Origin of the sequence: Paenibacillus paeoniae, assembly GCF_003388735.1 — a bacterium.
Lineage (GTDB): Bacteria > Bacillota > Bacilli > Paenibacillales > Paenibacillaceae > Pristimantibacillus > Pristimantibacillus paeoniae.
In genome coordinates, this window is record NZ_QUBQ01000009.1 from 1 (window position 1) to 103,795 (window position 103,795).

Annotated in this window: 95 protein-coding genes, 3 rRNA genes and 3 riboswitches; of the genes, 92 read left to right on the forward strand and 6 right to left on the reverse strand. The window is 47.3% G+C overall.

Annotated features, from left to right (window positions below; all coding sequences use genetic code 11):
- Both DX130_RS25085 and rrf read left to right on the forward strand, forming a co-directional pair.
- Positions 1-111 (forward strand): 23S ribosomal RNA (locus DX130_RS25085); the annotation flags it as partial.
- Between the two features lie 89 nt (positions 112-200).
- Positions 201-317: ribosomal RNA gene (rrf, locus tag DX130_RS25090) — 5S ribosomal RNA — on the forward strand.
- 441 nt (positions 318-758) lie between these two features.
- Here rrf and DX130_RS25095 read toward each other — a convergent pair.
- The gene (locus tag DX130_RS25095) at positions 759-1,289 is read right to left on the reverse strand and encodes a transposase (RefSeq protein WP_116050053.1); all 531 of its coding nucleotides are present in this window, start codon (positions 1,287-1,289) and stop codon (positions 759-761) included.
- A 222-nt stretch (positions 1,290-1,511) separates the two neighbouring features.
- On the opposite strand from DX130_RS25095, the gene DX130_RS25100 reads away from it, so the two are divergent.
- The 10 genes from DX130_RS25100 (at position 1,512) to rsmI (ending at position 9,081) form a co-directional block, all read left to right on the forward strand.
- Positions 1,512-1,703 carry a sigma factor G inhibitor Gin gene (locus DX130_RS25100; protein ID WP_116050183.1) on the forward strand — a complete coding sequence of 64 codons (192 nt, stop codon included), beginning with the start codon at positions 1,512-1,514 and terminating at the stop codon, positions 1,701-1,703.
- Between the two features lie 194 nt (positions 1,704-1,897).
- Positions 1,898-3,412 (forward strand): aminotransferase class I/II-fold pyridoxal phosphate-dependent enzyme, encoded by a 1,515-nt coding sequence (locus tag DX130_RS25105; protein ID WP_116050055.1) that lies wholly within the window; start codon positions 1,898-1,900, stop codon positions 3,410-3,412.
- A gap of 109 nt (positions 3,413-3,521) precedes the next feature.
- Positions 3,522-4,157, forward strand: a complete 636-nt coding sequence (gene tmk, locus DX130_RS25110) for a dTMP kinase (protein WP_116050056.1) — start codon at positions 3,522-3,524, stop codon at positions 4,155-4,157.
- Positions 4,158-4,264: 107 nt separating this feature from the next.
- Positions 4,265-4,594 carry a cyclic-di-AMP receptor gene (locus tag DX130_RS25115; RefSeq protein ID WP_116050058.1) on the forward strand — a complete coding sequence of 110 codons (330 nt, stop codon included), beginning with the start codon at positions 4,265-4,267 and terminating at the stop codon, positions 4,592-4,594.
- A 15-nt stretch (positions 4,595-4,609) separates the two neighbouring features.
- Positions 4,610-5,053, forward strand: coding sequence for a YaaR family protein (locus DX130_RS25120; RefSeq protein ID WP_116050060.1), 444 nt, complete (start codon positions 4,610-4,612; stop codon positions 5,051-5,053).
- Positions 5,054-5,088: 35 nt separating this feature from the next.
- Entirely contained in the window at positions 5,089-6,066 is a 978-nt protein-coding gene (holB, locus tag DX130_RS25125; RefSeq protein ID WP_116050061.1) for a DNA polymerase III subunit delta', read from the forward strand.
- A gap of 3 nt (positions 6,067-6,069) precedes the next feature.
- On the forward strand, positions 6,070-6,873 hold the full coding sequence (locus DX130_RS25130; RefSeq protein WP_116050062.1) for a PSP1 domain-containing protein: 804 nt from the start codon (positions 6,070-6,072) through the stop codon (positions 6,871-6,873).
- Positions 6,874-6,968: 95 nt separating this feature from the next.
- Positions 6,969-7,343, forward strand: a complete 375-nt coding sequence (locus DX130_RS25135; RefSeq protein ID WP_240644704.1) for an initiation-control protein YabA — start codon at positions 6,969-6,971, stop codon at positions 7,341-7,343.
- Positions 7,344-7,468: 125 nt separating this feature from the next.
- Positions 7,469-8,194 carry a tRNA1(Val) (adenine(37)-N6)-methyltransferase gene (locus tag DX130_RS25140; RefSeq protein WP_420818557.1) on the forward strand — a complete coding sequence of 242 codons (726 nt, stop codon included), beginning with the start codon at positions 7,469-7,471 and terminating at the stop codon, positions 8,192-8,194.
- On the forward strand, positions 8,191-9,081 hold the full coding sequence (gene rsmI / locus DX130_RS25145; RefSeq protein ID WP_116050064.1) for a 16S rRNA (cytidine(1402)-2'-O)-methyltransferase: 891 nt from the start codon (positions 8,191-8,193) through the stop codon (positions 9,079-9,081). The genes DX130_RS25140 and rsmI overlap by 4 nt, the downstream gene beginning before the upstream one ends.
- Before the next feature lie 140 nt (positions 9,082-9,221).
- On the opposite strand, the gene DX130_RS25150 is transcribed toward rsmI, so the two are convergent.
- Entirely contained in the window at positions 9,222-9,476 is a 255-nt protein-coding gene (locus DX130_RS25150; RefSeq protein ID WP_028609554.1) for an AbrB/MazE/SpoVT family DNA-binding domain-containing protein, read from the reverse strand.
- Between the two features lie 268 nt (positions 9,477-9,744).
- Here DX130_RS25150 and DX130_RS25155 point away from each other — a divergent pair, with 268 nt between their 5' ends.
- The 30 genes from DX130_RS25155 (at position 9,745) to spoIIE (ending at position 40,738) form a co-directional block, all read left to right on the forward strand.
- The gene (locus tag DX130_RS25155; protein ID WP_116050066.1) at positions 9,745-11,043 is read left to right on the forward strand and encodes an HD domain-containing protein; all 1,299 of its coding nucleotides are present in this window, start codon (positions 9,745-9,747) and stop codon (positions 11,041-11,043) included.
- A 44-nt stretch (positions 11,044-11,087) separates the two neighbouring features.
- Positions 11,088-11,855, forward strand: coding sequence for a TatD family hydrolase (locus tag DX130_RS25160; protein WP_116050188.1), 768 nt, complete (start codon positions 11,088-11,090; stop codon positions 11,853-11,855).
- 451 nt (positions 11,856-12,306) lie between these two features.
- Positions 12,307-13,458 carry a 3D domain-containing protein gene (locus DX130_RS25165; protein WP_116050068.1) on the forward strand — a complete coding sequence of 384 codons (1,152 nt, stop codon included), beginning with the start codon at positions 12,307-12,309 and terminating at the stop codon, positions 13,456-13,458.
- Between the two features lie 151 nt (positions 13,459-13,609).
- On the forward strand, positions 13,610-14,158 hold the full coding sequence (gene rnmV, locus DX130_RS25170) for a ribonuclease M5 (RefSeq protein WP_116050189.1): 549 nt from the start codon (positions 13,610-13,612) through the stop codon (positions 14,156-14,158).
- Positions 14,159-14,163: 5 nt separating this feature from the next.
- Positions 14,164-15,090 (forward strand): 16S rRNA (adenine(1518)-N(6)/adenine(1519)-N(6))-dimethyltransferase RsmA, encoded by a 927-nt coding sequence (rsmA, locus tag DX130_RS25175; RefSeq protein ID WP_116050069.1) that lies wholly within the window; start codon positions 14,164-14,166, stop codon positions 15,088-15,090.
- A 63-nt stretch (positions 15,091-15,153) separates the two neighbouring features.
- On the forward strand, positions 15,154-16,032 hold the full coding sequence (yabG, locus tag DX130_RS25180; protein ID WP_116050071.1) for a sporulation peptidase YabG: 879 nt from the start codon (positions 15,154-15,156) through the stop codon (positions 16,030-16,032).
- A 183-nt stretch (positions 16,033-16,215) separates the two neighbouring features.
- On the forward strand, positions 16,216-16,488 hold the full coding sequence (gene veg, locus DX130_RS25185; protein WP_116050072.1) for a biofilm formation stimulator Veg: 273 nt from the start codon (positions 16,216-16,218) through the stop codon (positions 16,486-16,488).
- A gap of 152 nt (positions 16,489-16,640) precedes the next feature.
- Positions 16,641-16,826 carry a small, acid-soluble spore protein, alpha/beta type gene (locus DX130_RS25190; RefSeq protein ID WP_116050074.1) on the forward strand — a complete coding sequence of 62 codons (186 nt, stop codon included), beginning with the start codon at positions 16,641-16,643 and terminating at the stop codon, positions 16,824-16,826.
- A 127-nt stretch (positions 16,827-16,953) separates the two neighbouring features.
- Positions 16,954-17,808 (forward strand): 4-(cytidine 5'-diphospho)-2-C-methyl-D-erythritol kinase, encoded by an 855-nt coding sequence (ispE, locus tag DX130_RS25195; RefSeq protein ID WP_116050076.1) that lies wholly within the window; start codon positions 16,954-16,956, stop codon positions 17,806-17,808.
- An 82-nt stretch (positions 17,809-17,890) separates the two neighbouring features.
- On the forward strand, positions 17,891-18,718 hold the full coding sequence (gene purR, locus DX130_RS25200; RefSeq protein WP_116050078.1) for a pur operon repressor: 828 nt from the start codon (positions 17,891-17,893) through the stop codon (positions 18,716-18,718).
- A gap of 16 nt (positions 18,719-18,734) precedes the next feature.
- Positions 18,735-19,133: a RidA family protein gene (locus tag DX130_RS25205; RefSeq protein WP_116050079.1), complete on the forward strand. Its 399-nt coding sequence runs from the start codon at positions 18,735-18,737 to the stop codon at positions 19,131-19,133.
- 130 nt (positions 19,134-19,263) lie between these two features.
- On the forward strand, positions 19,264-19,545 hold the full coding sequence (gene spoVG / locus DX130_RS25210) for a septation regulator SpoVG (protein ID WP_087571183.1): 282 nt from the start codon (positions 19,264-19,266) through the stop codon (positions 19,543-19,545).
- Positions 19,546-19,676: 131 nt separating this feature from the next.
- On the forward strand, positions 19,677-21,071 hold the full coding sequence (gene glmU / locus DX130_RS25215; RefSeq protein ID WP_116050081.1) for a bifunctional UDP-N-acetylglucosamine diphosphorylase/glucosamine-1-phosphate N-acetyltransferase GlmU: 1,395 nt from the start codon (positions 19,677-19,679) through the stop codon (positions 21,069-21,071).
- Positions 21,072-21,165: 94 nt separating this feature from the next.
- Entirely contained in the window at positions 21,166-21,819 is a 654-nt protein-coding gene (locus DX130_RS25220; RefSeq protein ID WP_116050082.1) for a 50S ribosomal protein L25/general stress protein Ctc, read from the forward strand.
- Positions 21,820-22,283: 464 nt separating this feature from the next.
- Complete coding sequence (gene pth, locus DX130_RS25225) at positions 22,284-22,847, forward strand: aminoacyl-tRNA hydrolase (RefSeq protein ID WP_116050084.1); 564 nt, start codon at positions 22,284-22,286, stop codon at positions 22,845-22,847.
- A 64-nt stretch (positions 22,848-22,911) separates the two neighbouring features.
- Positions 22,912-23,142 (forward strand): anti-sigma-F factor Fin, encoded by a 231-nt coding sequence (locus DX130_RS25230; protein ID WP_116050085.1) that lies wholly within the window; start codon positions 22,912-22,914, stop codon positions 23,140-23,142.
- A 171-nt stretch (positions 23,143-23,313) separates the two neighbouring features.
- Complete coding sequence (mfd, locus tag DX130_RS25235; protein ID WP_116050087.1) at positions 23,314-26,874, forward strand: transcription-repair coupling factor; 3,561 nt, start codon at positions 23,314-23,316, stop codon at positions 26,872-26,874.
- Positions 26,875-27,016: 142 nt separating this feature from the next.
- Positions 27,017-28,138: a peptidylprolyl isomerase gene (locus DX130_RS25240; RefSeq protein WP_116050089.1), complete on the forward strand. Its 1,122-nt coding sequence runs from the start codon at positions 27,017-27,019 to the stop codon at positions 28,136-28,138.
- A gap of 254 nt (positions 28,139-28,392) precedes the next feature.
- Positions 28,393-29,265 (forward strand): SPFH domain-containing protein, encoded by an 873-nt coding sequence (locus DX130_RS25245; protein ID WP_116050090.1) that lies wholly within the window; start codon positions 28,393-28,395, stop codon positions 29,263-29,265.
- A gap of 15 nt (positions 29,266-29,280) precedes the next feature.
- On the forward strand, positions 29,281-29,454 hold the full coding sequence (locus tag DX130_RS26665) for a type II toxin-antitoxin system antitoxin (protein WP_165861454.1): 174 nt from the start codon (positions 29,281-29,283) through the stop codon (positions 29,452-29,454).
- Positions 29,455-29,900: 446 nt separating this feature from the next.
- Entirely contained in the window at positions 29,901-30,443 is a 543-nt protein-coding gene (gene spoVT, locus DX130_RS25250) for a stage V sporulation protein T (RefSeq protein WP_116050191.1), read from the forward strand.
- A gap of 153 nt (positions 30,444-30,596) precedes the next feature.
- Positions 30,597-32,276, forward strand: coding sequence for an oligosaccharide flippase family protein (locus DX130_RS25255; RefSeq protein ID WP_116050092.1), 1,680 nt, complete (start codon positions 30,597-30,599; stop codon positions 32,274-32,276).
- Between the two features lie 33 nt (positions 32,277-32,309).
- Entirely contained in the window at positions 32,310-33,815 is a 1,506-nt protein-coding gene (yabN, locus tag DX130_RS25260; protein WP_116050093.1) for a bifunctional methyltransferase/pyrophosphohydrolase YabN, read from the forward strand.
- Between the two features lie 181 nt (positions 33,816-33,996).
- Positions 33,997-34,269, forward strand: a complete 273-nt coding sequence (locus DX130_RS25265; protein WP_116050095.1) for an HU family DNA-binding protein — start codon at positions 33,997-33,999, stop codon at positions 34,267-34,269.
- Between the two features lie 3 nt (positions 34,270-34,272).
- Positions 34,273-34,560 carry an RNA-binding S4 domain-containing protein gene (locus DX130_RS25270; protein WP_116050096.1) on the forward strand — a complete coding sequence of 96 codons (288 nt, stop codon included), beginning with the start codon at positions 34,273-34,275 and terminating at the stop codon, positions 34,558-34,560.
- A gap of 175 nt (positions 34,561-34,735) precedes the next feature.
- The gene (gene yabP, locus DX130_RS25275) at positions 34,736-35,020 is read left to right on the forward strand and encodes a sporulation protein YabP (protein ID WP_116050098.1); all 285 of its coding nucleotides are present in this window, start codon (positions 34,736-34,738) and stop codon (positions 35,018-35,020) included.
- Positions 35,017-35,634 (forward strand): spore cortex biosynthesis protein YabQ, encoded by a 618-nt coding sequence (gene yabQ, locus DX130_RS25280; RefSeq protein WP_116050100.1) that lies wholly within the window; start codon positions 35,017-35,019, stop codon positions 35,632-35,634. The genes yabP and yabQ overlap by 4 nt, the downstream gene beginning before the upstream one ends.
- Complete coding sequence (locus tag DX130_RS25285; protein ID WP_116050101.1) at positions 35,634-35,942, forward strand: FtsB family cell division protein; 309 nt, start codon at positions 35,634-35,636, stop codon at positions 35,940-35,942. Before yabQ ends, DX130_RS25285 begins: the two co-directional genes overlap by 1 nt.
- A gap of 231 nt (positions 35,943-36,173) precedes the next feature.
- Positions 36,174-36,674 carry a S1 domain-containing RNA-binding protein gene (locus DX130_RS25290; protein WP_116050103.1) on the forward strand — a complete coding sequence of 167 codons (501 nt, stop codon included), beginning with the start codon at positions 36,174-36,176 and terminating at the stop codon, positions 36,672-36,674.
- A 1,589-nt stretch (positions 36,675-38,263) separates the two neighbouring features.
- On the forward strand, positions 38,264-40,738 hold the full coding sequence (gene spoIIE / locus DX130_RS25295; RefSeq protein WP_116050104.1) for a stage II sporulation protein E: 2,475 nt from the start codon (positions 38,264-38,266) through the stop codon (positions 40,736-40,738).
- Between the two features lie 279 nt (positions 40,739-41,017).
- On the opposite strand, the gene DX130_RS25300 is transcribed toward spoIIE, so the two are convergent.
- Positions 41,018-42,100 (reverse strand): hypothetical protein, encoded by a 1,083-nt coding sequence (locus tag DX130_RS25300; protein WP_116050106.1) that lies wholly within the window; start codon positions 42,098-42,100, stop codon positions 41,018-41,020.
- Between the two features lie 15 nt (positions 42,101-42,115).
- Positions 42,116-43,591, reverse strand: coding sequence for an MBOAT family O-acyltransferase (locus tag DX130_RS25305; RefSeq protein WP_116050107.1), 1,476 nt, complete (start codon positions 43,589-43,591; stop codon positions 42,116-42,118).
- A gap of 348 nt (positions 43,592-43,939) precedes the next feature.
- Between DX130_RS25305 and DX130_RS25310 the strand changes: the two genes are divergently transcribed.
- Genes DX130_RS25310 through DX130_RS25320 form a run of 3 tightly spaced genes read left to right on the forward strand, consistent with a single transcriptional unit; the run spans position 43,940 to position 51,743 of the window.
- On the forward strand, positions 43,940-47,125 hold the full coding sequence (locus DX130_RS25310; RefSeq protein WP_116050109.1) for a glycoside hydrolase family 78 protein: 3,186 nt from the start codon (positions 43,940-43,942) through the stop codon (positions 47,123-47,125).
- 12 nt (positions 47,126-47,137) lie between these two features.
- Positions 47,138-51,496, forward strand: coding sequence for an RHS repeat-associated core domain-containing protein (locus tag DX130_RS25315; protein ID WP_116050110.1), 4,359 nt, complete (start codon positions 47,138-47,140; stop codon positions 51,494-51,496).
- Between the two features lies 1 nt (position 51,497).
- Positions 51,498-51,743: a hypothetical protein gene (locus DX130_RS25320; RefSeq protein ID WP_116050112.1), complete on the forward strand. Its 246-nt coding sequence runs from the start codon at positions 51,498-51,500 to the stop codon at positions 51,741-51,743.
- Between the two features lie 498 nt (positions 51,744-52,241).
- On the opposite strand, the gene DX130_RS25325 is transcribed toward DX130_RS25320, so the two are convergent.
- A complete protein-coding gene (locus DX130_RS25325) occupies positions 52,242-52,466 on the reverse strand; it encodes a helix-turn-helix domain-containing protein (RefSeq protein ID WP_116050114.1) in 225 nt (74 codons plus the stop codon).
- A 359-nt stretch (positions 52,467-52,825) separates the two neighbouring features.
- Between DX130_RS25325 and DX130_RS25330 the strand changes: the two genes are divergently transcribed.
- Entirely contained in the window at positions 52,826-53,077 is a 252-nt protein-coding gene (locus DX130_RS25330) for a hypothetical protein (protein ID WP_116050115.1), read from the forward strand.
- Between the two features lie 89 nt (positions 53,078-53,166).
- Here DX130_RS25330 and DX130_RS25335 read toward each other — a convergent pair whose 3' ends face one another.
- A complete protein-coding gene (locus DX130_RS25335; protein WP_116050116.1) occupies positions 53,167-53,766 on the reverse strand; it encodes a DJ-1/PfpI family protein in 600 nt (199 codons plus the stop codon).
- A 305-nt stretch (positions 53,767-54,071) separates the two neighbouring features.
- Between DX130_RS25335 and DX130_RS25340 the strand changes: the two genes are divergently transcribed.
- The 46 genes from DX130_RS25340 to DX130_RS25565 all read left to right on the forward strand — a co-directional run.
- Complete coding sequence (locus DX130_RS25340; RefSeq protein WP_116050192.1) at positions 54,072-54,806, forward strand: vWA domain-containing protein; 735 nt, start codon at positions 54,072-54,074, stop codon at positions 54,804-54,806.
- Positions 54,790-55,719: a protein kinase domain-containing protein gene (locus DX130_RS25345; protein WP_116050118.1), complete on the forward strand. Its 930-nt coding sequence runs from the start codon at positions 54,790-54,792 to the stop codon at positions 55,717-55,719. Before DX130_RS25340 ends, DX130_RS25345 begins: the two co-directional genes overlap by 17 nt.
- Before the next feature lie 19 nt (positions 55,720-55,738).
- Entirely contained in the window at positions 55,739-57,154 is a 1,416-nt protein-coding gene (tilS, locus tag DX130_RS25350) for a tRNA lysidine(34) synthetase TilS (protein ID WP_116050119.1), read from the forward strand.
- Between the two features lie 50 nt (positions 57,155-57,204).
- Positions 57,205-57,744 carry a hypoxanthine phosphoribosyltransferase gene (gene hpt, locus DX130_RS25355; protein WP_116050121.1) on the forward strand — a complete coding sequence of 180 codons (540 nt, stop codon included), beginning with the start codon at positions 57,205-57,207 and terminating at the stop codon, positions 57,742-57,744.
- 99 nt (positions 57,745-57,843) lie between these two features.
- Positions 57,844-59,859 (forward strand): ATP-dependent zinc metalloprotease FtsH, encoded by a 2,016-nt coding sequence (gene ftsH / locus DX130_RS25360; protein WP_116050123.1) that lies wholly within the window; start codon positions 57,844-57,846, stop codon positions 59,857-59,859.
- Positions 59,860-60,110: 251 nt separating this feature from the next.
- Positions 60,111-61,151: a BMP family lipoprotein gene (locus DX130_RS25365; protein WP_116050124.1), complete on the forward strand. Its 1,041-nt coding sequence runs from the start codon at positions 60,111-60,113 to the stop codon at positions 61,149-61,151.
- A gap of 133 nt (positions 61,152-61,284) precedes the next feature.
- Positions 61,285-62,820: an ABC transporter ATP-binding protein gene (locus DX130_RS25370; RefSeq protein ID WP_116050194.1), complete on the forward strand. Its 1,536-nt coding sequence runs from the start codon at positions 61,285-61,287 to the stop codon at positions 62,818-62,820.
- 5 nt (positions 62,821-62,825) lie between these two features.
- The gene (locus DX130_RS25375) at positions 62,826-63,908 is read left to right on the forward strand and encodes an ABC transporter permease (RefSeq protein ID WP_116050126.1); all 1,083 of its coding nucleotides are present in this window, start codon (positions 62,826-62,828) and stop codon (positions 63,906-63,908) included.
- Position 63,909: 1 nt separating this feature from the next.
- The gene (locus DX130_RS25380) at positions 63,910-64,872 is read left to right on the forward strand and encodes an ABC transporter permease (protein WP_116050127.1); all 963 of its coding nucleotides are present in this window, start codon (positions 63,910-63,912) and stop codon (positions 64,870-64,872) included.
- 167 nt (positions 64,873-65,039) lie between these two features.
- Positions 65,040-65,432, forward strand: coding sequence for a VOC family protein (locus tag DX130_RS25385; protein WP_116050129.1), 393 nt, complete (start codon positions 65,040-65,042; stop codon positions 65,430-65,432).
- Positions 65,433-65,716: 284 nt separating this feature from the next.
- Complete coding sequence (gene nadA / locus DX130_RS25390) at positions 65,717-66,655, forward strand: quinolinate synthase NadA (RefSeq protein WP_116050130.1); 939 nt, start codon at positions 65,717-65,719, stop codon at positions 66,653-66,655.
- Between the two features lie 76 nt (positions 66,656-66,731).
- Positions 66,732-68,345: an L-aspartate oxidase gene (gene nadB / locus DX130_RS25395; protein WP_116050132.1), complete on the forward strand. Its 1,614-nt coding sequence runs from the start codon at positions 66,732-66,734 to the stop codon at positions 68,343-68,345.
- Positions 68,338-69,222 (forward strand): carboxylating nicotinate-nucleotide diphosphorylase, encoded by an 885-nt coding sequence (gene nadC, locus DX130_RS25400; protein WP_116050133.1) that lies wholly within the window; start codon positions 68,338-68,340, stop codon positions 69,220-69,222. The genes nadB and nadC overlap by 8 nt, the downstream gene beginning before the upstream one ends.
- The gene (locus tag DX130_RS25405; protein WP_116050135.1) at positions 69,219-69,992 is read left to right on the forward strand and encodes a type III pantothenate kinase; all 774 of its coding nucleotides are present in this window, start codon (positions 69,219-69,221) and stop codon (positions 69,990-69,992) included. Before nadC ends, DX130_RS25405 begins: the two co-directional genes overlap by 4 nt.
- Positions 69,993-70,895, forward strand: coding sequence for an Hsp33 family molecular chaperone HslO (gene hslO, locus DX130_RS25410; RefSeq protein ID WP_116050137.1), 903 nt, complete (start codon positions 69,993-69,995; stop codon positions 70,893-70,895).
- 19 nt (positions 70,896-70,914) lie between these two features.
- Entirely contained in the window at positions 70,915-71,877 is a 963-nt protein-coding gene (locus DX130_RS25415; protein WP_165861455.1) for a peptidylprolyl isomerase, read from the forward strand.
- A gap of 139 nt (positions 71,878-72,016) precedes the next feature.
- A complete protein-coding gene (gene cysK, locus DX130_RS25420; RefSeq protein WP_116050140.1) occupies positions 72,017-72,955 on the forward strand; it encodes a cysteine synthase A in 939 nt (312 codons plus the stop codon).
- Positions 72,956-73,083: 128 nt separating this feature from the next.
- The gene (locus tag DX130_RS25425) at positions 73,084-74,697 is read left to right on the forward strand and encodes an anthranilate synthase component I family protein (protein ID WP_116050142.1); all 1,614 of its coding nucleotides are present in this window, start codon (positions 73,084-73,086) and stop codon (positions 74,695-74,697) included.
- A 29-nt stretch (positions 74,698-74,726) separates the two neighbouring features.
- Entirely contained in the window at positions 74,727-75,308 is a 582-nt protein-coding gene (gene pabA, locus DX130_RS25430) for an aminodeoxychorismate/anthranilate synthase component II (RefSeq protein ID WP_116050143.1), read from the forward strand.
- Positions 75,305-76,198, forward strand: coding sequence for an aminotransferase class IV (locus DX130_RS25435; protein ID WP_116050145.1), 894 nt, complete (start codon positions 75,305-75,307; stop codon positions 76,196-76,198). The genes pabA and DX130_RS25435 overlap by 4 nt, the downstream gene beginning before the upstream one ends.
- A 103-nt stretch (positions 76,199-76,301) precedes the next feature.
- Positions 76,302-77,162: a dihydropteroate synthase gene (gene folP, locus DX130_RS25440; protein WP_420818558.1), complete on the forward strand. Its 861-nt coding sequence runs from the start codon at positions 76,302-76,304 to the stop codon at positions 77,160-77,162.
- Positions 77,163-77,222: 60 nt separating this feature from the next.
- On the forward strand, positions 77,223-77,609 hold the full coding sequence (gene folB, locus DX130_RS25445) for a dihydroneopterin aldolase (RefSeq protein WP_116050146.1): 387 nt from the start codon (positions 77,223-77,225) through the stop codon (positions 77,607-77,609).
- Positions 77,587-78,141 (forward strand): 2-amino-4-hydroxy-6-hydroxymethyldihydropteridine diphosphokinase, encoded by a 555-nt coding sequence (folK, locus tag DX130_RS25450; RefSeq protein WP_116050148.1) that lies wholly within the window; start codon positions 77,587-77,589, stop codon positions 78,139-78,141. The genes folB and folK overlap by 23 nt, the downstream gene beginning before the upstream one ends.
- A complete protein-coding gene (locus tag DX130_RS25455) occupies positions 78,093-78,305 on the forward strand; it encodes a helix-turn-helix domain-containing protein (RefSeq protein WP_116050149.1) in 213 nt (70 codons plus the stop codon). Before folK ends, DX130_RS25455 begins: the two co-directional genes overlap by 49 nt.
- 8 nt (positions 78,306-78,313) lie before the next feature.
- Positions 78,314-79,348 (forward strand): tRNA dihydrouridine synthase DusB, encoded by a 1,035-nt coding sequence (dusB, locus tag DX130_RS25460; RefSeq protein WP_116050151.1) that lies wholly within the window; start codon positions 78,314-78,316, stop codon positions 79,346-79,348.
- A 286-nt stretch (positions 79,349-79,634) separates the two neighbouring features.
- Positions 79,635-80,111 (forward strand): transcription elongation factor GreA, encoded by a 477-nt coding sequence (greA, locus tag DX130_RS25465; RefSeq protein ID WP_116050152.1) that lies wholly within the window; start codon positions 79,635-79,637, stop codon positions 80,109-80,111.
- A gap of 72 nt (positions 80,112-80,183) precedes the next feature.
- Positions 80,184-81,710, forward strand: a complete 1,527-nt coding sequence (gene lysS, locus DX130_RS25470) for a lysine--tRNA ligase (RefSeq protein ID WP_116050154.1) — start codon at positions 80,184-80,186, stop codon at positions 81,708-81,710.
- A 340-nt stretch (positions 81,711-82,050) separates the two neighbouring features.
- A complete protein-coding gene (locus DX130_RS25475; protein WP_116050155.1) occupies positions 82,051-82,836 on the forward strand; it encodes a tyrosine-protein phosphatase in 786 nt (261 codons plus the stop codon).
- Between the two features lie 111 nt (positions 82,837-82,947).
- Positions 82,948-85,056 (forward strand): S-layer homology domain-containing protein, encoded by a 2,109-nt coding sequence (locus DX130_RS25480; protein WP_116050157.1) that lies wholly within the window; start codon positions 82,948-82,950, stop codon positions 85,054-85,056.
- Between the two features lie 98 nt (positions 85,057-85,154).
- Positions 85,155-85,922, forward strand: coding sequence for a YveK family protein (locus tag DX130_RS25485; RefSeq protein ID WP_116050159.1), 768 nt, complete (start codon positions 85,155-85,157; stop codon positions 85,920-85,922).
- Positions 85,903-86,595, forward strand: coding sequence for a CpsD/CapB family tyrosine-protein kinase (locus tag DX130_RS25490; RefSeq protein WP_116050160.1), 693 nt, complete (start codon positions 85,903-85,905; stop codon positions 86,593-86,595). Before DX130_RS25485 ends, DX130_RS25490 begins: the two co-directional genes overlap by 20 nt.
- A gap of 36 nt (positions 86,596-86,631) precedes the next feature.
- Positions 86,632-88,455 carry a polysaccharide biosynthesis protein gene (locus DX130_RS25495; RefSeq protein WP_116050162.1) on the forward strand — a complete coding sequence of 608 codons (1,824 nt, stop codon included), beginning with the start codon at positions 86,632-86,634 and terminating at the stop codon, positions 88,453-88,455.
- Positions 88,456-88,491: 36 nt separating this feature from the next.
- Positions 88,492-89,061 (forward strand): hypothetical protein, encoded by a 570-nt coding sequence (locus DX130_RS25500; RefSeq protein WP_116050164.1) that lies wholly within the window; start codon positions 88,492-88,494, stop codon positions 89,059-89,061.
- 44 nt (positions 89,062-89,105) lie between these two features.
- Complete coding sequence (gene galU, locus DX130_RS25505) at positions 89,106-89,987, forward strand: UTP--glucose-1-phosphate uridylyltransferase GalU (protein ID WP_116050165.1); 882 nt, start codon at positions 89,106-89,108, stop codon at positions 89,985-89,987.
- A gap of 38 nt (positions 89,988-90,025) precedes the next feature.
- Positions 90,026-90,673 carry a sugar transferase gene (locus DX130_RS25510; RefSeq protein ID WP_116050167.1) on the forward strand — a complete coding sequence of 216 codons (648 nt, stop codon included), beginning with the start codon at positions 90,026-90,028 and terminating at the stop codon, positions 90,671-90,673.
- 1 nt (position 90,674) lies between these two features.
- Positions 90,675-91,523 carry an NAD-dependent epimerase/dehydratase family protein gene (locus tag DX130_RS25515; protein ID WP_116050168.1) on the forward strand — a complete coding sequence of 283 codons (849 nt, stop codon included), beginning with the start codon at positions 90,675-90,677 and terminating at the stop codon, positions 91,521-91,523.
- The gene (locus DX130_RS25520) at positions 91,520-92,632 is read left to right on the forward strand and encodes a glycosyltransferase family 4 protein (protein ID WP_116050170.1); all 1,113 of its coding nucleotides are present in this window, start codon (positions 91,520-91,522) and stop codon (positions 92,630-92,632) included. Before DX130_RS25515 ends, DX130_RS25520 begins: the two co-directional genes overlap by 4 nt.
- 21 nt (positions 92,633-92,653) lie before the next feature.
- Positions 92,654-93,784: a glycosyltransferase family 4 protein gene (locus DX130_RS25525; RefSeq protein WP_116050172.1), complete on the forward strand. Its 1,131-nt coding sequence runs from the start codon at positions 92,654-92,656 to the stop codon at positions 93,782-93,784.
- Between the two features lie 61 nt (positions 93,785-93,845).
- On the forward strand, positions 93,846-95,003 hold the full coding sequence (locus tag DX130_RS25530) for a glycosyltransferase family protein (protein ID WP_133297979.1): 1,158 nt from the start codon (positions 93,846-93,848) through the stop codon (positions 95,001-95,003).
- 50 nt (positions 95,004-95,053) lie between these two features.
- Entirely contained in the window at positions 95,054-96,301 is a 1,248-nt protein-coding gene (locus DX130_RS25535) for an oligosaccharide flippase family protein (RefSeq protein ID WP_116050175.1), read from the forward strand.
- 15 nt (positions 96,302-96,316) lie between these two features.
- Complete coding sequence (locus tag DX130_RS25540; RefSeq protein ID WP_116050176.1) at positions 96,317-97,546, forward strand: nucleotide sugar dehydrogenase; 1,230 nt, start codon at positions 96,317-96,319, stop codon at positions 97,544-97,546.
- A gap of 46 nt (positions 97,547-97,592) precedes the next feature.
- On the forward strand, positions 97,593-98,831 hold the full coding sequence (locus DX130_RS25545) for a hypothetical protein (RefSeq protein WP_116050178.1): 1,239 nt from the start codon (positions 97,593-97,595) through the stop codon (positions 98,829-98,831).
- Between the two features lie 172 nt (positions 98,832-99,003).
- A complete protein-coding gene (locus DX130_RS25550) occupies positions 99,004-99,747 on the forward strand; it encodes a hypothetical protein (RefSeq protein WP_116050180.1) in 744 nt (247 codons plus the stop codon).
- A 33-nt stretch (positions 99,748-99,780) separates the two neighbouring features.
- Positions 99,781-100,740: a copper amine oxidase N-terminal domain-containing protein gene (locus DX130_RS25555; RefSeq protein ID WP_116050182.1), complete on the forward strand. Its 960-nt coding sequence runs from the start codon at positions 99,781-99,783 to the stop codon at positions 100,738-100,740.
- 158 nt (positions 100,741-100,898) lie between these two features.
- A riboswitch (cyclic di-GMP riboswitch) is annotated at positions 100,899-100,983 on the forward strand.
- 465 nt (positions 100,984-101,448) lie between these two features.
- Positions 101,449-101,527: riboswitch (cyclic di-GMP riboswitch) on the forward strand.
- Between the two features lie 77 nt (positions 101,528-101,604).
- Positions 101,605-101,683: riboswitch (cyclic di-GMP riboswitch) on the forward strand.
- Between the two features lie 13 nt (positions 101,684-101,696).
- Complete coding sequence (locus DX130_RS25560; protein ID WP_240644703.1) at positions 101,697-102,503, forward strand: transglutaminase-like domain-containing protein; 807 nt, start codon at positions 101,697-101,699, stop codon at positions 102,501-102,503.
- Between the two features lie 1,198 nt (positions 102,504-103,701).
- A 16S ribosomal RNA gene (locus DX130_RS25565) occupies positions 103,702-103,795 on the forward strand; the annotation flags it as partial.

A 103,795-nucleotide genomic window follows, 5' to 3' on the forward strand; every position in this document is an offset into this window, starting at 1 on the left:
AGATTTCCCAGTATGTAAGACCCCTTGAAGACGACGAGGTTGATAGGTTCGGGGTGGAAGCACAGCAATGTGTGGAGCTGACGAATACTAATCGGTCGAGGGCTTATCCTAATCGTTTGTGGTTCATGCAAGCCACAGACAAGCTAAAGCGTAAAACAGCTACTTTCGTATCCAGTTTTCAAGGTGCAAACCCTTGATCGTTTGGTGATGACGGCGAAGGGGAACCACACGTTCCCATATCGAACACGACCGTTAAGCCCTTCAGCGCCGATGGTACTTGGACCGCAGGGTCCTGGGAGAGTAGGACGTCGCCAAGCACAAAATGGCCTGCCGCAGAATGATGCGGCAGGTTTTTTGTGCGTTCAGGGACATGGGGATAGGCGAAGCCCTCTATCCCCATGCCCCCGCGACGTTCCTCTCCCTCTTGGGAGAGTGTCCGAACCTCTGATCGAAGCAGCTCGACGATGCCGGCCCGGCCTTAGCGGTAGGTTCAGACGCCGACCGTGAGGTAACGCTTCGCAGCCGATTCATCCGGTGCGGAATGGACATCGCCAAGCACAGAAGCCTACCTTAACGGATACGGTAGGCTTCTTACTCTTAAAGAGCAAAAACTAAAGTTCAAAACATAAAGTTCAAAAGATATAGTTCAAAAGATAAAGTTCAAAAGATAAAGTTCAAAAGATCACTCTCCACGGGAGAGTGTTGCTGAAAAGCCCTGTCGCTTATATATGCGACAGGGCTTTCTTAAGGATTACAGATTATCGATGGTAATACGAAGCTTCTTTCCATTGAAGGCGCAGGACGCCGTCTTTGCGCTGCTTGCGGAAGGCAACAGATAACATGAGACGGGGAATGATAAGCCAGATGTGCCAGGAGATGAGGCTGATCATAAGCGATGGCGTAGTCCACGGATACAGGACGGCTATGATGCATAGGCCTAACCAGAATAGATGGCGATGTACACGTCTGAAGATGAGCAGGGAGATATCATTGGCCGGCTTGAATCCGATCCAGGGCGGTGTAATACGCCATGTCCATTGCCGCTCAGCTGCTTCAGTAACGGAGATAAAGGTTAAGACGATAATAATCAGGTGAAGCATCTGGATGACGGCAAATCCGAATAGCCAAGCAAATAACCCGTGCATACCGTAGTTAAGCATCTGGAAGCCCAGGAAGATGGCAGCTATGATGAGATGGCTCAAGATGAGCTCTGATTTGACGATGACTCTTTTGACCAGTTGATATTGATAGATCGTGGCGTTCATTTGATCCGCTAACGATTGCTTCATGGGGGACATCCTTTCGTTATCTTGCTGGACTCCATTACATATATCGGCAAATCCAGGATTTTCGTGAAGCCAAACTTTCAAGCAACGGTCAATCACCATTTGCCCATTCGACGCATACGATATATAAATATTTGAAATAGGTTATGAAACAAGTATATTTCGCTAGAATTCGTGGCATAATAATAGCAATAGAGTTAACGGAATAAGAAAGCGGGGATGATTATGGATCAAACCACCATTCACCGATGCACGATTTGCGGCGAGCCGAAGTCAGAAGGGGAAGGCATACGCATTGTAATGGGCTTTATATGCGGCGACTGCGAGACCGAGATGGTCCACACCGATGTGAAGGATGCCAAATACCCGTTCTTCATCCATCAGATGAAACAATTATTTGTCGAAAAGAATGCTTGAAGCAGCCCTGGGAACAGAGGCTGTTTTTTGTGTTCGAAAGTTGACTGCAAGTTGGAGTGGATACTGTGACAGCGATGGTTTGCGTACTCCCCTAGTCTGGTATATTTACGATTGATGTCTCTCTTCGCTACAATAGATACAATTACACCATGTTAGCGGATTAAAGGTTAGGGACAGAAGGGAGAGTCAGCACAATGGAGAAGTTAAAGATTCCGCTATATGAAGCTTTGATCAAACATGCACAGAATTCTCCGGCCAGCTATCATGTGCCGGGTCATCATAATGGAGCTGCTTTGGAGTATGCGCTCCAAGCAATAGATAGAGGTCAGGCGGACGAAATAAGGGGGCACTTGTCCGCTATGATGCAGCTTGATGTAACAGAGCTGTCCTCCACAGATGATCTTCACCACCCGGAAGCTTCTATTATGGAAGCACAGCGGCTGGCAGCTCAGTGCTATGGGGCGGAGGAGACTTGTTTCCTGGTTGGAGGAAGCACATCCGGCAATCTGGCTTTGCTGCTGGCCGTATGTGATCCCGGAGATCTCATTATCGTACAGAGGAATGTACATAAATCAGTAATCAATGGTTTAAAGCTTGCAGGCGCAAGAGCAGTATTCCTTACCCCTCGTATAGATAAAGGCTCAGGACTTTCGATGGTACCAACCGTCGAGCAGATGAAAGCAGCGCTCCATCAATATCCGGAGGCGAAGGCGGTATTCCTAAGTAATCCCAACTACTATGGAATGGGTGTGAAGCTGGATGCTTATGTTGAGGTTTGTCATGAGTATGGAAAGCCACTCCTAATAGATGAAGCTCATGGAGCCCATTATGGCATACATGACCAACTCCCTACCTCCGCCATACAAGCTGAAGCTGACGGAGTGGTGCAATCTACACATAAGACGCTGCCTGCCTTGACCATGGGGGCCATGCTGCATCTGCAAGGAAGCTTGCTTGATCGTCGAAGGGTGAGGGAAGCGCTCGCTATGGTCCAAAGCTCTAGTCCGTCTTTTCCTATTATGGCTTCATTGGATATTTCCCGCGCAATAGTCGATAAGCTGGGCTACAAACTATTTCATTCTGCGATTGAGGCGATACAATCTTTTCGATTATGGGTAAGAGAAAGTAAGATGATTATTACAGCCCTTGATGTCGAACATAATTTCGACATGCAGATTGATCCGTTAAGATTAATCTTGAAGGTGCCAAGCGGAAAGCTGTCAGGCTACGAGCTACATCGTGAGCTGGAGAAGCATGGTTGCTGGGCCGAGATGTCTGATCCCCTGTATACGGTCCTGGTTATTGGTCCTCAAGCCGCAGCAGACGGAACATTATCACGTTTAAAGGATGCACTGACCGCTATTCACCAGACCTATGCATCATCCGAGTGTCATGACTTATATGACCTACATAGGCCGTATTCTGTCGAATGGTCGGACCATGGGGAAGACATAAGCGAACCAGTCGTATTCGCAAGATCGAAGGAACTGGCCAGTACAAGGGTTCCGCTTGATGAAGCGATTGACCATCGATCGGCGGAGATGATTGTTCCTTACCCGCCGGGCATCCCTCTCGTATATCCTGGAGAGCGTTTCTCATCCAGCCATCTTGCGGATATAAAGCGTTTGTCCGATGCAGGAGCCAAGTTTCAGGGGGCTGAAGAGGGTACTATGGCAACGGTAGCTATATTAATAGAAGAGAAATGTTGAAGAGGGTCGAAATAGGGGGTATATCCCTTTAAATTTCATTGTAGTAGCAGTACCGCTTTGTTACAATGAAAGGACAAAGAAGTTACTTACAGTAAGGGGAAACCGAAGAGTGAGCACGGGACTGTTTATTACAATAGAAGGCGGCGAAGGCGCCGGCAAAAGCTCACTCATTGGGCAGCTTGCGAATATTATACAGGAAAAAGGCAATCGTGTAGTCATTACACGGGAGCCCGGAGGCATTCCGATCGCAGAGAAGATCCGAACCGTTATTCTCGATCCAGAGCATACGACAATGGATGCAAGAACGGAAGCGCTGCTCTATGCAGCATCCCGCAGGCAGCATTTGGTGGAGAAGGTGATTCCCGCATTGGAAGCTGGAGAGATTGTCATTTGCGACAGGTTCGTTGACAGCAGCCTGGCTTACCAGGGACATGCGAGGGGACTTGGCATTGAAGAAGTGTGGCAAATCAATCAATTTGCCATCGGCGGGACCATGCCTGATCTGACCATCTATATGGATGTTTCTCCTGAAGTAGGGTTGGAGCGGATCGCACAAGCTCCGGGGCGGGAGATTAACCGGCTTGACCTGGAGAGACTTTCATTCCATGAACGGGTGCGCGAGGGTTATCATTTGGTCATGCAACAGTTTCCGGAACGAATCCGCCGAGTGAATGCGGAGGAAACACCAGAGCGGGTGCTGCAGGCGGTTGTAGCTATTGTAGAACAACGCTTGAGTGAGATATAGCTTGCTCGGCTGCATCATCTATTGTAAGGGGTATCACCACGAAAGCACAGAGGAAGACTAAGTCATTTATTGTTTACCTATTCTAATGAAACCAAGGGGGAATGAAGATGAAATTAGTCATTGCGGTTATTCAAGACAAGGATAGCAACAAACTGTCTAATGCGCTTGTTCGGGAAGGATTCAGAGCGACGAAGCTGGCAAGTACGGGTGGATTCCTGCGTGCAGGCAACACAACATTTATGATCGGGATTGAAGATGACCGGGTACATGAAGTGCTGCAGGTCATTAATTCAAATTGCAAGGTGCGCGACCAATTGGTTACACCGGTATCGCCGATGGGCGGCTCTACAGATTCTTATATACCGTTCCCTGTTGAAGTACAGGTCGGAGGCGCTGCAGTATTCGTCATGCCGGTAGAACGTTTTGAACACTTCTGATTGGGTGTGACATAGATGAGAGTTGACCAAAGTTGGCGTCCAGTCGGGCAGAATCGGACGAACGCCGATGCCTCCATGAAACCGATACAGCCTACGAGCTTTGCCGATGCGATGGTGCAACAGGACGCGAAGCGGACGCAAGAGCAATTGAATCAGAAGATGCAAGATATCCATCGCCAGGGCGATCGTTTAGCCAAGCTGATGACGGTAAGGGAGCTGATGCTTTACCGGCAGATGGTGAAGCTGTTCCTGGAGGATACGATCAGGCGTGGGGTTGGATTGAAGGAAGTTAGAGGTTTCGACCGCCGCGGGCGGGTGAAGCGCTACAAGCTTCTGGATGAGATCGATGCTACGCTTGTAACGATGGCAGAGGATTTGCTCGACAGCGAGGAAGGCAGAATTGAGCTGTTGAATAAAATAGGCGAGATACGGGGGATATTGATTAATCTCATGTTCTAGCCTTGCGATGCCAGGAAAGGTAAGGAACGATAGAGATGAGCTTAGAGCTTGCCGACGAACAATGGAAGGCGCAGCGAATATTGAAGCATGCCCTCCAAAGCGATAAAATTTCACATGCCTATCTATTCAGCGGACCATCAGGAACAGGAAGAATGGAGATGGCGCGGTATTTTGCCAAAGCACTATTTTGCAATGCCGACGGCTGGGATGCGTGCGGGGAATGTCTGGAATGCCGGAAGTTCGAGCATGGCAACCAAAGTGACCTGATTATGGTGGCACCGGACGGTCAAAGCATCAAAATCGACCAGATCCGTGAATTGCAACGTTCGCTGTCCTACCGCAGTACGCAGAGGGGACGCGTCGTCTACATTATTGAAGCGGCGGAGAAGATGACGATTCAAGCAGCGAACAGCTTGCTGAAGTTTCTGGAAGAGCCTGTATCTCCGATCGTTGCGATTTTACTAACGGATAACGGGCAAGCGGTATTGCCGACGATTCGGTCGCGTACACAGTGGGTGCCATTCTTGCCGATGTTGCCGGAGAAGATGCTGGAGCGTCTGACGTCGGAAGGAGCCTCGCCGCTGCTGGCCAGAGCGGCCGTTCAATTATCTTCGGGATTAGATGGAGCTAGGCAAATTCTCCAGCAGAATGGGTTTGCAGAAATCAGAAACCTAGTGATACAATTAGGCAAGGAGAGTACGTCCCGATTCACCGCGGCGATGATCACTGCCCAGCAGCAGCTATTTAAGACAGATTTAGCGAATCATATGGATCTGCTGCTTTCATTATTGACGCTATGGTTTAAAGATTTGACACAGTTCCAGGCCGGAAGGCAGGACAAGCTTGTTTTCATAGATCAGTTGGAATGGATAAGCAGCAATGCTTATAATCGCTCCTTCGCAGGTTGGGTGAGCTGTATGGAGCATGTCCTGGAAGCAGGCAAGCGCATGCGGGCTAATGTATCGCCTCAACTGGCGTTCGAGCAACTATTGGTAAACTTACAGGAGGGCTAATCCTTGTATAATGTCATCGGTGTCCGCTTCAAGAAGGCGGGCAAGATCTATTACTTTGACCCGGTCGAGCACCCCGTGGATAAGGAACAGCATGTGATTGTTGAGACCGCCCGCGGAATCGAATATGGTAAAGTGGTGGTGGGACAGAAGCAAGTCGGTGAATCAGATGTTGTTCTCCCTCTCAAGAAGGTGATTCGAATTGCAAGCGATGTCGATGCGCAGGTTGTGGAAGAGAACCGTGCAGCGGCCAAGAACGCATTCGCAACTTGTCTTGATAAAATTAAGAGCCATCAGCTTCGCATGAAGTTGGTTGATGTCGAATTCACGTTCGACCGCAATAAAATTATTTTTTACTTTACGGCTGAAGGCCGTGTCGACTTTCGGGAGCTTGTAAAGGATCTGGCCAGTGTGTTTCGGACCAGAATCGAGCTTCGCCAGATCGGCGTACGGGATGAAGCGAAGATGCTTGGCGGCATCGGGCCTTGCGGACGCGTCCTCTGCTGTTCCTCGTGGCTTGGTGACTTCGAGCCGGTCTCCATCAAGATGGCCAAAGACCAGAATCTATCGCTTAATCCTACGAAAATATCGGGCCTGTGCGGACGTCTGATGTGCTGTTTGAAGTATGAGCATGACAATTATGAGAGCGTGCGCGAAGAATTGCCTGCCGTGGGCAAGATCGTCGTTACTTCGTATGGCGAGGGCAAAGTGACAGGAATCAATGCCGGATCGAAGAGCGTGTATGTACAGCTGTTCGATGTGACAGGCAAGCCAAAAGAGTTGCCGTTAGACGACGTCGTTGTGAAGTAAGCAAGCGGCAGAAGTCATTCTGATAGGTGAGGTAAAGCTCACGCTTGAAGTTCTGGGGTGGGAACTTGGAGAAGAAGAGAGATATTTTTGTTCAAATGGATGAATTGGATAATCGAATGGGAGTATTCCATGCCGAGCTCACCGCTCTGAAGCAAAAGGTGAAGGAGCTGCTGGAGGAGAATAAGCGTCTAAGCATCGAGAATCATCAGCTGCGGCAGGTATTCAAGAGAGAGACGACATCCGAACGCGAAGCGGCAGGAATCGTCGTGCCGAGCGAGGGCAATCCGGCCCATGTAGAATTGTCGCCCAATCACGAGATTGGCCTCGATGAGGGCAATGTCGCGGTAGGCGAGGGCCATGATAATCTCACGAGGCTATACCATGAAGGATTCCATATTTGCAACGTATATTACGGACATCTGCGAACGGAGGGCGATTGTCTGTTCTGCCTTTCCTTCTTGAACAAATAAGTGGAATTCGTATCGACAGGCCGTCCTTACCGTAGAGGGCGGTCTTTTTTCTAGATTAAATTAGGGTAAGAAACAAACTACACATGGAAAAAATGAATGAAGGATATAAAGGAGAGACCCAAAACGTGTCTGAACAACATGCCATACCCCTTGCCGAGGGTGAGAGAATCGACGATTTGTTAACGGATACAGGGCTGGCGATTATTCAAAGCCGTGAAGTGTTCAGCTTCTCGCTCGATGCCGTACTCTTATCGCGATTTGCCAATATTCCAAAGCATGGTCGAATTGCCGATCTATGCTCAGGCAACGGAGTTATTCCGATTTTGCTCTCGTCCAGGACGCAAGCTTCCATCGATGCGATCGAAATTCAGCCGAGACTGGCCGATATGGCGCGAAGAAGCGTCGCATTAAACGGATTGCAAGAACAAATTACGGTGCTGGAGCAGGATTTGCGGACTTATCCGAAGCTTGTGGCCAATGGCGCCTATGATGCGATTACGGTGAATCCGCCTTATATGCCGGTTACAGCCGGCGATAAGAATGAGAATGAGCATTATGCCATTGCACGCCACGAAATTCATTGCACGCTTGAGGATTTGGCCCAAGCCTGCTGCAGGCTGCTGCGTCCGGGAGGTAAGTTATCGATGGTACATCGTCCATCGAGGCTGCTCGATATTGTAGAATCGCTAAGACGGTGGAAGCTGGAGCCGAAGCGCATTCAGTTCGTACATCCCCATGCGGGAGCCGAGGCGAACATGGTATTAATAGAAGCGATGCGTGATGGGAAGCCGGATATAAAGCTGTTGCCGCCAATCATGGTTTACAATGACGAAGGAGTTCAGATTGTATGAGAAGACAGCGAAGCTATTCGGTAGATGCAAGCATAGGCATGAACGGGGAAGCAGGAACGCTTTATTTGGTAGGAACACCGATCGGCAACTTGGAGGATATGACGATGCGGGCCATTCGCATATTGAAGGAAGTAGACCTGATCGCTGCGGAGGATACGAGACAATCCCGGAAGCTGCTCACCCACTTTGAAATTCATACGCGTCTGGTCAGCTATCATGAGCATAATAAGGGAGCTAGCGGCCCTGAATTAATAAGACTCCTATCGGGGGGACAATCCATTGCGCTCGTCAGCGATGCAGGCTTGCCGGCCATCTCCGATCCAGGAGCCGATCTTGTGGCTGAAGCTGTGGAGCAAGGAATAACAGTCGTCCCGGTTCCTGGAGCAAATGCAGCATTGTCCGCGCTTATTATGTCCGGTTTGCCGACGGATCGATTTCTGTTCACGGGTTTTCCGCCCAGGGAGAAGAAATCGCTGGTGAAGTGGCTTAAGGAACTGTCTGGACAAGCTGCTACCCTTCTTATGTATGAATCTCCTCACCGACTGACGAAGACGCTCGATGCGATGCTTGAGCATCTCGGCGATCGGAAGGTTGCTGTTATTAGAGAACTGACAAAGCGTCATGAAGAAGCCGTTAGAGGCACGTTGTCTGAATGCTTGGCTTGGTTTGAGGAGAATGCTCCGCTTGGCGAGTTCTGTATCGTCCTGGAAGGTGCAGGCGAGGAATCGGCGCAGGCGTCTAGTGAAGGCGCATGGTGGTCAGAGATGGATCTAGCAGCGCATGTCGCTCATTATGAGACGATGATGGATCGGAAGGAAGCGATTAAGAAAACAGCGATCGATCGGGGAATGCCTAAGAGAGACGTATATAATGAAGTGAATCGATAGAGGGTAAAGGAAGGTCTGATTCTTGAAAACCCGGAGAAAAAAAGGACCTTCCTGGCCGGGTTCTAGCGCAGGAAGGCAACAAGGAGTATAAAAAGGTTAGAATTAACAAGTAGGTATAAAATGATTATAACCGATTTTTTTTATTTTGTCACAGGAGTAGGCATTTCTGATAAACAAATATGGCAAACAATTTTTCCTTTGAAGTAGGAAACGTTCTCTGCATTGCCACAGAAGATACAAGCAGGCTCATATTTCTTCAGCATGATGCGCTCTCCATCAACATAAATCTCAAGTGCGTCCTTCTCGCCAATACCTAGAGTACGGCGCAATTCAATCGGAATTACCACACGGCCTAGCTCATCCACTTTACGTACAATACCGGTTGATTTCATCATTATCTATCAATCCTCTCACAAAATGTATTTTCGTCATCATTCGACAATGTTTGTAGATTCTATGTTACTATAATACCAACTCTTCCCAAAACAGTCAACCTAGAATGTTCTGCCAGATTGCAGTAGCCACAGGCGATCTCGGGGCATAGTTAGACAATTGCTATGTAATAGAATACAACAGCTTCGACAATTTGGAAACTATTTTACGACACTATTCGACAAAGGGTTTGCGTTTTGTGTCGAAATTATGAACAAAGGAGATGAGAAGATGAGAGAGCCGTTAACGGAAGAAAAAGTATTCAAGGATCCGGTTCACGATTATGTGTATGTCCAAGACCAGACGATATGGGAGCTTATTAATACAAAGGAGTTTCAGCGACTTCGCCGGATCAGGCAGCTAGGTACGACCTACCTGACGTTCCACGGAGCGGAACATAGCCGATTCTCCCACTCGCTGGGCGTTTATGAAATTACGCGGCGCATTATATCGCAATTCGAGCGCCACGGATACCCGGACTGGCCTACCGAAGAACGGCTGGTCTCGCTCTGTGCCGCATTGCTCCACGATGTGGGCCATGGTCCCTTCTCCCATTCCTTAGAAGAAATATTTGATACGGATCATGAAGTATGGACCTGCCATATTTTGCTCGGTGATACGGATATCAATAAAGTGTTGAGACAAGTATCCGATGATTTCCCGGATCAGGTTGCCGCTGTTATTCAGAAGACATATCCGAAGCCGATTGTCGTCAGCTTGATCTCCAGCCAGATGGATGCGGACCGGATGGATTATTTGCTTCGAGATGCTTATTTCACAGGGGTGAATTACGGCACGTTCGATCTGGAGCGAATCTTAAGGGTGCTACGGCCGTATCAGGGCAAGATAGTTGTGAAGGAAAGCGGTATGCATGCCGTTGAGCATTACCTCATGTCCCGTTATCAAATGTACTGGCAAATCTACTTCCATCCTGTGACGCGCAGCTCCGAGATTATATTGAGGCAAATATTCCGGCGAGCACAGGAATTGAATGAGCAAGGCTACGCATTCCGCTGGATGTCGGGACCGCTTAAGCAGCTTCTTAATAATACGCTTCAGCTGGATGATTATTTGAAGCTGGACGAACCGCTTGCCCAGACGGCATTTGCCGAATGGGCCGATGAATCGGACGAGCTGTTAAGCGATCTATGCCGTCGCTTCCTGCACAGACAATTATATAAGTATGTAACCATCGATAACCCGGATGAAACACTTCTATTAGAAGTAACTGACGCGCTACAGGCGATCGGACTCAATCCTGATTATCATATGGAGATTGATTACCCGTTCGATCTTCCGTACGACGTGTACCGGCCAGATCAGAACAACGGAGAAAAACGTGAAAAAGCGCCGATTTTGTTGCTGGACAGCGAGGATCGAATTAGCGAGATTTCTGTGAAATCCGACATTGTTCGTTCTATTACAGGGCTGCATCAAGGGCAGTATCATTTATATTTTCCAGAAGAGCCGTTGCGGCAGAATAAGGCGTTACTGTCCGAGCGGATGGTGAAATTGTTTAAGCTCGACTAAATGATGGAATTTTTTGAGGAGTGAATGAAACCATGACTTTACCGATCCTTTTTGACACACATACCCATCTGGACTCTTCCAAATTCGAGGAGGACCGCGAGGAGGTTATCGAACGGGCGCGGGCGGCAGGCGTGGAGCTGATGGTGAATATTGGTTTTGACCGGGAGACTATTCCGACGACAATGGCACTGGCTGAGAAATATGATTTCATCTATGCCGCTGTGGGCTGGCATCCGGTGGAGAGCATTCATATGAAGCCTGAGGATCTGGATTGGATTGAAGAGCTGTGCAAGCATGAGAAAGTGGTGGCGATCGGTGAGATTGGACTTGATTACCACTGGGATACGTCTCCAAAAGAGGTGCAGGATCGCGTATTTCGGGAGCAGATCAGGCTAGCGCGCAGAATTGGAAAGCCTATTGTCATTCATAATCGTGATGCGCATGAGGATGTTGTTCGAATCTTGAAGGAGGAGCGGGCCGAGGAAGTGGGCGGGGTCATGCATTGTTTCTCTGGAAGCTGGGAAACCGCCAAAATTTGTCTCGATATGAACTTTTATATTTCGTTCGGAGGACCCCTCACTTACAAAAATGCAAGGGTGCCAAAAGAGGTTTTGGAAAGGGTTCCAATGGACCGGATTTTGATCGAAACAGATTCCCCTTATTTAACTCCACATCCATATCGTGGGAAGAGAAATGAGTCCTCTTATGTATCTCTCGTGGCAGAGGCTGCAGCTGAGATTAAGGGGAAATCGGTGGAGGAAATTGCATGGATTACAACCGAAAACGGTAAAAAATGTTTTGGAATCGTATGAAAGACGGTCTAAAACCGAGAAATAAAGACCTTTCGGGCAATAAAACTGATTTTAGTGGCTGAAATCACGTATATTTTTGAAGTTTTCCTGCTTTTTTCGTGAAAATCGCATTTTATCGCTTCTTTACAACTGGGCTCTGATGAAGGTATCATTCAAATCAGAGCTTTTCGTTTTGTATTGGATTTCCAGTCATGCAGCCCATAATGAGCCTCATTCAAACTCCTCTCCTCTATCCCATCGTGAACGCTTAGGCGCCTACCACACATGTACTTCACAGGGCGACATCCCATCCCAAGTTTGAATAAACGGTAAAACGTCGTCATAGGGATAATCAGGGAGGTGAGAGGGACTGCTTACTGGAGCGCGTGCTTTGCACGCCAATATATTATAGTCGCGTCAGTTGTAACATGCGTAACACTTGGCGGCGGGGCTATGAAGGAGGACCGAAGAAGTGGGATTAATCCAGTCATCTAAGGACACCCATGGTAAACGATCATCCAGCATGACTTTCGCGATGCGATGGAAGCATGGAAACTTGCGTTTGATTATGTTGAGCGCTGTAATCTCAATCGCTATGACTTTCATGTTTTTGGTGTTGTTGTACGGAACGGCTGTCAAAAGCGTATCCGTAGTAGTGAACGGACAAGAAACCGTTGTGGAAACAAAGCAATGGGTCCTGCAACGCCTACTGGATGAACAAGCTATTACAATTGGACCTCATGATGAGGTGTCTGTCCCGCTTAATTCACCGATTAAGACTGGGGACCGGGTCGAAGTGAATCATGCGATACCGGTCGTTGTAAGAGCTGATGGCAAGACATCAACGGTGTACACGACAGAGAAGACGGTACAGGCGGCGATAGAGGAACTCAATCTAACGCTACGCAATGAAGATACAATAAGTCCACCTCTCCATGATACGGTTGGGGCGGAAGAGATGATAACTATAGTTCGAGTGAACACCAAGGTGTCTGAGCTCGAGAAAACTGTGCCATTCTCTATCGTGAAGAAAGAAGATCCGTCGCTGGAACAAGGCAAGGAGAAGGTCGTTCAGACCGGCAAGGAAGGCGTCGTGGTTGAGCAGAAAAAAGAAAAGTACGAGGATGGCGTACTGGTATCGAATCAAGTTGTGAGCAATGTCGTTCAGACAGCAGTGGTGGATCAGGTGATCGCGGTAGGCACCAAGAAGCCTGAGCCGAAGGTAACCATTCTGTCGAACAACAGTCCGAGTGTGATGACCGTGACGAAAGGCGACGTTACGTTCAAGGCCAAGAAGATGCTGAAGAATGTAACACTGACTGCTTATTCGGCGGGCGTGGCGTCTACCGGCAAGGATAAGGATCATCCGGACTATGGCATTACCGCCTCTGGCACTCGTGTGAAGGAAGGCCGTACGATTGCGGTTGACCCTAAGGTCATTCCAATCGGCTGGTGGGTGTACATCGAGGGCCTCGGCTTCCGCCGTGCAGAGGATAAAGGCAGTGCCGTGAAAGGCAACAAGATCGATATTTATTTTGACAGCAATAACTACGCTACGAAGTTCGGCAAGAAGACGGGCTATACCGTCTACATTCTTGGCCCGAACAAACCGACGGCAAGTTAGCTTGCGTCAAGCGAAGCGGGGCTGCTCCGAGGGTCATATGACCCTTGGAGCAGCCCCGTTTGCCTTCCGCTTATGGGCGAAGTTTCTTTGCATGATTAGGGAAGGTAGGATATGCTGAAGCTAAGTGAACGAGCAGGAAGGAATGGGAACGTTGATTAAGGAAGTTATCGTGGTGGAAGGCAAAAGCGATACGGCAGCGATCAAACGGGCTGTAGATGCGGATACGATCGAGACGAACGGATCTGCTATCGGCGAAGATGTGCTGCGACGAATCGAGCTGGCAAGCGAGCGGAGAGGCGTCATTATCTTTACTGATCCCGACCATGCCGGAGAGCGAATACGCAAAATCGTGGCCAGGCGGGCACCAGGATGCAAGCATGCCTTCCTGCCTCAGGAGATGGCTTATTATAAGGGTGATATCGGCATCGAGAATGCAAGCCCGGAGGCGATTGTAAAAGCTTTGTCCGAGCTTCGTACTGAATCGGCTGATCAAGCAGGTGAGATTCATTGGGAGGACCTAATGGAAGCGGGATTGATCGTCCATGCCGACGCCGCCAATCGAAGACTGATTATGGGCAAGCTGCTGGGCATCGGTTACGCGAACGGTAAGCAGTTCTATAAGCGCTGTACAAGCTTCCGTATATCGAAGGTGGAGTTTGAGACAGCCCTGAATGAGATGGAGAAGAAATTGGAGGAATAACGATCATGACCACAGAGAGCGGCAGCGAGCAGGCCAAGGCACCGAAGAAGTCGAGTGCCCCGGATATTGGCACGCCTAGACGAACTAAAGAAATTATTGCAAAACACGGATTTTCGTTCAAGAAGAGTCTTGGACAAAATTTTCTGATTGACGGTAATATATTGAATAACATCGTGGCTGCGGCTGAGCTGGACGAGCATAAGGGAGCCTTGGAGATCGGCCCAGGCATTGGCTCTCTGACACAGAAGCTGGCGGATGCAGCCGGCAAGGTAACGGCTGTCGAGATTGATCAGAGGCTTATCCCGATTCTTGCCGATGTATTGGCGGACAGACCGGAAGTATCGATCATTCATGGCGATGTGCTTAAGCTGGATCTGAAGGAGCTGTTCCAGCAGCAATTCGCTGACTGCGCTGGCGTAAGCGTCGTAGCGAATTTGCCTTATTACGTGACAACTCCGATTCTCATGAAGCTGTTGGAGGAGCGACTGCCGCTTCAACATATTGTCGTGATGATTCAGAAGGAAGTAGCAGAGCGTATGGCAGCGAAGCCTGGAGGCAAGGAATATGGCAGTCTCAGCGTAGCTGTCCAGTATTACTGCGTACCAAAGCTTGTCTGCACCGTTCCGCATACGGTATTCATTCCGCAGCCGAATGTAGACTCAGCGGTTATTAAGCTTACGGTAAGGGATAAGCCGGCAGTTGACGTACCGGATGAGGGCTACTTCTTCCGTGTGGTCCAAGCCAGCTTCGCACAGCGCCGCAAGACGCTGGCGAATAATCTAACGGCCTTCGTCGGCAAGGAGCGCCGTGAGGAGCTGACAGCGATGCTGGTCCGCATCGGCATTGATCCGATCCGCAGGGGCGAGACACTGTCGCTGGAGGAATTCGCGGTGTTGTCGAGAAGTCTGTATGAAGCAGGCTGGAATTCATAGCCTTACTTTTTGATCACCATTCGAAGGGTCCGCCCATAGGATAAACGAAGAGGTGATTAACCTATGAAGCAAGGGGACCTGGTCGTCCGCAAATCGTATGGCGGTGACGTGTTGTTCCGTGTCGAAGATGCGCGTACTCATAATGCCGTCCTCCTGAAGGGCACGGACTATCGGCTGCTGGCGGATGCGCCAATTCCTGATCTGTCGGTCGTGCGCGATCCTGAATCTACGCGCGCAGTGCAGCAGGTACGCATCAAAGTGAACGAATCATTAAGAAAAATGCACACCGACAGAGAACGGCAAGCCTTGGATACGGAAGAAGCGTTTCGTCTCGCTCAACAGCAGCAGCAGAATGCCCACTACTTCGAAGTGCCGGGCAAGGTACTTCATTTGGACGGGGACGGCAACTATTTGAAGAAGAGCATGCAGTTGTACAATACGATGCATGTGCCAGCTCATGGGCTCCATATTCATGAATCGCAGATGGCGGATGTGCTGTATCGACTCCTGCCTCAGATCAAGCCGGATATCGTCGTCATAACCGGACATGACGGCGTGCTCAAACATCGTAATCCCAATGAAATCTATAGCCTCACCAGCTACAAGAACTCTCAGAACTTCGTGAATGCGGTTCGAGTGGCCAGGGAATATGAGAAGAACAGGGATGGTCTGATTGTCGTAGCGGGTGCGTGCCAATCTCACTTTGAAGCGTTGCTGCAAGCTGGTTCGAACTTCGCCAGCTCGCCGGGACGCATCCTGATTCATGCCCTGGATCCTGTATATATCGCCATTAAAGCCAGTTATACGTCCATAAGAGACGCTATCAACCTGCCTGACGTGATCCATGGAACGATCAGCGGAATTGATGGCGTTGGCGGTATCGAAACGATGGGGAGATACCGGGTTGGCTTGCCCAAGCCGAAGGTTACTTCGACGCAATAGGACTTGCGGTATGTATAATCCAGGAAATTATGCACAAACTATTGTTTAGTTTTTCTCATTTTTAAAAAAATGGGTGAAATCACCGTTGACAAGAGAAATATTGGACTGATATAATATTTTGCCTTATTTGACAAACCCTCTTTTTTTGGTTATAATGGACAAGGAAAGAGGTGGTAGCTGACAATGGCAAAAAATGCGCTGTTGGATATAAAACGCAGCTTGGAAGCCCACGTGGGTTCCAAGATCCGTCTTCGGGCAAACGGTGGTCGCCGAAAGACCATTGAACGGACCGGCACGTTGGAAGAAATCTACCCTTCTGTGTTCATTGTCAAGCTGGATGAGGAACAGCACGCTTTCAAACGCGTTTCCTACAGCTATGCGGACATCCTGACAGAATCCGTGGAAGTGACCGTGTGCAATGATGAGGGTCAAGTACGCATCGCTTTTCAACAATAGATTGACATAAGTTCGATTAAAGCCGACAAGGCTTCTGGCACAGAGCAATCTGTGCTTTTTTTTTGCGAATAATCCCTCAGGGGGGACACATACTACCTTCGTCAAGTCGCGTTGAAGCATGATTATGATTAAGCTAGCGGAGGGATATGCCTATGGGACGCAGAAGACGCAGTATCATGTCCGAGCAGCTCAAGTATGAGTTAGCCAAGGATTTGGGGTTTTACGATACCGTCCAGCAGGAAGGCTGGGGCGGCATTAAAGCGAAGGACGCCGGCAACATGGTCAAGCGTGCGATCCAGCTTGCCGAGCAGGCAGCGGCGAAATCACAGCAGCCATAATGAAGGACAATAAAAGCTAAGCCTGCGCAGACTGCACCCAGCAGTTGCCATGGTTTAGCTTTTATTGTATTCCTTTGTTATAATGATGCTTAAGCTAAGCTTAGAGACGAACGGGTGAACATATCGAATGAAAATTTATGAAAAAGCACCAGCGAAAATCAACTTGCTGTTGGACGTGCTTCGCAAGCGGGAAGACGGTTATCATGAAGTCGAGATGATCATGACCATGGTCGATCTAGCCGATCGCCTGGAGATGGAAGAGCTGCCGCGCGACACGATTATCATATCCAGCCAAGTGGGCTATATTCCGCTGGACGAGAAGAATCTGGCCTTCCAAGCGGCAAGGTTAATTAAAGAACGTTATGACGTCAGGAAAGGCGTCTATATTCATTTGGATAAGAAAATACCAGTGGCAGCTGGTCTTGCCGGCGGAAGCAGCGATGCGGCTGCTACGCTGCGTGGACTGAATCGTCTATGGGATCTGAACATTTCGGAGAAGGAGCTATGCGTTCTTGGAGCAGAGCTGGGCTCTGATGTGCCGTTCTGTGTGACGGGAGGAACAGCTATTGCGCGAGGCAGGGGAGAGAAGCTTGAGCATATCGATGCCCCGCCGCAATGTTGGGTTGTGTTGGCGAAGCCGCCTATCAATGTATCGACGGCTGATGTGTATGGCCGATTGCGTGCTAATGAGCTAAAGCATCACCCATCCACCTTAGCGATGCGGGAAGCGCTGAACAAGGGCTCCTTCCAGGACATGTGCGCCAGTCTCGGCAATGTACTGGAGTCCGTCACGCTTGAGCTGTATCCGGAAGTGCTTCAATTGAAGGAAAGCATGCTCAGATTGGGAGCAGACGGTGTATTGATGTCCGGCAGCGGGCCTACCGTATTCGGCTTGGTTTCGAAGGAAGCGAAGCTTCCACGGATCTATAATGGTCTTCGTGGATTTTGTAAGGAAGTATACGTGGTAAGAATGCTTACATAACGGTGACGTTCTTCTTGATTAAATCCGTATAAAAATGTTATATTGTGTTTATATTATTCGGATTTAGTGGGGGGATAGGGAAATGAAGAAGTTAAAACGAAGCTCGAGATTGGTAGAAATGACACAGTATCTGTTATCTCGTCCCCACACGTTAATTTCACTAACAGCATTTGCCGATCGTTATCAATCTGCGAAGTCGTCCATTAGTGAGGATTTGGCTATTATAAAAGAAGTGTTCGAGGAAGAAGGCATCGGCGAATTGCAGACGCTGGCCGGGGCGGCCGGCGGCGTAAGATATATGCCGCAGATGCGTGAATCCGTCTCTCTGGATATTATGAAGGAAATCTGTCTGAAGCTGGAGCAGCCGGACCGTGTGCTTCCTGGCGGCTATCTCTACATGACAGATATGCTGGGACAGCCGGATTTGCTGGCTGACGTCGGCCGCATGTTCGCTACGGCTTTCTCAGGCCGCAAGATCGATGTCATTATGACCGTGGAGACCAAAGGCATTCCGCTGGCTTATGCGACAGCAGCTTGCCTGAATATTCCGGTCGTCATTGTGCGAAGAGACAATAAGGTGACAGAAGGCTCTGCAGTGAGTATCAATTATGTATCGGGCTCTACCAAGCGTATACAGACGATGTCTCTTGCGCGAAGGGCGCTCAAGGAACATTCTCATGTTTTAATCATAGACGACTTTATGAAGGCTGGCGGAACGATTCAAGGCATGATGGATTTGCTCTATGAATTCAAGGCAACGGTAGCGGGAGTTGGCGTATTCGTAGAATCCGGCGAGGTAGAGCTGGAAGAGCGGCTTCTTGAAGATTACGTATCGTTAGCCAAGCTTACAGCTGTAGATATGAAGACCAAACAAACGACCGTTGTGCCGGGCAATTATTTCAAGAGCTAGAGAGGCAGGAATATTCATGACAACGAATAGGAAGCTGGAAGTCATCTCCACGAGCGAAGCGCCGGCGGCGATTGGTCCTTATTCGCAAGCCATCAAATTGGGCGGGCTGTTATTTACGTCCGGACAGATTCCACTGGATGCATCGGGCGCTCTAGTAGAGGGCGGAATCGAGGAGCAGACGCATCAAGTGTTTCGTAATTTGAAAGCGGTATTAGCGGAAGCCGGAGCGACGTTCCAGGACGTTGTGAAAGCGACCGTATTCATGAAAGATATGAATCAATTCGTAACGGTCAACGGCATCTACGCATCCTACTTCGGAGATCATAAGCCAGCTCGTTCCGCTGTAGAGGTGGCAAGGCTTCCGAAGGACGTCCTTGTCGAAATAGAAGTGATTGCATCGACTTATGTCGAATGAAAACGAAAAAAATGCATACTAAAAAAAATATTTTAAATTGAGTATCATTTTACCAAAAAAGCAGAAGGAATTGGCACAAAAACGTGGAAGTATACACCAAGTCTCAGATAGGCAAAGGTGGTGAACACAAGTGCAAATTACTGATGTCAGACTCCGCCGTGTGAACTCGGAAGGTCGCATGAAGGCTATCGCTTCCATAACCATTGACAACGAATTCGTCGTTCACGACATTCGTGTTATCGACGGAAACAATGGTATGTTCGTAGCCATGCCTAGCAAGCGGACTCCGGATGGTGAATTCCGTGATATCGCTCACCCGATATCTTCCACGACTCGTGAGAAGATTCAAGCTGCCGTATTGGCAGAATATGAGCGCGCGGCTGATGAAGTTGCGATTGAAGAAGGGGCTTAATAGCGGAGCTCATCAGCTTCTGCGAATTGATGGTAATGTATTGGAAAAGAGAGCCGAGGCTCTCTTTTCTTTTGTTTCAATATGAGCTATATTCATGTGAGGATTGCTAGGTGATAGGGAGGGTATTCAATATGAAAGTAATGACGATTGTACTGGCTGCCGGTCAAGGCAAACGGATGAAATCGAAACTATATAAAGTGCTGCATCCCGTCAGCGGAAAACCGATGGTTGGCCATGTTTTGGATACGGTGAAAGAAGCATCCAGTGAACGCACCGTTGTTGTCGTCGGACATGGAGCCGAACTGGTAAAGTCTTATCTGGGAGACGCTGCGGAATACGTGGTTCAAGAGAAGCAGCTTGGAACAGGGCATGCCGTGCTGCAAGCTGCTTCGCTGCTTGGCAAGGAAGAAGGAACGACGATCGTCATCTGCGGCGACACGCCGCTCGTTCAAGCCTCAACCCTTCACGCGATGTTGAAGCTGCATGGGGATACAGGGGCGGCTGCTACCATTCTGTCGGCTTCCTTCGAGAATCCCGCTGGATACGGCCGCATTATTCGTAGCGAAGACGGGACTGTACAGCGTATCGTCGAACATAAGGATTGCAGGGCTGAAGAAGCTGCGGTACAAGAGATTAATACGGGTACCTATTGTTTTGACAATAGTAAGCTGTTTGAAGCGTTAGACAAAGTGACTAATGAGAATGCGCAAGGCGAATACTATTTGACAGATGTCATCGGTCTACTCAAGGATTCGGGAGAGATCGTGCAGGGATACTGCACGGATGATACAGCGGAAGCGATTGGCGTCAATGACCGTGTCGCGCTTGCGGAGGCCGAGCGTTATATGCGTGAACGTATTAATCGCAAGCATCTGTTGAATGGTGTTACCATTATTGACCCGGCGAATACGTACATCGAGGCTGGCGTACAGATCGGATCTGATACGATTCTCTATCCGGGCACGATTCTTCGCGGCGCTACCGTTATTGGAGAGGATTGTGTCATAGGTCCGGCTGCGGATGTCGTGAATACCGTCATTCATAACGGCGCATCGATCAAATATTCTACGGCAGCGGATTCTATCATCGGGGAAGAGAGCGCAGTTGGTCCTTATGCGAACCTTCGTCCAGGCTCCAAGCTTGGCCGCGAGTGCAAGGTCGGCGATTTCGTAGAATTGAAAAACGCAACGCTGGATGACGGCAGCAAAGTATCGCATCTGAGCTATGTTGGTGACGCAGTTGTAGGCAAGGACGTCAATATTGGCTGTGGCGCGATTACGGTCAATTATGATGGCTTCAATAAAGCGGTAACCGAGATTGGCGACGGCGCCTTTATCGGCAGCAACGTAAATTTGATTGCTCCGGTGAAGGTTGGCAATGGCGCCTATGTCGTAGCGGGAACGACGATCACGCATAATGTGCCGGACGGGGACTTGGCGATTGCACGTGAGCGCCAGGTGAACAAGCCAGGTTATGCGGATAAGATTCGTGCCCGGGCAAAAGCGAAGAAAGCACGTACAGAGTAACGTTCGTCGGGCAACCACGCCTTTATACGTGATTAATTTCTAGTAGATGTGGGTAAAGTGATATGGAAATCCAATTCTTCGAGGAGGGTTCCATATGGCAATTGCAATTCAAGCGGAACAACGGACGGGAGTTACTAAGGGCGATCTGCGCCAGCTGCGCATGAGTGGTCAGATTCCCGGCGTCGTATATGGCAAGAAGCTTCAATCTTCGGCGGTGATTAGCGTAAGCGAGAAGGAGCTCGCGTCCTTGCTGCGTTCACATCCTAATGCTGTACTAGAGCTGAGTGTGCCGGAAGGCGGTACCCACTCCGTTATGGTGGCTGATGTTCAGCGCGATGCGTTGAGTTATAAGCTGCTTCATGTTGACTTCCATCAGATTAGTATGAATGAAAATGTACGGGCGAGCGTTCGGATCGATGCGACGGGTGATTCTTCTGGCGTACGTGAAGGCGGCATCCTGTCCGTCATTCTTCATGAACTGGAAGTACAATGCTTGCCGGGCGATATTCCCGATGCTATCGAGGTCGATGTATCCGGACTTGGCATTGGCGACAGCATACTTGTCTCCGACCTTTCGCTTCCTAAAGGCGTGGAGGTCAAATCCGATTCGCAGCTCGTTATTGTCACGGTGCTGGCACCGCAGAAAGAGCTGAGCGAAGAAGAGAAGGATGCTCAAGATGTAGAACTGAAGGAAGCGGAGTCGCGGTCCGATCATGCGGTTCATGAGGAGATTTCTACAAGTACCTAAGCTATTGCATAAATAATACTACCCTAAGCTGTCCTCTTCATGGAGGACAGCTTATTGACATTCAACCGGGACTCTTCGCAAAATGCTGCCAATTGTGCTACATTAAGTACGTGATGTGGTTGGAAAAAGGGACTAGTTGCACTCGTTCGACACAGGTGTGCGAGTGATGGCTTACGAAGTAGGTTGTAGCAGAAAACCAAGCTAGGTTTTCTATAACCTTAAGCTAACGCGTAAGTTACAGTCGAAAACTAAGCTTATGCTAATGAAGTAGGTTTTCTATAACCTTAAGCTAATGCTTAAGTCATAGTCGAAAACCAAACTTATGCTTACGAAGTAGGTTTTCTATAGACTTAAGCTAACGCTTAAGTCATAGTCGAAAACCAAACTTATGCTTACGAAGTAGGTTTTCTATAGACTTAAGCTAACGCTTAAGTCATAGTCGAAAACCTTTTAGGAGGACTAATATGAAATGGATTGTTGGGCTCGGAAATCCGGGAAGTCAATATAAAGACACGAGGCATAATGTTGGTTTTATGGTTGTGGACGAGCTGGCGAAGCGCTGGGGAATCACTTTGACGCCACAAGCCAAGCACAGGGCAGTTATCGGTGAAGGCAACGTCGGAGGGCAGAAGGTTGCACTTATTAAACCCATGACTTATATGAACTTGTCAGGTGAGGCTGTACGCTCGTTTTTGGATTATTATAAGGCGGATCTCGCCGATGGCATTATGGTCTACGATGATCTGGATACCGAGATTGGCAGGCTGAGGCTGCGCTATCAAGGCAGCGCCGGTGGACATAACGGGATTAAGTCGCTTATTCAACATTTAAACACACAGAGCTTCAACCGAATTCGGATGGGTATCTCGCGTCCGCAGCCGGGGATGGTCATCTCCGATTATGTGCTTGCGAACTTTCCAAAGGCGGAGCGGGACAAGCTGGCAGCCATGATCGAGCAGGCTTGCGATGCGGTGGAATATGGGTTGAAGGCACCATTTGAAGAAACAATGGCAAAGTTTAACGGGTAGACCGTTAATTTGTGATGATGCGGGGCATACTGGAGGGTATAACGATCCTTCAGGAGGCATACATATGGCTGTAAACTATATATGCAGGCATTGCAAAACATCGATCGGCTCCATCGACGGTCCTTCCGTTACGGAGCAGCAACTGGGTTTCCATTTCTTGACCCCCGAAGAGCGCAACGATATAATAGCGTATGACTCGAACGGAGATGTCACGGTTAAGGTCGTCTGTGACTATTGCAACGAAGCGCTGAATACGAATCCTGACCTATTGTTAGTCAGCAACCCACTGCAATAAACGGATAGTAAACTGCGAGAATAAGCTATGCCGCCTTGTTGGCCGGATGTAGCTGTTTTTGCGTGGGAGGATCCATACGGGCTGAAGCCTAGCAGCTTGCCGCGGTATGAGATGCTCGGTCGTACAATGCTGCAAGTCCCTACTCTATGACATAAGTTACTTTACCCGAACATGGTTGTGTATAGAAAAGAGGTGCCGCAAACGTTGAAAGCGCTAATTCAAGCTTTTGCCGCGGATTCGGACGTCCAGTCAATCTTGTCCGGTATTCGCAAAGGGATGCGTGAGCAGATGATATCCGGGCTCGCCGGTTCTTCCCGCCAAGTGTTGATCGCAGCGCTGGAGGAAGCGGTAGAGCGTCCGATGCTGGTTGTGACGCATAATATGTTCTCCGCCCAGAAGATTGCGGAGGATCTGCAAGAATGTTTATCGCCTGATAAAGTTATGTTGTATCCTGCGAATGAGCTGATGGCTGCGGAAGCGGCGATCTCGAGTCCCGAGACGCTGGCGCAGCGCATGGATGTGCTGATCAAGCTGTCCAAAGGCTACCGCGGGATTATTGTCGTGCCGTTCTCCGGCGTACGCCGTTACCTGCCTATTAGCAGCGTGATGGCTGATGCCCAAATAACGGTGTCCGTTGGCGATACGCTGCCGATGGACGGATTCCTGCTCCAGATGACGGCGCTTGGTTATGCGAGAGCGGACCGCGTAGAATCACGCGGTGAGATGAGCGTCCGCGGGGGCATTGTCGACTTCTATCCGCTTACGGCTTCGCAAGCTTGCCGAATGGAATGGTTCGGCGATGAAATTGATTCGATCCGGGCATTCGATCCGGCAGAGCAACGTTCCTCGGATCGTGTGGACTCGTATGTGATCCCGCCATGCCAAGAAATTATAGCAGACGCGACCCGTATGTCTTCTGCGGCCAAGCATGCTGCCGATCTGCTGGAGAAGCAGCTCCAGAAAATGACGGACCGTACGGCGAAGGATCGACTTCGCTCCGAGATTGGCAGCGAGCTGGAGAAGCTGCGAGAGCAAGTCTACTTCCCTGAAATCTATAAATATATTGCCCTGCTCTATCCGGAGCGCCAGACCATACTTGATTATATGCCAAGCGATACGCTTCTCATTCTAGACGAGCCTACGCGTCTTATTGAAACGGCGAAACAGTTGGAGCGAGACGAGAGTGAGTGGGCGTTGCATTTGCTTCAAAGCGGCAAATCTCTGCCTGGCCTGACGCTTGCGCGCGATTCGGAGGAAATTCTTCATCATCGCCCATTCCCGACACTGTTCTTATCCTTGTTCCTAAGACAGATTCCACATAGCCAGCCGCAGAACATATTGAATATGACCAGCCGCTCTATGCAAAATTTCCATGGTCAAATGAATGTGCTGAAGTCAGAGATGGAGCGTTGGAAGAAAATTGGCGCCAACGTCATCATGCTGGCAGGCAATGCGGAGCGTATGGATCGCATGCGCCGCGTGCTGGACGACTATGGCATAGAACCGCCTAATCTGCTGGAGGGCAATCTTCAGCAGGGATTTGAGCTGCCTTCCTCGCATCTGGTCGTCATAACCGAAGGCGAGATGTTCTCGCAGAAGCAGCGCAAGCAGCGGCGTATAGACAAGAAAATAGACAATGCCGAGCGCATTAAGAGCTATACCGAACTGAAAGTCGGCGATTACGTCGTTCACCATAACCACGGTATTGGCAAATATGTTGGCATCGGCACACTGGAGATTGGCGGTATTCATCGCGACTATCTGCATATTCTCTACTCGGGCGGCGACAAGCTGTCTGTTCCTATCGATCAAGTCGATATGATTCAGAAGTATGTCGGCTCTGAGGAGAGGGAGCCAAAGGTCAGCAAGCTTGGCGGTGCTGAGTGGACCAAGGCGAAGAGCAAAGCGAGAGCCTCCGTGCAGGATATTGCCGATGATCTGATTAAGCTTTATGCTCAGCGGCAATCGACGCCAGGCTTTGCCTTTGGCGAGGATACGTCCTACCAGCAAGAATTCGAAGCGATGTTCCCGTACGACGAGACGAGGGACCAGCTTCGTGCGATAGAAGAGATTAAGAGAGATATGGAGAAAGGCCAGCCGATGGATCGTCTATTGTGCGGCGATGTTGGGTATGGCAAGACGGAAGTTGCGGTGCGCGCGGCGTTCAAAGCCGCGATGGAGGGCAAGCAGGTAGCTGTTCTCGTGCCGACTACTATTCTGGCGCAGCAGCATTACGAGACATTCCGCGAGCGTTTCTCCGGCTATCCGATCAACGTGCAGGTATTAAGCCGCTTCCGCTCTCGCAAGGAGCAGAATGAAACGATCAAGGGATTGAAGAGTGGCACAGTGGATGTCGTCATCGGTACGCATCGATTGCTGTCACAGGATATCATCTTTCATTCCATTGGTCTTCTTATTGTTGATGAAGAGCAGCGATTCGGCGTATCCCATAAGGAGAAGCTGAAGAAGCTGAAGACGAATGTGGACGTGCTTACGCTAACGGCAACCCCGATTCCGCGTACCCTTCACATGTCCATGCTGGGTGTGCGCGATTTGTCCGTCATTGAGACGCCGCCGGAGAATCGATTCCCGGTACAGACCTATGTCGTGGAGTACAGCCCTGCTCTAGTGCGCGAATCCATCGAGCGGGAACTCGCCAGAGGCGGGCAAGTCTATTACTTGTACAATAGGGTGCAGGGCATCCATCAGATGGCTGAGGCGATCAATGCGCTTGTACCGGATGCGAAGGTGACGGTCGGGCATGGCCAGATGTCCGAGCAAGAGCTGGAGAAGACGATTCTGGATTTCCTGGATGGCGAATCGGATGTACTCGTCAGCACGAGCATTATTGAGACAGGTGTCGACATACCGAATGTGAACACCCTGATCGTCCATGACGCTGATAAAATGGGCTTGTCCCAGCTTTATCAGCTGAGGGGACGTGTTGGCCGGTCGAACCGAATCGCTTACGCTTATTTCACTTATCAGCGGGATAAAGTGCTGACCGAAGTCGCAGAGAAGCGTCTGCAGTCTATTAAGGAATTTACGGAGCTGGGCTCCGGTTTCAAGATTGCCATGCGCGACTTGGCTATTCGAGGCGCAGGGAATCTGCTTGGAGCCGAGCAGCATGGGTTTATTGCGTCGGTCGGCTTCGATATGTATTCGCAGATGCTGGCGGAAGAGATTGCGAAGCGCAAGGCCGAGATGACGGGCGAGGAAGTTGTGGTCGAGAAGGTGATCAGCACGCTGATCGACGTTAGCGTAGATGCGTATCTTCCATCCGACTACATCTATGACAGCATACAGAAAATCGAGATTTACAAAAAAGTGGCAGCCGTCCGCAGCTTCGAGGAGTGCGACGATCTGGTCGACGAGTTGATCGACAGATTCGGCGATCTGCCGCAGGCGGTCAGCAATCTGATGTCGGTCGCACGGCTGAAGATCTATGGCGGCCAGTATGGCATCGAGACCATTACACAAAAAGGCGACGACTTGATCTTCCGCATGTCCGAAGGGCAGAAGAGCCGTATTGCCCGCAAGAAGGTGGACCAGCTCTGCCTGAAGCTGGAGAATCGCTTCAAGCAAAGCGCGGAGCAAGAAGCGATGCCTACTATTCTTCTTCGCGGCAAGGGGCTGAACATGGAGCAGAAGCTTCATATGTCGGAGAAATTTATGGAAGGCTACAGCGAAGCATTGCCTAAGAAGGAAGAGCTGCAGAACGCGACGTCTTAGGCTAGATTCGCTTTTCGGGTTCCTTTTCTGATACAATAAAAACAGTTTATGTTCAAAGTCGGTTGGCATCATGTCATGCTTCGGGATTAGGAGTGACTCTTGAACAGCCTCTAATAGTTCATAATCTGAAAGGGGATTCAACATGTTTCACAGAACAAGTAAATCGACATGGCGCAGAAGCGCACTGCTCGTCCTTGCAGCGGTGCTCGTCATGACGATGCTAGCGGCATGCGGCGGCGGCAGCAAAGGCGGACACTCCTTACAATTCAAAAATGTAAGCAAGGGCGAGGTTGTCGCGACATTCAAGGATGGAAAAGTGACGCAAGATGAACTCAAAAAGTATCTGGATGTCTATGTTATGGCTCAACCAGCTTATGAATCGATCGTAGAGATTCCACAATTCCAAGAGATGCTGCTAGAGCAATATGTCAGCTTCAAGCTGCTGAGCGGACAAGCATCCGAAGCTTCCTTGAAGGAAGCTCGCAAGCAAGTGGACGAGCAATTGATCGGATTCAAGGAGTTGAAAGGATCGGACAAGTCCTTTGCAGACGAATTGAAAAAGAAAAAAATCTCGGATGCAGATATCGCAACATTCCTGCTGCTTAATTCCGCAGCGGTCGTGCATATGAATTCCCTGGTAACAGATGAAGATATGGCGAAAGCCTTTGAAACGATGAAAGCAGACTTTGCGGTATCGGATGTACGCCACATCCTGATTCAAACGACTGAGACCGACCCAGCAACGCAAGAGAAGAAAGAGCTTCGTACAGAAGCAGAAGCGCTTGCTATTGCCAAAGACGTAAAGGCGAAGCTTGAAGCAGGCGGCGACTGGGATGCCCTCGCTAAGCAGTACAGCGATGACGGCGGCTCCAAGGAAAATGGCGGTCTATATGAAGGGAAAGCTGGAAGTGAATGGGTTGAGCCTTTCAAAATCGCGACGTATGAGCAAGAAATCGGCGTGATTGGTGAACCAGTCAAAACTGATTTTGGCTACCATGTGATCAAAGTGGAGAAGCGTGAAGACAAAACGCTGGATAAGCTGACTGAAGCTGAGAAGAACCAAGTGAAGGGCGCGGCGGCTTACACTTACATGGAGAAATTCATGAAGGATGAAATGCCGAAGCAAGAGCTGAAAATTACACTTCCTAAGTCCGAAGAAGGCGAAGGAACTGGCGAAGGCGAAGCTCCAGAGGGCAGCGGAACTCCAAGTGAGACGCCTGCTGACGGTGATTCCGCAGCGAATGACGAGAAAGCGGCTGAATAAGCTCAGCAGCCTAAAATCATAGATAAACCGATGAAGACCGTTTGAAGGGCATAGATGCTCCTCAAACGGTCTTTTTCTTATGGCGAGAGGAAAACCTGAACAATTGGCTCTAATAGTGGGCTTTCGAGAAAATCAGGCGTGGCTACGGCTATTCTAATCATGCATTCCTACTTGGAATGAAAAGAAATAGAAGTTGCTTATATTTGTAAAAAGTGATATCATTAATATATCATAATGATATGGGAGTTGATCTCATGAGAGAGAAAAAAGCTTTGTATGTCAGCGGATATTTGGCGCTTCTGATCGCGATTGTGGCAGGTGTAGGCGGTGCAGCGCTCATTATCATTCAATTAACATCAACGGTAGTGTCGTTATTCAGCGTTATTTTGGGGCTCGTATTCATTCTTATTGCCTTCCTTATGCTGACGTCATTCGTGATCGTTCAGCCTAATGAAGCGAAAGTCATTACCTTCTTCGGGACGTACATTGGCACGATTATCGAGAGCGGTCTATGGATGGCACTGCCGCTAACCACGAAATCGACAATATCGCTTAAGGTGCGAAATTTCAACAGCCAGAAGCTGAAGGTAAATGATGCGGAGGGTAATCCCGTGGAGATTGGCGCAGTTGTCGTCTTTAAGGTTGTAGACACGGCGAAAGCCACCTTCGACGTCGATCATTACGAGCGTTTTGTAGAGATTCAAAGCGAGACGGCAATACGCCATATTGCCGCACAATATCCTTACGATATCTTTGATGAGAACAATGGAATTTCGCTTCGCGGCAATGCAGATGAAGTAGCTGCCGAGCTGCTGCGTGATCTTCAGGTGAGGCTGGAAGTAGCCGGTGTCAAGCTGATTGAGACACGGATTACACACTTGGCTTATGCGCCGGAGATCGCAAGCGCGATGCTGCAGCGGCAGCAGGCGATGGCCATTGTAGCAGCGCGTCAGAAGATCGTGGAGGGAGCGGTCGGCATGGTAGATGCCGCACTGCGCAAGCTGGAGGAGAACGGGATCGAACTAGACAGCGAGCGGCGGGCCGCGATGGTTAATAATCTGATGGTTTCGATCGTATCCGACAGGGCGGCACAGCCTGTTATCAATACAGGCTCCCTGTACAGCTAAGGAACGGCTGAAATTATGGGGAAAGAGAAGAAGGCGTTCCCGCTGCGCCTCGATCCCGACATCCATCGTGCGCTTGAGCAATGGGCCGCTGACGAATTCCGTAGCGTGAACGGTCATATCGAATTTCTGCTGCGCGAAGCGCTTGGCAAGGCAGGGCGGCTCGGTAAGCCCCGCAAGGAAGAGGAATAAAGGGACAGCATACGCGTCTGGTCGCGTATGCTGTCTTTGTCGTAGATGGGCAGGTCTGGATAGATGCGGCGCCGGAGGGAAAGATAAGGCTCTGGCCGAAGGGAAGAGGCCGCTAACGAGGTTCTTCACGGCAACAGCGGGTCGTACTGGAGGCGTGCATAAGATATTGGGAGCGGATGAATACTATGGTCAGATTCAACTTCTTCATTGAAGGATCTTAACACTTCAATACCGGAGCAGCACCAAGACCCTACGATATCAACGGCCTGCTGCGAATGTTCTGGTATGGGAATATGATTTGCCAAGCTCGCGGCTGGGCACTTCCCGGAAGAAATTCGAGGACGCCGCAAGTCCTCGTGGAGCTCTCAGTGATGTTTCTTTATAAAAAAAGTGATGCAGGAATCCAGTCGATTCAAAATCCTCTAGGGAAAGCGGGGCAACAAGAAATGAAAGCAACTGGAATTGTACGTCGTATCGACGATCTCGGGCGTGTGGTGATTCCGAAGGAGATACGCCGTACATTGCGTATACGCGAGGGCGACCCATTGGAAATTTTCGTTGATCGTGACGGCGAAGTCATTTTGAAAAAATATTCGCCGATCGGCGAGCTGGGCGACTTCGCCAAGGAATACGCGGAATCGCTGTACGAGGGCACCGGTCATATTACGTTAATTGCCGACCGCGATACCATTATTACGGTTGCCGGGGCGTCCAAGAAAGAACTGTTGGACAAGCCTGTCGGCATTACGCTGGAGTCCTCCATGGAGAACCGCAAGACGCTTGCTGAGGTCAATGGCGGAGCTTATGAGATTGTAAAGGACGTACAGGATCAATACAGTTCATTCGTTGTAGCACCCATCATTGCCGGAGGCGATCCCATCGGAGCGGTTGTGCTGCTCAGCAAGGATGATTCCGTCAAGATGGGGCAGCTTGAGACGAAGATGGCCGAGACGGCTGCAGGGTTTCTGGCTAAGCAGATGGAGCAATAAGCGATTCATCGGTGCCGCCTACACATACGAGCATAAGGACATCGGCTTCTTCGCATGGCTTCGGCCTTGCGGAGAAGCTTTATTTTTGTATCTGCTCCCATTTACGGTATAATCATTTATCATAACAATTCATAGGGAGCAGGGGACTATCATATGAGCCGGACGGCATCGAGACTTCGCGGGGGCAGTATTTGGCGAAGCGGCGTGATCCTGATGGCAGGAGCCGCGCTTGTGTCCAAGTTGGTAGGCGCCTTGCAGAAGATCCCGCTGCAGAATTTGGCCGGAGACCGTGTATTCGGCATTTACAATGCCGTTTACCCGTTTTATCAGTTGATTGCGATTTTGGCTACAGCAGGGTTGCCTACGGCAGTATCCATTATGATTGCGCGCAAGCTTAAGGAAGATGAGTCTCTGGAAGGAACAAGGAGCACGGTTATCGCGGCTTCCATTCTGCTGGGGGCGACGGGTGTCCTCGCCTGCTTGCTGATGTGGCTCAGTGCGGATCTGACGGCATCGTGGATTGGTGACGATTCGGCCGCTCTCGCGATCCGGGTATTGTCTGTTGCGCTAGTGTTCGCCCCGTTTGCCGCAGTATTCCGCGGCTATGAGCAAGGAAAACGACGGATGGGAGTTTCTGCCGCATCTCAGCTTGCTGAGCAGTGCGCGCGAGTCGCGATGATGGTAGTGGTCCTGTACATTGGCCTGAACGCTGGCTGGAGCGACTCCGCTCTTGCTGCGGGCGTCATGAGCGGGGCGGGTGCGGGCGCAATTGCGGCCCTTCTTCTTCTGTTGGCAGGGGGACGGCGTGACCGGCCCGGGAGATTGGACAAGGGCGCTGGACGAGCCCCAATAGGCCGACTTCGCCTGATGCGGGAGATGAAAGAGCTGGCAGTCTTGGCCGCTCCTGTGGCACTGGCGTCCATTGTGGTTCCGATTGTTGGTGTTGTCGATGCCTTTATGGTGCCGCGACTTCTTGGAGATACGGGCATGGCCGAATCAACGGCGATGAGCTTATTCGGCATATACAGCCGTGGCGCCCCGTTGGTGCAGCTGATTACGATGGTAGCCGCTGCCGCGGCTGCGGCAATGGTGCCAGGTCTCGTGTCAGCCAAGGCCGATGGCAATCTGGCTGAGCTGCAGACGCGTCTATCGCTGCAGCTTCGGCTCGCCTGGATGATTGGCGGCGCGGCTGCTATAGGCTTGCTGCTATTGGCTGAGCCGCTCAATACGATGCTCTACAAGGATGCGAAGGGAAGCCTTGCCTTCGCGCTTGTAGGCTGCACTGCGCTGGCCGGCTGCGTGAACGCGATTGTTGCGCCAGCGCTGCAGGCGCTTGGCTCGGCGCGGGTACCAGCGGCGCTGCTCTTGCTCGCCGCGCTGTTGAAGGGCGCGCTGAACGCCGCGCTGGTGCCCTCCCTCGGTATCGAGGGAGCAGCGCTCTCCGGCGTTATCGCGCTTAGCGCCGCCGCCTTGCTGGGCGCGGCGGCGCTGCGCCGTGCGGCTGCGGGGCTCCGCCCGCCGCACGCGCAGGTGAAGCGGCGGGCGAGCATTAGCCCCGCCGCGGCAGGCTTGGTCGCGCTGGCGGTTATGGCCAGCGCGGTACTGCTCACCGAGCGCGTGCTGGGCGCCGCGCTCGGTTACGGGCTGCCGCAGCGGAGCTTGGCGGCAGCCCTGTCGCTGGCGGGCGCAGCCGTCGGCGCGATCGTCTTCGCCGTCGCCGCTCTGCGCGCAGGCGCGATAGACGCGCGCGAATGGCGCGCGATTCCGGGCGGCGATCGGCTTGCCGCCCGCTTGCGGCGGATGGGACTCATTCCGCCGCTGGACGAGCATTGACGCGTCCTGTTACCTAGAAGAGGAGGATTCCTGATGGCATATACGCCAATCGTCATCGTCGGACTTGGCTCCGGCGACCCCGATCAATTAACGCTGGGCATCTGGCGGCGGCTGCAGGCCGCGAAGCGGGTATTCGTCCGGACTGAGCATCATCCGGTCGTTGCTTTGCTGCAAGAGGACGGCATCAACTATACATCATTCGACAGCTTGTACGAGCAGCATGATTCATTTCCCGAGGTCTATGAGGGCATTACCGCGAGATTATTGCAGGAAGCGAAGGAAGGAGAGGGCGCTTCATCATCCTCTGACGAGTCCATCCTGTACGCCGTTCCCGGTCACCCCATGGTGGCGGAACGAACTGTACAGCTCCTTCGTGAGCGCTGTGCGGCGGAGGGCGTAGAGTTGACCGTACTAGGCGGGGAGAGCTTTCTGGATGCAGCCTTCGCCTCCCTTGGCATCGACCCCATTGAGGGCTTTTCTCTGCTGGATGCGGCAGAGCTTAAGGCCTCTCTTCTTCAGCCGGAGTTGCATACAGTCATCGGTCAGGTGTATGATGCTTTTACCGCTTCTGACGTCAAGCTGGCGCTGATGGAGCGATACCCGGAGGATTATACGGTCATTATCGGCCATGCGCTGGGTGTACGTGGCCAAGAACAGGTCATCTCCGTCCCGATCTATGAGCTCGACCGCAATCAGGACTATGGCAATCTGTCGATCATCTATGTACCGCGTTCCGAAGACCCGGACTTGCGCAACCGGACCTTTGAGCGCTTGCATGAGATCGTAGCCATCCTGCGCAGTCCCGAGGGATGTCCATGGGACCGCGAGCAGACGCATCAATCGATTCGCAAAAACTTCATTGAAGAGCTCTACGAGGCTTTGGAAGCCATCGATAACGACGATCCTAACGGCATGCAGGAGGAATTTGGAGACGTTATTCTTCAAGTGATGCTGCATAGCCAGATGGAAGAGGAAGTTGGCGCGTTCTCGGTGTATGACGTCATTCAGACGCTGAACGAGAAGTTGATCTTCCGTCATCCTCACGTGTTCGGCGATACCGGCGCACAGAATTCGGACGAAGCGCTAGCGAACTGGGAAGGGATGAAGGCGGAGGAGAAGCGAAGGAAGGGTATGGATGCGGCCTTGGCGTCGCAGCTGGATGGCATTCCGCCGGACTTGCCTGCTCTCATGAAGGCGTACAAGCTGCAGAAGAAAGCGGCAAAGGTCGGCTTCGACTGGGATGAGATAGGACCGGTCCTATCGAAGATTGAGGAAGAGCTGCTAGAGCTGCGAGAGGCGATCACTGGCGGTGATCCAGAGAAGCAAGCCGATGAGCTTGGCGATCTGTTATTCGCTGTTGTGAACGCATCTAGGTTCATTCACGCCGATCCGGAGGAAGCTCTCTCTCGTACGAATCGAAAGTTTAAGAGCCGATTTCAATATATTGAAGAACAGCTTCGTATAAACGGCAAAACTTTTGACCAAACTGATTTACTAGAGATGGATCGATGGTGGGAAGAGGCTAAGAGACTTAGCTAGCATGATTTTCGCCACAATTCGCCTTAATTCCGCACTATTCCCAAAAAAAATTGAAGTACTCAGCAGGATTTTGTTCTCCCGAGCAGAATAAGTATTCTTCGTGAGAGCAGATTTTGCCAATGGGTGAGCCGCCTCGACGCGGCAGCCACAAATAACCGTTATTTATTAGGAGGATATTCACATGAACAAAACAGATCTTATCAACAACATTGCAGAGAAGAGTGGACTAACGAAACGTGACGTTGAAGCTGTCCTGAACGGCTTTCTTGGTGAAGTAACAGACGCGCTTGCAAGCGGCGACAAAGTACAATTGATCGGCTTCGGTACTTTCGAAACTCGCAAACGTTCCGGCCGCGTGGGCCGCAACCCGCAAACGGGTAAAGAAATCACGATTCCAGAATCCAAAGTTCCTGCATTCAAAGCAGGCAACAAGCTGAAAGAAGCAATCAAGTAATACATGCGCTTAGATAAATTTCTCAAGGTGTCCCGCCTGATCAAGCGCCGTACCGTTGCGAAGGATGTATCCGAGCAAGGTCGCGTGTGGATCAACGGCCGCGAGGCGAAAGCCAGCAGCGCCGTCAAGGTTGGGGACGAGCTCCAGATCCAGTACGGTCAGAAGATCGTAACGGTCCGTGTGGAGCGTCTCACGGAGACGACCCGCAAGGATGAAGCCGGTGAGCTCTATACTTTGGTGAAAGAAGAGCAGCGTCCACGCGAGAGTGGTCTCGATTGGGAGCAGCAATAAAAGAAGGGCTGTCCGGCTATGCTGGACGGCCCTTTTCTGATGCCGTCTTTATAGCCCACCTGGAGTTGCGCCTTCCATTGCCGATCAGACCCTTTAGAATACGCCCTGTCCGGTTCTAAACCTTGTCCGCTCCCCATACAGTAATAGAGAAATTAACGAAGCGGGGGACGAGTCTATGGCTGAAGCGGGCAAGGGGCAGAAGAATCAGGATGTGAAGCTGATTAATCGGAAGCTGCTGGAGCTTACCGGAGTCGTGAATGTGGAGAGCTTCGACAGCGAGGAATTTCTGCTGGAGACGGAGCTGGGCTTTCTGACGGTTACAGGACAAAATTTGCATATTAAGCATCTGAGCCTGGAGCAAGGCTTGGTTGCTATTGAAGGTCTGGTCCATTCTCTCGCCTACTTGGACGGAGCGGCCGCGGGCAAGTCCAAAGGGCTGTTCGGAAAGCTGTTTAAGTGACCTTAAGCGTACAATGGATGACGGTAGCCGTCATGCTGCTATCCGGCCTTGGCATGGGCGTCGTCTTCGACGGATACCGTGTGGTGTCGAATGAGCTGCGATTCCCGCGATGGTGGCTGCCGGTGCTTGATATCATCTATTGGATGGCGGCTGCGGTCATCGTATTCCGAATGCTGTATGCCAGCAACAATGGCGAGGTGCGGGCATATGTGTTCCTGGGACTAGCTATCGGCGTCATCCTGTATTACTGGCTGTTAAGCAGACCGGTAATCAGTCTGGTCAAATGGATAATTGCAGCTGTGCGGGCACTGATCTCATTCACATTGAAGGTATTCGACATCCTTATCGTGAAGCCGACCCTGTTGCTTTACAAAACGGTGAAGGTCATTTTAGGATTTGGGTCTGCGCTCACTATTTTCCTTCTAAAAATTGTGGTACAATTGGTTCGTCCAATTTGGCTATTGCTGTTATGGCTATTACGGCCTGTGACACGCCCGCTCGGGCGATGGCTGAAGCCTCATTGGGAGCGATGGAGGGTAGAGGAGCGTCTCGGCAAGGGACTGGCTGCTGTTACCGGACGTTGGAATCAATGGTTTAGGAGGGGTCAGCGTTAATGTCGAAAGCAGCTGCAAAGAAATCAATAAGCGGATCAGCCACCAAACGTCGGTACAAGATATGGATGATGTTCATTGTCCTGTTCATGGGCTGGGCGGGTTATACCTTATTCGGTCAAATGCAGCAGCAAAAGGCGACATTCGAGAAGCTGACAACGATCGAGAGCGGGATTGAGGCAACGCGAGCGGAGGCCGAAGCCTTGAAGCGTGATGTGGAGCGTCTCAACGATCCAGAATATATCTCCCAACTGGCTACCAAGGAGCAGGGAATGGTAAAAGAGGGAGAACAGCAAATATTTAGCGAATAATGGGGCGCTTAATCGGGTGAACGTCTGTTGACCTTGCTTCGGCGGTTCGGTTATAATCACGATAGATACAAGACTTTTTATGGCGGGGCTAGAGGGATGTTTCAAATACGGAGATCGTGTTTATTATCCATTATACCCAGCTTAATGACGAAATAAGTTTTGTTCGAATCATGCTCGCTAGATCGGGCAATTGAATTATCACAAAACTTTGAGAGAGGAACATTTTATTTTATGGCAATTGAAGTGGGCGCCAAGTTAGAAGGAAAAGTGACGGGAATCACGCATTTTGGGGCATTTGTCGACTTGTCGGGAGGTGTCACGGGTCTTGTTCACATTTCAGAGATTGCCGATAACTACGTCAAGGACGTTAAGGATCATCTGAAGATCGACGATGTCGTGAAGGTCAAAGTGATCAACGTAGATAAGGACGGAAAGATCGGACTCTCCATTAAGCAAGCTATTGACCGGCCAGAAGGCCATCAGCCACCACCACCGCAACGCGAGCGTACGGGCGCAGGCGGAGGACCTGGAGGCGGAGAACGATTCAACCGCGGAGGCCAAGACCGAGGCGGACGTCCCTTCAACAAGCAATCGGCTGGCAGACCGTCCTACGGCAAACCGTCATTCGAGGATAAAATGTCTCGCTTCTTGAAAGATAGCGAAGAGCGCATCTCTTCCCTGAAGAAGAACACCGAAGGCAAACGCGGCGGACGCGGCGCCAAGCGAGTATAATCGATAATGTTACTTACTATCCAATAGATCAGGCAGGACCTACGCGGTCCTGCTTTTTTTATTGTGGCGTTTTTTTATTGTGCCTGTGCCGGGGCTGGAGGCTGCTATCCAGAATTGAATGATAGGTATGATCGGCTGGAGTGCTTGCATGTGGGCTGGGGGGGGCGGCAGCGGCGCAGTGGCTTATTGGGGGGACAGATGCGATTCAGATGCATATCTTCTGGCGTCTACAGGTCCATGAGATCGACCTATACGAGCGAAAGCAGTGCAACGGTTGGAATAGATGAGAACGACCAACAGGTAAGAAAGCAGGTGCAACGGTTGGAATAGGTCGATGAGAACGACTTACAGGCGCGAAAGCAGGTGCAACGGTTGGAATAGGACGATGAGATCGACCTACAGGTACGAAAGCAGGTGAAACGGTTGAAATAAGTCGATGAGATCGACCTACAGGTACGAAAGCAGGTGCAACGGTTGAAATAAGTCGATGAGATCGACCTATAGGCCCGAAAGCAGGTGCAGCGGGTTGGAATAGGACGATGAGATCGACCTACAGGCTCGAAAGCAGGTGCAACGGTTGAAATAAGTCGATGAGATCGACCTACAGGCCCGAAGCAGGTGCAATGGTTGGGATAGGACGATGAGATCGACCTATAGGCCCGAAAGCAGGTGCAACGGTTGGAATAGGTCGATGAGAACGACCAACAGGCTCGAAAGCAGGTGCAACGGTTGAAATAAGTCGATGAGATCGACCTACAGGCTCGAAAGCAGGTGAAACGGTTGAAATAAGTCGATGAGATCGACCTACAGGTACGAAAGCAGGTGCAACGGTTGAAATAGGACGATGAGATCGACCTACAGGCTCGAAAGCAGGTGCAACGCTTGGAATAGGACGATGAGATCGACCTACAGGTACGAAAGCAGGTGCAAAGGATGAAATAGGACGATGAGATCGACCTACAGGTACGAAAGCAGGTGCAACGGTTGAAATAAGTCGATGAGATCGACCTACAGGCTCGAAAGCAGGTGCAACGGTTGGAATAGGACGATGAGAACGACCTACAGGCCCGAAGCAGGTGCAACGGTTGAAATAGGACGATGAGATCAACTTAGTGGCTCACTTGAGAGTTTGTAGAAGTTCGACACGGCCGCTTTGCCTCTCGCAGAGCCTTCGACGAACGCCAGATGCTGTCAGCAGGGGGCATAGCGCTAGGCAATTGCTCAATACCTGTCGAGTGCGGCCTCTCCGAAGTCGGTTTGGGCGATATTCCTATTCGAAAAAAATACTTTTCTTCCATCCTCCTCTAATCCCGACAGGTTATCGCGTCCATTCGCTAATAGATTGGAAGCGTTATCTGTCTTTTTTGTTGAAGGAGAACACACTGGCGAACAGCGTGAACAGCGACCAAAGTCAGCAGGGGCCTACGATTGACACTGACGTGACAATGACTGCGGGGGCCTGCCATTTTGTCGGAAAAAACTTTTGAGCATATTACGTTAAGTGACAAACTTCATACAGACAAGCTCCTATAATGGGAAACACAACAAACCCGGATTGGTGGTGTCAAGTAGTGAAGAAGGAAAGCGTGATGGGAATCCCGGCGCTAAAGCGAGCGGGATGGTTTCAAACAGCCGTACAGAAAGGGAAGGATATGCGTGCCGTCAAGGGGGCGGTAAGCATGCTTCTCGCCAAGAAGTGGACCATACTGCTTGTCGCTATCGCATTTTTGCTTGGACGAGCCGTCATTTTGGAGTCGCTGATGCCTTTTGCCGTCGCTTATTTTGCCGTCTTATATTTTATGAGAAGGGATATTTATGGTTGGGTGGCCATCTCCTTAGTAGCGGGAAGCTGGTTCGCTGTAGATCCTGCACCGCTATGGATCGCAATGGAGATCGCAGTATTATTTCTGCTTATGAAGGGACTTGAAGCTTACGAGAAGGCTGAGCTGTCAACCGCACCTATTCTCGTCTTTATCGCAACGCTGCTCGTTCAGATGTTCAGTGTCTTCATCGGAGATACGTTGAGCTGGTACAGCTTTATGCTTGTCGTTGTGGAAGCGGCGCTTGCGTTCGTATTGACGCTCGTATTCATTCATGCGATACCGGTGCTCACCATGACCAAGAAGTCGGCAGCGCTTAAGCATGAGGAAATTATTTGTGTCATGATCTTGCTGGCCTCAGTCATGACGGGAGCCGTAGGATGGATCGTATACGGCATGTCGGCGGAGCATGTGATGTCCCGATATATGATTCTCCTGTTCGCAATGGCCGGAGGAGCGCCGCTGGGTGCGTCTGTAGGTGTTGTCGGAGGGCTGATCTTAAGCTTGGCGGACTTCAGTGCGCTTGTACAGATGAGTATGCTGGCTTTTGCAGGGCTGCTTGCGGGATTGCTTCGGGATGGAGGGAAGATGGCGGCAGCATTTGGCCTATTGCTGGGAACCTCCATTCTATCGATCTATATTGGCACAGGGGCGGATGTGATGAGCTCCACGTGGGAATCCGTTGCAGCTGCCACACTTCTGCTGTTAACACCGCGAGGTGTCATTCGGACAATCGCCCGATATGTGCCTGGTACGAATGAGCATGTGAAGTCGCAGCATGAATATGCGAAGCGGGTACGTGAAGTGACGGCGGAGCGGGTGTCCCAATTCTCTGATGTATTCCGTCAACTCTCCCGAAGCTTCGGTCAATTGAATCAAAATGTAGCGGAGGTGAAGCGCGAGGAGGAGATCGGTCATTTCATGAATGCCGTTGCGGAGCGGAGCTGTGCTAGCTGTCATCGGCAAAAGGCTTGCTGGGATGATAAGTTCTTCCATACGTATAAAATGATGACCGATATGATGACGACCGTAGAAGAGAACCGGATTCCGGCGACTAAGGAACAGCCGCGCACTTGGGGGGCTCATTGCGTAAAATCTACGCAGGTGCTGACGGTTATGAAGCATCAATATGAGCTGCATCAGAACAACAAGCATTGGAAAAAGCAAATTTTGGATTCACGTCAATTGGTGGCAGACCAATTGCTGGGCGTATCGCAGGTCATGGAGGATTTGTCCAAGGAGATTAAGAGGGAGGGTCAGACGCTGCACTTGCAAGAAGAACAAATAAGAGAGGCGGTAGAAGGGCTGGGATTGTCCATTCAAGGTGTCGATATCGTTAACTTGGAGGAGGGGAACGTGGAGATTGAGGTATACCATTCGTTCGAAAGGGGATTTGATGAGTGTCGTAAAATTATTGCGCCGTTGCTGAGTGACATTCTTGGTGAGCATATTGCGGTGAAGCTGGAGGTGCCGCCAGCTAAGCATGGCGAGCCGACCATGGTGACGTTCGGCTCGGCAAAGCAATACGAGATAGAGACAGGAGTGGCCGGAGCGGCCAAGGGCGGAGATTTGCTATCGGGAGACAGCTTCAGTCTGGTGGAACTGGGCAATGGCAAGTTTGCAGTGGCGATTAGCGATGGAATGGGCAATGGAGAGCGGGCGCGACAGGAGAGCAGCGCAGCGCTGTCGATTTTGCAGCAGCTGCTTCAGTCTGGCATGGATGAGAAGCTGGCCGTAAAGTCGGTCAACTCCGTGCTGCTGCTTCGCTCCTCCGAGGAGATGTATGCGACGGTCGATCTCGCTATTGTCGATCTTTATACGGCGCATACGACGTTCATGAAGATCGGCTCTACTCCAAGCTTTATCAAGCGCGGCAAGGAGGTTATTCCGGTAACAGCTAATAATTTGCCGATCGGCATAATTCAGGATATTGATGTCGACTTCGTATCGATGCAATTACACCCTGGGGATACGCTTGTCATGATGAGCGATGGCATCTACGATGCCCCTGGCCATGCGGTCAATAAGGAGATGTGGATGAAGCGCATTATTAGCGAGATGGAAACAGACGATCCGCAGGAGATCGCAGATACGCTGCTGGAAACGGTCGTGCGTTATCATGATGGAGACATAGTAGACGATATGACCGTACTTGTTGCCCGTGTGGACAAGCACTTGCCGGAGTGGGCTTCCTTCCGCTGGCCCGGAGTGACGCGAATGGAGCGCCCGAGGACGGTGAGTTGACGGAGAGAGGACAAGCTGTGATTGAATCATGAGCTAGGGAGGCACGGATATTATCAGCTAGCATTAAATGCATGAAGCTAGCCCCTCTTGATAGACAACGTGAATCGTTCATCTGATAGGATGGACATGACCGTTGTTTATCAGAGGGGTTTTTATATGAGTTAAGTCACTCCGCATGTAGCAGCATTGTTCCAGACATCGAGACAGATCTGCTGGGCTTTGGAGAGGTGCGCGTATTTCATGCTTTGTTTACCGATATGGAGTCTCTATAGCCAAGCCTTAATAATCTTGAATTAGCTCTTGCATATCCGTATCTCTATAATCCCATTGACTTCGGGACTCCCTTAATTTCTGAAGGTGTTCCTCAATATTATCCGGTGTTATCTGTACCCCGAACCATGGAGGGGCATAGTCCTCGCTCCCTAACATTCGGTATACCATTAGATTTCCCGTTTCCTTGGAGAAGTGGGATAAATCATCATAGTACGTATCGTGGTTAAGCGAGCTCATCGAAATATCATGGTAACCAGAGAAATCCCAGATTGGAGCGATCGACACAAGTTGACGCTTCCAGTCTTCATAGACGGGCCATTGGTCCATCTGCCAAAATGTCTCCAAAATAATAGCGTGAATCGGGCTAATGTACAGGTAAAGCTGAATGTCCTGTTCGTTGCAGAGATCCTGAATTTTCTTAATATACTCTATGCTGTTAAGAGAAACCTCGTATTGTATGGCAATTCTTTTTAAATCGTTGACGCTTACCTCTGATCTAAGCTTAATTTCGGCATTAAAACTGCCATCATCGAGAGTACTGCTTTTGGTATACTTGTCTCTGTTTTTAACATTATCGTAAAGAACATAATAGCTATCCAGCAGCGATTTTTTTGTTAGCAGTGTTGAAGCAATATCTTGAAAATAGTAGAAAGGGGAAGCAACCCTCTTCTCTGCAAAATTGACATGAGTTTTATATTCGATATCAAAAGTTTCAAAATCTAATCCGATAATAATGGTTTTCAAGTTGTTTTTGCGCTTTAACAGAGACTCCACATGTGAGAATTGAATGTATGAATTAGATGCTGATAGCCCTAAGTTATAGGTGGATTCACCTGTTATTTGTTCAATGAGTGGGGGATCCAAACGCATAGCTCTGGATGTGCCAAGCACAATCGTCTCTGGCTGGTAGTCTCTGCTATTGTAAGTCTTAACTAAATAAGGATCTCTATTACCGATTTTATGTTCATTGAAGCTTTTTCTAGTGACCGGATAGATCCCGTACGGATCAACGATGTAGCTTACGGTCGCTGAGCATACGAGTAAGAACACAATTGCACCGATTACAGTTAACGCCCATTTCTTATACACTATAGTAACCCTCGCTTAGAAATTAAAATATAAGAACTCCGACATTTTATTCATATCCATCACAGCATATAAGAAAATAAGAACAATAAAGATAGCCGTAATCAAGGTAGGCTTGAACGTGGCAGCTTTCTCTGATGTGTTCTTAAATCCTAGAATCAGAATGAATCCAAGCACGATATAGATAAGGGCCTTATCCTTCCCAGGAACATCAGATGGGCCAAAAACGATCCCTAATTGTTCGAGAGGCTGTAAGAAGGAAAATAATCGTTCGGGTAGAATGGCTCCATTAACCCCAAACATCGCTTTAATGAATGTAAGTGCCTCGTTTACGGATGATACTTTGAAAAAGACCAAAATAACATTTACATAAGCAAACGTAATACCCCAAGCGATTGCCTTCGGCAATCGAATATTGGTCTTTCTCCATAGCCGATACACGATAATCCCAATTCCAATCAGCAAGCCCCATATTATAAAATTCCAGCCTGCCCCATGCCAAATACCGCTGATTAAGAACAACAGAACCAAGGACAGACTCGTTATCCACTCTGTTTTGAGCCTAAGCGTTTTTGTCATAAATGCGCTTCTGGATAGTTTGCGGTTAACAGGGATATATACGTAATCGTATAAGAAACGGGTTAACGTAATATGCCATCTGGACATAACTTCCTGTAAGTTAGTTGCTTTATAAGGAGAGTTGAAGTTAATAGGTATCCTAATGTTAAATAACAAACCTAAGCCTACAGCCATGTCCGAGTAGCCACTGAAGTCAAAATACAATTGAAAGGTATAGGACAAAGCCACAATCCATGCATCAAAAAATGTGATGGAGTCCAAGACACCCATGCCGCTTGCCACAGTCGTAGAGAATTGATCGGCAAGGATGACTTTCTTAAATAATCCGATTGAAAATATGTAAATGCCTAATGAGATGTTCTCATAGTTAATTTGGTGGTGGGCAGGCTGCAGGAATTGAGGCATCATTTGGCGATGATGAACAATGGGTCCGGCAACAAGCTGAGGGAAAAACGTGACAAACAATGAGTAATTGATTAAACTCTGCTCCTTGACCTTGCCGTTGTAGCAGTCGATGATATAGCTGATTTGTTGAAAGGTATAGAAGCTGATCGCTAGCGGCAGAGCTATATTCATAAGAGGAAGGTTGGCTGAAAAAAGACTGTTCACATTGGACAAGATAAAATCGAGGTATTTGAAATATCCGAGCAAGCCTAAATTAAAGACAATACCAGCAAGTAGTGCTGGCCTCGACTTATGAGAGATCAGATATCTTCCAACGATATAGTTGGCTAAAATGGATAAGAGTATTAGGGGCAGGTATGCCGGGTTCCACCAGCCATAAAAAAATAATGAACAGACTACTAGCCACGGCTTGGAGTAGCGCTGGGTGGCTGTCCAAGCATTGAGCAAGAAGTAGGTTATGAATACAAAAGGCAGATATAGAAAGATGAAGTGGGGCGAGTTAAACAACATGTCCTTACGCTCCTGTAGGTAGATGCCCGGCAGTCCATGGAATGAGTGACGTACTCTATCTGTTTATTTGAACAATATAGCTATTATACGAATCCATATGATGTTTTATCAAGAAATTTATGTTAGAGTTTGTCGAATCATAGGTTAATCGAGCCTCCGTTCTAATCGTGGGGGCTTTTAATTTTGGGGAATTAGGGAGAAAGAAATAGCTATATACGGAAATACACGCAATGAATATAATTAATTTTGTTGTTCCAAAATATCTAAATTATAGAAAGAGAGGAATGATTTTTGAATCAGTTTATTATATCAACGAATACATAAAAATCTAGCCAGGAGGAAAACGAGATGAAAAAACTCAAAAAAAGTTTAGTATTTATTCTCTGCTTTTGCTTGATCCTTGGAATTGGTGTTCCAGCATCAATCTCTGCAGAAGAAAAAGAGATCATTCAAGAACAAACGCCAATGCTTCAAGATTCAGAGGGAATTATCAATGACAATAGCCCCGTCTTGGAGGCAGCTCCCACAGATGTTATAGAAAGTGCAAACGAGTATGGGGAGACGGTTCTAGGAGAAGTTGTTAATCTAAGGACTTCTAATAGCAAGCATTACTTATTGTCAGATAACACTTATATGGCAAGAGTAACGTTTACCGATCAGCACTATTTAGACGAGACAGGTACTTGGAGAAATATCGATACAAGCCTGACGGACGAAGCGGAGATTGACGCAAATGATTCCTCTATCTCGCGTGAAAGCGCGGAGACGCTAAAGTCTTTTTCGGCAAGCGCGCGGATCAGAGTGGATAAATCTGAAACTGACTTGAGAGCATTGAAAGTTCCATTCGATGTTAAACTGCCAAAACGCATCGCCAAAGGATACACCATTGGGAAAGGTTCTGAGTCGTTAACCTTTATTCCGCTTGATGCTTCGAGTGCCAGAGGAGAAGTTTTCGACAATAAAATGTTATATAGCGATGTTTGGACAAGCGCCGATGTAGAGCTGGAAGTGATAGAGAATGGTATTAAAGAAACGATCTATTTAAAAGATGAGCAAGCGCCTACTACATTCCGGTTTAAGGTAGAGGGCGATCTTGCAGGCTCCAAGACCTTTGAATTGCAGCCGGCCTGGCTGATTGATGCCAATGGCACAACTCGTGATGTGGATCAGGTCATTAACGAAGAAAACGGACAAACTTATGTAGACTTGACGGTTGACGTGTCGGAACTGGTTTATCCGATTGCAATTGATCCGACGGTTAATATTATATCTTCTCAAATGACGTACCAGAGTACATATGTAGACTCTGAATCTTCATACAAAGATAATAGTACATCCTCTTCTCTTTTAATTGGCGGAGACAGAATTCGTACTTATCAATATTTGATGCAATTTAATTTTGAAAGTGTAGGAACTATTTATCATGCTACATTGAACATGTATAGACATGGACAGAGAGTGCACAACTCCAGAATTGAACTATTAAAAATATTAGAGCCCTGGACTGCATCCCAAGTGACAAGCTTTTCAAAAGTACCCCGAATCGATCCAAATAAATTTTCTAGTAAAGAAATTAGTAAAGGATTCATCAATTGGGAAACATTTGATATAACCAGTGTCATTAAGGAATGGACAAACGGAACTTCTCCGAACTATGGTTTTTTGGCTAGGGATGCCTTTAATTACGAGACAATATCTTACGCGAATTTTAATGCTTATACTGTGTCAACCCGACCTTACTTGCAATTAGTGTATACCCAGCCCCCAACTGCGCCCACAGTAGTATCGCCAAATGGGGGAGAGGTTTGGACTGGAGAACAAACGATTACATGGCTTCCTTCAAAAGATATTTATGATTTTTTAGGTCCAAGATATTCTTATCAGCATCCTTCTGGTCAACAGCAAGTGGGACAAACATTTACCACGGGAACAACAGGGCAGGAGCTTCTGACTAAAGTAAATTTTACTATAGGTGGATTTTCAACTAGCGGGGACTTGCCTGTACATTTATATGCAACTTCGGGTGGTATACCAACGGGAGGGCCTCTTAAAACAGTTAACGTACCTGTAAATAGCATAGGCGTACATACTGCTAATTTTAATGATGTGTTATCATCCAACACAACATATGCGATTGTTTTTGGTACTGCCAATATGAAGAATTCCTTCCCGATAGAATTTACTACAAATGTATCTTTAAGAACGGTTGGTTCTATGGTTGTAAAATCAGGAACGGGAAACTATACAGAATCTCTGACAGATGATCTGAATATCTCAATCGAAACCACCAAATCGAACCTCCGCTATCATATTCAAGTTTCGACAGACGCGGGGGCAACTTGGGTTGATATTGTGGCTCTTACGGCTCCTGGAGTGACATCATATTCGTATAACTTTACGCCAGTTCCACAATCCTTTAATGCCAAAGTGCGTATTCGCTCGTACAATGGGCAGTTATACGGAGCATGGGACGAAAGCGATAATGTATTCATTATTCATCAGGTTCCTAATCAACCGACAGGCTTAACACCGGGAAGTACGAATTCTGCAACGCCTATGCTGGCGGCAAGTACTACTCCTGTTTTGAACTGGACATTCTCCCACTCAGGTACAGGAAGCTTCCAATCTCAGTATCAGGTTCGCTTGTTCAGTGGAACAACACTCCTGCATGACAGCGGCTGGGTTCAGTCATCCACGACTGCTTATACCGTTCCATCGGGTCTTCTTACAAGAAAAAGTACGTACAACTGGCAAGTAAGAGTGAAGGATAACGTCGGTACGGAATCAGCGTATTCGGCTCGCAGTTATATCAAAATAAATGGTTTACCCCTTGTTAATGTGACCTCGTATACGAATGGAGCTACTTTAACGACTAACTCTCCACAGTTTACTTGGACGTATACAGATAGCGAGGGACAAGTTCAAACCGAATACCGCATTATGGGCTCCCAAGATAATTGGCAGACTGTCGGATATGATTCAGGACCACTTGCTGGCAATGCAACTACTTTTACAACTGTACCGCTTGCGAATGGGGCTTGGAGCTTTAGAATATTAGCCAAAGACGGAATGGAATGGTCAGAGCCGGGGGTTAGAAATCTGATTCTGCCAGCATCGTTTGAGCCCAATAATACACCTGCGCAGGCATTCGCAATTAACTATAACCAAACTTATTCGACGGTCATAGATACAAGCACGGACATTGATTTCTTCAAGTATGTAGCTTCTTCCAACGGTGTAGATATCTTTACACTAAACGTACCTGTCGGAAAAAACTACGATGTGCATATATACGACAGTAATATGAACCTGTTGGCAGCAGGTATTCAAGGTGTTGGAGCTGCCGAAAACGTGCTTTATCAAGTAACGAAAGGCAACACGTATTACGTCAAGGTGTTTGGTGTAGATGGTCATTTCAGCGCGACAGCGCCGTATTCTTTCATACTGAAAAAGTTGGCCATTCAATATGAGACGGTCTACCAGTATGATGCGAATGGGAATATCACAGGCAAAACAACTACTCAAAAGAACTAAGGAGGAAGCCTCTTGAAGATATCGGTAAAACGGACGCTTATTTTTCTGTTGCTTGGCGTCCTTCTATTCCCAGATCTATCAAATACCATTCACTACTCAGTTGTTACTGCGCAGGGAGTGGATTATCGCCATGTTAATACCAAGCCTGACGAGGCGCCATTCCGAGTGGAGCTGGGGAATGAAACCATCTCTACTCTATCCGGCAGTATATCTATACAGGCCAGCGACCTGAGTCTGCCAGGGCGCAATGGTCTTGGTTTCACACTGACACGCATATACGACAGTGGCAGCTCTCAATTATTTCAAATGACAAGTGCAGGCAACACCAGCAGAACAGATCAATCAACTGAAGAGAAAATGTTCCCTATCGGCAGAGGCTGGAGCTGGGATATTTCCTATATGGAGATTAATGAAGGCGGCAAGTATCTCCACTTATCGGGTTCTGGCGTATTTAAAATTAACAAGGATAATGAATTTGTCGGTTATCCATGGAAGGACTATACGTTCGAAGAGAACAAGACTGTGACGGTAGGCAGTCTGACCTCCGCTTATGTAGTGAAATCGATTTATAAAATCAATCAGTTTTTTGATTCGCAGGGCAAGCTTATTCAGATTGCGGATTCCTATAACAATACGATTAACTTTGAGTACTCGGGTTGGAAGCTTATCTCTATTACCGACGCGATTGGCAACAAGATTAACATAACCTATGGAGATGGTTCTGTTGTATTAAGTACGGGAACCAAGACAGTTACTTATACGACAACTAAAGTGAATGGCAAAGATCTTTTGCAGAAAGTTACGGACCCTATCGGGCGTGAAACGGAGTATGAATACAGTGTAAAGCAGGCGGGATTCAGTCTAACCTCTACAGTTCCTAGTGTCTCTAACCCATATGCATTATTAACGGGTATCACGTATCTGACAGGCGCAAAGAGTGTTATTGAATACGAAAGTACCCCAACAACCCGGTTTATTGGCAAAAAGATGGTGAACCAGGTGTACCGGGTAAAGTCGAGAGAGGATCAATTCGTTCAGCAAGACGGGTCTATTTTTACAGCGAATCGTAATGATATTACATACCCTCTAAGTGACATGGGGTCCTCATATGATACCGATTATAATTTCTCGGTGGCGATGAATGACGGATTGACGGTGACGACGTACACGAATGAAAAGGACTACATTAACGAAGATTATTCACCGGTCTACTACAATAATGATCGCGTGATCACTGCAGTTCAGAATGGGGTTACCCATACTACGCGGGTGGATTATGAGTATGATCGAATTAGAAGATGGCCAGTGCCACTTAAGATTACGGAGACGACTTCCAATTCGGCAGAGTCCGCAACTAAAGTAATTCAGAACAGCATGCTATACGATTCCTATGGCAATGTTGTATCCTCCGTTGCTCCTAACGGAAGAATCACTATTAATACGTATGGCGAGACCTCACATTTGCTAGTAGGAGTCCAATCCCAGATTGATCCATCTCGATATGTGTATAACGAAATCGTCAGAGACAGTGTTCATGGGCATATTTTGACCCAGAGGGTTAGAGAAGGCAGTCCAACAGGAAGTATATTGCAAGAGGTGGTGAACAGCCGATATGACTCGTTCGGCAATGTTACCCAGCAGAAGCTGCTTCAAAGTTCAGGCGGTTACATTACGATAAACACAGAGTTCAAAGCTACTGCGCCATATAACGGAGCTTTTCCAACTAAAATAACGACTTCTGGTTATGATGTGGATCGTAAAGCTATAACGGTATCGGAAGCTTTGAATTTTCAGACTGTGGATGGGATATTGACTAGTTACACGGACGGGAAGGGCAATACAACAACCTATGAGTATGATAATCTCAACCGGGCAATCAAGGTCATTAATCCCGACTCAAGCGAACGGACAATTAGATATCGGGATAAGCAGAACCAGATTGAGATGACCGATGAGATGGGTATTAAGGCGTTAACAAAATGGAATCCACTCGGTTGGATGACAGAGACGGGAATCATTGAGTATCACGTTTTCAAGCCCAAAGGCAAATATCGCTATGACGCTTATGGCCGTGCAACACAAACGGAGGATGCTTTAGGCAATCTAATAAATTACGGGTATGACCAATGGAGCCGGCAAAATAAAATTGTATTTCCAGACTCCACTATTTCTCGAGTTGTTTTTGATGATATTGGCAACATCAAAACAACGACTGATAGCGAGGGCAATCAACTAAAGGAATACTACGATATTTTGGGTAATGTAGTAAAAAAAGAAGAAGTTACAAGCACGGGTACGGTAACTATCTTGGGTACCTACACTTATGATCTTGCCGAAAATGTATTACTGGCAAAGGATAGTACACAGAACACGACGAAATATTCTTATGATGTCCTGAGCAGACTCACCAGCGTTACCAACGCCTTAAACGAAACAACAGCCTACCAGTACAACATGCAGAGTAGCATGACCCAGATGATCTACCCTGACGGGAAAAGTCTGCGTAAGGAGTATGACGAATGGGGACGTCTCATCAAGTCGATTGATGCCAAGAATCAGATAGAAACGTTCTACTATGATGCCAATGACAATATAACTGGCTCAGTGGATCGGAAAGGAAATCGCTTCAAGTATACCTTTAACAGCCGTGACCTGCTGTTATCCTTCGAGCTGGTAAATGCACAGGGTAATTCGCTTCCGACTAATGAGAAGGTTTCCTATCGATATGACTCGGCAGGCAAGCGTACACAGATGAGCGACGTAACAGGAACAACATCTTACACGTACAACCCTAATAACGCACAACTGGTAGAAGTTCAATTTCCAGACGCCAAGACGATAAAGTACGATTATGATGCGAATGACAATCGTGCCGCAATGAAAGATCCTTTCGGGTTTAACACGTATTACCGCTACAATGCGAATAATCAGCTAGAGGTTGTTTCCTCCTCACTGAACTTTAATCGCGATTATGTAGCCAAGTATCAATACTATTCGAATGGCTTGTTAAAGCAAACCACGCAAGGGAACGGAGTCGTAACAGATGTAGCTTACAATGGACTCCGCATGCAGGAATTGCAGCATAAGAAGAGCGATGGAAGCATTATTAATGCGTATTCCTATAGCTATGATCCGAATGGCAATATTAACTCACGCACAACGAACGGCATTACAGATGTGTTTCAATATGATGCGTTAAATCGGATATCGACTTCTTCTCAATTTAATGAAAGCTACCAGTATGACAGTCGTGGCAACCGCAGTGATATGTCTACTAGTGAACCTTTTGACAGCGCAGCATCTGACCTGTCCTACGATACCCGCAATCGTCTCACTCAGGTGACGACTATAGATGGTAAAATCGTTTCGTATACGTATAATGGCGACGGTCTGTTGTGGGAACGAAGTGAAGGGGGCAAGACTACCCGTTACTACTGGGATGATGATCAGATTATAGCGGAAGCTGTAATAACTGGCGGTGTAGCTAAGTTCCATGCTCGTTACATTAGAGGCGAAGAGCTCGAAGCGAGAGAAGACGCTCAAGGCAAAGCCTATTATCTTAAGAATGGTCATGGCGATGTCGTTGAGTTAAGGGATTCTTCAGGTAGCTTGAGACTGAATCAATATAACTATAATATTTTTGGTAATATGACTCTTCAGAATGAGCTTATTGCCCAGCCTTTTAAATATTCGGGCGAAATGACAGAATCAACAACTGAACTGCAATATCTTCGAGCTAGATGGTATGACCCGTCTATTGGCAGGTTTGTTGGGGAGGATACGTATGAGGGAGAGGCAAAAGATCCATTAACTTTGAATTTGTATACGTATGTTATTAATAACCCCCTCAAATATATTGATCCTAGCGGAAATAAACACTTGCAAAAAGGTACAGTTGGAGGTGCTGGTGGCCATCGTATTGTACCTGTAACCAAAAACAACAATTCAAAACCATCTGCGGGTATAAGTGTAAAACAAGTTCCGCATTCGACTTCTCATAATTCTAGTGATTCTTTAAGACAAGAGTTAGTTGGTGTTAAAAGGTCTAGCGCTAAAGAGACAGGTAAACTTGGAAAAAGCGAACATGCAGTATTGAGAGGTAGCGAGGGAAGACCTGTTGGATCAGCAGTTAATGATGTTCAAAAAGCAAGGCAGGCTGATATACTTATACAAAATGATGGAAGATGGGTTATTAAAGGAGATAATGGAAGAATTCATATTGTTGAACGTGATGGAAGCCAAGTTGTAACTTCATTTAAAAATCCAAGTAAAAATACTGATATGCGGATTCAAGATGGAAGATGGACGAGACCTTCAGAAGCTGAACTTCAACAATTTAAAGAGATATTCTCCAATTATGTGAGGTGGTAAAATGGAATTATTAAAACAAGAGGAAATAGCTAGTGTTACTTTGTTTGATCTTAAATTATCTGAGGGCGAATTGATGGTTTATGAAAATTGTATTGAGTTTGTATTAAACAATTGTTCTGAGGAGTATCTATACAAACTCACCGGATGTGAAAATCGAGAGGAATTAGCTTCTTATCAGCAGGATTTAAATAATTTGATTAAAACCATCATCAACAAAAAATATTTACCGGAAAAATATAAAGATTGAATCAATAAAACCTTGATTGGCTTCGTGCCGCTCAAGGTTTTTTTCTTTGGACGGGTGACCTGGTACCTAATGGAGGGAAGAGACGTCATCATGACCATTGAGTTGTTGTCGGAGCAGTACCTGCAAGTATCGCTGACGATTGGACAGAATGTAGACGCACTGCCGGAAAGGTGGCTGAGGAGATCATAGGCAAGCTGGCCGACCGGCTTGCAGGGGTTCGTGGTATCGAGAGGGAAAGCGAACATGTAGAGGGCTACCGTATTCAAGCGATTGACGGTCATGATCGACTGAAGGCCATGGGGAGAGAAGTACATAGACTCTGGAGCAGTTCAAGATGCTGTCAGAGGAGCAATTTGTGCAATTAGTTTAAATGGTTACTTATGAGTTGAAAAAAGTTACTTTTGCTGAGACACAATATGAACAACTATTGATACTTTTATCCAATGGTATTTAGGTTGGTTTTTTAATGTGTGGTTCAGTTCAAAGGTATATGTTATTTTAACTATTTGGATCCTCATCATCTTCAACGGATACAATCAATTGATCTACAGTAATATCTAATGCCGCACATATTTGTTCCAGTGTGCGAATATAGACTCTGTCAACAGAATCAGAACAGAGATGGCTAATGGTAGCGGGTCGCATATTCATTTTAAGGGAGAGTTGGCGTTGACTAATACCTCTCTCTTCAAGGATCTCTTTTAAGCGGATTTTGATTTTCAAGATAAGTTCCTCCACCAATGAAAAGATTACGTTTAACAGTACGCATCTGAAAGTAATATATCATAAGCGTTAAAGAATATCATTGAAACTTACGCTTAAAAGTAATACAATAATTTACATACTCTAAAGAGTAATACTCATAAAGGTAATTTGATATTTCTTATCGCAATTAAGAGGAGGAGTTACTATGAGACAAGACCTAATGAACAGGACATCGATATGCAGTCAAGTTAATGAAAAGTCCCCTTTTTCATATCATCAGGGTGAAGATGTTGATTTTATGGAGCAGGGAGGGGGTTATCATAAAAAGACTTTGATAGCTACTTCGCTCCTTAAAATCAACTAAATTGGTGGCGCCCATGACCAAACCAATGGACACCTATAATCGCTACGTCGAGCAGGAGGATACGTTATATCAGCAACTGGAGACGTTGGAGCAATGCCAGGTTGCGGTGTTTGACCATATCTTTCGTTATGGCGAGCGCTTCAATAAAGACATGGTCGAGGAATTGCTGCGGAGCGTTCATCAGATGGAAGTGAACGTACGGCTGGAATTGTTGCATTTGCGCCTGAAGAAGGCATTCCTGGCCTATGACATGAAACATAACTAACCGCACAACGGAATCACTCTTACACTCTCCATCAAAAGAAAGGCTACCCCAACAGGCCCAACGACCCGCTAGAATAGCCTACTGCTTTCTTATAGCACTAATGTCTCATCTTCTTGAAGCACAGCCTGCTCCTCCCGAACAAGCCGAATAAACTCTCGCATGAAGCCCGGCAGGTCCGGCCAAGCGTGTCCGCTGACCAGCTTGCGGTCGGCATGCAGCGTGTCCGTCGTGTACGTGGCACCCAGCCGCTCAACATCCGGCTTCACAGCATTGTAGCATGTCATCGTGCGGCCTTCGAAATAGCTCGTATCTTTCAAAGCCATGAACACCAGAGCGCCATGGCAGATGACGCCGATCGGTTTATCCTCACTTAAGAAATGCTCAACGATGCGAGGCAGCTCAGGGTGGTTGCGTATATATTCCGGTGCGCGGCCTCCGGGAATGACAAGGCCGATATATTCCGACGGATCGATATCCGCGAAGGAGGCATGGGACGGCAGCAGATGAGCCGGCTTCTCGGTGTAAGTCTCCCAGCCCTCGATAAAGTCATGAACGACGGTATTCAGCACCTTTTTCTCCGGAGACGCAATAACGGCATCATAGCCTTCCTCTAGCAGGCGGTAGTAGGGATAAAAAATTTCCAATACCTCGGTTCCGTCACCCGTAATCAGTAGTACCTTGCTCGACATACGTTCACTCCTTCAAGGAATTTTTTGGCATACAACCCTATTATCTCTCGGTGCATCCTGACTGTAAATCTATCCGAAGTCACCGTGTCTCTCTTCCCAATGAGGTTCGAATGCTGTCACATTGGTGCGATGGCAACGTCTCGGGGGATGGGCTATACTAGAATGAACCTTACCTTGGAGCGGCGAGAAGCCGATAATATCGGTAAGGATTAGGAAATGATAGGCAACAGGCGTTTATCTCTCTCAAAAAGGGCAAAGCTGATAGAAAAGGCTTTTGATCTTGCTTATGTGGAGGGATAACGATGATGAGGCAAATTTTGCTTATAACGGACGGTTGCTCCAATGTGGGACTAAGTCCCATAGTTGCGGCGGCTCATGCCAAGTCGGAAGGCATTCATGTCAATGTGGTCGGTGTGCTGGATCATGGAGATGTAGGCGAATTGGGTGCGACGGAGATTGAGGAGATCGCGCGTGCCGGCGGAGGACTCAGCCGTATGGTGAACACCCGGCAATTGTCCCAGACGGTTCAGATGATGACGAGGAAGACCGTGGTGCAGACGATTCAGCTGGCGGTACAGAAGGAGCTGCAGCAGGTGCTGGGCAACGGCTCCATCGAGGCGCTGCCTCCTGAGAAGCGCGGCGAAGTGGTCCGCGTGATCGATGAGCTTGGCGAGTCATCAGGGCTGAGAGTGGCGCTTCTGATCGACGCCAGCGCCAGTATGAAGCCGAAAATGGCTGCTGTTGAAGAAGCGATTCACGATTTGATGCTTAGCTTGCAGGCCAGACAGGGTAAGAGTGAAATAGCGGTGTTCCATTTTCCGGGCTCGCGTCATGGTGATGACTGTATGATGGATTTGGCTTGGACCGACCATCTGAATGGCGTGCATTCCATTTTCCCCAAGCTCCAGATGGGTGGAACAACGCCGACGGGGCCTGCGATTATGCAGGCAGTCGACTATTACAGGCAAGGCGAAGCGGGTGACTACGGCCGCAGAGGCAGACATGAAACGGATGGGATGATGGGTGACTACGTCGTTTAAGCTTGAACTGCGGCGCGGAAGTGTCGTAGTTGGCAAGTGGAAGCAGGGCAAGTACCGTGTAGAACGGCTGCTGGGGGAAGGGGCCAACGGGAAAGTCTATCTGGTACAGAAGGATAGGGATTGGTACGCGCTCAAGGTGGGAGCAGACGCTGTTGACCTGCAATCCGAGGTGAACGTGCTGAAGTCGCTGGCGAAGCAGAAGGGGCAGGGGATGGAGCCGTTCCTGTTCGACGTGGATGATCTGTACGGTCCTGCCGGGAGGGAATATCCGTTCTATGTGATGAGATATGTGCGAGGGACGACGCTTGCCAGCTACTTGAAGGAGCAGGGGGCGGAATGGTTCCCTCTCGTCGGGCTGAACTTGTTGAGCAAGCTTGGCAGACTTCATCGCGCAGGGTGGGCATTTGGCGATCTGAAGGTGGAGAATGTGATGGTTGCCGATTACGGTCATGTCGAGCTCGTAGACTTCGGGGGCGTGACGGCCGTCGGCAAAAGTATTCGTCAGTTCACAGAGATCTATGATCGCGGATACTGGAACAGCGGCTCGCGCTCGGCTGATCCGAAGTATGATCTCTTCTCTTACAGCGTATTATGCATTCAACTGCATGAGCCGAGGCGACTGCACCAGCTTACGAAGGAACTGCTGCCGCAGAACCGGTCCACGGTGGAGCTGATGGCCATTGCTGAAGCTTCCCCGGCGCTTAAGCCGGTGACGGGCTGGCTGCGTCAGGCGCTGCATGGCGAATTCAGGGACGCGGACGAGGGCGCGGCTGCATGGCGGTTGCTCATGCATCGGAAGGACACGCGCAGATCCTCCTCTATGCCCGGCTGGCTGAAGGGAATGGTTGCGACATCAGGCGTTCTGCTCGCAGCATCCATCTTCGTCTGGCTGCTTCGCAACGTATGGATGTAGCAGAGGAGGGCAAGGGACAATGAATGAACCGCTTCAGACGGTGTTGGCTAAGGAAGCGGCTGCCCACAATATGTGGGAGAAGGACGACACGATTCTGGTCGCCGTGTCGGGAGGACCCGATTCGATGGCCCTGCTTCATATGCTCCATGGTTTGTCTCAGGAACAGGGCATTAAGCTGGTAGCTGCTCATGTGAATCATGGTTTTAGGGTCCAAGAGTCTGCATACGAAATGGAGACGGTGCAGTCGTTCGCAGACAGTCTGGGGGTGCCATGCGAGTCGGTCGTCTTGGATATGCCTACTTATATAGAAGAAAACCGATTGAATCTGCAGGCCGCAGCAAGAGAAAAGAGGTACGAGTATCTGCACCGAATAGCGGTTCAGTACGGTGCATCGCGCATTGCGCTCGCTCATCATGCCGATGATCAGGCCGAGACTGTGCTGATGCGGCTGATTCGGGGAGCCGGGTTGTCGGGGCTTTCAGGCATGAGCAGCGTTAGACGCGAAAAAAATATGCAACTCATACGTCCCCTGCTTCGTATGAACAAGTCAGACCTTCTGCGTTATTGCGAGGAGCATGAGATTCCGTACTGCGTTGACAGCAGTAATCTGGCCCGGTATTACTTCCGTAATACGGTACGTCTGGATGTCATTCCTTATTTGATGCAGTTCAATCCTCAGCTTCCTCAATCTCTCCAAAGACTGGCTGAAGTAGCCGGAGCGGAGGATGAGTGGATGGAGCAGCAGGCGGCGGAATGGTTCGACCGTATCGTGCGCTGCAGTGAAGGCGAATGCCAAGTGGAATGCCGGGAGCTGTCCGGTCTGCACGTCGCTTTACAAAGAAGATTGATTAAACTAATATTAAATTATCTATCTCGGGACTCGGAAAACATAACCTATGGCGCCGTTGAGACTATGCGGCTGGCAGCATCTACACATGCACCAGCTACTTGGCGGATGGACGTCGCAGGCGGGATCCGATGCTTGCGCGAATACGGTGTGATGAGATGGGTACATATGATTGCAGAGTCACCTACGGCCAGTCACTACAATTACGTCATTGAAGAGCAAAGCGAAGGACGAATTGAAGCGTCGCCAAGCGGATGGAGCTTCCGATTGGATTGGTTGGCAGCTGCGGCCGCGAAGCCGTCATCCCGCATGGAAGCGTATTTCGATGTGGACGGACTCATCTTTCCGCTGCATGTGCGCAACCGCATGCCGGGAGACAGGATTCATGTTTTAGGATTAAATGGCTCGAAAAAAGTGCAAGATATGTTCGTTGACGAGAAGGTACCACCCTCCCGTAGAGAGCTGTATCCGCTGCTGTGCGACGGGGAAGGCAAGTTGCTGTGGATTCCCGGCATTCGCCGTTCCACACATGCCCTTGCAGGGAGCGGAAGCGCGCGAGTCTTGCGTATTACGGCGCTCAACGAATAAGGAACAAGGGAATACACATAAACATAGGTAAAGCGTAGGAGGATTTCGACTTGCAGAACGACATTAAAGAAGTGTTATACAGCGAAGAGCAGATTGGTGCCAAGGTAAGGGAATTGGGGGCTAAGCTCAGCGCTGATTATGAAGGGCGGAATCCGCTCGTTATTTGCGTCCTCAAAGGCGCGTTTATTTTTATGTCCGATCTGGTGAAAACTATTACCGTTCCGCTTGAGATCGACTTTATGGCCGTCTCCAGCTACGGGGCTTCCACCAAATCATCCGGCGTCGTCAAGATTATTAAGGATCTGGACGTGTCGGTGGAAGGACGCGATGTCCTCATCGTCGAAGATATTATCGACAGCGGCCTGACACTCAGCTATCTGATTGACGTATTGGAGCGCAGAGGCTCGAATTCCGTGACTGTCGTCACGCTGTTCGACAAGCCTGCACGCCGTACGGTTAGTCTGGAGCCGCATTACAAAGGCTTTACGCTGCCTGACGAATTTGTCGTCGGCTATGGCCTGGACTATGCGGAGCAATATCGCAACCTTCCTTATATCGGCATTTTGAAACCACAGGTTTACGAAAAGTAAGCGCGCTGGAACCGTACATGTCCACCCTCCGTTAGCCTCTATTGTGATGGAAAGTCATGCTATGGTAAAATATCTAAAGCGTCTGAGAGGAGGTAGGGGATGAATCGGATCATCCGAAATACTGGTTTTTATTTGATCATCTTTTTGGTTACCGTTGGTGTTTTTCAATATATTAGCGGTCAAGGGGATTCCACCAAGCCGCTGAGATACGATGAATTCCGCCAAGTTGTAGAAGCGGGGAATGTAGCATCGATTACCGCGAAGTACGATAAGGAATCGTATTACATTACGGGTAAATATAAGATCAGGCCTGAGGGTGCGGACAGTGATAACTTCACGTCCCGAATGAACACCTATGCGGCCCAGCAGAACTTGGATGCCTGGCAGAAGCAATACGGCTTTGAATATAAGGCCGAGCCGATGGATACCCCAAGCTTCTGGGTGACGTTCTTAACGTCAATTATTCCGTTCATTCTGCTCATCGTACTGTTCTTCTTCCTGATGAATCAGTCTCAAGGCGGCGGCGGCAAAGTGATGAACTTCGGCAAGAGCCGTGCCCGTCTGTACAATGAAGAGAAGAAGCGCATCACGTTCGAGGACGTGGCAGGGGCGGACGAAGAGAAGCAGGAGCTTGTAGAGGTCGTCGACTTCCTGAAGGATCCTCGCAAGTTTAATCTCGTCGGAGCACGTATTCCGAAAGGCGTATTGCTCGTAGGTCCTCCAGGTACAGGTAAGACATTGCTAGCCCGTGCAGTTGCGGGTGAGGCGGGTGTTCCGTTCTTCAGCATCTCGGGCTCTGATTTCGTGGAGATGTTCGTCGGTGTCGGCGCATCCCGCGTACGTGACTTGTTCGAGAACGCGAAGAAGAACGCGCCATGTATTATCTTCATTGACGAGATCGACGCAGTCGGCCGTCAGCGCGGCGCCGGACTCGGCGGCGGGCATGACGAGCGCGAGCAGACGCTCAACCAATTGCTGGTTGAGATGGACGGCTTCGGAGCGAACGAAGGTATTATCATTATCGCAGCGACGAACCGTGCTGACATTCTAGATCCAGCGCTTCTGCGTCCGGGCCGCTTTGACCGTCAGATTACGGTTGACCGTCCAGACGTGAAAGGCCGCGAAGCGGTACTGAAAGTTCATTCGCGCAACAAGCCGTTTACCGACGATGTGAAGCTGGACGTAATCGCGAAGCGTACAACTGGCTTCAGCGGTGCAGACCTTGAGAACTTGCTGAATGAAGCGGCGCTTCTTGCGGCTCGACGCAACAAAAAAGAAATCAACATGGTGGATATCGACGATGCGATTGACCGCGTCATTGTCGGCACGGAGAAGAAGAGCCGTGTCATCAGCGACCGCGAGAAGCGTATCGTAGCCTACCACGAAGCGGGCCATACGGTTGCAGGCTTCTTCCTGGAACATGCCGACCTGGTGCACAAGGTAACAATCATCCCGCGGGGACGCGCAGGCGGATATGTCATCATGCTGCCGAAGGAAGACCGCATGCTGGTCACGAAGCAAGAGCTGCTTGATAAAGTAACGGGACTATTAGCCGGCCGCGTAGCGGAGGAAGTATTCATCGGCGAGATTGGTACTGGCGCATACAGCGACTTTAAATCGGCAACAGGCATCGTGCGCAGCATGATAATGGAATACGGCATGAGCGATAAGCTTGGTCCGATGCAGTTCGGTAATTCCCAAGGGCAAGTGTTCTTGGGCCGCGATCTGGGCCATGAACAGAACTACTCTGACTCCATTGCATACGAGATCGATCAAGAGATGCAGAACATTATCAATGCTTGCTATGACAGAGCGAAGAAGCTTCTGACAGAGAAGAGCAAAGAGATGCATCTGATCGCTCAGACGTTGCTTTCGGAAGAGACGCTTGAGATGGATCAAATCAAATCCTTGATCGAAGAAGGCGTGTTGAACGCAAAAGGCGATTCGTCATCTGGCGAAGGCTCCTCTTCGGCAGAGGTAACTACTGCTGAACCGATCATCGATGAGATTGGCGACGTTAAGGTTCGCATCCAGCCTCGTGACGAGGCGGAAGTGAAGGACGAGACGCCACCTGCCGATACCGGCAATAGTTCAGACGATCCTGATAAAAAATAGTGCCTTAATCGTCCCGTCGCTCCACTATGGAGCTGCGGGACGTTTCCTTTGTAGATGGACATGAGTATTCATGCAATTTATTACATAAACATGCAGTCGCGGTGTTAATGTATCTAACACAATTTGATTGACGTAAATTTTTTTGCAATTATAATGAAATAATAGCGATAAGAAACAGCAATACTGTAAAAGGTAATGCTGTGCTTGTTGTCATGTTCAAAAAACAAAATGATTAAGGGGAGAATTGCAGCATGAAAAAAACATTTAGCTTTATGCTTATGCTGGTTGTAGCACTCTCGCTTGTGTTGTCTGCTTGCGGACAAGACAAAAACGGCGGGAAAAATGAAGGCGGAACCAAAGTCGAGTCTGACGGAAGCGGCAAAGACTTTAAAATTGGCATGGTAACCGACGTGGGCGGAGTTAACGATAAATCGTTCAACCAAAGCGCTTGGGAAGCTTTGCAACAGCTGAAAGCATCCACTGGCGCTGAAACGAAATTCCTAGAAAGTAAAGGCGAAGCTGACATGGAGCCGAACCTGAACAACTTCGTACGCGAAGGCTATAGCCTTACTTGGGGTATCGGCATGCTGTTCGAAGATGCAATGAAAAAGGTAGCGTCCGAGAATCCTGATGCTAAACTGGGTCTCATTGACGCAGTGGTAGACGCTCCGAACGTAGTATCCGTTACATTCGCTGAGGAAGAAGGTTCCTTCCTGGTTGGCGTTGTAGCAGGTCTGGTTACAAAATCCAACAACATCGGCTTTGTAGGCGGTATGGAAATTCCGGTTATTACTCGTTTTGCAAAAGGCTTCGAAGCGGGTATTAAAGCTGTAAATCCAGATGCAAAGGTAACGATTACGTATTCCGGTGCTTTCGATAAGCCTGACCTTGGCAAGAGCATCGCAGCAACTATGTACAACGGTGGTGCGGACATTATCTTCCACGCTTCCGGCGGTACGGGCAATGGCGTATTCAACGAGGCGATCGAGCGTAAGAAGAACGGCAAAGAAGTATGGGTTATCGGCGTAGATAAAGACCAATCGCTGGAATTCGGCGACGAAGTGACGCTGACATCCATGATGAAAGGCGTTGAAGCTGCGGTAACGAAAGTATCCAAAGACCTGATCGACGGCAATTGGCACGGCGGCTCGCATGAAGTACTTGGCCTTAAGGACAATGCAGTAGGTCTTCCTGAGACTTCCACGAAAAACGTTCCTGAGGACGTATTGAAAAAAGTTGAAGAATTCAAAGCAAAAATCATTAGCGGTGAAATTACAGTTCCGGGTGAATAAGTTCGGATCATTGGTATTACGATAAAGCTTGGCAAGGGTCACAGTGACAAGACCGGCATGAGCCGGTCTTGTCCTGTTTCTCTGCTCGTTAAGAAGGAAGATCATTATGTGGATCCCGGGAGATGATGAATGCATGGATCAGAGCGGGGCAGTCGTAGAGTTAAAGGGTATAACCAAAAGATTTCCTGGCTTGGTTGCGAATGATTCCATTAACTTTGAGCTGAAAAAAGGTGAGGTTCACGCTTTGCTCGGTGAGAATGGCGCAGGCAAGTCTACGCTTATGAATATCTTGTTCGGTCTTTATCAGCCGGATGAGGGAGAAATATGGATTAATGGCGAGCAGACTGTCATTGATGGTGCCTCCAAGGCTATTGAGCTTGGCATCGGCATGGTGCATCAACACTTCAAGCTCGTACAGCCGTTCACGGTCACTGAGAACATTGTTCTTGGCAACGAGCCGAAGAAGGGGCTTAAGATTGATTATAAGCTCGCGAACGAGAAGGTTAAGACGATCTCGGAGCGCTATGGTTTGAAAGTAGATCCGCAGATGCGGGTTCAAGATATTACGGTAGGTATGCAACAGCGGGTTGAAATTTTGAAAACGTTATATCGAGGCGCGGAGATTGTTATTTTTGACGAGCCAACCGCTGTACTTACCGTACAGGAAATTGAGGAATTAATCGAAATCATTCGTAACCTCGCTGCCGAAGGAAAATCCATTATTATTATTACGCATAAGCTCAAAGAAGTTATGGCTCTTGCGAATACGGTAACGGTGATTCGTAGAGGCAAGGTTATCCGTACAGTCAGCACAAGTGAGACGAGTGAGCGTCAATTGGCAGAGCTAATGGTTGGACGAGATGTTAACTTCCAGGTCGAGAAGACGAAGCGCCCGCCAGGCGATATCGTTCTGTCCGTTGAGGGGCTTCAAATGAAGGGCGATCAAGGTAAGATGGTGCTGGATGGCACCAGCTTCAAGGTTCGCTCCGGTGAAATCTTCGGCATTGCAGGTGTAGACGGCAACGGCCAGAGCGAGCTGATCTATGCCATTACGGGTATGCGCAAGGTGCAAGACGGCCAAGTGAGTCTTAATGGCAATGATATTACGAACGATACGCCTCGGAAGATCTCGACTGCAGGCGTCGGTCATATTCCCGAAGATCGACATAAACATGGACTAGTACTTGATTTCAAACTGAGCGAAAACATGATTCTGAACACGTATTTCAAGCCGGAATACGGGAAGTCAGGGTTGATTGATGAGAAGGCGATGGACAGCGTAACGACCAGACTGGTCGAAGAATTCGATGTTCGTACATCCGGTATTTATACCCATGCTCGGGCACTGTCCGGGGGCAATCAGCAGAAAGCGATTATTGCACGCGAGCTGAACAAGGACCCCGATCTTATTATCGCAGTCCAGCCTACAAGGGGTCTGGATATTGGCGCGATTGAATTCGTTCATAAGCGTCTTATGGATGCTCGCAATGAGGGCAAAGCTGTCCTGCTAGTCTCCTTCGAGCTGGACGAGCTGTATGCCTTGTCAGACCGGATAGAGGTTATGTATGAGGGCAAGCTTGTCGGCGAAGTCGACGCTGACCAAAGAGATGATGAACGTCTAGGCTTATTGATGGCGGGCAATACCGATCATGATGGAGAAAGGAGCTAGCGTGTATGGAAGTGATAAAAAAGATTTTTAATGAAAAAAGATCGCTGCTTGTTCCGGTTGTCTCCATTGTGCTTGGACTGCTGATCGGAGCCATAGCTATGCTTGCAGGCGGCTATAATCCGATTCTGGCGTACAGCTCGCTCTTCAATCGTGTCATCGGCAGTTCGTATCATATGGGTGAGACGATACGTGCGATTACGCCGCTGATCTTTACCGGCCTCGCGGTAGCGTTCGCATTCCGGACAGGATTGTTCAATATCGGGGTAGAGGGTCAGTTCGTTATGGGGATGACCGGCGCGACGCTAGTTGGCGTATTGCTTGATCTGCCTTGGTACATTCATGGACCGCTTGCCGTCATTACCGGTGCAATATTCGGGGGCATATGGGCAGGGATTGTCGGTTACTTGAAGGCCAAGCGAGGCGTGAATGAAGTAATCTCCTCCATCATGCTCAACTGGACGGCCTTGTATCTTGCCAACTTTATTGTATCGAAATTCCTGACCGATCCCGGTCAGCAGAAATCTAGAGCGATTCACGAATCTGCACTGATGAATATTGAATGGCTGGTGCAACTGATGGACAAGGCCAGAATTCACTGGGGCACATTCGTAGCATTGGCATGCGTCCTTATTTTCTATGTCATTCTGTGGCGTACGAAGCAAGGGTATGAGCTTCGCGCTGTTGGACATAATCCGGATGCGGCTCTCTATGCGGGCATGAACGTTAACCGAACCATTGTGAAGTCGATGATGATCAGCGGCGTATTTGCCGGTCTTGGCGGTGTGTTCGAGGTGCTTGGCGTATTCGGTAACCAGACCATTATGGCAGCATCGCCAGGCTATGGATTTGACGGTATCGCGGTTGCGCTGCTCGGCGGCAATACGCCTGTAGGCGTTCTGCTCGCATCCATTCTGTTCGGCGGATTGAGCTATGGCTCCGCTGGCATGAGCTTCGGCGCTGGCGTGCCTCAAGAAATTATACGAATTGTCATTGGTTCAGTTATTTTCTTTGTGGCGGCGCACGGCATTGTGAAGTTTATTCTTAAGCCATTTATGAGCAAGCGGGCAAAGCGGAAGGAGGCGGCGTAGTATGCAGTTTATTGAAGTATCGGGTCAGCTCATTAACATTACGCTTGTGTTCTCCACCGCGCTTATTTTCGCCGCTCTCGGGGGCATGTTCTCCGAACGTTCAGGCGTAGTCAACATCGGCTTGGAAGGTCTGATGGTATCCGGTGCATTCGCGGCTGCGGTCGCAACGGACTATGCAACGCAGGCTGGTCTTGGCAGTATCTCGCCTTGGATCGGATTAATTGCGGCAGCCGTCTTCGGCGTCGTATTCTCACTTCTGCATGCAGTAGCGACGATCACCTTCAAGTCTGACCAGACGGTAGTCGGCGTCGTGATTAACATTCTGGCGCTCGGAACGGCCATCTATTTCACCCGAAGTCTCTATGATGGCTCGGCTCAGACGAGCCAGCTGACGGAAGTATTCCATAAGGTAGCGATTCCGTTCCTATCGGAAATTCCGATTATCGGGGAAGGTATCTTCCGTGCCTATCCAACGACGTATATTGTCATCTTGCTCGTTATTATCAGCTACTTCGTATTGTTCAAGACGCCATTCGGTCTTCGTCTTCGCGCAGTAGGGGAGCATCCAAGCTCTGCGGATACAGTGGGCATCAGCGTGACAAAATACCGGTATATCGGCGTTATGCTTAGCGGTGCGCTTGCTGGTCTTGGCGGTGCGACGATTACACTGACGACGACAAGCAGCTTCGCCCACAATACGGTCTCGGGCCAGGGCTTTATCGCGCTTGCTGCCCTGATCTTCGGCAAGTGGAATCCGCTTGGTCTCGCTGGCGCAGCGATCTTCTTCGGATTCGCCCAAGCTTTGCGGAATTTCGCACAGCTGTTCGATTTCTCCAAGCAAATCCCGACGGAAGTCTTCTACATGCTGCCTTATGTGCTTACACTTATTGTGCTTGCAGCAGCTGTCGGTCGCTCCAGCGCGCCTTCAGCGCTTGGACAACCCTACGATCCGGCAAGAAGATAAGCAGACGAATGCAAGGACAGTATTAACTGGGAATGATTCCATAAGGGTCGCTTCATAAATATAGAGAGAAAATCGCAATCTAACGTCTATAATCGGCGTGGATTGCGATTTTTTTTCAATGGAATGCAGGTCTAAAATGGTACTTATAGAAAGGAAGAAGCCACAGCATGGAAAAAATCTGTACGTTCTTGATGTTCGAGGGACAGGCGGAAGAAGCAATGACCTTTTATGTATCGCTATTCGAGAACTCAGAGGTACTGAGTATCGCTAGATACGGTCCGGAGGGTCCCGGCGAAGAGGGCAAGGTAATTCATGCCAGCTTTACGCTGAATGGTCAGACGTATATGTGCATCGACAGCAACCTTAAGCATGATTTTACGTTCACACCAGCGATTTCCCTCTACGTGAATTGCTCGTCTGAAGAAGAGATTGATTCGCTTTACGCCAAGCTGGAAGAAGGCGGAGGAGCGTTGATGCCGCTTGGTGCATACGGCTTTAGCCGAAAGTTTGGTTGGGTGGCGGATCGATTCGGAGTGACATGGCAGCTTAATCTGGCATAAGAATGTTGGACCGCTCTTAAGACGTGGCGGCGCACATCGGGAAGGGGCTCGTCCGGTAAGGACGGGCTTCTTTTCTATAAAATGAGGAAACATCCATTGACAGAGCCATCTGCCAAGTGTAAATTAAATCTTAATCAAATGAATTTATCCCTTTTGGTATAAACTACAGGCAAGCGAATCTCTAAGTTTGTGCATCATTTCACAAAGTCGCTTAGCCGCATAACGGAATGGGACTGTCGTTCTTTATGGGAAGGCCCATCCCTCATAAGAGGAGAGGATCTATCGTGGAAGCATTAGCACTGGAGCGCAAAGCGGAGCAGAATCGTGAGCTGCGCGAGAGGCTGTTGCAATTGAAGAAAGAGCGTAATGCCATTATTCTTGCTCATTATTATCAGCGGGATGAAATACAGGAAGTAGCGGATTTCCGAGGGGATTCCTTCTTACTCGCACAGAAGGCTGCTCAGACGGATGCCGAAGTAATCGTATTTTGCGGTGTACACTTTATGGGTGAGAGCGCAAAAATTTTGGCACCCAATAAAACGGTTATTATTCCGGACGAACGCGCCGGCTGCCCGATGGCGGATATGGTGAACGTTGATGGTCTGCGCAAGCTGAAGGCTCAGCATCCGAATGCGAAAGTCGTTACTTATATTAACTCTTCGGCCGAGATCAAAGCAGAGACGGATATTTGCTGTACGTCCGCGAACGCGGTCCAGGTTGTCAATTCGGTGGAAGGCGATGAAGTGATCTGGGTGCCGGACAAAAACCTGGGTCATTACGTTCAACAGCACACCGACAAAAAGATGATCATCTGGGAAGGCTACTGCAACACGCATGATATGCTGACGGTGAAAGACGTGGAAGAGATGAAGGCGAAGTATCCGAACGCACAATTCGTTGTCCACCCGGAATGCCGTCCTGAAGTGGTTGAGCTTGGCGACTTTGTCGGCAGCACAACGGCTATTCTTAAATATTGCAAAGAGTCCAATGTTCAAGAGTTCATCGTGGGAACAGAGGATGGAACTGGTTATCAGCTGAGATTGGACAGTCCGAACAAGACATTCCACTTCGCATCGAAATATTTGGTATGTCCCAACATGAAGGTGAACAATTTGAAGAAGCTCGTCAAAGCGCTCGAGACGATGCAGCCGCAAATCTATGTTCCGCCTACTGTTGCTGACAAAGCCCGTCTGTCGCTCGAGCGTATGTTGCAAGTGAAGTAGCATGCGCTGCTTCACTTGTGCGCGTTAGTCGCAGATTGCAGATCAAGATGACCCCGAGGTGGAGGAGCTAAGCGTTATGATTCCTAGATATTTGGTCGACGTGGAGCTGGACAAGCTGCCAGTCATAGATAAAGATGTCATCGTTATTGGGGCCGGCATTGCCGGTCTTTTTACCGCTATACGGGCTAGCAGGCACCACTCTGTACTAATGATTACGAAGAAGTCGCTGCTCGACAGCAACACGCGCTATGCGCAAGGTGGAATAGCGGCGGTCATATCCGATGAGGATTCGCCGGCTTATCATCGGCAGGATACGCTTATTGCGGGTGCCGGATTATGCTCCGATGAAGCAGTCGATGTACTGGTCCATGAAGGTCCCAAAGGGGTTCATAGCCTTATTAAGATGGGAACGCAGTTCGACCAGGAGAACGGCGAGTTCGCCTTAACCAAGGAGGGCGCTCATAGCCAGCGGCGCATCCTGCATGCGAATGGCGATGCGACTGGTTATGAGATTGTGCGCGCCTTGTCCGAGAATGCGATCGCTAATGAGAAAATCGAAGTATGGGACGATCATTTTGTCATTGACCTGGTTACGCAGGATGGTGAATGCTGCGGTGCTATTGTACAAAAGCCTGGGGGCGAGCGGCTGTTCGTGCGAGGGAAAGCGACGATCCTATGCTCCGGCGGTGCGGGTCAGCTCTACCGCTACACGACCAATCCGGAAGTGGCAACGGGCGACGGTGTGGCCATGGCTTATCGGGCAGGTGCGTACATAAGGGATGCGGAGTTCGTGCAGTTCCATCCCACAGCGCTATGCTACCCTGGAGCGCCGAGATTCCTAATCTCGGAAGCCGTGCGCGGCGAAGGCGCCGTGCTGCGCAATATTAAAGGAGAGCGCTTCATGGATCGTTACCATGAGCAGCTTGAGCTTGCACCGCGTGATATCGTTGCGCGAGCCATTGTTAGCGAGATGGAAGCGACGAAGTCGACTTTTGTCTATCTGGACGTTACCCATGAGCCGGTGGAGATGGTGAAGCATCGCTTCCCGACGATCTATGAATATTGTTTGAAATACGGATTGGACCTTACCTCGGACTGGATTCCGGTCGCGCCTGCGATGCACTATATGATGGGTGGAGTAAAGACTGATCTGAATGGCGAGACGAATATTAAGCGATTGTTCGCCTGCGGCGAAGTATCGTCGACGGGTGTGCATGGCGCCAATCGGCTGGCCAGCAACTCTCTGTCCGAGGCGATTGTATTTGGACGCCGCATTGTGAAGCGGATTGAACATATGCCAACGCTGCAAAAGGAGCCAAAATTCTATAATGAAGTGGAGCGCAACAGCGCCTCCATGCAGGCCGTCGTCGAGAGACGCTTGAAGCTGCAGAAGATCATGGTACGGTACGTCGGCTTGAAGCGAAGTGAGACAGGCCTTAAGAAGGGTCTGGAGGAGCTGAAACGCCAACTGCCGATCTTCCAGTCCATTCTGACTGAGCGCGAGGAGTTTGAATTTGCGAATATGCTTACTTGCGCGACACTGATGACAGAAGCAGCGATAACGCGTGAGGAAAGCCGTGGTGCCCATTACCGAGAGGACTTCCCGGCCCGCGATGATCGGGTATGGAGAAAGCATACGGTGCTGCACCGTACAAAAGGCATGACCGAGGAGCGAATTGAAGATGTTTGAGTGGACGACAGGCGGATATGATGCGCAGATGAGAGACCAGATTCGAAGCTGGCTCGCAGAGGATATCGGCAGCGGAGATATTACGACGGAGACGACAATAGCAGCAGGCTCCCGCTCGAGGGCTGTCATTCATGTGAAGGAAGATGGCGTGATTGCAGGTCTCCCGCTGGCGAAGCTGGTATTCGAGGTTGTGAACCCGGAGCTTTCCTTTGAAGCAAAAGTACAGGATGGCGACTTTGTCACAAAAGGGACGGTTCTAATTGAAGTGGAAGGCAGCACGCACAGTATCTTGACTGGCGAGCGGCTTGCGCTTAATTTGATGCAGCGTATCTCCGGTATTGCTACGAAGACAAAGGCGTATGTCGATGCGCTCCAAGGTCTCCCTGTTCGTCTGGTCGACACGCGCAAGACGACACCGGGCCATCGCATGCTAGAGAAATATGCGGTGCGCGTCGGCGGAGGCTTCAATCATCGATTCGGCTTGTACGATGCCGTTATGATCAAGGATAATCATATTAAGGGCGCCGGTAGTATTACGGCAGCCGTCACATCGGCGCGTCAGCAAATTCCCCATACGATGAAGATCGAAGTGGAGACGGAGTCGCTGGCACAGGTGGAAGAAGCTATGGCTTGCGGTGCTGATATTATTATGCTCGATAACATGACTCATGATTTAATGAGAGAATCCGTTGCTTTGATTAAAGGAAAGACGCCGCATGTTATTGTGGAGGCATCCGGTGGCGTGAGGCTGGACACGATTCATGGCATTGCCGCTTGCGGAGTGGACGTCATCTCGGTAGGAGGACTGACTTATTCGTTCCAGGCACTTGATATTAGTCTGGATCTGAACGAAAAGAAGGAGGTCGGACGAGCGTGATTCTGGTTATTGACGTAGGCAATACGAATATTGTGCTCGGTATTTATCGCGGCCAGGAGCTGTTGTATCATTGGAGGCTAAGCACGAACCGTTCGGCAACTGTGGATGAGTATGGCATGAATATTCATAATTTGTTTCTATACGCAGGGATCAAGATAGAGGAAGTGGACGGCGTCATTATCTCCTCTGTTGTGCCGCCACTGATGCGGACGCTGGAGCAGCTTTGTCTTAAGTATGTGCGCAAGACGCCGTTAGTTGTCGGGCCCGGCGTGAAGACGGGGCTTAACATTCGTTATGAAAATCCGAGAGAGGTGGGAGCAGACCGAATCGTAAACTCGGTAGCGGGTATTGAGAAATATGGTTATCCGCTTATCGTAGTAGACTTCGGTACGGCAACTACTTTCGATTATATTGATACAACAGGCAGTTATCTGGGCGGTGCGATTGTGCCGGGCATCGGGATCTCCACGGAAGCGCTCTATCAGCGTGCGGCGAAGCTGCCGCGCATTGAACTGGCTAGGCCAAAGAGCGTGATTGGACGCAATCCGGTGACCTCGATGCAGGCAGGTATTATTTTCGGTTATGCGGGGCAAGTTGACGGTATCGTGAATCGAATTCGCGCCGAATTCGGCGTGAATCCTCGTGTTATAGCTACAGGCGGGCTTGCAGAGCTGATTGCTGCTGAATCGGATACGATTGAAGAGGTGGATCCGCTGCTGACGCTGGAAGGCTTGAGAATTATTTATGAACGCAATCAGGAGGGCTACTAGATGGAAGAGCAGCTGAAGGACATATTGGTGCGAGGCACGGCTTGGGGCGGGAAAATTCGCGTATTCGCGGCCCGCACGACCAATATCGTGGAGGAGCTGCGGCGCAGGCATGACTCATTCCCTACAGCGACAGCCGCGCTTGGCCGCACGCTGTCAGTAGGCGCAATGATGGGCGCGATGCTAAAGGGCAAAGAAAGGCTTACGATTCAAGTGAAGGGCGACGGACCCATCGGACAAGTCGTGGTGGATGCCAATGCATACGGGGAAATCCGCGGTTATGTCGATAATCCCCAAGCCCATCATGCCAGCAATGACAGGGGCAAGCTGGATGTAGCCGGTGCAGTCGGTACGTCAGGGGATATCTATGTCACCAAAGACCTTGGACTCAAGGAGCCATACCGGGGAAGCGTTCCGATTATCTCTGGCGAGCTTGCAGAAGACTTCACTTATTACTTCGCTGTATCAGAGCAGACGCCATCGGCGGTTGGCGTCGGTGTACTGGTTGAGAATGATAATTCCGTGCTCCATGCGGGAGGCTATATTGTTCAGTTGATGCCCGGCCTAACAGATGAGGAGATTACGCGTCTGGAGCAGGCTGTAGCGAAAATGCCGGCGGTTACTACCCTGCTGGCTCAGGGTCAGACACCAGAAGAGCTGCTTAAGTGGCTTGTAGGGGACGATCTGGTCATTCACGATACGATGCCGCTTGTATTCAAATGCCAGTGCTCCGAGGAGAGAGTGGAGCAGACGCTAATCAGCCTGGGCGAAGCGGAACTGCGGTTGATTATTGAAGAGAATGCCCAAGCGGAAGTCGTATGCCACTTCTGCAATGAGAAGTATACGTTTGGCAAGGAGCGGCTTGAGCAATTGCTGGTGCAAGCAAAGCCGAAGCCGGTTCAATAATAGAAAGGCAGCAAAGGCTATGAAGAGAAGTGAGGTTCTGAAGGTTGTGGTCATCCTTCAAGCTATCTGTATGATTGCTCTTACGGGCATGGTGATGGTTAAGGTATGGCCCCTGCCTGGCTTAAAGGGAAGCGATCCGGGTGAACAGACTACTCCTCCGGCTCCGAATGCTGGGGGCGGAAGCGGGCAGAAGCCCGTTGCGTCGGTCGGAGGAACGCCGATTACACGAGATGAGCTGACAAGCGAGCTGTACAAGCAATACGGAGATGAGGTGCTGCGGGTCATGATGCTCCGCCGCGCCCTTGATCTGGAGGGGAAGGCTATCGGCCTTCGCGTTTCACAGGAGGAGTTGAATCGCGAGCTTGCCGCCGCAGCCGAAGGCTATGGGGGCGAGGAAGCCTTCTACTCCATGATGAGGGAGCAGCTTGGCCTGTCTAAGGAGCAGATTCATGCGGAGTATCGTTATCGCTTATTGCTGGAGCAGCTTGCGATCAAGGATATTGCAGTAGCTGATCATGACGTAGATCGTTATATGCAGGAGCATCCGGAGCAATTCGCGCCGCAGCTGCAGTTTCACTTGCGCTGGATTGTGACGGATACGAGAGAGCAGGCGGAGAGCGTGCTGGCAAAGCTAATGGATGGTGAATCGTTCGCAGCTATGGCTAGACTCTACTCCCGTGATGAATTCACATCTGAGGATGGCGGAGATTTGGGCATGATTGATGCCGATGATCCGTTCTACGATGAAGCGGTACTTAAGACGGCTGCCAGCATGTCGATTGCCGAGATCGCCGGGCCTATTGAATTGTCGGAGCAAGGCTATGCGATTGTAGAGCTTGCGGGCCGGAATTCAACGACCAACTTGGCAAGCGACCGACTGTTCGAAGGGGCGCGCAAGCAGCTCGCTCTGGAGCGGGCCAAGCCGCTTCATGTTGTGGAGGACGACTTGCTCAAGCGATATAATGCGATGATTATGAAGTGAACACGACCGTGCTGGGAGCGCGGTCTTTTTTTTCCAATAGAAAGCAAAAGTGACTATTGACAACATCAGCGAGACATTGATAAGATGTAGTTAGTCAAAAACCAACTATTTTAGTCGGAATAAGGAGGACTTTCATTCCATGGCGAAAATTGTACAAAGCGTAACAGATCTGATCGGAGATACACCCCTTGTTCGTTTGAACCGTCTCGTGCCGGAGGATAGCGCGGAAATTTATGTGAAGCTGGAGTACCAGAATCCAGGTGCCAGCGTGAAGGACCGCATCGCGATCAGCATGATCGAAGTAGCGGAGCAAGAAGGACGCATTAAACCGGGCGATACCATCGTGGAGCCTACGAGCGGCAACACAGGCATCGGCCTGGCGCTTGTAGCAGCTGCCAAAGGTTATAGAGCCATTCTCGTTATGCCGGAGACGATGAGCATCGAGCGCCGCAACCTTCTGCGCGCTTACGGCGCGGAGCTAGTGCTGACGCCGGGTTCCGAAGGCATGAACGGCGCAGTACGCAAAGCGGAAGAGCTGGCTCAAGAGAACCCTTCGTATTTCATACCGCAACAATTCAAAAACCAGGCAAACGTGAAAATTCACCGTGAGACGACAGGTCCTGAGATCGTAGAAGCGATCAATTCCCTGGACGGCAAGCTGGATGCGTTTATTGCAGGCATCGGTACAGGTGGAACAATCTCCGGAGCTGGTGAAGTCTTGAAACAGAACTTCTCGGATATTAAAATTTATGCGGTTGAGCCATCGGCATCTCCCATTCTGTCTGGCGGCAACCCTGGTCCTCATAAAATTCAAGGGATTGGCGCGAACTTCATTCCGGATATCCTGAACCGTGAGATCTATGACGGTATCATTACGGTTGAGAATGAGGATGCTTTCGAGTATGCGCGTCGTGCAGCGAAGGAAGAGGGCATTCTGTGCGGTATCTCTTCCGGCGCAGCGATCTATGCAGCGCTGAAAGTAGCGAAAGAGCTGGGCAAAGGCAAGCGTGTAGTCGCAATCGTGCCAAGCAACGGCGAACGCTACCTGAGTACGCCTCTGTTCAACTTCGAGAACTAATCTCTTTGCTGCAACTATAAAGCTAATAAGAAGGGCCTTTCATTCTTCGGGATGGAAGGCGCTTTTCTTTTGCCGGGCATTTCTGTATACTGAGCGAAATAAGCATCAGGGATCGGGGGACTTACAGGATGGTCACCGCTTGGAAAGAGTGGATTCGGTGGCGCGCCGAACAAACCTATACGACGCTGCCTCTAGTGAAGGAGCTGCCTCTTCAGAGAGAGTCAGGAGGCAAGGTCATCTCTTGGGAGGAAGCTTGGCAGGACGCATCGCCGTATGCCTTCGTGCTGGAGAGCGGCAAGGATGGGAGATTCACCTATCTGGGTCTGCATCCGGACAGCGTCATTAAGGGCAAGGGTTTGCAAGCGGAGTCGATTGACTTCCGCGGGCTGGATGAGCAGTCGCAGGAGCGCAGACAGTGGAAGGGCAAGCCGCTAGAAGTTGTCCGAGCCTGGATGAGCGACGGCTGTGGGCCGCGGCTGACAGATTCCGAAGGGCCGAAGTGGCTGGGCGGCTGCGCTGGATTTTGGAGCTATGATATTGTACGCAGTATTGAGCGTCTGCCAGAAATCGCGCTGGATGATTCCGGCCTGCCGGATTACCTGTTCATGAGGATGAACGAGATTTGGGTCGTCGATCACAAGAGAAACGTCGTTTACTGTGTCGTACACAGCCCTGTGTCGTTTGGTCAATCGGATGAAGAGATGAGGGCCGTCTATGACCAGGCTTTCTTGCGAGCAGAAGGTATGGCCGATTACTGGCTGACCTGGTTCGAGGAAGAGAAGGCGCGCGACAGAGCGGAGAAGCTGCAGGAGAGCAGGCAGGCCTATATGGAGGGGGAATCGCTTCATATTGACGTTAAGGCGATACCGGGCATCGAATCGCCTACTACCAAGGACATGTACATGGACGCTGTGAGGACTGTACAGCGCTATATCGGGCAAGGCGACGTGTTCCAGGTTAACTTGGCCCAGCGCCAATCCAAAGCCGTATCGACGCCGCCAGAGGAGCTGTATGAATGGCTCAGGCTGTTCAACCCTTCTCCTTATATGGGGATGCTGCGGTCGCCGGACTTCCAGCTGGTGTCGGCTTCGCCGGAGCTTCTGGTTGAGCTGAAAGGTCGTGAGCTGGGGACGCGGCCGATTGCGGGTACACGCAGGAGAGGGCGCACGGAGGAAGAGGATCTTCTATTCGCGGAAGAGCTTCGAACGAATGAGAAGGAGAGAGCCGAGCATATAATGCTGGTCGATCTGGAGCGCAATGATTTGGGGCGTATCTCTACCTATGGATCGGTCAAGGTGAAGGAACTGATGGTCATTGAGCGCTACTCTCACGTCATGCATCTGGTCTCTCAGGTGGATGGAGAGCTTGCGGAGGGCAAAGATGCCTATGATGTCATGGCTGCGACCTTCCCCGGCGGCACAATTACCGGCGCTCCGAAGATACGTACGATGGAAATTATTGAAGAGCTGGAGCCCGTGCGCAGAGGCCCGTATACGGGATCGATGGGATGGATTGACTATAACGGGGATATGGAATTTAATATTATTATTAGAACAATGGCTATTAAGGATGGAATCGTCTATATCCAAGCCGGAGCGGGCATTGTGATCGATTCCGATCCTGGGCGCGAATACGAGGAATCGATGAACAAGGCCAAGGCGCTGTGGAAGGCCATTCAATATAGCGAATGGTTCGCAGAGGGCCAATCAGGAGAGCAGGACAACGGTGCGGAGCTTCAATAATAAGCTTTTGGACAAAGGGGATGCGGAACATGATACTCGTAATCGACAACTATGATTCGTTCACGTACAATCTGGTGCAATATTTGGGCGAGCTGGGAGAAGAGATCGTCGTGAAGCGTAACGACGAGATTGATCTGACCGGCATTGAGGAGCTTGCGCCCGATCATATCTTGATCTCGCCGGGACCTTGTTCGCCGAACGAAGCAGGGATCAGCTTGTCGTTGATCGACCGTTTCAAGGGGAAGATCCCTATTCTCGGTGTCTGTCTGGGTCATCAGGCGATTGGACAAGCGTTCGGCGGTGAGGTCGTGCGCGCAGAGAAGCTGATGCACGGCAAGACGTCGCCGATCCTGCATGATGGCAAGACAGTCTTCGAAGGACTGGAGTCGCCTTTCACGGCTACACGTTATCACTCCCTAATTGTTCGCAGGGAGACGCTGCCGGATTGCCTGGAGATTAGCGCAGAGACGGCAGAGGGCGAGATTATGGGACTGCGGCATAAGGAATACGCGATTGAAGGCGTGCAATTCCATCCGGAATCGATTATTACCGATCATGGACATACCATGCTTCGCAATTTCTTGCGCCATGGCTCCGGCGTTGTGCAATGAAGATTGGCTTGAACGGAAACGTGGTTGAAGCGCACGAAGCTGTGATCTCAGTCTATGATCACGGCTTTTTGTACGGTATGGGCTTGTTTGAGACCTTCCGCACCTATAATGGACGGCCTTATCTGCTAGAGCGGCATAGAAGCCGTCTGAAGGCTGGCTGTGCAGAGCTGGGCATCCCATTCGTGCTGAGCATCGGTGAGTTGGAGACCTGGATCGATAAGCTCTTGCAGGAGAACGGACTAGAGGATGGGTATGTGCGGTTGACGGTAAGCGCCGGTGAAGGCGCGCTTGGCTTGCCGACTGGGGATTACACGCAGCCGAATGTCGTCCTGCTTGTGAAGGAGCTGCCCTCAACGAATGAAGAAGCGGTAAGGACAGGGAAAGAGCTGCGCCTACTGCGCACGGAGCGGAATACGCCCGAGGGATCGGTGCGCTTCAAATCTCTTCATTATATGAACAATATGATCGCCAAGAGAGAACTGCTTGGCCTCAGCGGCGATCATGTCATGCCGGCGAGTCCTGGAGCGGAAGGGCTGATGTTGACTCGGGAAGGCTGGTTGTCCGAGGGGATCGTTAGTAATTTGTTCTTCATAACGGGCGGGATTATCCGGACCCCATCTGTAGCAACGGGAATTCTCCCTGGCATAACCCGCCAGCGTGTGCTGGAGCTTGCTGCCGAAGCAGGATATGGAGTAGAAGAGGGCAGCTATCATTGGGAGGAGCTTGCTTCTGCTGATGAGATATGGATGACCAACTCGATTCAGGAGCTCGTACCTGTGACGCTACTAACGCGCTATGATTCCGATACGAGGCTCGTGATAAGCGGGGGAGTAGCGGGTCCTGCTACGATGAAGCTGCTAGCATTATACCGGTCTGATACTCTGAAGTGATATATGACGAGGTAATAGGTTGTCCCAGGATTGGGGAAAGCTAGCCGGAATGAGTGAGTTGCATCGTGATAGAGCCTGCACGGGATGCAAAGAGAGAAGGGAGATGCCGCAGATGATGAATCATAGACCGACTTACTGGAAGCGATCCTACGATCTCGGCGGGGGTGTGAAGCTGGAACTCGGCCATCGCACGCTAATTATGGGCATTCTGAATGCGACGCCGGATTCTTTTTCTGATGGGGGCCGTTATAACGATATTGATCGAGCGGTTGCCCACGCCAAGGGAATGGTAGCGGCAGGAGCTGATATATTGGATATCGGCGGAGAATCCACCAGGCCGGGCTTTGAGGCGGTTAGCGCGGAGGAAGAGCTGAGTCGGGTATTGCCGGTCATATCAGCTGTCCGTGAAGCCTTGCCGCAAGTGGCCATCTCGGTTGATTCGTACAAGGCTGTTACTGTGAGGCAGTCCCTCGAAGCGGGGGCGCATATTATTAATGATATATGGGGGCTGAGAGGCGATCCCGATATGGCGGCTGTCGCTGCCCAATATGGCGTTCCAGTCATCCTTAACCATAATCGACATGCGCGGGACTATACGGATTTTGTACCCGATGTGCTGGCGGACTTGAAGAGCAGTGTGGATATAGCCAAAAGAGCGGGTGTCCAGAACGATAACGTTTGGCTTGACCCTGGCATTGGCTTTGCGAAGACATATGAGGATAACTTGGAGCTGATGGATCGTCTGGATGAACTGACAGCACTTGGCTACCCGGTGTTGCTTGGCACTTCGCGCAAGCGATTCATTAAACAGACGCTGGACTTGCCGGTAGAAGAGCTTATCGAAGGTACGGCGGCGACAGTGGCGCTTGGCATTGCGCGCGGCTGCCAAATAGTGCGCGTGCATGACGTTCAGGCGATTAAGCGAACCGCATTAATGACAGACGCGATCCTCTATCGCGGATAAGGATAGCGATCGCAGCTGTTTTTTCTAGGGCTGCAATTGGGAAGGAGTGGAGATGAGAGCATGGACAGAATGACAGTAAAGGGAATGCGTTTTTATGGGTATCACGGTGTATTCCCGGAAGAGAACAAGCTTGGGCAACAGTTCTATATCGATCTGGACCTGGGCATAGACCTGGAACAGGCAGCTGTTACGGACGATCTCGAATATACGGTGAACTATGCGGAGCTGCATGCACTGGCGAAGTCGATAGTAGAAGGGTCTCCTTTCAAGTTGCTTGAAGCGCTGGCGGGGAATATTGCATCGCGTGTTTTAGAAGCTTATACTATGATCAATCATGTGACCGTTCGCGTAACGAAGCCGCATCCGCCGTTCGATATTCACTTTGACGGCGTGACGATTGAGCTGTCGAGAAAGCGGGATGCCGATGGACGAATTGTACGAGTGTAACCCCCGGAATGCGGAAGCTTATATTGCGCTTGGCTCTAATATGGGGGAGCGTGAGAAGCTGCTTCTGGAGGCAATTGAACGAATTGATTCTCATCCGGATATTAGCGTGCTGCGCGTATCCGGCATCTATGAGACGGAGCCGGTCGGATACACCGATCAACCCCCTTTCCTGAACATGGTGATTGCCGTGTCCACCGCGCTTGAACCATTGAATCTGTTGCGCGAGCAGTTAGAGCAGGAGCGCTTCCTCGGGAGAATTCGACATGAACGTTGGGGACCAAGAACCATTGACCTTGATCTTCTGCTATACGATAATGTCAGAATGGATCAAGAGGAGCTGACGCTGCCGCATCCGCGCATGATGGAGCGGGCGTTCGTGCTTGTTCCCTTGCATGATGTGATCTCGGATTCGCATCCTTTGCACGAAGGGATTCAGGCTGCGTCTCATGCGGCGCTTCGGGGAGGAAAGGAAGGCATCACATTATGGAAAACAATCAATTGGCGCAGCGCGTCAGAGCCTTTCGAAAGCTGAAGGGCTATACACAGCTAGAGCTGGCCAAGGAGCTTGGCGTATCGGTGGCGGTACTGGGATCGCTGGAGCGAGGCACCAGGAAGAATGATCCCAAGCTGCTGAACCATATCGCCAAGACGCTCGGTATCAGCTACGAGGAACTGATGACCATGAAGGAGGAATAAGGAGCGACATGCTGAAAATCGGAGACATCGAGATGAAAAATAGAGTCGTGCTGGCACCGATGGCAGGCGTGTGCAACCCGGCTTTCCGACTGATTGCCAAGGAATTCGGCACAGGGCTAGTCTGTGCGGAGATGGTGAGCGACAAAGCGATCTTGCACGGCAACAAGCGTACGCTGGAGATGCTGTACGTAGATGAACGGGAGAAGCCGCTCAGCCTGCAGATCTTCGGGGGCGACCGCGAATCGCTGGTAGAAGCCGCCAAAGTCGTCGACAAGCAGACGAATGCCGATATTATCGACATTAATATGGGCTGTCCGGTACCGAAGGTGACCAAGTGCGACGCAGGTGCGCGCTGGCTGCTGGACCCTAATAAAATATATGAAATGGTATCCGCCGTTGTGGATGCCGTCGACAAGCCCGTGACCGTGAAAATGCGGATCGGTTGGGATGACGAGCATGTGTATGCAGTCGAGAATGCGCGTATGGTTGAGAAAGCGGGCGGCAGCGCTGTCAGCGTGCACGGCCGTACGCGTGAGCAATTGTATACCGGCAAGGCGAATTGGGACATTATAAAAGACGTTAAGGGAGCGGTATCGATTCCCGTCATTGGCAATGGCGACGTATTCTCGCCAGAGGATGCCAAGCGGATGCTGGATCATACAGGCGTGGACGGAGTCATGATCGGACGCGGCGCGCTGGGCAACCCGTGGATGCTGTATCGTACGATTCAGTATCTAGCGACTGGCGAGCTGCTCGGGGATCCAACCCCGCGCGAGAAGATGGAAGTGGCCATTCTTCACTTGGATCGGCTGATCGCGCTTAAGAACGAAGCGGGTGCGGTACGCGAGATGCGCAAGCATCTGGCGTGGTATCTGAAAGGACTGCCGGGCGGCGCCCGCGTGAAGGATGTTATCATGGAGGAGACGGGACGCGACCGGATGGTCACGATCTTGGAGAACTTCATCCACTCACTGGAGGATGAGGGAGCAAGCGCTGCATCAAGCGCATCTGGCCCTGCTGCCCAAGAGGAAGCTGTTCATTAACTACAATGAGAAGACACTTAAGGCGGTTATTCGACATAAGTCGACAGTAACCGCCTGTCGTCGTTTTTCCATTTTGGAGAAGAAGTGAAACGGTTTCAATAACGCGACTGGCTCCGATTGACATTCAAGGTACCATGCAATATAATCGTGCAATATAATCTAACAAATAGGTTGCAGTACACCATAGTCGTCAGCAGGTATGATGGTCATCATGCGTAATATATTAAGTAACAGTGAATTCATACAATGTATGAAAAATTAGTCACACGACAGGAGAATGGGAAAGATGAACGATAAGCAAATCATTCTGACTCAGGACGGGTTGAGGAAGCTTGAAGAGGAGCTCGAGAATCTAAAGTCGGTCAAACGTCGTGAAGTAGCAGAGCGGATCAAGGTCGCGATCGGTTATGGCGACATTAGCGAAAACGCGGAGTATGAGGACGCGAAGAACGAGCAAGCGTTTATCGAAGGCCGTATCCTTACGCTGGAGAAGATGCTTCGCAACGCTCGTATCATTAATAATGATGATATTGACATCGATATCGTCAGCATCGGATCGATCGTCACGGTAGAAGATCTGGAATTCGGCGACACGATGGAATACGCGATCGTCGGTACAGCGGAATCGGATCCACTGCAGAACAAAATTTCGAATGAAAGTCCCGTTGGCAAAGCGATCCTGGGCAAGAAGCAGGGCACAGTCGTAGAGGTTAACGTACCGGCGGGCATTATTCAATATAAAATTATCGATATCAAAAAATAAGGTATGCGATTCACGATTTCGAAAGCTTCCTTGCCGGAAGCTTTTTGAACGTTTGCCGAATGCAATAAGGAGATGAATGAAGTGGAACATGATAACAACCAGAACAGCGAGCAGGAACTGAGCGAACTTCTACAAATTCGGAGAGACAAGCTGGATGAGCTTCGCGGACTTGGCGTAGACCCGTTCGGCCAGAAGTTCGAGCGATCGCATAATGCCAAGGACATTCTGAGCGCTTACGAAGGCTTCAGCAAGGAAGAGCTAGAGGAGCAAGGCAACAAGGTGAGCATCGCCGGCCGTATCATGCAGAAGCGTGGCATGGGCAAGGCTGGGTTCGCCCATATTCAGGATCTGTCTGGCCGCATTCAAATCTATGTGCGCAAAGACTCGGTAGAAGAACATAAATTCGCAGCATTCAACTTGCTTGATATCGGCGATATCGTAGGGGTACAGGGCGTTGTCTTCAAGACGAACACAGGCGAGGTGTCGGTCAAGGCGCTGGATGTGGACGTGCTGACGAAGTCCCTTCTTCCGCTTCCGGACAAGCATCACGGCCTTAAGGACGTAGAGCTGCGCTACCGTCAGCGTTACGTTGATCTGATCGTGAACCCGGATGTTCAACAGACGTTCATCTCCCGTTCCAAAATCATTCAATCCATGCGTCGTTATCTGGACTCCCTGGGTTACCTGGAAGTAGAGACGCCTACACTGCATTCCATTGCAGGCGGCGCCGCTGCACGTCCATTTATTACGCATCATAATGCATTGGATATGCAGCTGTACATGCGTATTGCAATCGAGCTTCACTTGAAACGTCTTATTGTGGGCGGACTGGAGAAGGTATACGAGATCGGACGCGTCTACCGCAATGAAGGTATTTCCACACGCCATAACCCTGAATTTACGATGATTGAGCTATACGAGGCTTATGCCGACTACAAGGATATTATGGCTCTCACTGAAAATATGATTGCGCACATCGCGCAAGAGGTTTTTGGCACGACTAAGATCAAGTATCAAGGACAAGACATTGATCTGACGCCTCAATGGCGCAGAGTTAGCATGGTTGACCTTGTCAAAGAAGTAACCGGCGTTGATTTCAGCATTCAAATAACGGATGAAGAGGCTCACGCCTTGGCGAAAGAGCATAAGATTCCGGTAGAGCCTCACATGACGTTCGGCCATATTCTGAACGCATTTTTCGAGGAGCGATGCGAGGCGACTCTTATTCAGCCGACATTTGTCACCGGTCATCCGGTTGCGATCTCGCCGCTTGCGAAGAAGAGCGCTGTCGATCCGCGCTTTACGGATCGTTTCGAGTTGTTCATCGTAGCTCGCGAGCATGCTAATGCGTTCACTGAGCTGAACGATCCGATCGACCAGCGTGAGCGCTTCGAAGCTCAACTGGAAGAGAAAGAGCAAGGCAATGACGAAGCGCATGACATGGACGATGACTTCATTAGAGCGCTGGAATACGGCATGCCGCCTACAGGGGGACTCGGAATCGGTATCGACCGTCTGGTCATGCTGCTGACGGATGCTCCGTCCATCCGTGACGTGCTGCTGTTCCCACATATGCGTGAACATCGCTCTGCGGAATAGTGTACATCATAGCCTGAATGCAGTCCCCCACGCTCGTGGGGGACTTTTTTTGAGAAATTTTCTGGAAAGTGCAACCAAATGCTAGTTGGAGGTGTATATATAGAGAGAGCAAAATCAACTATCGACAAATTCTAAACAAATTCTGAAAAAAAGCATAGTTCAGGAGCTTTTTTGTCAGATTTTGACTTTACCGTGATGGAAATAGTGGGATATACTGATAGGTATTAAGTAGACCGGGATAAGTTACCTGCTATGGATGTAAGTCCTCGATAAAGAATTGGTTAGTTTTTGCCGATAACTAGAGTGACACCTATACTTCTAGCAGGAAGACGTGAGTTAAATGATAGATATCCATACACACATTCTACCCGGGTTAGACGATGGCGCTCAAGATATTGAAGATTCGCTTCGATTGGCTCGTGCAGCTATAGAGGAGGGAATCAACGTCATTATCGCAACTCCTCATCATGCAAATGGAGTCTATATCAATGCTGCGAGGGACGTGTCCAGGCACGTGCAGACATTGAACGACAGATTTTCTGCAGAGGGGATGTCTCTTCGAATCGTGTCGGGGCAAGAAATACGCGTACATGACGATTTGTTGGAAGCGTGGCACAGGGGTGAACTGTTAACCTTGGCCGGCTCCTCTTACGTATTGTTGGAAATGCCGTCGTCTCGTATTCCGAGAGGGATGGCAGAGCTCATTCATGAGCTGGGTATTCTGGGGCTGAAGCCAATTATCGCACATCCAGAACGCAATGCGGAGGTTGTAAAGCATCCTGACAGATTGATGGAACTGATTGAACTCGGGGCCTACACTCAGGTCACCACTCACTCCTTGCTTGGCGGATTCGGCAAGCGTATCAAGCAGTCTGCATGGTCGCTCCTAAAGAGCGGGAATATCCATCTTGTATCCTCCGACGCCCATCATGTGGAGCGGCGAGGATTTCTTTTGCAGGATGCCTATCAGGCTATAGAGCGAAGTATGGGTGAGCAGTGGTCCCAGCATTTGAAGCAAAATGCGAACGCTGTCTTGGTGGACAACCCGTTTGAAGCTCCTCCGCAACTGAGGACTTCGGCAGGTTTTCATATAAAAAAGTTCTATTCTTTCTTCTTCAAGAAGTAGAAGGAGCGGCATCCAAGACCTACATGAGCTACATAGGGAAGTTGGCTTTCGGTTTTACTAGTCTTTCATCTTTGCGATGGAGACCTAAACTAATTATAGAGGTGAGAGAAAGTGACACTAAGAAAAAAATTAGCAGTTACTACAATTGCGGCAAGCGTAGCTATGTCTGCATTCGCAGGCATCCCGCTTAGCAACAAAGGCTTGGCTGAAAGGTTGGGGGTAAGTAATGTTGCTTATGCAGCGGATGCTAAATTCCCGAACCAGACAATAATCAAGCAGTTGGAACGTGTTGAGAAGGCTCTAACCGACAATGAAAGAAAGTCACTTAGAGACCTTCGTAATGCATTGGATGCCCTTGAAGATTCTGAAAAAGGTCAAATCGTAGCGCCAATCGTTAATAAACTAGTTAAGGGTAATACGCCTGATGATCAAGAAAAGAAAGATGCATTAGAAGAAGTCTTTGTTGATGCAATAGCACTGACTTACGCACCATCTGAAGCTAAGCTTGAAGAGTTTCGTGCAAAACATCACGATCTGATCCAAGAGTACGCAACTGAAGTTGGTGTACCTAATCTGACAGTAAATGATATTGCTGGTTACTTCTTGGCGATTCAAAATGAAACGTTCAGGATTATTAACAAGAAGTCAATTGATCAATTGGTAGATCTTTTGGGGGATTCAGAAGCAGTTAATAAATTATTCCAAGAAGTGCTGAATGCAATTCCTGATAATGAATACGAAATTGAAAAAGTATTCCTGGAATATGAAGTTAAAACTACAGATGTTGTTGCTGTTATATCTGCTACAAAAGCAGCAGTTAAGAATGATAACTTGTTCATTAAAGCTGCGACTGCACTTTATACAGTTTATAAGAGAATTAACAGTACTAGTGGTGGTGGCGGTGAAGCCGGCCCAATCGTAGACAATACAATTACAGCTGAAGCTCAAACTTTGGTCAATAACCTGAACGATCTAAAAACCAAGCTTGCTACTGCTACCGATGAAGAAAAAGCTAAGCTGATCGAAGATGCTGTTAAGCAAGTGGACGAGCTTGTTAATAAGTTGGTTGTTATATCCGCTAAGGTAGATGCAGTTGACGGCAAAGCTACTATTTCCATTAATGAGTCTACTACTGTAGTAGCACTTAACAGCATTGGTGCTATTATTGCAAAGCTGCAAGAAGCTGCAAACGTGTCCTACAACGCACCGAAACTTGTAGTAAACGCTGGGGATGTTTCGGAGAACGAAGTGGCTTTTACACTTACAGCTAGTGTTGTTGCAGCTGCAATCAAAGCAAAAGCTCCTGCAATTTCCTTGAAAGTTGGAGCATTTGGCGTTGATATTCCATTTGGCGGTACATTCTCCAAGAAAATTGACTTTGGGTTCAAAAAATCGGATGCAGATGATTCTGTATTGGGCGGCCTGAAAGCTGCTTCCCAAGTATATGATTTCAGCCTTTCAGTAGACGGCACAACTACAACAACTTTCAATCGTCCTGTCGTAATTATATTGCCACTGATCGACACCACTGGCTTGGACACAGAATTGTTGTCCACAGCTAAGATCCTAGAAAGCGGACTCGAGTTCCATGGCGGACGTGTAACGGATACTTCGGTAATCGAATCGCGTGACAGCTTCTCCTCCTACGTAGTTGTAGAAAACAAAGTAACTTTTGGTGACATTGCTCATGTATCTTCGTGGGCTGGTCGTGCAATTGAAGTTGTAGCAGCTAAAGGTGCTATCAACGGCAAAGCAGATGGCGTATTCGATCCAAATGCTAATGTAACTCGTGCTGAGTTCGCTAAAATGCTGGTTCGTGCTCTTGATCTGGAGAACGGTTCCGCTACTGAAAACTTCTCTGACGTAAATGCAAACGATTGGTTTGCTCCTTATGTGGCAGCTGCAGCGGAAAAAGGCATCATCAAAGGCAAATCCGCTACGAAGTTCGATCCTTCCGCTCCTATCAAGCGTGCTGAGATGGCTACAATGATCACTCGTGCACTGCAACTGGTAAATGGTTCGAATGATGTTGCTGACATCGAAGCAGCTTTGGCTAAATTTGCTGATGCTAACCAAATCAATGAAACTTTGAGAGCTGGCGTTGCATTCGCGGCTAACAAAGATATCGTAGTTGGCAGTGACGGCAAGTTCGCTCCTAACGCAAACGCAACACGTGCGCAAGCAGCTGTTATTATCTACCGTGCAATTAACGCGAACTAATATTGCATAAACAATTTAAATCTTCCTCTCATGCAGATGGGAGGAAGATTTTTTCTTGAAAGCACGAGCTTACTATAGTCAACGGAGGAGTAGTCAGAGTGACTAATGAATTAGATTTGCGGCAATATCTGTCCATTATTCGTAAACGTTTAGCGTTAATTCTATCTATTGTTGTTATTTGTTCTGCACTCGCTGCGGCTTATAGCATTTATTTTAAGGATCCCATCTATGAAGCTTCTACTAAAATAATCGTTAACCAAACCTCGTCGCAGCAAGCGACCCAACAACTCGATATTAACCAAATTAATACGAATATTCGCATGATCGATACTTATAAAGAAATTATTAAAACACCAGCAATCCTGGATAAAGTCGTCTCTCAATATCCTGAGCTTGGTTACACCGCCCAAGAGTTAGTTAGACATATTCAAGTAAGCTCGGTAAATAACACTCAGGTTATGACACTTGTTGTAGAAGATGTGAATTATCAGAGAGCAGCTCAAACGGTAAATGCCGTGTCTAGTGTGTTCCAGGAGGAAATTCAACATATTTTCAAAGTAGAGAATGTTTCCATTCTTAATGAAGCAGATCTTAACGCGCAGCCAGGGCCTGTCTCTCCCAATGTTCCTCTGAATATCGCAATTGCTTTTATTGTCTCTCTTATGTTATCCGTAGGGATTGTATTTTTGCTTGAATATATGGATGACACGATTAAGACAGAAGCGGATGTCCTTGAGCATTTGGGTCTGCCTACTATTGCCATGATTTCGAAAATGAATCCGGAGGAGCAGAACTCTACACGAACCCAAGCAACTACCCGAACTTACAAGGCTGGTGAATTAGAGCGTGTCACAATCGAAAAATAAACGTCAGCTTATTACGCTGACTAATCCTAAATCTCCTATATCGGAGTCTTATCGTTCGTTACGGACTAACATTGATTTTTCGTCAATTGATGAAAAAATGCAAGTTATTATGGTTTCTTCAGCTGGTCCTGGCGAGGGTAAGTCAACCACCATTACCAATTTAGCTATTACGTTCGCCCAGTCTGAGCGTAAAGTTGTCTTGATCGATGCTGATTTACGTAAACCAACGGCACATCATACCTTCTCCATTTCTAATCGATTTGGTCTGTCGTCGGTTTTGTCTCAGCAATGCTCATTAGAAGAAGCAACTCAACATTCAAATGTTCCTGGCATGGATATTATTACGGCTGGAGCCATACCACCCAACCCGGCGGAGATGCTGAATTCCAAGAGAATGTCTGCTGTTATTGATGCGTTAAGACAAAAGTATGATGTTATTCTCATTGATACACCGCCATTGCTTGCAGTTACGGATGCACAAATTGTAGCTACTAAAAGCGATGGGGTAGTACTAGTTGTCGACCAAGGTCGTGTAAAGAGAGAAATTGGTAAGAAGGCTGTACAAAACCTGCAAAGTGTAAATGCACGCATTTTGGGTGTGGTTTTAAACAACGTAAAGCGAAGGGCAAAAGAAGAGGCATATTACTATTATTATGGCACCGATGAAAAATAAGACATAGTTGTTGCAACGGCGGAGGGAATGAGCAGAATGAGTTACAGAAGAAGGATGCTAATAATTTTGGTGGTTGATATTATCATCATTTGGGTGGCCATAGGGGTGTCCTATCTGTTCCGCTTTAATGGAAGCATTCCTCCCCGTTATGAGGGGCAAATGCTGTTATTTGCAGTTGTGACGACTATTATCTGCGGTAGCAGCCTTGCTTTCTTTAGAATGTATAGAAGAATGTGGCAATATGCCAGTATTGGCGAGATCCTTGAGCTTTTTAAAGCTATTGTAATTGGGATGGTTTTGTCTTATACAGTGGCTTCACTTATTTTTGGTGAACGAATTCCACTGTCAATAGGCTCTAGAACACTGGAGCTCATGTTGCTTCTAATGGGCGGGTCCAGGTTTCTATGGCGGTTAATAAGAGTAAATCGATCTATTAAGTCGGAGGAACCTAATAATATATTAGTTGTAGGTGCGGGCGATTGTGGCGCACTCATAGCAAAAGAAATCATGACAAGCGATCGCTTTCAGGGGAGTCGTCTTATAGGTTTCATTGATGATAATGGCTATAAACGGAATATGCAAGTGATGGGGGTACCCGTAATGGGTGGCCGTGATCACATCGAGTTTATTGTTCAGAAATATGATATTCATGACATTGTCATTGCTATGCCGTCCGCTAAGCGTTCGGACATTTCAGATATTATTAACATTTGCAAGTTAACGAGGGCAAAGGTAAAGATTATACCGGCCATTAATGATTTCATTACGGGACGCCTGGCTGTTCAAACTTTGCGGAACGTAGAGGTTGAAGACTTACTGGGTAGAGAGACCGTCAACATTGATATGAAAGGCATTATGGACTATGTAACGGATAAAGTGGCATTGGTTACGGGGGCTGGTGGATCTATTGGATCAGAGCTCTGCAGACAAATTGCTTCTTATCAGCCATCCAAACTATTATTGCTAGGTCACGGCGAGAACAGTATATATTTAATTGAGATGGAACTCAAAAATAAGTTTCCTAATGTGCACTTGGAGACCGTCATTGCGGATATTCAGGATCGGGACCGTATGGATGAGATTTTTGCCAGCTTTAAGCCTCAGGTTGTGTTTCATGCCGCAGCACATAAGCATGTTCCTCTTATGGAGCGTAATCCGTCGGAGGCTGTTAAAAATAATGTGTTTGGAACGAAGAATGTTGCGGATGCCGCGGACAAGTATGGAACGCAACGTTTTGTAATGATTTCCTCAGACAAGGCTGTAAATCCAAGCAGTGTTATGGGGGCTACCAAACGCATTGCGGAAATGTATATTCAGAGCATTAACGCGACAAGCAATACCCAATTTGTTGCTGTCCGTTTCGGCAATGTGCTTGGAAGTCGCGGCAGTGTAATTCCGAGGTTTAAGGAACAGATTGCAGCCGGCGGACCGGTTACGGTAACTCATCCAGACATGGTGAGATATTTTATGACTATACCCGAAGCCGTGCAGTTGGTTATTCAAGCTGGTGCGTATGCAAAGGGTGGAGAAATTTTTATTCTTGATATGGGCAAGCCTGTTCGTATTCTTGATTTGGCTAAAGATCTTATTCGATTATCAGGATTCGAACCAGACGTAGATATTAAGGTGCAGTTCAGTGGTATGCGTGAAGGTGAAAAGCTATTTGAAGAGTTATTGACTGAATCGGAGGCGACAACAGCCACGCAGCATGAGCGAATCTACATTGGCAAGCCTTCGGACATTAATCGAGCAGAACTGGATATGCAATTTAGAAGATTTGAGAAAGTATTGGGCGAGGATCATCATTCTGTGAAGGCTGCTATTGAGCGGCTAGTTCCTTTCTACTCTCATGTATCGTAAAAACACTATAATTCAATCAGAAGAGGTGAGAAGCGAATGAAGAAATGGAAAAAGGTTTTGATTTGGGTTGCTTCAATTATTGTTGTACTAGGTATTGGTGGTTTAATTACGGCCAACTATGTCATGGATCGGATGATTGCTTCGTTGGCCAATAGCTTGGAGTCAGAACTTATAGCAGAGGTCGATAATGGCAATGTAGAACCTAATAAACCAGGTGGAGAAGAAGTCCCAGATCAAGATAGTCCTTCCGACACTCAGGGTGGAAATACAAACCCGGATTCCACTTCTCAGCCTTCAAAACAACCTTCTAACGATGGTTATACTGCCGAGATCTCTACTGATAAGGCCAAAGATGTTCAGGAGAAAATTACAGTTAGTGAAAAAGCAAAGTTGGCAGGAGTGCTCCTAAAACAATTGAGTGTTGATGATATGAAGTTACTTCAAGAGTTAGCGAGTGGCGGTCTTAATATTGAAGAAAAAAAGCAGGCTAGGAGCATCATACTGGAAAAGCTGACACCAGAGCAATATGACGAACTTATTCAAATTGCAAAGAAATATGGCATGAGTCAAGGAAAGAGCTACGAGGAAGTTTCTAAGGAACAGTAAATAGTATATTACAGCTAAGTGAAATCATTGAACGGAGGATATCCATGAAAGTTCGCAAGGCTATTATTCCCGCCGCAGGTCTAGGGACAAGGTTTTTGCCAGCAACAAAAGCCATGCCCAAAGAAATGCTTCCTATAGTAGATAAGCCAACTATTCAATACATTGTGGAAGAAGCAGTTGAATCAGGTATTGAAGATATTATTATTGTAACCGGTAAAGGCAAAAGGGCGATTGAAGACCATTTTGATAATTCGTTTGAGCTCGAGCAGAGTCTTCTGGAAAAAGGAAAGCTGGAGCTGTTAAGTGAAGTACAAAAGTCTTCAAAAATGGTTGATATACATTATATTCGGCAGAAGGAAGCAAAAGGTTTAGGGCATGCGATATGGTGTGCAAGAAAATTTATTGGAAATGAACCTTTTGCTGTGCTTTTGGGTGACGATATTGTTCAAGCGGAGAAGCCATGCTTAAAACAAATGATTGAACAATACGACCGGTATAAATCTTCAATAATTGGCGTGCAAAGAGTAAGCCAAGAAGAGGTTTCAAGATACGGTATTGTAGCAGGAAAAGAGATTCATGAACGGTTGTATAGTGTTAATGAACTTGTTGAGAAACCTAAAGTGGAAGAGGCTCCATCGGATATAGCTATTATGGGACGCTATATTTTGAGTCCGAAAATTTTTGGCATACTCGAGTTGCAAAAACCAGGTGCAGGTGGAGAGATCCAGCTTACAGACGCTATTGCTGAGTTAAACCGTTCAGAGGCGGTATATGCTTATAATTTCAAGGGGACTCGGTACGATGTTGGTGAGAAGTTTGGGTTTATCAAGACAACAATTGAAATGGCATTACAAAATCCAAGTTTAAATAAAGAATTACTGAACTACCTTGAGGATTTATTGCGAAATCACAGATTAATGGTTTGACATGATAAATAATAAATGCTTGAAATGGAGTTGCGGACATGTATCTTAAGTTAAAAAGATGTGGAGATATTTTATTGTCCTGTACCGGATTAATTTTACTATCTCCATTATTTTTGTTCATTATAGTAGGGATTAAAATGGAATCACGAGGACCGGTGCTATTTAAACAAAAGCGAGTTGGTATTCATAAGAAGCATTTTAATATTTTGAAATTTAGAACGATGAAGATTGATGCGCCTAAGGATACACCTACTCACTTGCTGCAAAATCCCGAAGAATATATCACAAAAATGGGAATATTTTTGAGAAAAACTAGTCTGGATGAACTCCCTCAGATATGGAACATTCTTGTGGGCGATATGAGCATTATCGGACCGAGACCAGCTTTATGGAATCAATACGACCTTATTGCTGAACGCGACAAATACAGGGCGAATGAAGTTCTTCCAGGGCTAACGGGTTGGGCGCAAATTAATGGTCGAGATGAGTTACCGATATCAGAGAAAGCAAGATTGGACGGGAAATATGTAAGTAGTATAGGGGTTAGAATGGATTTCAAATGTTTTTTTGGAACTATAGTAAATGTAATAAAGAGTGATGGGGTTGTTGAAGGATCACAGGGGGCAAACATACAACACTCTAATAAGTTAACCAAAGAGTCTAAGATTAAAAGGATCGAAGCGTAGAATGAAAAGAATTTTAGTGACAGCTCAAAATAGTTATATAGGTAATTCGTTTGCCGATTGGGTAAAAGATGATGATATTAAAATAGAATTCTTAAGTTGTAGATCTGATGAATGGAAAAAGAAGAGTTTTAGTGAGTATGATGTAGTTTATCATGTTGCGGGAATTGCCCACCTGAATGAAAAGAAAGTAAATAGCGAACTATACTATACTGTAAATAGAGATTTGACAATTGATTTAGCGACAAAATCAAAGGATGAAGGGGTTCTCCAATTTATTTTTTTGAGTTCAATGAGTGTATATGGTCTTGAGACCGGTATTATTAATAAAAATACAATTGAAAATCCTGTGAGCAATTATGGAAAATCTAAATTACAGGCTGAAAATGAATTAATAAAGCTTGAGTCTGACAATTTTTCTGTGGTGATTTTACGTCCTCCAATGGTATATGGAAGAGGTTGCAAAGGAAATTACACTAAACTATCTAAAATATCAAAAAAACTACCTATATTTCCCGATTCAATTAATAAAAGAAGTATGATTTATATAGATAATTTATCAGAGTTAGTAAAAATTATAATTAATAACAAAAGCAAGGGTATTTTTTATCCACAAAATGAGGAGTATGTTAATACGGCTAGCATGGTAAGACTAATTTCCAAGTACAAATCTTCTAAAATATACATATTTAAAGTTCCAAGTGAAATTATTAAATACTTAAAAATAGGAAGTATAAAAAAAATTTTTGGAACTCTGGTTTACGATATGAGTCTTTCTGAACACCATTTATCATATTGTTGTGTTAATTTTAATGACTCTATTGAATTAACCGAGAGCGGAGCGGAAATATGAAAAAAGTGTTGTTTGTGGCCACAGTAGTCCAGAAGCATATAATGGTCTTTCATATACCATATTTAAAGTGGTTTAAGGAAAATGGATATGAAACTTACGTGTGCGCTAAGAATGATTATAAAAACAAAAATGAGTGTAATATTCCATATTGCGATCATTACATTGACCTTCCATTTGAACGTTCACCAATAAATCTCAAGAATATTAAAGTTTATAGAGAATTAAAAAAAATAATTGATTTAAATAATTTTGAAGTAATTCATTGTCACACGCCAATGGGTGGAGTTTTAACTAGACTGGCGGCTAAGGAATCTCGAAATCGAGGAAGTAAAGTACTTTATACAGCTCATGGATTTCATTTTTACAAAGGTGCTCCACTAATAAATTGGATTTTATACTATCCAACAGAGAAATATTTATCACGATTTACGGATATATTAATTACTATTAATAATGAGGATTATGAGTATGCAATGAAATTTAAAGCAAATCAAGTTGAATTTGTTCCAGGTGTTGGGATAGATGTGAACAAATTTAATGATTTAAAACTAGCTAAAGAAAATAAACGAAAAGAGCTTAATATACCGGAAGATTCGATTGTGATTCTTTCGATTGGAGAGCTAACCAAGAGAAAAAACCATGAGCTTGCAATAAGAGCTGTATCTAAACTTAAAAATAAAAATTATGTTTATTTAATATGTGGTAACGGTGACCTGAAAGATTACTTGAGAGAAGCTTCAAAAAATCTCAACATTGAGGAGAATGTCAGATTCCTGGGCTTCAGGAATGATATTCCGGAAATTTGTGCAGCATCCGATATTTTTGTGTTTCCTTCTTTTCAAGAAGGACTACCTGTTTCTATAATGGAGGCCATGTCTGCAGGGCTACCTATAATTTGCTCGTCTATTAGAGGAAATACTGATCTTATTGAGAATGGAATTAATGGTTTTTTGTTTGATGTATCGGATATTAATGATTTCTCAAAAAAAATCGAGAAATTAAGTTCAGATTCTGATTTACGTAAGTCAATGAGCGCTCAAAATATTGAAAAAGCAAAAATGTATGATAAATCAGTTGTAGAAGAAATAATGAGTGGTATATATAGTTGAATTTAGGGAGTGTATGTCCCAATGAACAAAAAAATTGTAATACTTCGCTCTAATCCAGTTGATCCGGACTCTCGAGTTGAGAAGGAGGCGAACACTCTTTTGACAAATGGCCACGATGTAACAATTGTTGCCTGGGAGAGGGGAGCAAAACATAAAGCACGGGAAGAAAAAATCCGGTTATTTTCAAAAGAAGTGAGCATCCATAGAATGGGAATACCTGCGAAGTTCGGGGGTGGAATGAAGAAAAATTTAATTCCACTTTTATTATTTCAATATTATTTAATGCTTTGGCTTATACGGAATAGAAAATCATACGACATTATTCACGCCTGTGATTTTGATACAGCATTGTCAGCTTTTTTATGCGCCAAGTTTTTAAAGAAAAAACTGGTCTATGATATTTTCGATTATTATGTGGATGCATTCAGTGTGCCGACTAAACTAAAAAGGTATATACAAAAAATAGATCATCATATAATTAACTCAGCTAGTGCAACAATAATTTGTTCTGAAAAAAGGAAAGATCAAATTAGTGGATCTAGTCCTAAGAGTCTTACATTCATACATAATACACCGCCTGATTTAGAATTAGGGAAATATAAATTTAATCTTAACCAGAATAAAATGAAACTAGTATATGTGGGAATACTTTCAAAAGAAAGATTCTTGCTGGAAATCTCCGAGGTCATTCAAAAGTTACCTAACTGCGAGCTTCATATAGGTGGTTTTGGAGAACTGGGATCATACTTTGAACAACTGTCAGCTATAAGTGAAAATATTCACTTTTATGGAAAGTTGTCTTATGAGAAGTCTTTAAATTTAGCTTATAACTGTGATATTATGCTGGCTATTTACGATCCCAGTATTCCTAATCATAAGTATGCTGCACCTAATAAGTTTTATGAGGCATTAATGCTTGGAAAGCCACTTATCATGGTAGAAAACACTGGTATGGATGAAGTTGTACTCCGTAATGAGATTGGCGTAGTTATTAAATATAATAAAAACAGTTTTGCTGAGAATCTTCAAAGTTTAATAAGAAAGCAAGCTGATTGGCCTGGAATGTCTGAGAGAATGAAGATGCTTTATAAAGGAAAATATAGCTGGTCAATTATGGAGAAGAGATTGATAAATCTTTATGAGCAAATATAGTCATTAAGTAAGGATCAACAAGCTGCTGCATTAAAGAAAAAGGTATGGGATGTGCAATTTTGTGAAAATACTTTATGTAGTATCTAGGCCATTAGAAATTAATACTTCTTCTTCAATAAGGAATAGGGCCACCATTCAGGGATTATTGGATAATGGGTGTGATGTAGATCTAATTACTACAGCAGCAGACCCGAACCATAATAGCTATGATTCTAATTTGGCACTTGACAGGGTAAATACTACTTATTTGGAATTGTCGGGCGTTCAAAGTGTACTAAGAACCGGTAGGAGGTTGAAATTTCTTGGGAAAATTCGTAATTTGGTGTATAAAATAGCAACTAAATTTGAATTATATGATAATTTAAAGGGGGTCGCAAATCAAGCAGAACATGTAAATATAGATGATACTAGCTATGACCTTGTTATTTCATCTTCAGACCCCAAGTCATCACATTTATTTGTGTACAAACTATTTGAAATTGGAGTGCTCAAAAATACGAAATGGAAGCAAATATGGGGAGATCCCTTCTATTCAGATATTACAAGCACTAAGAAATGGAATAAAGGAAAAATAAAAAAAGAAGAACGTAAATTATTAAATTATGCTTCTTCAGTCATATATGTATCACCATTAACTTTAGAATCCCAGAAGAGCATTTTTCCGGAGTATTCGGATAAAATGAAATTTGTTCCGATCCCCTATAATGCTAGGGTTGAGTACCCAGTTGTCAATGAGACTGAGAAGCTATCTTTATTGTACTCTGGAGATTATATGTCAAGCGTAAGAGATATTCGTCCTTTATATGATGCAATCTGTGATTCAAATGATGCGATTACGATTTGCGGTGGAAGTGATATCAATCTAAAGCCGCTAAGTAACGTTAAAATATACCCGCGTATAAGTGTGGATGAGGTAAAGAAGTTAGAAGAAAACGCAGATGTTCTCATTCATTTAAGCAACAAGTCGGGTAGCCAAATACCGGGAAAGATCTATCAGTTTTCAGGTACGAATAAATATGTTTTGTTTATACTTGATGGAGATTCACAGAAGCTTTCGGACTTTTTTTCAAAATACAATAGATTCATATTTTGTGAGAATAATAAAGAAAGTATCTCTCGTGCATTGTCTCAAATAAAGAAGGATAACTATAAAAATACGAGGTTTATTATTGAGGATTTTAGTCCAAAAGAGGTTTCAAAAACATTAATCAATTCATAATCTCAAGAAATTATAAAAGCAGATTTCTAATTTAATAGTTGAAGGTTCTGATGAAAATAAAAAACTCATACGTCAAATCCATCGCAACGTTAGTGTCAGGGTCTACTCTTGCACAAATCATATCTTTAGCTAGTTTTCCTATTATGGCTTGGTTATATACGCCTGAGGAAATAGGTGTCCTAACCATGATTCTTACAGTTATCACTATGTTCAGTGGTGTGATTAGTGCTCGATATGACGTTGTTATTGTTTCTGACAAAGATGAAGCTAATGTACATGCGTTAATTAAACTTAGCTTTTTAATCTGTTTGATAGCTAGCATAATTATCAGTCTTGGTTCTACGGTTTATTTCTACACCACAGATCAATTTAGATCATCTATTTTTTGGGTGACTTGTGCAGTGTTCTTTCTTCTTTTTACATCAGGACTGACAAATATATTAATGGCTTATAATAATCGGAATAGAGAATATAAACTGATGACGGCTGTACAAGTAATCAGGGCCATCTTTAAGGAATGCCTTACCGCAATTTTTGGTATGTTTAAGTTTGGAGCTACAGGACTTGTGTTGGCAACCCTAGTTGGACAAGCTGCAGGATTAAGGAGACAATCTAAATCATTAGAATCTAAAATAAAGGATATATGGAATGCTAATATAAGGCATGTAGCCATACTGTACTTAAAGCAACCGATATATTCGACCCCATCTATCTTCGTAAATAGCTTTTCTTATGCATCATTAAATATATTTATTCAAAAATTATTTGGCTTCTCATTGTTAGGGTACTATTATATGGCTTTTCGAATTTTAGGATTACCCTTAACAGTAATTAGTTTTAATATTTCACGAGTATATTATGAGGAAGCCTCAAGAGAGTACAATACCACTAGGAATTACATTAAAACGTTTAAGAAAACAAGTATTATTTTAACACTTATTGCTGTTCCTATGGTGTTATGTATGTACTTTCTTGCACCACCTGTAATTAGTTGGTTGTTCGGGGGCGAGTGGGAACAAACAGGTTTGTTTATTAAGGTTCTAGCGCCTATGTTCGGAATCCGCTTTATTGTTTCAGCTCTTTCGCCAGGTATGCTCATTTCGAGTAAACAAAAGCTAGAGCTATTGATTCAATTTTTATTTTGCATTGCGGCTATTCTTGGTTACATGTATACAAAAGAAACAAACTCGACCATCGTTCAGTTTTTATCCATTATCAGTTATTCCTATTTTGCTATATATGTTGTTTATTTCTTAGTTCTATATGGCTATTCAATGAAAAATCCATCTAATGCATAGGAAGAGGGTTGTCTAGTGTCCATTGTTAACGTAATTGGATTAGGTTACATTGGTTTGCCTACAGCATTAATGCTTGCTAAGCATAGCGGGTTGAAAATTTTTGGAACAGATTACAATGAATCATTGATTGATTCTTTGAGATCTGGTAATTTGACCTTTGATGAGCAAGGATTAGAAGAGTTATTTGAAGCTGCTAGTGAGAATGAAATTGAGTTCACTACGGAGTATATGAGTTGTCATACTTATATAGTCGCTGTACCAACACCATATATGAAAACTAGCAAAAAAATTGATTCTAAATATGTTGTGTCCGCAGTAAATAGTATTTTAGATACTTGTAAGCCGGGCGCAATTATTATTATTGAATCGACCATATCACCAGGCACCATTGATAAATATATCCGTCCTGTTATAAGTGAAAGAGGATTTGTAATTGGGAGAGATGTTCATTTGGCACATGCTCCTGAAAGAATTATACCTGGGAATATGATATATGAGTTAGAGAATAACTCTCGAACTATTGGTACCGACGATAACGAAATTGGGCATAAAATAAAAAAGATCTATGAGAGTTTTTGCAGAGCGGATATTGTTGTAACGGATATACGTACTGCCGAGATGTCAAAAGTAGTAGAGAATACGTACCGAGATATTAATATCGCTTTTGCCAATGAGCTTGCAAAAATATGCAGGGAAGACAATATGGATGTCTATGAGGTTATTAAAACGGCTAATATGCATCCCAGAGTGAACATACTCCAGCCTGGACCTGGAGTTGGTGGACATTGCATTTCAGTGGATCCTTGGTTTTTGGTAGGTGACTATCCTGATTTGACCAATTTAATATTGTCTGCAAGAAAGATCAACGATTCGATGCCATTACATGTATTAAGCCGTATCAGAACTATAATGAGAGAGCACTCTATTAGAGATATTAGCAAAATCGGCTTATATGGACTTACTTATAAAGAAAATGTAGATGATATGAGGGAAAGCCCGACACTTCAATTGCTAGAGCGCTTAGATGAACACCTATCTTTTGGGGTAAAGGTTTATGATCCGTATGTGCATAAAAGTCATGTGGAAAATCAATATCATGATTTTGATGAGTTTCTTTCTGAAATCGAAATTGTTGTAATTATGGTTGCTCATGATCATATTAAAGAGAATATAAATAAACTAGATGTTAAGTTAGTACTCGATACACGAAATATTTGTGATTTTGATGGAGTTTATAAATTGTAATTCTAACTTATTAGGTTGACTATTTGTTCATAAGGAGCTACAAATAGTGGTTATTATTTTATTATTGCTGTTTCAATTGTTCTTACTGTTAAGAGAGACAAGATTTAATAAAACAATTATATTAATAGTTCTTTCATCATTGGTATGGAATGTTGGGTGGCTGTGCATCCTTCATTTTGAATTGCTTGGTTTAGGGACATCAAGCTACGGAAGTGATGAAACAGCATATTATAATACAATGTTACAAGCATTTAAATCCGATAATTGGTTTCAGATTGTTAGAGATGATTTTAACTTTTCTTATGTATTGTTCGGAACATTAATATTAAAAACCAGCTTTTACCCAAGTATTTTCTTTATTAGATTAGGAAATGTTTTATTACTAATTAACACCTTACTATTTGTGTTTCTATTATTAAACAGAACGTACTTAATTAAATCCAAGATTTTATACTGGGCTCTATTATTTATCGGATTTAATGGAATTGTGACATGGACCGCCATTCGAAACTTGAAAGATATCATGTTTATATATTTCCTGGCAATACTTATCTATTTCCTTCTTGATTGGATTATTCATAAAAGATGGTCGATTTTGAGAGTTATTTCAATGGGCGTAGCGTTATTCATCCTTGAAGACATTAGACAGTGGTTCCCTTATATGATAATTGCTACCGTTGCTTTGATTGTCTTAGTAAGGTTGTTTCAAAAGAAACGCTATATATTAGCTGCAATGCTTATCAGTGTTGCTACTATTACTACCATCCCGTTGTTTAAAAATGGACTATCTACATTACTAATATATACTGTAACTTATTCTGAATTCACCAGTGGTGGTAATATCTCTTCGTTAATAAATTCAAATATTTTTAGTTTACCTCTATCAATGGGGAGATTCATACTAGGTCCAGGGCCAATCAGAGGATTGTTTGGTGTTGATTCTTTTTTGACATATACAACAACAGGTAATATACTAATAACTTTTGGCGGATTAATGTGGTGGGCTGTTCTTCCATTCTTCATATTGGCGTTACTATCTATTAAAAATATTAAACGTATGTATCCAATATTATTTATACTATTATTTTATTGGGCAATGTATTCATATTCTTATGCAGGGTCAGGAGACACCAGACTTAGAGCAATATTGTATCTGCTGTGCGCTATATATACAGTTCCATTCTTGTATACAGAATTTCGCAAAAAAATGATCCCATTGTATGTGGCTATATTATTTATCATTGTTACAGTGGGTAGTTATTTTTCATACGTAAGTTTAGCTTAATGTACTAATTTAAGAGTAGTCTGGGGCAATCGAATTTAGATTTTACTTTTTAGATTGGAATCTTCATGAAACAATTTATACGAAAGTAACGTCTAATAGTTAAATAAATTAATAAACAAAGGAGAAACTATGACTAATAATCCTAAAAGATCTAAGGTTAAGTGTTGTTAAAATGAAAAAAAAACCTTTTATAATTTCAGTTGTCTCCCTCCTTGTTCTTGGCCTTGTAATTTATGGAGGTGTTAGCTTAATTTCAAAAATAAATGAAGTGAAAGATCTGAATGGAAAGATTGCGGAAGTTGAAATTCCTAGTGATCAAGAGAATCTTGAACAACCGTCTTTTACAGATAAAGAGGATGTTTCTAATCCAAGTGGAAAACCTGAGTTATCGCCAAATCCGGTGGGTGCGTCAACATCGCATCAGCCACAAAGCCCAAGCCAACAACCAAGCACAACTCCAGGTAAAACGGAAAATCAACCTTCTGTTACACTAAAACCAGTACCAACGCCAAGCAGCAACGGCGGAACTGGCACCAAGCTCACAACAATTCCTACACCTGACGACAAAGCTAAGAAGAAAAAGGAAATCGACGCTGCAACAACGACGGAAATGGAGAAACTGCGAGCTTCATGTACAGCAAAAAGCAGCAGTCTCGTGAACCAGATTGTGCAGCAGCTGAAGGCTGATAAAGATGCGACGGCGGAATCTATTCAAGGAGATTTTCTGACAGACATTATGGCAGCGGAGGCTAGCTGTGATGCTCAGTTTAACTTACTGGTTGGACAAGCCAAAACACAATACACGGCTGCCGGGATAGATGAGCAGTCGTTGCCTGATTGGAGCTCGGATTATGAAAGTGAGAAGTCCAAAGCTAGATCCAGTGCACTTACTGCAATTGCTAGTGCCATGAAATAGGAATCACTACTACATACAGAATGGAGACAAATAGTGAAAAAAAACCGTTTGTTGCTAGTATCATTAGTCGTCATGTTACTTGTTAGTATTGCTCCTGCAGGAGTATGGGCTGCAAATACGCCAGCTCCAAAGACAATTGCTATCAAGACTCAGCCTATTAATCTTATATTTGATGGCCAGGATCTGAAGCTTCCGGAAGGACAGTATTCCTTCATCTATCAAGGACGCACTTATGTTCCGATTCGTTATATGTCTTACGCTTTGCAGAAAACAGTAGGCTGGGATGCAGAGAAGTTCATGGTAAGCATTAATGAACCTAACGCACAGGAACTTGCAGAATTGAAAAAGCAGCTTCTGCTTGTCACTACAGGTGACAAGAAAGCACAATCCGTTCAAACATTAGCTATGAAACCAGTAGAGGCAAAGTTAATTTTTAACGGAAAAGACAAGGCACTGCCAAAGGGTCAAACTCTATTCATCTACAAAGGCTCGATCTATGTGCCGCTTCGGTTTCTATCTGAATCGGTAGGCTCCGAGATTACATGGGACGATAAGACGAGAACGGTTAAATCAGAATCGGCTGCATACCGCGAACAGAATGGTTCAGGAAGCGAGAAGCCTTCAAATCCTGGACAAGATGGCGGGGGAATCGCGCCAGAAGTTCCAGGCGTTGAAGTTCCAAAGCAGTCGTATGAACAAATCACAGCAAATGCAAAGAGCAGATTAGAGACACTGCAAAATAGCTGCACGAATGAACTAATTGATATTGCAGTGAAGTACTTTGATGCAAAGGATGACGCTGGCAAAGCCAAAGTTAAAACTCAAATCTTGCAAAAAGTAGATAGCTGTACAGTGAAGTTTGAAGCTATTATTTCCGATGTAACCGTAAAATTGGAAGCTAACGACTTTAGCACTGCCATTATTGCGGAATACCGTGCGGCTTTTGAAGCAGAAATCGAGGCCGGTAAAAAGATTGTCGAAAAAATGAGCTAATCGCGGCTTGAATGCATCCCTGGTCATAATAACCAGGGATTTTTTGCGTCTTATGAGGCTGTTCATAGTCTCAAGGGCTCATAAAATATTCCAATATAGGACCAGAATATCATGTGTAGGTTACAAAAATTTGCTAAGATACGCTTAAAGAGCAACCTAAACGATAAAGGCAAAGCCATTGAAAGATGGTGACGCAAAGCTACAGGGGCTAAGCTTAATCTAGTATGCCAGCCAGTTTCCAAATATCGTGCCTCCCGAGAGGGTTGCGTGCATAACAGGAGGTCTCCAATGATCAAACGTGTTAAGCTTGCGAGGAATTGGCATCATATATGCGTAGTTTATTATAAGCTGTTGCTAGAGGGGTGCTTGGACGATTCTCATCGATTCAAGATTTCTATTAAAATAAACCAGCATAAAAATAAACTGGCCGATCTGAATCTTTCTCGAGCCGGGTAGACATCCTTCTATTAATATATATATTAATATGTAGACTATAGCTAAAGCCCCATCGACCAGTTGATGGGGCTTTATTACGTTCCCTGCAACTCTCTCAATAGTAGGCTTGGCTCAGACTGACTGTTCACTGCCTCGACGTGTGGTTCACTCGCTCGACAGGAGGATGAAAGGTTTAGACTCCTCTTTTAGAATTGGACAAGTCGACTATTGAATTGCTAGAAAAATGTGGTAGTATAGAACTATAATAGCAAAACACGATAACGGCAAACCTATTGAAAGATAGGGACGCAAAGCTACAGGGCCTTCCTGATGATGGCAGCCAGCTACCGAATGGACATGCTATTTTTGTTTTATAGGACTCTATTGAACGAATTCTAGGTCTATACTGAACGAATCGTCGAATAGTAGACTCGACAATGGCAAACCTGCCGAAAGGCAGGGACGCAAAGCTACAGGGCCTTCTGAATGATGGCAGCCAGCTACCGAAGGGAGTGGTATTCGTGCGTAAACTTGCTCTAATTCTAATTGTGGTATTGTTAATAGGATCATCTGTGCAGGTATCGGAAACGAATGCGACGGCCGGCGATAATTGGATGAATTCAGCGGATCTCTCAAGTGGAGTCGTCTCGATCTCGTACGCTGTGAAGAAGAACGTGAAAACGAAGGTCATGATATCAAAAGGTAAAGAGAGTTACACCTACAACTTGTTGGCTGGTAAGACTGAGGAGAAATTTCCGCTGCAGCTAGGCAATGGGGAATATACAATTGCCCTGCTCGAGAATATTTCAGGGAAATCATACAAAGTAGTGAAGCAGAGTTCGCTTCAGTTGAAGTTGAAGGATGAGAATGTCATCTATTTGAACTCCGTTCAGAATATTAGCTGGACAAGCACGGACAAGGCGACAGCCAAAGCACAAGAGCTTGTCAAAGGAAAGAAGACCGATGAAGAAAGAGTAAAAGCGATATACAACTTTATTACAACAACCATCGTTTACGACAACAAATTGGCGAAAGCAGTACCGTCTGATTATTTGCCAGATATAGAACGGACTTTAACGATGAAAAAAGACATTTGCTACGGCTACGCATCCTTGTTTGCCGCGATGCTCCGAAGCCTGGATATTCCAACAAAGCTTGTAATGGGAAATACAGAGTACGTTGATGTCTATCATGCATGGAATGAAGTGTACTTGAACGGCAAATGGGTGACGATCGACACGACACTCGATGCAGGAACCGTACAAAGCAAGAAGAACGCTGTCATGATCAAAGACAGCAAGATGTATACAAAAGCAAAACAATATTAGTAGTGCAATGGAATCCAGCTATCTTATTATAGAAGCTCGCCGAATGGCGGGCTTTTTATTTTGTCCAAAACTTCATAGAGCATTGATAATCAGCAAGCTAAGTCATCCGCGAATGTTGAGGATCGCCAGAATTATTTATATTGAACAAATTGCACATGAACAAGAGAGAGAGAGTACTTCAAGATGTTATAGAAGGAAGTCTACAATTTAATAGATAGAGCATTTCAAATCATGAAAGACAAAGGCATAATCGCTCCTTCCCGCCAAGACAGCTATCTTATCCGATGTTTGTCATGTTTGCGGAATATCAGTTGCTTCAGTATGATGGCAAGGGCTCTAGGAGAATCGAATGTATGAACATACGGAGTCTACTATATAAAGAATATTTTATGGGGGAAGATAAGGAGAGGGAAAGGAGCAGGCACATAAGAGATTATGGGATGCCAAGTAAAGGAATAGAGGCGAAACGTTGAAGATCGAGGCCATCAATCAGACGCTACTTATATAAGGTCATCCAGTAAACAATTCTATGGGGCGATTTGCGTAAATGGCAAATGCGTAATAACACGATGTTCTGGCAAACGGGCAATCACCAAGCATATCCCGTATTAAAAAACGATGCTTTACTCACCGAACTATACCATAAGGATGTCTATCACTCTTTGGTACCGGGTTTTAAGCTGATTTACAATGAGATATTACTGAAAGAGATTCAATCCATAGACTTCGTAAGGAACCCGGAAGTTTATCTGTTCCCGTACAACTTATACATGAGGCAAGAACGCCATCTGATGTCTTCTTATAGAAGAGTACTACGAAACGATGGACTCTCCGCTAGGCAACCAACTGATATGATTAGAGCAATTCTCGCACGCCCTTCATTAATATAGAAGCGAAAAAGAATGAAGAGTCATTGTTAAAATGGATGCTATTATATGAAGAAAAACTTCTATGAAAACTTTTTTAAAAAAGTACTTGCAATCATGTAGGCATCCATGATATATTATCTAAGTCGCCGCTGAGACAAACGGCTGACACGCAAGAAACGAAAGACAAATGATTGTTCTTTGAAAACTGAACAACGAGCGAAACTGCCCTGTTAATTCTAAGGAATTAATAGATATAAGAAGAACTCACATTGGCCTTGGTTGATGTGAAGAACTTCGAAGCAACAACGTAATGAGCTTTCAAACTAACTTTTATGGAGAGTTTGATCCTGGCTCAGGACGAACGCTGGCGGCGTGCCTAATACATGCAAGTCGAGCGGACTTGATGAAGTGCTTGCACTTCTG

What these genes read in the sequence shown, in the direction of transcription:
- DX130_RS25095 (WP_116050053.1), bottom strand. Translation starts at nt 1,289, where the DNA reads ATGAAGCAATCGTTAGCGGATCAAATGAACGCCACGATCTATCAATAT.
- DX130_RS25100 (WP_116050183.1), top strand. Translation starts at nt 1,512, where the DNA reads ATGGATCAAACCACCATTCACCGATGCACGATTTGCGGCGAGCCGAAG.
- DX130_RS25105 (WP_116050055.1), top strand. Translation starts at nt 1,898, where the DNA reads ATGGAGAAGTTAAAGATTCCGCTATATGAAGCTTTGATCAAACATGCA.
- DX130_RS25115 (WP_116050058.1), top strand. Translation starts at nt 4,265, where the DNA reads ATGAAATTAGTCATTGCGGTTATTCAAGACAAGGATAGCAACAAACTG.
- DX130_RS25120 (WP_116050060.1), top strand. Translation starts at nt 4,610, where the DNA reads ATGAGAGTTGACCAAAGTTGGCGTCCAGTCGGGCAGAATCGGACGAAC.
- holB (WP_116050061.1), top strand. Translation starts at nt 5,089, where the DNA reads ATGAGCTTAGAGCTTGCCGACGAACAATGGAAGGCGCAGCGAATATTG.
- DX130_RS25135 (WP_240644704.1), top strand. Translation starts at nt 6,969, where the DNA reads ATGGATGAATTGGATAATCGAATGGGAGTATTCCATGCCGAGCTCACC.
- rsmI (WP_116050064.1), top strand. Translation starts at nt 8,191, where the DNA reads ATGAGAAGACAGCGAAGCTATTCGGTAGATGCAAGCATAGGCATGAAC.
- DX130_RS25150 (WP_028609554.1), bottom strand. Translation starts at nt 9,476, where the DNA reads ATGATGAAATCAACCGGTATTGTACGTAAAGTGGATGAGCTAGGCCGT.
- DX130_RS25155 (WP_116050066.1), top strand. Translation starts at nt 9,745, where the DNA reads ATGAGAGAGCCGTTAACGGAAGAAAAAGTATTCAAGGATCCGGTTCAC.
- rsmA (WP_116050069.1), top strand. Translation starts at nt 14,164, where the DNA reads ATGACCACAGAGAGCGGCAGCGAGCAGGCCAAGGCACCGAAGAAGTCG.
- yabG (WP_116050071.1), top strand. Translation starts at nt 15,154, where the DNA reads ATGAAGCAAGGGGACCTGGTCGTCCGCAAATCGTATGGCGGTGACGTG.
- veg (WP_116050072.1), top strand. Translation starts at nt 16,216, where the DNA reads ATGGCAAAAAATGCGCTGTTGGATATAAAACGCAGCTTGGAAGCCCAC.
- DX130_RS25190 (WP_116050074.1), top strand. Translation starts at nt 16,641, where the DNA reads ATGGGACGCAGAAGACGCAGTATCATGTCCGAGCAGCTCAAGTATGAG.
- ispE (WP_116050076.1), top strand. Translation starts at nt 16,954, where the DNA reads ATGAAAATTTATGAAAAAGCACCAGCGAAAATCAACTTGCTGTTGGAC.
- purR (WP_116050078.1), top strand. Translation starts at nt 17,891, where the DNA reads ATGAAGAAGTTAAAACGAAGCTCGAGATTGGTAGAAATGACACAGTAT.
- DX130_RS25205 (WP_116050079.1), top strand. Translation starts at nt 18,735, where the DNA reads ATGACAACGAATAGGAAGCTGGAAGTCATCTCCACGAGCGAAGCGCCG.
- glmU (WP_116050081.1), top strand. Translation starts at nt 19,677, where the DNA reads ATGAAAGTAATGACGATTGTACTGGCTGCCGGTCAAGGCAAACGGATG.
- DX130_RS25220 (WP_116050082.1), top strand. Translation starts at nt 21,166, where the DNA reads ATGGCAATTGCAATTCAAGCGGAACAACGGACGGGAGTTACTAAGGGC.
- pth (WP_116050084.1), top strand. Translation starts at nt 22,284, where the DNA reads ATGAAATGGATTGTTGGGCTCGGAAATCCGGGAAGTCAATATAAAGAC.
- DX130_RS25230 (WP_116050085.1), top strand. Translation starts at nt 22,912, where the DNA reads ATGGCTGTAAACTATATATGCAGGCATTGCAAAACATCGATCGGCTCC.
- mfd (WP_116050087.1), top strand. Translation starts at nt 23,314, where the DNA reads ATGGTTGTGTATAGAAAAGAGGTGCCGCAAACGTTGAAAGCGCTAATT.
- DX130_RS25240 (WP_116050089.1), top strand. Translation starts at nt 27,017, where the DNA reads ATGTTTCACAGAACAAGTAAATCGACATGGCGCAGAAGCGCACTGCTC.
- DX130_RS25245 (WP_116050090.1), top strand. Translation starts at nt 28,393, where the DNA reads ATGAGAGAGAAAAAAGCTTTGTATGTCAGCGGATATTTGGCGCTTCTG.
- DX130_RS26665 (WP_165861454.1), top strand. Translation starts at nt 29,281, where the DNA reads ATGGGGAAAGAGAAGAAGGCGTTCCCGCTGCGCCTCGATCCCGACATC.
- spoVT (WP_116050191.1), top strand. Translation starts at nt 29,901, where the DNA reads ATGAAAGCAACTGGAATTGTACGTCGTATCGACGATCTCGGGCGTGTG.
- DX130_RS25255 (WP_116050092.1), top strand. Translation starts at nt 30,597, where the DNA reads ATGAGCCGGACGGCATCGAGACTTCGCGGGGGCAGTATTTGGCGAAGC.
- yabN (WP_116050093.1), top strand. Translation starts at nt 32,310, where the DNA reads ATGGCATATACGCCAATCGTCATCGTCGGACTTGGCTCCGGCGACCCC.
- DX130_RS25265 (WP_116050095.1), top strand. Translation starts at nt 33,997, where the DNA reads ATGAACAAAACAGATCTTATCAACAACATTGCAGAGAAGAGTGGACTA.
- DX130_RS25270 (WP_116050096.1), top strand. Translation starts at nt 34,273, where the DNA reads ATGCGCTTAGATAAATTTCTCAAGGTGTCCCGCCTGATCAAGCGCCGT.
- yabP (WP_116050098.1), top strand. Translation starts at nt 34,736, where the DNA reads ATGGCTGAAGCGGGCAAGGGGCAGAAGAATCAGGATGTGAAGCTGATT.
- DX130_RS25285 (WP_116050101.1), top strand. Translation starts at nt 35,634, where the DNA reads ATGTCGAAAGCAGCTGCAAAGAAATCAATAAGCGGATCAGCCACCAAA.
- DX130_RS25290 (WP_116050103.1), top strand. Translation starts at nt 36,174, where the DNA reads ATGGCAATTGAAGTGGGCGCCAAGTTAGAAGGAAAAGTGACGGGAATC.
- spoIIE (WP_116050104.1), top strand. Translation starts at nt 38,264, where the DNA reads ATGGGAATCCCGGCGCTAAAGCGAGCGGGATGGTTTCAAACAGCCGTA.
- DX130_RS25305 (WP_116050107.1), bottom strand. Translation starts at nt 43,591, where the DNA reads ATGTTGTTTAACTCGCCCCACTTCATCTTTCTATATCTGCCTTTTGTA.
- DX130_RS25310 (WP_116050109.1), top strand. Translation starts at nt 43,940, where the DNA reads ATGAAAAAACTCAAAAAAAGTTTAGTATTTATTCTCTGCTTTTGCTTG.
- DX130_RS25320 (WP_116050112.1), top strand. Translation starts at nt 51,498, where the DNA reads ATGGAATTATTAAAACAAGAGGAAATAGCTAGTGTTACTTTGTTTGAT.
- DX130_RS25330 (WP_116050115.1), top strand. Translation starts at nt 52,826, where the DNA reads ATGACCAAACCAATGGACACCTATAATCGCTACGTCGAGCAGGAGGAT.
- DX130_RS25335 (WP_116050116.1), bottom strand. Translation starts at nt 53,766, where the DNA reads ATGTCGAGCAAGGTACTACTGATTACGGGTGACGGAACCGAGGTATTG.
- DX130_RS25340 (WP_116050192.1), top strand. Translation starts at nt 54,072, where the DNA reads ATGAGGCAAATTTTGCTTATAACGGACGGTTGCTCCAATGTGGGACTA.
- tilS (WP_116050119.1), top strand. Translation starts at nt 55,739, where the DNA reads ATGAATGAACCGCTTCAGACGGTGTTGGCTAAGGAAGCGGCTGCCCAC.
- ftsH (WP_116050123.1), top strand. Translation starts at nt 57,844, where the DNA reads ATGAATCGGATCATCCGAAATACTGGTTTTTATTTGATCATCTTTTTG.
- DX130_RS25365 (WP_116050124.1), top strand. Translation starts at nt 60,111, where the DNA reads ATGAAAAAAACATTTAGCTTTATGCTTATGCTGGTTGTAGCACTCTCG.
- DX130_RS25370 (WP_116050194.1), top strand. Translation starts at nt 61,285, where the DNA reads ATGGATCAGAGCGGGGCAGTCGTAGAGTTAAAGGGTATAACCAAAAGA.
- DX130_RS25375 (WP_116050126.1), top strand. Translation starts at nt 62,826, where the DNA reads ATGGAAGTGATAAAAAAGATTTTTAATGAAAAAAGATCGCTGCTTGTT.
- DX130_RS25380 (WP_116050127.1), top strand. Translation starts at nt 63,910, where the DNA reads ATGCAGTTTATTGAAGTATCGGGTCAGCTCATTAACATTACGCTTGTG.
- DX130_RS25385 (WP_116050129.1), top strand. Translation starts at nt 65,040, where the DNA reads ATGGAAAAAATCTGTACGTTCTTGATGTTCGAGGGACAGGCGGAAGAA.
- nadB (WP_116050132.1), top strand. Translation starts at nt 66,732, where the DNA reads ATGATTCCTAGATATTTGGTCGACGTGGAGCTGGACAAGCTGCCAGTC.
- nadC (WP_116050133.1), top strand. Translation starts at nt 68,338, where the DNA reads ATGTTTGAGTGGACGACAGGCGGATATGATGCGCAGATGAGAGACCAG.
- hslO (WP_116050137.1), top strand. Translation starts at nt 69,993, where the DNA reads ATGGAAGAGCAGCTGAAGGACATATTGGTGCGAGGCACGGCTTGGGGC.
- DX130_RS25415 (WP_165861455.1), top strand. Translation starts at nt 70,915, where the DNA reads ATGAAGAGAAGTGAGGTTCTGAAGGTTGTGGTCATCCTTCAAGCTATC.
- cysK (WP_116050140.1), top strand. Translation starts at nt 72,017, where the DNA reads ATGGCGAAAATTGTACAAAGCGTAACAGATCTGATCGGAGATACACCC.
- DX130_RS25425 (WP_116050142.1), top strand. Translation starts at nt 73,084, where the DNA reads ATGGTCACCGCTTGGAAAGAGTGGATTCGGTGGCGCGCCGAACAAACC.
- pabA (WP_116050143.1), top strand. Translation starts at nt 74,727, where the DNA reads ATGATACTCGTAATCGACAACTATGATTCGTTCACGTACAATCTGGTG.
- DX130_RS25435 (WP_116050145.1), top strand. Translation starts at nt 75,305, where the DNA reads ATGAAGATTGGCTTGAACGGAAACGTGGTTGAAGCGCACGAAGCTGTG.
- folP (WP_420818558.1), top strand. Translation starts at nt 76,302, where the DNA reads ATGCCGCAGATGATGAATCATAGACCGACTTACTGGAAGCGATCCTAC.
- folB (WP_116050146.1), top strand. Translation starts at nt 77,223, where the DNA reads ATGGACAGAATGACAGTAAAGGGAATGCGTTTTTATGGGTATCACGGT.
- folK (WP_116050148.1), top strand. Translation starts at nt 77,587, where the DNA reads ATGGACGAATTGTACGAGTGTAACCCCCGGAATGCGGAAGCTTATATT.
- DX130_RS25455 (WP_116050149.1), top strand. Translation starts at nt 78,093, where the DNA reads ATGGAAAACAATCAATTGGCGCAGCGCGTCAGAGCCTTTCGAAAGCTG.
- dusB (WP_116050151.1), top strand. Translation starts at nt 78,314, where the DNA reads ATGCTGAAAATCGGAGACATCGAGATGAAAAATAGAGTCGTGCTGGCA.
- greA (WP_116050152.1), top strand. Translation starts at nt 79,635, where the DNA reads ATGAACGATAAGCAAATCATTCTGACTCAGGACGGGTTGAGGAAGCTT.
- lysS (WP_116050154.1), top strand. Translation starts at nt 80,184, where the DNA reads ATGAATGAAGTGGAACATGATAACAACCAGAACAGCGAGCAGGAACTG.
- DX130_RS25475 (WP_116050155.1), top strand. Translation starts at nt 82,051, where the DNA reads ATGATAGATATCCATACACACATTCTACCCGGGTTAGACGATGGCGCT.
- DX130_RS25495 (WP_116050162.1), top strand. Translation starts at nt 86,632, where the DNA reads ATGAGTTACAGAAGAAGGATGCTAATAATTTTGGTGGTTGATATTATC.
- DX130_RS25500 (WP_116050164.1), top strand. Translation starts at nt 88,492, where the DNA reads ATGAAGAAATGGAAAAAGGTTTTGATTTGGGTTGCTTCAATTATTGTT.
- galU (WP_116050165.1), top strand. Translation starts at nt 89,106, where the DNA reads ATGAAAGTTCGCAAGGCTATTATTCCCGCCGCAGGTCTAGGGACAAGG.
- DX130_RS25510 (WP_116050167.1), top strand. Translation starts at nt 90,026, where the DNA reads ATGTATCTTAAGTTAAAAAGATGTGGAGATATTTTATTGTCCTGTACC.
- DX130_RS25515 (WP_116050168.1), top strand. Translation starts at nt 90,675, where the DNA reads ATGAAAAGAATTTTAGTGACAGCTCAAAATAGTTATATAGGTAATTCG.
- DX130_RS25520 (WP_116050170.1), top strand. Translation starts at nt 91,520, where the DNA reads ATGAAAAAAGTGTTGTTTGTGGCCACAGTAGTCCAGAAGCATATAATG.
- DX130_RS25525 (WP_116050172.1), top strand. Translation starts at nt 92,654, where the DNA reads ATGAACAAAAAAATTGTAATACTTCGCTCTAATCCAGTTGATCCGGAC.
- DX130_RS25535 (WP_116050175.1), top strand. Translation starts at nt 95,054, where the DNA reads ATGAAAATAAAAAACTCATACGTCAAATCCATCGCAACGTTAGTGTCA.
- DX130_RS25550 (WP_116050180.1), top strand. Translation starts at nt 99,004, where the DNA reads ATGAAAAAAAAACCTTTTATAATTTCAGTTGTCTCCCTCCTTGTTCTT.